The organism is Paenibacillus sp. KS-LC4 (assembly GCF_036894955.1).
Lineage (GTDB): Bacteria > Bacillota > Bacilli > Paenibacillales > Paenibacillaceae > Pristimantibacillus.
Map to the genome: position 1 here is coordinate 1,124,900 of NZ_CP145905.1, position 115,343 is coordinate 1,240,242.

Annotated in this window: 91 protein-coding genes, 1 pseudogene, 3 CRISPR repeat arrays and 1 riboswitch (1 of these 96 cut by a window edge); of the genes and pseudogenes, 76 read left to right on the forward strand and 16 right to left on the reverse strand. The window is 49.1% G+C overall.

The features are described 5' to 3' along the window. The 7 genes from V5J77_RS04770 to V5J77_RS04800 form a co-directional block, all read left to right on the forward strand. Positions 1 to 48: the 3' end of a hypothetical protein gene (locus V5J77_RS04770; RefSeq protein ID WP_338554649.1), read on the forward strand. It extends 498 nt beyond the left edge of the window; the window shows 48 of its 546 coding nt (coding positions 499–546); the start codon falls outside the window, past its left edge; the stop codon is at positions 46 to 48. A gap of 521 nt (positions 49 to 569) precedes the next feature. Further along, entirely contained in the window at positions 570 to 2,117 is a 1,548-nt protein-coding gene (locus V5J77_RS04775) for a helix-turn-helix domain-containing protein (RefSeq protein ID WP_338554650.1), read from the forward strand. Positions 2,118 to 2,136: 19 nt separating this feature from the next. Continuing rightward, positions 2,137 to 3,975, forward strand: coding sequence for a sensor histidine kinase (locus tag V5J77_RS04780; RefSeq protein ID WP_338554651.1), 1,839 nt, complete (start codon positions 2,137 to 2,139; stop codon positions 3,973 to 3,975). Beyond that, positions 3,965 to 5,506: a response regulator gene (locus V5J77_RS04785; protein ID WP_338554652.1), complete on the forward strand. Its 1,542-nt coding sequence runs from the start codon at positions 3,965 to 3,967 to the stop codon at positions 5,504 to 5,506. The genes V5J77_RS04780 and V5J77_RS04785 overlap by 11 nt, the downstream gene beginning before the upstream one ends. 123 nt (positions 5,507 to 5,629) lie before the next feature. Continuing rightward, on the forward strand, positions 5,630 to 7,324 hold the full coding sequence (locus tag V5J77_RS04790) for an extracellular solute-binding protein (RefSeq protein ID WP_338554653.1): 1,695 nt from the start codon (positions 5,630 to 5,632) through the stop codon (positions 7,322 to 7,324). A 90-nt stretch (positions 7,325 to 7,414) separates the two neighbouring features. Next, the gene (locus V5J77_RS04795; RefSeq protein WP_338554654.1) at positions 7,415 to 8,380 is read left to right on the forward strand and encodes an ABC transporter permease subunit; all 966 of its coding nucleotides are present in this window, start codon (positions 7,415 to 7,417) and stop codon (positions 8,378 to 8,380) included. Between the two features lie 2 nt (positions 8,381 to 8,382). Beyond that, positions 8,383 to 9,339: a carbohydrate ABC transporter permease gene (locus V5J77_RS04800; protein WP_338554655.1), complete on the forward strand. Its 957-nt coding sequence runs from the start codon at positions 8,383 to 8,385 to the stop codon at positions 9,337 to 9,339. A 110-nt stretch (positions 9,340 to 9,449) separates the two neighbouring features. On the opposite strand, the gene V5J77_RS04805 is transcribed toward V5J77_RS04800, so the two are convergent. The 3 genes from V5J77_RS04805 to V5J77_RS04815 all read right to left on the reverse strand — a co-directional run bounded on the left by V5J77_RS04805 (position 9,450) and on the right by V5J77_RS04815 (position 13,696). After that, positions 9,450 to 11,516, reverse strand: a complete 2,067-nt coding sequence (locus V5J77_RS04805; RefSeq protein WP_338554656.1) for a serine hydrolase domain-containing protein — start codon at positions 11,514 to 11,516, stop codon at positions 9,450 to 9,452. A 154-nt stretch (positions 11,517 to 11,670) separates the two neighbouring features. After that, positions 11,671 to 12,954: a GHKL domain-containing protein gene (locus V5J77_RS04810; RefSeq protein ID WP_338556550.1), complete on the reverse strand. Its 1,284-nt coding sequence runs from the start codon at positions 12,952 to 12,954 to the stop codon at positions 11,671 to 11,673. Continuing rightward, positions 12,947 to 13,696 carry a LytTR family DNA-binding domain-containing protein gene (locus V5J77_RS04815; RefSeq protein WP_338554657.1) on the reverse strand — a complete coding sequence of 250 codons (750 nt, stop codon included), beginning with the start codon at positions 13,694 to 13,696 and terminating at the stop codon, positions 12,947 to 12,949. Before V5J77_RS04815 ends, V5J77_RS04810 begins: the two co-directional genes overlap by 8 nt. A gap of 492 nt (positions 13,697 to 14,188) precedes the next feature. On the opposite strand from V5J77_RS04815, the gene V5J77_RS04820 reads away from it, so the two are divergent. Both V5J77_RS04820 and V5J77_RS04825 read left to right on the forward strand, forming a co-directional pair. Beyond that, positions 14,189 to 14,371, forward strand: coding sequence for a DUF3934 family protein (locus tag V5J77_RS04820; protein ID WP_338554658.1), 183 nt, complete (start codon positions 14,189 to 14,191; stop codon positions 14,369 to 14,371). 301 nt (positions 14,372 to 14,672) lie between these two features. After that, a complete protein-coding gene (locus V5J77_RS04825; RefSeq protein WP_338554659.1) occupies positions 14,673 to 14,963 on the forward strand; it encodes a hypothetical protein in 291 nt (96 codons plus the stop codon). 165 nt (positions 14,964 to 15,128) lie between these two features. Here the strand turns inward: V5J77_RS04825 and V5J77_RS04830 are convergent, their stop codons facing one another. Beyond that, positions 15,129 to 15,881 (reverse strand): AraC family transcriptional regulator, encoded by a 753-nt coding sequence (locus tag V5J77_RS04830; protein WP_338554660.1) that lies wholly within the window; start codon positions 15,879 to 15,881, stop codon positions 15,129 to 15,131. Positions 15,882 to 16,128: 247 nt separating this feature from the next. On the opposite strand from V5J77_RS04830, the gene V5J77_RS04835 reads away from it, so the two are divergent. The 8 genes from V5J77_RS04835 to V5J77_RS04870 all read left to right on the forward strand — a co-directional run bounded on the left by V5J77_RS04835 (position 16,129) and on the right by V5J77_RS04870 (position 25,085). Then, positions 16,129 to 17,253: a BMP family ABC transporter substrate-binding protein gene (locus V5J77_RS04835; protein WP_338554661.1), complete on the forward strand. Its 1,125-nt coding sequence runs from the start codon at positions 16,129 to 16,131 to the stop codon at positions 17,251 to 17,253. Positions 17,254 to 17,358: 105 nt separating this feature from the next. Further along, positions 17,359 to 18,915 carry an ABC transporter ATP-binding protein gene (locus V5J77_RS04840; RefSeq protein WP_338554662.1) on the forward strand — a complete coding sequence of 519 codons (1,557 nt, stop codon included), beginning with the start codon at positions 17,359 to 17,361 and terminating at the stop codon, positions 18,913 to 18,915. Beyond that, a complete protein-coding gene (locus V5J77_RS04845; protein ID WP_338554663.1) occupies positions 18,912 to 19,958 on the forward strand; it encodes an ABC transporter permease in 1,047 nt (348 codons plus the stop codon). Before V5J77_RS04840 ends, V5J77_RS04845 begins: the two co-directional genes overlap by 4 nt. After that, positions 19,951 to 20,889 (forward strand): ABC transporter permease, encoded by a 939-nt coding sequence (locus tag V5J77_RS04850; protein ID WP_338554664.1) that lies wholly within the window; start codon positions 19,951 to 19,953, stop codon positions 20,887 to 20,889. The genes V5J77_RS04845 and V5J77_RS04850 overlap by 8 nt, the downstream gene beginning before the upstream one ends. Before the next feature lie 8 nt (positions 20,890 to 20,897). Further along, positions 20,898 to 21,854: a nucleoside hydrolase gene (locus V5J77_RS04855; protein ID WP_338554665.1), complete on the forward strand. Its 957-nt coding sequence runs from the start codon at positions 20,898 to 20,900 to the stop codon at positions 21,852 to 21,854. A 2-nt stretch (positions 21,855 to 21,856) separates the two neighbouring features. Further along, the gene (locus tag V5J77_RS04860; protein ID WP_338554666.1) at positions 21,857 to 23,251 is read left to right on the forward strand and encodes an ADP-ribosylglycohydrolase family protein; all 1,395 of its coding nucleotides are present in this window, start codon (positions 21,857 to 21,859) and stop codon (positions 23,249 to 23,251) included. Positions 23,252 to 23,516: 265 nt separating this feature from the next. Next, complete coding sequence (locus tag V5J77_RS04865) at positions 23,517 to 24,548, forward strand: hypothetical protein (protein ID WP_338554667.1); 1,032 nt, start codon at positions 23,517 to 23,519, stop codon at positions 24,546 to 24,548. A 72-nt stretch (positions 24,549 to 24,620) separates the two neighbouring features. Next, complete coding sequence (locus tag V5J77_RS04870) at positions 24,621 to 25,085, forward strand: OsmC family protein (RefSeq protein WP_338554668.1); 465 nt, start codon at positions 24,621 to 24,623, stop codon at positions 25,083 to 25,085. Between the two features lie 261 nt (positions 25,086 to 25,346). Here the strand turns inward: V5J77_RS04870 and V5J77_RS04875 are convergent, their stop codons facing one another. Together V5J77_RS04875 and V5J77_RS04880 are read right to left on the reverse strand one after the other, a co-directional pair. Further along, complete coding sequence (locus V5J77_RS04875) at positions 25,347 to 26,207, reverse strand: IS3 family transposase (protein ID WP_338556552.1); 861 nt, start codon at positions 26,205 to 26,207, stop codon at positions 25,347 to 25,349. Positions 26,208 to 26,218: 11 nt separating this feature from the next. Next, a complete protein-coding gene (locus tag V5J77_RS04880) occupies positions 26,219 to 26,536 on the reverse strand; it encodes a transposase (RefSeq protein WP_338554669.1) in 318 nt (105 codons plus the stop codon). Between the two features lie 377 nt (positions 26,537 to 26,913). On the opposite strand from V5J77_RS04880, the gene V5J77_RS04885 reads away from it, so the two are divergent. Further along, entirely contained in the window at positions 26,914 to 27,303 is a 390-nt protein-coding gene (locus tag V5J77_RS04885) for a DUF1801 domain-containing protein (RefSeq protein WP_338554670.1), read from the forward strand. A gap of 37 nt (positions 27,304 to 27,340) precedes the next feature. Further along, positions 27,341 to 27,874, forward strand: a complete 534-nt coding sequence (locus V5J77_RS04890; RefSeq protein ID WP_338554671.1) for an SMI1/KNR4 family protein — start codon at positions 27,341 to 27,343, stop codon at positions 27,872 to 27,874. Positions 27,875 to 27,885: 11 nt separating this feature from the next. On the opposite strand, the gene V5J77_RS04895 is transcribed toward V5J77_RS04890, so the two are convergent. Then, positions 27,886 to 28,107 carry a DNA-binding protein gene (locus V5J77_RS04895; protein WP_338554672.1) on the reverse strand — a complete coding sequence of 74 codons (222 nt, stop codon included), beginning with the start codon at positions 28,105 to 28,107 and terminating at the stop codon, positions 27,886 to 27,888. Positions 28,108 to 28,321: 214 nt separating this feature from the next. Here V5J77_RS04895 and V5J77_RS04900 point away from each other — a divergent pair, with 214 nt between their 5' ends. From V5J77_RS04900 to cas2, 13 genes are all read left to right on the forward strand, one after another. Next, complete coding sequence (locus V5J77_RS04900) at positions 28,322 to 30,286, forward strand: AraC family transcriptional regulator (protein ID WP_338554673.1); 1,965 nt, start codon at positions 28,322 to 28,324, stop codon at positions 30,284 to 30,286. Between the two features lie 96 nt (positions 30,287 to 30,382). After that, positions 30,383 to 31,393 (forward strand): iron ABC transporter permease, encoded by a 1,011-nt coding sequence (locus V5J77_RS04905; RefSeq protein ID WP_338556555.1) that lies wholly within the window; start codon positions 30,383 to 30,385, stop codon positions 31,391 to 31,393. Beyond that, positions 31,386 to 32,387 carry an iron ABC transporter permease gene (locus V5J77_RS04910; protein WP_338554674.1) on the forward strand — a complete coding sequence of 334 codons (1,002 nt, stop codon included), beginning with the start codon at positions 31,386 to 31,388 and terminating at the stop codon, positions 32,385 to 32,387. Before V5J77_RS04905 ends, V5J77_RS04910 begins: the two co-directional genes overlap by 8 nt. Before the next feature lie 208 nt (positions 32,388 to 32,595). Next, on the forward strand, positions 32,596 to 32,913 hold the full coding sequence (locus V5J77_RS04915; RefSeq protein WP_338554669.1) for a transposase: 318 nt from the start codon (positions 32,596 to 32,598) through the stop codon (positions 32,911 to 32,913). 11 nt (positions 32,914 to 32,924) lie between these two features. Further along, a complete protein-coding gene (locus tag V5J77_RS04920; RefSeq protein WP_338556557.1) occupies positions 32,925 to 33,785 on the forward strand; it encodes an IS3 family transposase in 861 nt (286 codons plus the stop codon). 281 nt (positions 33,786 to 34,066) lie between these two features. Beyond that, positions 34,067 to 34,465 carry a hypothetical protein gene (locus tag V5J77_RS04925; protein ID WP_338554675.1) on the forward strand — a complete coding sequence of 133 codons (399 nt, stop codon included), beginning with the start codon at positions 34,067 to 34,069 and terminating at the stop codon, positions 34,463 to 34,465. A 127-nt stretch (positions 34,466 to 34,592) separates the two neighbouring features. Further along, positions 34,593 to 37,061 (forward strand): CRISPR-associated helicase Cas3', encoded by a 2,469-nt coding sequence (gene cas3 / locus V5J77_RS04930; RefSeq protein ID WP_338554676.1) that lies wholly within the window; start codon positions 34,593 to 34,595, stop codon positions 37,059 to 37,061. A gap of 42 nt (positions 37,062 to 37,103) precedes the next feature. Next, complete coding sequence (gene cas5c, locus V5J77_RS04935) at positions 37,104 to 37,826, forward strand: type I-C CRISPR-associated protein Cas5c (protein ID WP_338554677.1); 723 nt, start codon at positions 37,104 to 37,106, stop codon at positions 37,824 to 37,826. Then, positions 37,823 to 39,763 (forward strand): type I-C CRISPR-associated protein Cas8c/Csd1, encoded by a 1,941-nt coding sequence (cas8c, locus tag V5J77_RS04940; RefSeq protein WP_338554679.1) that lies wholly within the window; start codon positions 37,823 to 37,825, stop codon positions 39,761 to 39,763. The genes cas5c and cas8c overlap by 4 nt, the downstream gene beginning before the upstream one ends. Positions 39,764 to 39,828: 65 nt before the next feature. After that, complete coding sequence (cas7c, locus tag V5J77_RS04945) at positions 39,829 to 40,710, forward strand: type I-C CRISPR-associated protein Cas7/Csd2 (protein ID WP_338554680.1); 882 nt, start codon at positions 39,829 to 39,831, stop codon at positions 40,708 to 40,710. After that, positions 40,697 to 41,356 carry a CRISPR-associated protein Cas4 gene (gene cas4 / locus V5J77_RS04950; RefSeq protein WP_338554681.1) on the forward strand — a complete coding sequence of 220 codons (660 nt, stop codon included), beginning with the start codon at positions 40,697 to 40,699 and terminating at the stop codon, positions 41,354 to 41,356. The genes cas7c and cas4 overlap by 14 nt, the downstream gene beginning before the upstream one ends. Continuing rightward, a complete protein-coding gene (gene cas1c, locus V5J77_RS04955; RefSeq protein WP_338554682.1) occupies positions 41,353 to 42,384 on the forward strand; it encodes a type I-C CRISPR-associated endonuclease Cas1c in 1,032 nt (343 codons plus the stop codon). The genes cas4 and cas1c overlap by 4 nt, the downstream gene beginning before the upstream one ends. 8 nt (positions 42,385 to 42,392) lie before the next feature. Next, positions 42,393 to 42,683, forward strand: a complete 291-nt coding sequence (cas2, locus tag V5J77_RS04960) for a CRISPR-associated endonuclease Cas2 (protein ID WP_056034675.1) — start codon at positions 42,393 to 42,395, stop codon at positions 42,681 to 42,683. A 205-nt stretch (positions 42,684 to 42,888) separates the two neighbouring features. Continuing rightward, a CRISPR array of direct repeats spans positions 42,889 to 44,067; the repeat unit is 33 nt; unit sequence GTCGCACTCCGTATGGAGTGCGTGGATTGAAAC. Positions 44,068 to 44,338: 271 nt separating this feature from the next. Here the strand turns inward: cas2 and V5J77_RS04965 are convergent. Further along, entirely contained in the window at positions 44,339 to 44,608 is a 270-nt protein-coding gene (locus V5J77_RS04965; RefSeq protein WP_338554683.1) for a hypothetical protein, read from the reverse strand. Positions 44,609 to 44,778: 170 nt separating this feature from the next. Between V5J77_RS04965 and V5J77_RS04970 the strand changes: the two genes are divergently transcribed. The 7 genes from V5J77_RS04970 (at position 44,779) to V5J77_RS05000 (ending at position 52,135) form a co-directional block, all read left to right on the forward strand. After that, complete coding sequence (locus V5J77_RS04970; protein ID WP_338554684.1) at positions 44,779 to 45,528, forward strand: class I SAM-dependent methyltransferase; 750 nt, start codon at positions 44,779 to 44,781, stop codon at positions 45,526 to 45,528. Between the two features lie 17 nt (positions 45,529 to 45,545). Continuing rightward, positions 45,546 to 46,358: an AAC(3) family N-acetyltransferase gene (locus tag V5J77_RS04975; RefSeq protein WP_338554685.1), complete on the forward strand. Its 813-nt coding sequence runs from the start codon at positions 45,546 to 45,548 to the stop codon at positions 46,356 to 46,358. 202 nt (positions 46,359 to 46,560) lie between these two features. Then, a CRISPR array of direct repeats spans positions 46,561 to 47,596; the repeat unit is 32 nt; unit sequence TCGCACTCCGTATGGAGTGCGTGGATTGAAAC. 33 nt (positions 47,597 to 47,629) lie between these two features. Beyond that, positions 47,630 to 48,298 carry a DUF4085 family protein gene (locus V5J77_RS04980; protein WP_338554686.1) on the forward strand — a complete coding sequence of 223 codons (669 nt, stop codon included), beginning with the start codon at positions 47,630 to 47,632 and terminating at the stop codon, positions 48,296 to 48,298. Positions 48,299 to 48,341: 43 nt separating this feature from the next. Next, complete coding sequence (locus V5J77_RS04985; RefSeq protein ID WP_338554687.1) at positions 48,342 to 48,884, forward strand: histidine phosphatase family protein; 543 nt, start codon at positions 48,342 to 48,344, stop codon at positions 48,882 to 48,884. Positions 48,885 to 48,968: 84 nt separating this feature from the next. Further along, a complete protein-coding gene (locus V5J77_RS04990; RefSeq protein ID WP_338554689.1) occupies positions 48,969 to 50,582 on the forward strand; it encodes an FGGY-family carbohydrate kinase in 1,614 nt (537 codons plus the stop codon). Between the two features lie 41 nt (positions 50,583 to 50,623). Continuing rightward, on the forward strand, positions 50,624 to 51,541 hold the full coding sequence (locus V5J77_RS04995; RefSeq protein WP_338554690.1) for a YafY family protein: 918 nt from the start codon (positions 50,624 to 50,626) through the stop codon (positions 51,539 to 51,541). 84 nt (positions 51,542 to 51,625) lie between these two features. Further along, positions 51,626 to 52,135 (forward strand): DinB family protein, encoded by a 510-nt coding sequence (locus tag V5J77_RS05000; protein ID WP_338554691.1) that lies wholly within the window; start codon positions 51,626 to 51,628, stop codon positions 52,133 to 52,135. A gap of 145 nt (positions 52,136 to 52,280) precedes the next feature. Here V5J77_RS05000 and V5J77_RS05005 read toward each other — a convergent pair whose 3' ends face one another. Next, positions 52,281 to 53,861 carry a stalk domain-containing protein gene (locus V5J77_RS05005; RefSeq protein WP_338554692.1) on the reverse strand — a complete coding sequence of 527 codons (1,581 nt, stop codon included), beginning with the start codon at positions 53,859 to 53,861 and terminating at the stop codon, positions 52,281 to 52,283. 202 nt (positions 53,862 to 54,063) lie between these two features. On the opposite strand from V5J77_RS05005, the gene V5J77_RS05010 reads away from it, so the two are divergent. From V5J77_RS05010 to thiD, 13 genes are all read left to right on the forward strand, one after another. Continuing rightward, entirely contained in the window at positions 54,064 to 54,705 is a 642-nt protein-coding gene (locus V5J77_RS05010; protein ID WP_338554693.1) for a hypothetical protein, read from the forward strand. A 181-nt stretch (positions 54,706 to 54,886) separates the two neighbouring features. Further along, positions 54,887 to 56,767 (forward strand): molecular chaperone HtpG, encoded by a 1,881-nt coding sequence (htpG, locus tag V5J77_RS05015; RefSeq protein WP_338554694.1) that lies wholly within the window; start codon positions 54,887 to 54,889, stop codon positions 56,765 to 56,767. A 132-nt stretch (positions 56,768 to 56,899) separates the two neighbouring features. After that, a riboswitch (TPP riboswitch) is annotated at positions 56,900 to 57,011 on the forward strand. A 117-nt stretch (positions 57,012 to 57,128) separates the two neighbouring features. Beyond that, positions 57,129 to 58,457, forward strand: a complete 1,329-nt coding sequence (locus tag V5J77_RS05020) for an acetylornithine deacetylase (protein WP_338554695.1) — start codon at positions 57,129 to 57,131, stop codon at positions 58,455 to 58,457. Between the two features lie 1,138 nt (positions 58,458 to 59,595). Then, positions 59,596 to 60,267, forward strand: coding sequence for a thiaminase II (gene tenA / locus V5J77_RS05025; RefSeq protein ID WP_338556559.1), 672 nt, complete (start codon positions 59,596 to 59,598; stop codon positions 60,265 to 60,267). After that, positions 60,264 to 61,106 carry an ABC transporter ATP-binding protein gene (locus tag V5J77_RS05030; protein WP_338554696.1) on the forward strand — a complete coding sequence of 281 codons (843 nt, stop codon included), beginning with the start codon at positions 60,264 to 60,266 and terminating at the stop codon, positions 61,104 to 61,106. The genes tenA and V5J77_RS05030 overlap by 4 nt, the downstream gene beginning before the upstream one ends. Further along, positions 61,103 to 61,870 carry an ABC transporter permease gene (locus V5J77_RS05035; protein ID WP_338554697.1) on the forward strand — a complete coding sequence of 256 codons (768 nt, stop codon included), beginning with the start codon at positions 61,103 to 61,105 and terminating at the stop codon, positions 61,868 to 61,870. The genes V5J77_RS05030 and V5J77_RS05035 overlap by 4 nt, the downstream gene beginning before the upstream one ends. Positions 61,871 to 61,954: 84 nt before the next feature. Further along, positions 61,955 to 63,007: an ABC transporter substrate-binding protein gene (locus tag V5J77_RS05040; protein WP_338554698.1), complete on the forward strand. Its 1,053-nt coding sequence runs from the start codon at positions 61,955 to 61,957 to the stop codon at positions 63,005 to 63,007. Positions 63,008 to 63,027: 20 nt separating this feature from the next. Further along, positions 63,028 to 64,041 carry a ThiF family adenylyltransferase gene (locus V5J77_RS05045; protein WP_338554699.1) on the forward strand — a complete coding sequence of 338 codons (1,014 nt, stop codon included), beginning with the start codon at positions 63,028 to 63,030 and terminating at the stop codon, positions 64,039 to 64,041. A 75-nt stretch (positions 64,042 to 64,116) separates the two neighbouring features. Then, positions 64,117 to 64,746, forward strand: coding sequence for a thiamine phosphate synthase (gene thiE / locus V5J77_RS05050; protein ID WP_338554700.1), 630 nt, complete (start codon positions 64,117 to 64,119; stop codon positions 64,744 to 64,746). Next, positions 64,746 to 64,943: a sulfur carrier protein ThiS gene (gene thiS / locus V5J77_RS05055; RefSeq protein WP_338554701.1), complete on the forward strand. Its 198-nt coding sequence runs from the start codon at positions 64,746 to 64,748 to the stop codon at positions 64,941 to 64,943. The genes thiE and thiS overlap by 1 nt, the downstream gene beginning before the upstream one ends. A gap of 5 nt (positions 64,944 to 64,948) precedes the next feature. Continuing rightward, positions 64,949 to 65,728, forward strand: coding sequence for a thiazole synthase (locus V5J77_RS05060; RefSeq protein WP_338554702.1), 780 nt, complete (start codon positions 64,949 to 64,951; stop codon positions 65,726 to 65,728). Positions 65,729 to 65,761: 33 nt separating this feature from the next. Beyond that, positions 65,762 to 66,871 (forward strand): glycine oxidase ThiO, encoded by a 1,110-nt coding sequence (thiO, locus tag V5J77_RS05065; RefSeq protein WP_338554703.1) that lies wholly within the window; start codon positions 65,762 to 65,764, stop codon positions 66,869 to 66,871. Between the two features lie 106 nt (positions 66,872 to 66,977). Continuing rightward, positions 66,978 to 67,826, forward strand: a complete 849-nt coding sequence (gene thiD, locus V5J77_RS05070) for a bifunctional hydroxymethylpyrimidine kinase/phosphomethylpyrimidine kinase (protein ID WP_338554704.1) — start codon at positions 66,978 to 66,980, stop codon at positions 67,824 to 67,826. A 202-nt stretch (positions 67,827 to 68,028) separates the two neighbouring features. Here the strand turns inward: thiD and V5J77_RS05075 are convergent, their stop codons facing one another. Further along, on the reverse strand, positions 68,029 to 68,265 hold the full coding sequence (locus V5J77_RS05075; RefSeq protein WP_338554705.1) for a hypothetical protein: 237 nt from the start codon (positions 68,263 to 68,265) through the stop codon (positions 68,029 to 68,031). 69 nt (positions 68,266 to 68,334) lie between these two features. Continuing rightward, a complete protein-coding gene (locus V5J77_RS05080) occupies positions 68,335 to 69,231 on the reverse strand; it encodes a PhzF family phenazine biosynthesis protein (RefSeq protein WP_338554706.1) in 897 nt (298 codons plus the stop codon). Between the two features lie 386 nt (positions 69,232 to 69,617). Between V5J77_RS05080 and V5J77_RS05085 the strand changes: the two genes are divergently transcribed. The 10 genes and pseudogenes from V5J77_RS05085 (at position 69,618) to V5J77_RS05130 (ending at position 80,797) form a co-directional block, all read left to right on the forward strand. Continuing rightward, positions 69,618 to 71,759 (forward strand): HAMP domain-containing methyl-accepting chemotaxis protein, encoded by a 2,142-nt coding sequence (locus V5J77_RS05085; RefSeq protein WP_338554708.1) that lies wholly within the window; start codon positions 69,618 to 69,620, stop codon positions 71,757 to 71,759. Between the two features lie 122 nt (positions 71,760 to 71,881). Continuing rightward, positions 71,882 to 72,535: a hypothetical protein gene (locus tag V5J77_RS05090; RefSeq protein ID WP_338554709.1), complete on the forward strand. Its 654-nt coding sequence runs from the start codon at positions 71,882 to 71,884 to the stop codon at positions 72,533 to 72,535. A 301-nt stretch (positions 72,536 to 72,836) separates the two neighbouring features. Further along, entirely contained in the window at positions 72,837 to 73,946 is a 1,110-nt protein-coding gene (locus V5J77_RS05095; protein ID WP_338554710.1) for an iron-containing alcohol dehydrogenase family protein, read from the forward strand. 56 nt (positions 73,947 to 74,002) lie between these two features. After that, a complete protein-coding gene (locus V5J77_RS05100; protein WP_338554711.1) occupies positions 74,003 to 75,070 on the forward strand; it encodes an ABC transporter substrate-binding protein in 1,068 nt (355 codons plus the stop codon). Positions 75,071 to 75,097: 27 nt separating this feature from the next. Beyond that, positions 75,098 to 75,886 carry an ABC transporter permease subunit gene (locus V5J77_RS05105; RefSeq protein ID WP_338554712.1) on the forward strand — a complete coding sequence of 263 codons (789 nt, stop codon included), beginning with the start codon at positions 75,098 to 75,100 and terminating at the stop codon, positions 75,884 to 75,886. A gap of 11 nt (positions 75,887 to 75,897) precedes the next feature. Beyond that, positions 75,898 to 76,662, forward strand: coding sequence for an ATP-binding cassette domain-containing protein (locus V5J77_RS05110; protein ID WP_338554713.1), 765 nt, complete (start codon positions 75,898 to 75,900; stop codon positions 76,660 to 76,662). A 175-nt stretch (positions 76,663 to 76,837) separates the two neighbouring features. Beyond that, positions 76,838 to 78,928, forward strand: coding sequence for a methyl-accepting chemotaxis protein (locus V5J77_RS05115; RefSeq protein WP_338554714.1), 2,091 nt, complete (start codon positions 76,838 to 76,840; stop codon positions 78,926 to 78,928). Between the two features lie 265 nt (positions 78,929 to 79,193). Next, positions 79,194 to 79,397: pseudogene (locus V5J77_RS05120) on the forward strand (YiaA/YiaB family inner membrane protein); the annotation flags it as partial. A gap of 60 nt (positions 79,398 to 79,457) precedes the next feature. Further along, positions 79,458 to 79,649 carry a YiaA/YiaB family inner membrane protein gene (locus tag V5J77_RS05125; RefSeq protein WP_338556561.1) on the forward strand — a complete coding sequence of 64 codons (192 nt, stop codon included), beginning with the start codon at positions 79,458 to 79,460 and terminating at the stop codon, positions 79,647 to 79,649. A gap of 212 nt (positions 79,650 to 79,861) precedes the next feature. Then, positions 79,862 to 80,797 carry a cation diffusion facilitator family transporter gene (locus V5J77_RS05130; protein ID WP_338554715.1) on the forward strand — a complete coding sequence of 312 codons (936 nt, stop codon included), beginning with the start codon at positions 79,862 to 79,864 and terminating at the stop codon, positions 80,795 to 80,797. Positions 80,798 to 80,946: 149 nt separating this feature from the next. Here the strand turns inward: V5J77_RS05130 and V5J77_RS05135 are convergent, their stop codons facing one another. The 3 genes from V5J77_RS05135 to V5J77_RS05145 all read right to left on the reverse strand — a co-directional run bounded on the left by V5J77_RS05135 (position 80,947) and on the right by V5J77_RS05145 (position 85,913). After that, positions 80,947 to 81,822 carry an SDR family oxidoreductase gene (locus V5J77_RS05135; RefSeq protein ID WP_338554716.1) on the reverse strand — a complete coding sequence of 292 codons (876 nt, stop codon included), beginning with the start codon at positions 81,820 to 81,822 and terminating at the stop codon, positions 80,947 to 80,949. Between the two features lie 91 nt (positions 81,823 to 81,913). Then, entirely contained in the window at positions 81,914 to 83,542 is a 1,629-nt protein-coding gene (locus V5J77_RS05140) for an ABC transporter substrate-binding protein (protein ID WP_338554717.1), read from the reverse strand. Positions 83,543 to 83,594: 52 nt separating this feature from the next. Next, positions 83,595 to 85,913 carry an AraC family transcriptional regulator gene (locus V5J77_RS05145; RefSeq protein ID WP_338554718.1) on the reverse strand — a complete coding sequence of 773 codons (2,319 nt, stop codon included), beginning with the start codon at positions 85,911 to 85,913 and terminating at the stop codon, positions 83,595 to 83,597. A 295-nt stretch (positions 85,914 to 86,208) separates the two neighbouring features. On the opposite strand from V5J77_RS05145, the gene V5J77_RS05150 reads away from it, so the two are divergent. The 13 genes from V5J77_RS05150 (at position 86,209) to V5J77_RS05210 (ending at position 111,926) form a co-directional block, all read left to right on the forward strand. Continuing rightward, the gene (locus V5J77_RS05150; RefSeq protein ID WP_338554719.1) at positions 86,209 to 89,262 is read left to right on the forward strand and encodes an S-layer homology domain-containing protein; all 3,054 of its coding nucleotides are present in this window, start codon (positions 86,209 to 86,211) and stop codon (positions 89,260 to 89,262) included. Positions 89,263 to 90,312: 1,050 nt separating this feature from the next. After that, entirely contained in the window at positions 90,313 to 93,036 is a 2,724-nt protein-coding gene (locus V5J77_RS05155; protein ID WP_338554720.1) for a cohesin domain-containing protein, read from the forward strand. Between the two features lie 251 nt (positions 93,037 to 93,287). After that, entirely contained in the window at positions 93,288 to 96,374 is a 3,087-nt protein-coding gene (locus V5J77_RS05160) for an ATP-binding protein (RefSeq protein ID WP_338554721.1), read from the forward strand. After that, positions 96,367 to 97,485, forward strand: a complete 1,119-nt coding sequence (locus tag V5J77_RS05165) for a response regulator (RefSeq protein ID WP_338554722.1) — start codon at positions 96,367 to 96,369, stop codon at positions 97,483 to 97,485. The genes V5J77_RS05160 and V5J77_RS05165 overlap by 8 nt, the downstream gene beginning before the upstream one ends. Positions 97,486 to 97,656: 171 nt before the next feature. Continuing rightward, positions 97,657 to 101,838 (forward strand): Ig-like domain-containing protein, encoded by a 4,182-nt coding sequence (locus V5J77_RS05170; RefSeq protein ID WP_338554723.1) that lies wholly within the window; start codon positions 97,657 to 97,659, stop codon positions 101,836 to 101,838. A gap of 211 nt (positions 101,839 to 102,049) precedes the next feature. After that, a complete protein-coding gene (locus V5J77_RS05175) occupies positions 102,050 to 102,655 on the forward strand; it encodes an AAA family ATPase (protein WP_338554724.1) in 606 nt (201 codons plus the stop codon). A 6-nt stretch (positions 102,656 to 102,661) separates the two neighbouring features. Then, on the forward strand, positions 102,662 to 103,150 hold the full coding sequence (locus V5J77_RS05180; RefSeq protein WP_338554725.1) for a hypothetical protein: 489 nt from the start codon (positions 102,662 to 102,664) through the stop codon (positions 103,148 to 103,150). A gap of 287 nt (positions 103,151 to 103,437) precedes the next feature. Then, positions 103,438 to 104,202 carry an NUDIX domain-containing protein gene (locus V5J77_RS05185; RefSeq protein ID WP_338554726.1) on the forward strand — a complete coding sequence of 255 codons (765 nt, stop codon included), beginning with the start codon at positions 103,438 to 103,440 and terminating at the stop codon, positions 104,200 to 104,202. Positions 104,203 to 104,222: 20 nt separating this feature from the next. Beyond that, the gene (locus V5J77_RS05190) at positions 104,223 to 105,032 is read left to right on the forward strand and encodes a ribose-phosphate pyrophosphokinase (RefSeq protein WP_338554727.1); all 810 of its coding nucleotides are present in this window, start codon (positions 104,223 to 104,225) and stop codon (positions 105,030 to 105,032) included. A 1-nt stretch (position 105,033) separates the two neighbouring features. After that, on the forward strand, positions 105,034 to 106,521 hold the full coding sequence (locus tag V5J77_RS05195) for a nicotinate phosphoribosyltransferase (RefSeq protein WP_338554728.1): 1,488 nt from the start codon (positions 105,034 to 105,036) through the stop codon (positions 106,519 to 106,521). Positions 106,522 to 106,773: 252 nt separating this feature from the next. Continuing rightward, the gene (locus V5J77_RS05200) at positions 106,774 to 107,460 is read left to right on the forward strand and encodes a DsbA family protein (RefSeq protein ID WP_338554729.1); all 687 of its coding nucleotides are present in this window, start codon (positions 106,774 to 106,776) and stop codon (positions 107,458 to 107,460) included. Positions 107,461 to 107,739: 279 nt separating this feature from the next. Continuing rightward, on the forward strand, positions 107,740 to 108,933 hold the full coding sequence (locus V5J77_RS05205) for a crosslink repair DNA glycosylase YcaQ family protein (RefSeq protein WP_338554730.1): 1,194 nt from the start codon (positions 107,740 to 107,742) through the stop codon (positions 108,931 to 108,933). 415 nt (positions 108,934 to 109,348) lie between these two features. Then, a CRISPR array of direct repeats spans positions 109,349 to 110,928; the repeat unit is 33 nt; unit sequence GTTTCAATCCACGCACTCCATACGGAGTGCGAC. A 356-nt stretch (positions 110,929 to 111,284) separates the two neighbouring features. After that, positions 111,285 to 111,926, forward strand: a complete 642-nt coding sequence (locus V5J77_RS05210) for a nitroreductase family protein (RefSeq protein WP_338554731.1) — start codon at positions 111,285 to 111,287, stop codon at positions 111,924 to 111,926. Between the two features lie 190 nt (positions 111,927 to 112,116). On the opposite strand, the gene V5J77_RS05215 is transcribed toward V5J77_RS05210, so the two are convergent. Next, on the reverse strand, positions 112,117 to 112,632 hold the full coding sequence (locus tag V5J77_RS05215) for a GNAT family N-acetyltransferase (RefSeq protein WP_338554733.1): 516 nt from the start codon (positions 112,630 to 112,632) through the stop codon (positions 112,117 to 112,119). A 501-nt stretch (positions 112,633 to 113,133) separates the two neighbouring features. Continuing rightward, the gene (locus V5J77_RS05220; RefSeq protein ID WP_338554734.1) at positions 113,134 to 114,057 is read right to left on the reverse strand and encodes an ArsR family transcriptional regulator; all 924 of its coding nucleotides are present in this window, start codon (positions 114,055 to 114,057) and stop codon (positions 113,134 to 113,136) included. A gap of 204 nt (positions 114,058 to 114,261) precedes the next feature. Between V5J77_RS05220 and V5J77_RS05225 the strand changes: the two genes are divergently transcribed. Further along, complete coding sequence (locus tag V5J77_RS05225) at positions 114,262 to 115,239, forward strand: family 43 glycosylhydrolase (RefSeq protein WP_338554735.1); 978 nt, start codon at positions 114,262 to 114,264, stop codon at positions 115,237 to 115,239. The last annotated feature ends 104 nt before the right edge of the window (positions 115,240 to 115,343 follow it).

Below are 115,343 nucleotides of genomic sequence, written 5' to 3' on the forward strand. Positions count from 1 at the left end.
CTCGAATCGAGCAATGAGGTTTTGAAATTAGAGAAAAAAAATGACTGAAAAACCTAATGAATGATCTTTTACAAGGTTGAAATGGATTGAACTACCAGCAGCGTTACCTCAATCCGAACAGTCCGGTCACGTGGGGTATTATGTATTTAGAATTGGAAAGCGGCAAAGCGTTGAAGACATAGAAAGAAGCGATAACCGTATTTAGTAAACTAAACACTGAAAAACATTTGAGCAATAAGCTGACACCTGCATGCAACTGGGGTCAGCTTATTTGGCATTCGCTGCGCCCGAGCCTCGTCGTGCTTCGTCGATGGATATTTCCTCATACCCAACGTAATTGAAGGCCTATATACGATCCAAGGGCAAGTAGGCCGAAGTAAGGGAAATACCACCCATAATATAGGTGGTTAAATCTATAATTTGTTAAGTTGTATTGAAATCGCTTACATTCTATAATTATCAAGTAATAGCGTCTTGCCACCTTTACGTCGAGAATAGCTGCGGCAATTGTTAGTACGGAATAATGGTGTCCAAGTCGATGCAAGGCGTGCTCAGATAGGGGTGAGGTTATGTGGAACGTGCTGTTGGTTGATGATGAGCCAGGGGTGCTGGAAGGTTTGAAAATGATGATTGATTGGGAAAAATACGGCTTTCAAGTTTGTGGTGAAGCATTAAACGGTCCGGATGCATGGAATTTTATTAAGGAGCTGCGCCCCGAGTTGGTTTTTACAGACATTCGAATGCCGATAATCAACGGCTTGGAGTTGATTGAGAAGACGAATCGGCTGCTTTCCCGTCCTCCTAAATTTGTTATTTTAAGCGGCTATGATGATTTTCAATATGCGCTTACAGCAGCACGTCAAAGGGTGGCGGAGTATTTGCTTAAGCCCATCGACGATGAGGAGATCGAGGCATTATTGATTAAGCTTAACCATCATTTACAAGAGAAGGCCGCGAATGAAAAAAATCGCATGAAACAGCATTATTTTGCTGTCAGCCATCTAGTTAACCGTCTCATTCAAGGAGAATATAATACGAATTTAGAGCAGCAAGTCCGCCTATCGTTACAGCTGCAAGAAAAGCCTGGGGAGTTAAGGTGTATATTGATTGATACGCTCTCGTTCTCTGTCGATTTGAGGCAACAGGTAAGCGATTTTTTTTCACAGGATATCACGTGTTCCTTCCAAGACAGCATTGGAAGAACGGGGGTGCTCATTCAATCTTCTTCGAATGCGGATGGGGCGCTTCATGAAAAGGCTCTTCTGCTGCAAACGAATTTGGTGAGTAAGCTGGAGCAGCCCGTCATTATTGCCATCAGTGATAGAGGTGAAGGGATTCCGTCAATACGAGAGTTATATTTGCAAGCGCTGCAAGTTTGGAAGCAGAAGCGAGCCCAAGGCAAAAGCGGAGTGTTTTATTTTCACGAGGTCGAGAGGAGAATACAGCGGCATGTCTTATCCAAGCTCAAATTCAGACAGCTGCCGGAGATTGTGGCTGAGGGAAGCCTCCTGGCAATCGAAAACGGCGTAGAAGAGGCATTTCATTCGATTGCCGCTGGTGAAATGCCGGATATCAAAGTGGCCAGGGCCTATGTAGCCGATTTGGAATTGACGATATGCCGGCTTCTGGCCGAAAGAAATGGCAACCCGGATACGTTCATGATGGGGATGGAAAGAGAGCACGGCAGCTTGGGTGGCAAAGAGGATTACCCCGCTCTGAAGGACTATGTTCGCTGCCTATGCGTGGAGACCGCTAACGTTCTGCATGCGTTAAACCAGCAAAATGAGAATAACACGATATTTCATATGATTCAGTATGTGGATCGTGAGTATCGAAACAAGCTGCAAATGCATGATTTGGCAAAGCATTTTCATATGAATTCTGCGTACTTAGGGCAATTGTTCAAGAAGCATACGGGGAAATCGTTCAATGTGTATTTGAATGAGAAGCGAATTGAGGAGGCCAAGCGGCTGTTAAAGCGAACCCAGATGAAAATATCCGATGTGGCGCAGCAGGTCGGATACCCGAAGGTAGACTATTTTATTAATAAATTTAAAATGCACACCGGGGTTTTGCCTTCGGTATTTAAAACGGATTTCGAAAACAGAAAGCGATAGCAGCAGGGATGGTGTACAAATGAGGGGGAGACGATTCAGATTCGGTACAATCGTGAACGATATTCCTTTAAATTATAAGTTTCTTCTTATTTTTTTCGTGGGCATTCTTCTGCCGATTATCGTCATTAATCTGCTGTTTATGGATCGGATGGCTGACTTGATTAATTCGCGCGAGGAGCAAAATGTTGAAATATCGCTGGAGCGGGCGAGGAAGGATATTGATGATTATATAAACGGCGGGGTGGCGGTCAGCCATGCCTTGTACACCGATAAGACGTTGTATGAAATGCTGGACCGAACCTATGAAAATCAGGCCGATTTCTATGAAGCGTTCGATGAACAGCTTCGAAACCGGGTGAATAGCTATATACCGGTCAATAATCAAATTTCACGCATTAGTATTTTTACAGACAATCCATCGATTGTGCCGGGAGGCAACTACCACAAAATCAATGCTAGTGTGCTCAAAAGCGAATGGTACAAACAGTGGGAGAAGGCGACGAATCCGGTAATCGTTGCAGCCTATCGCGCAGCTGGAGTGAATGACATGGTTTCAAATGTCCCCTATTTCAGCATCATTGAGCGTATGAACTACTATGATTCCTACAATAAGTATGACAAGCTGCTTCGAATTGATATCGACCTTAGTAAAATTTACGATGTAATCATGCGGGAAGAGGATTATTTGAGTTTGTTCTTGGTCAATGATCAGAATCAAATTATTATGTCTGCCCATAGCGGCTATCAGAGAGGAAATATCGAGGATGCTTACCCTAGCTTTAAGCTGCCAGAGCCTGACAAGCAAGAAGATATCCATGAGCTGGCAATCGGTAAAGCCAAATATGTGAAGGGATGGCGCTTGATCGGACTTACGCAAGGAACTCAGGTTTCGAATGCCATGCTCGATATGCGGCTGTTTGTAACGATTTCGGCGGCAGTGGTCAGCTTAATCGCATCTATATTCATCTATATCATGCTCAGATCATACAATTACCGGGTGAAGCGGCTGTCCAGACATATGCAGAAGGTGACGAACGAGAAGTTTGAACTGATTCATATGGATGAGGGTCACGATGAAATTGGCGGCTTGATTCAAAATTTCAACCTGATGACAGCTAGAATCAACTCGCTGATCAACAATGTGTATAAGCTGGAGATTCAGAAAAAAAGTCTGGAGATGGAGCGGGTACAGGCCGAGTTGAATTTTTTGCAAAGTCAGATGAATCCTCATTTTCTATTTAATACGTTGAACGCCATTCTTGTTGCTTGCACAAAGCACAACTATGCAGATGTGACGGATATTATTAAAAGCTTGTCCAAGCTGCTCCGACGATTATTGAGCTGGAAGGAGGACATCGTCTCGCTTCAGGAGGAAATGATGTTCATTGAAATGTACCTCAAAATCGAAAAATTTCGTTTTAGAGATAAATTTGAATTCAAATTCGATATTGATGAGGAAGCACTGCGCTATAAAATACCAAAGATGAGCATACAGCCACTAGTTGAAAATGCTTGCAAGCATGGCTTACAAGCCTTATACGGGGTAGGAACAGTTAAAATTAGCGCTTCAGTTAATCACCAGCGTCTCCGGGTCGTAGTCACTGATAATGGAATAGGTATTGAGCCTGACAAGCTGAAGGAAATCATGATAGCTATTCGTAATGAAGACTCGCCCGATATGAGTATCGGCATTCGAAATGTGTATCGCAGACTGGAGCTTTATTATAACGAACAGGTGCTTTTCAATATTGTGAGCCACCCGAATGAGGAGACGAGAGTGTCCTTTGAAATTCCAATAAAGCTGCTCCAGCAGCAAGACAACTTTGAAGGAGGAAAGGGTATAGCACATGACCTATAAAGTACTGTTAATTGATGATGAGCCGGCCGCTCTGGAAGGTATGCAGCTCTGGATTGATTGGAATAAGCTAGGCTTTGAAATTTGTGGAACGTGCAGCAACGGGCTAGAGGGCTTACAGCAAATTAAGGAGCAGCTGCCGGATTTGGTCGTGACGGATGTCCATATGCCGATAATGGATGGGCTTGATATGATCGCCGCTTGGCGGCAGCAGCATCTGAAAAAAGTTAGCTTTGTGATCGTGAGCGGGTACAGCGATTTTAAATATGCACAGCGGGCGATGCGGTATGGAATCAATCATTATTTGCTGAAGCCAATTATTTCGGAAGAGGCTGAACTGGAAATAGAAGGTATTCACCGAGAGCTGGTACAGGAGGCCGAGAAGCAAAGCTTTGATCAGCTTGCTACATACGAAGAAACGGTTGCTTTAATCAAAAAATGGTTGACGGAGCAGTCGGTGTCGAACGATTCCGTTCAGGCTGCGCCGCTCATAAGCTTATCTGGCGCAAGGGAAAAATGGAATTTCTATCTCGTTCAAGCTGATGCTTTCATGTTCGCTGAATTGAGAGAGACGGTCTTATCGCTGCTGGCCCTAGAGCCGTTTATGTTTGTGATTGATTTGGAGGAAAACAGCTTTGGCATCGTTTATGGCTATACGCTCGAAGCGGTTGATGAGGACAGAGCCTGCCTGGTCATCAACGAGCTGATGCGGCGGTATGCGGGGCGGCGTTTGTTTGTGGCAGCCGGTATGGAAGAGTCATCCTTACTCGATATAGGCAAATGCTTGCGAACAGCGAAGCAAGCGATTGCCTATCTCTTTTACAAAACGGACTATAATGAAGTTGTTTATTATAGCGATATCCGGGATAAGCCCTTTCATTGTCACTATGATATTCATCTCATGGACGGTATGCTGGGGGCAATTGAGATGCTTCACAAATCAAGCTTTCGGGAGGCTGTACATTCAGCTGCAAGCAGCTTCCGAGAGAAGCTTATTGCCCCAGATATCGTGAAAAAAATCGTCATTCATCTGTTATATAGAATCATTGAATATGTACGGGAGACTGTTGATACGCCAGCCGAAGCTCTGCTCGAAAAATACAGTATTTCGGAAATATCGAGCTCTGTGCTCCATATCAATGATCTTTTGAATCGGCTCTTAGTATGCGGCGAAGAGAGCATAGAGCTCCTATTACAGGAGCAGACGCAAAAGTCACAGGGCATCGTACAGAAAATCAACGATTATATACAAGAGCATTTTCGTGAAAATCTTACGATTAAGCAGCTAGGAGAGGTATTTTATTTAAATCCAGTTTATTTGGGTCAACTGCTGATGAAGAAGAATGGACTTGGCTTTAATGAATCGCTCCATGACCTTCGGATCGCTGAGGCAGTAAGCCTGCTTGAGCAGAATAAGCTGAAAAATTGCGATATCGCGGAGCGTGTCGGCTACAGCAATTACAGTCATTTTCTAAAGGAGTTTGAAAAAAGATGGGGAACGTCTCCGAGCAAGTATAAAAACAATAAGTTATAAAGTTTTTAGGGTTAAAACTATAATTAAGCAATAGTCGAGAAATGAAAGCGCTTTTATAATGTAGAGAGGTTACATGCAAGGGATGATTCTTCGTGTAGCTAAAATAAGATGGAGGTGCTTTACATGGGGGGCAAGTCCAAATCGCTGTTTCGGCTCAGCATGATTATGCTGTTGTCGCTAAGCGTGGTTCTGTCGGGATGCAGCGGAAATAATAGTGGAGCAAACACCGGCAAAGGCAACAACTCTGGAGCAGCGGCAGCAGGCGGAGATGGAACGGCAAAAGTGGAGCCGTTTGAAATTAGCTTCTATATCGGGGAAGCCGGCCAGCAGCCGACACCTGATAATAAGGTGTATAAGAAGATCAAAGATGAATTGGGAGCAACTCTTAATTTTGAATTTCTCGCTGGTGACAGTGAGCAAAAACTCGGCGTAATGATCGCAGGTTCAGATTTTCCAGATGTTATGACCTCCAATACGAAGCTGGTCACTGCAGGAGCCCTTATTCCGCTTGAGGATCTCATCGAAGAGCATGCTCCTAATCTTAAGGCGCATTATGCAGACTTCTGGAACATGATGAAGGATCCTACCGACGGACATATTTATACTTTGCCTAACTATGGCGTATTTAACGGGAAAGTAAACAGCACCTGGTATTCAGGGCCTGCATTCTGGATACAGAAGGAAGTATTGAAGGAATTCAATTATCCGAAAGTCAAAACGCTTGACGAGTATTTTGATCTGATTGCCAAATACAAAGAAAAATACCCGACGATTGACGGCAGTCCGACCATCGGATTCGAGATTTTGAACAGCGATTGGAGAAACTGGGGCTTGTTCAACGCTCCGCAGCATTTAATCGGGCATCCGAACGATGGCGGAGTTGTTGTAAAGGATGGAGTAGCGGAAATATTCTCGAATAAAGATTATGCCAAAAGGTATTACCAGAAGCTTAATGAAATCAATAGCCTTGGACTTCTTGATAAAGAGACTTTCACGCAGAACTATGACCAATACATGGCTAAATTGTCAAGCGGTACGGTTCTGGGGATGTTCGATCAGCACTGGAATTTCCAAGCGGCAGAGGACTCCTTGACTACCCAAAAGAAAGAAAATAGAACCTATGTAGGCTTGCCTTTGGTTTACGATACGAGCATTAAGGATTATTATCGCGACCTTGGTGCGCTTAATTTAAACAATGGCTTCGGTATTACTGTTAATGCGAAGGACCCGGTAAAAATTATTAAATTCATGGATGCTCTTATGACGGAGGAATGGCAAAAAACGTTCTCATGGGGCTTTGTAAACGAAGACTACATCGTCAATGAGAATGGCCGATTCATGAAGACGCAAGAGCAGCGTGATAATTTCTCAGATGCAACTTGGAAATTAGCAAACAAAGCGGATACCTTATTTAAGTTTTTGCCTAAGACTGAAGGCAGCTTCAGCGACGGCAACTCTACGGATGGGGCAGCTCAGCCTGAGGAATATCAAGCAGGTCTGAAGGACTTCGACAAAGAGGTATTAGCAGCTTACGGCTTTAACAGCTATGTGGACTTCTTCAGCGAGCCGCCAGCAAACCCGATTTATTATCCGGCTTGGAGCATTGATTTAGTAGATGGCTCAGATGCGAAAATCGCAAATACGAAGCTGAATGAACTATCTTCTAAATTCCTTCCAAAAGCTATTTTGGCAAAACCGGCCGATTTTGAGCAGGTATGGAATGAGTATACCGCTGAGATTGGAAAAACCAATGTTAAGGCGTATGAAGATCGAATCAATACAATCATTCAGCAAAGAATTAAGGATTGGAGCAAATAAGACATTTGTTTGAGAATCAGCAAGAGGTAAGGCATGAATTATGCCTTCCTCTCTTTCTGAAATAAAGGCTTGTGGGGAGAGCGGGACTGAATGGATGAGACTTTATTGGAGAAGAAAGCCGTCCGGAATGCTAAAAAAGGAATAAAACAACGAATGAACTGGAGCGTCATTAAAGGTCAGAAGCAGCTCATTTTTATGTCTGTTCCACTTATGCTTTATATCATTTTGTTTTCTTATGTTCCCATATGGGGTTGGACGATGGCTTTTCAAGATTACAAGCCAGCGCGTGATTTTAGCCAGCAGAAGTGGGTTGGCTTTAAGCATTTCGAATTTTTATTTAACGATGATCGTTTTTGGCGCGTATTGCGCAATACGCTCGGTATGAGTCTGATTAACCTGGTACTCGGCTTTGCCACTGCGATTATATTGGCATTGCTATTAAACGAAATAAAAAAAGTATTGTGGAAAAGAATGGTTCAGACGATTTCTTATTTGCCTCACTTTTTGTCCTGGGTTATTGTGACCGGGATTGTGGCTACTTCGCTGGCATCCGACGGAATCATTAATGATGTGCTGATGAGGCTGCATTTGATTAATGAGCCGATCCTATGGCTTAGCAAGGGAGAGTATTTCTGGGGAGTCGTTGGTGCATCACATATATGGAAAGAGGTCGGCTGGAGCACGATTATTTATTTGGCCGCGCTGGCTTCAATTGATCCCGCGTTGTATGAAGCAGCTGAAATTGATGGCGCAAACCGCTATAGAAAGATGCTCAATGTGACCTTGCCGGGTATGAAATCGACCATTGTCATTTTGTTGATTATGTCGATCGGACATATTATGGACGCTGGATTTGAAGTGCAGTATTTGCTTGGAAACGGCCTAGTTGTCGACTGGTCAGAAACGATAGATATTTTTGTCTTAAAATACGGGATCGCTCAGGGCAATTACTCGCTCGCTACCGCTGGCGGCATTTTCAAAACAGTTGTTAGCATAACGATGCTGCTGCTCGCGAACTGGACAGCTAAACGACTCGGGGAAGAGAGGCTGTTATAGACATGGAAAATCAACCAATCAGTCCAAAAAAAGCTTCAGGCCGATCACTGAGCAGAGGCGTGGGCACTTCCGGAATAGAACCGATTCTTTTTAACACATTTAACACCATTTTCATGCTGTTTCTGGTAGTCGTTACGTTATATCCTTTTCTGAATACGATTGCCGTTTCCTTAAATGTAGGGAATGATACGATTCGCGGCGGCATCTATATGTGGCCGAGGGAATGGACTTTGCAAAACTACAAGGCGGTTTTTGTTTCGGGGACGATATACAACGCCTTTTGGGTTTCGGTGGCAAGAACGGTACTTTCAACCGTGCTGAACATTTTTCTAACGACGATGCTCGCTTATACGTTAAGTCGGCGGGAATTTGTTTTCCGCAAACCGATTACCCTTGTCTTTATTTTGACCATGTATTTCAGCGCTGGCTTGATCCCAGGCTATTTTCTAATCAAGGACTTGAATTTGCTGAATAGCTTCTGGGTTTACATTATTCCTTCGATGCTTAGCGCGTTCAACATGATTGTAATAAGAACTTACATTGGAACGCTTCCTGAAAGTCTCGTAGAATCCGCACGAATTGACGGGGCGGGAGATTTCAAAATTTTCATGCAAATTATTTTCCCGCTGTGTAAGCCAGTGTTGGCTACCATAGCACTGTTTGTAGCTGTAGGGTCATGGAATGCCTGGTTCGATGCATTTCTATACACGTCTTCAAGACAAGAGCTAAGCACCTTGCAATACGAGCTGATGAAGCTTTTATCCTCGACGATGAATTCCAATAGCAACCCCTCCGTGGCGAATGGAGCCGGGGCGACGAAGGATTCGATCTCAATGGTAACGCCAATATCAATTCGTGCTGCGGTTACTGTAGTTGCAGCGGTGCCGATTCTCCTTGTATATCCGTTTCTCCAGAAGTACTTTGTGGTGGGATTGAACGTAGGCAGTGTAAAAGAATAGGTGCCACTCATAACGAAGACGTTTTCTTTATTCATTAATGGCGCTGGCTCGACCTGGATCATTTTCTGATGCAGCTCGAGCCGGCGCCATTAACTTTTACTTCACACGCTCTAGTTTTTCTTTAACTCGATCTGAAAGGCATCCCCGGCTTGGCCGCCGAAAACGATCAGTCCGTCTGCTGGCAGCGTCACTGATTTTTCAAGGCTGGCAATGGAGAAGTTGACGATCATGCCCGCTGAATCATATACTGCAAAGCCGCCGCCTGCCGGCACATCAACGGTCATTCGTTTATTTGCCGATTTCTTATCTATTTTATACCATACGGCATGGCCGCTCGGCGGTATCGTGCTAACCGAAGATTTGCCGCTGAATAGAGGCTCGATTGCATCTTCACGGATAAAGGAGGAGCCGGCGATTTCCAAATACTCTTTCTTTTGCAACGTATAGAAATGGAGGTCAAAGGCATCTCTTCCGTTCATCACCGGAATTTCAGCAACGTTGACTGCTGTATTTTCATCCACAATTTTTGTGCCTGATGCGTAGCCATTTTCGGTATTCGCGACTAGCTTCTTCACGAAATACGGCTGCGATAAATAAAATATAGAAGTGATTTTTTCATTCAAAGGATAGTAGCTTTTGCCGTTTCTAGTTTCCCAAGCCTGTTTCGTTGCCTGTGTTAGAGGATTAGCGTCCAGCTTCTGATAGCTATAGCCAACCATGAGCGTTTGACCGATACCTGGGAATTCCAAATAGAAGCTAAGCTTCAAATACGTATGGCCATTGCTTTGCTCATCAAAGCTAACCGTTATTTTGCCTTCCTTGCTTTTAAATTGTCGATTGCCTGTATATACGTAATTTTGTGCAGGTATTAATCCGCCCATTAAAGCGGGTAAAGCAAGCTCCCCGTCCTTAATCTCAATATCTATCGTTGCTCCTACTGTGCCGTAAAAACCTGAATAAGCAAGCAGCTCTGCCGGCATATCGGCTTTCACGGAAGGCTCAAAGGTTTTAGGTGGCAGGATGCCCTGAATGATGTTCTCTGCTTTTAAATATTCTAACAACACATTGGTTGCAAAAATGCTATTGTAAATGGAGCGTCCTCCCGATGAAAGCACGGCGATAGAAATATGGTGCTCAGGCAGTGCAATCAGAGAGGCGTGATACATCATCGTATCACCGCCTTTAGAAAGAGCTGTTATGCCATATTCATCAAAAGGGGCCAAGCTAACAGCATCCCAGCCTAGTCCATAATTAATGGTATTGGACTCTTCTGGTACCCAAACGCCTTGTCTATACTCATGGCTTTGCATGGCTTTGGCCGACTGTACGGATAAAATATCGGGATGATCGCCGATTAATACTTCAGCAAACTTACTTAACTCTTCCGCCGTTGAGTAAATGCCGCCTGTCCCAATAACATTGGCGTTTTCGGCGGGCATAGCATGCTCCATCGTAGGGAAATAGGTTTTTGCCAGCCGTGTGCGATCGAAGGAATCAAGCGGCGTTTTCGTAGCGCTTAAATTCAAAGGCTTGGCTATGCGCTGCTCGATGAATGTGGTATAGCTTAAGCCACTTACTCGTTCAACCAACAGCTCAAGCAGTTGAAAGCTGTCGTTGCTGTATACCGAAAATTCGCCGGGAGCTGATTTTAATCGCTCGGTTTGCAACCTGAGCAATAATTTATCATGACTGCTTGTATCATTGTCGTCAAACAGCATGCTGCCTTCATAGTGGGAGCCATATAGGCCTGCTGAATGATTCATGAGCATGCGAGGCGTTATTTGCTTATAGCGCTCATCGGCCATTTTAAAATCCTTGATATATGTCGTTAGCGGCTTGTCGATATCAATTTGCTTAGCATCAGCGAGCATCATCGCTGCCGCCGTGACGTACATTTTGCTTATCGAGCCTATTCCGAACATCGTGTCCTTCGTAATGGGCGCCTTGGTCGCTTTATCATATACCCCCGCGCCGCCCGACAGGGCAACGGCCCCCTCATCCACAATGGCATATTGCAGCCCGCTGACACCGTAATTGGATACGAGACTCGAAGCGAGCTGTTGCGCCGTTTCCTTAACCGTGTCTGGAGCCGCAACCTTATTGGCCTGAGCAAAGCTCTGAGCTACGGGAATAATGAACAGCGCAGCAGCCATTAATCCAGCAATCATTTTTTTCATTTAGAACATCCTCCTCTTAAGTGCCTTGCCAAATTTTTCTTCCTGTTTGTATGTTACAAGGAGGGAGGAGCTTATGGAGCGAATGACCCTGAAACGAAAAAAACAATCCCTCAACAACAAAATTGTTTAAGGACTGTTTTTAACAATTGTTCATTCAAAAAGGCAGCATGACCATATTATGAAATTGTTTCGGCTTCGTTTCTATCGTCATATGACCGCCATATTTGTCGCATATTCTAGCGATGTTCGTTAAGCCAATGCCATGGTATTCCGGGTTCGGCTTCTGGCTGCGCAGGGAGGCGGCCTCTGTTTCCATACGATTCACAATGCGGATGAACAGCGCAGAATCATTGGCGTGGATGTGAATGAGTATGGAGCGATCCTCGGCCATTCGGACCCGTTTAGAAGCTTCGATTGCATTATCCAGCATATTACCAAGGACGACGCAGAGGTCGTATCGGTCAATCGTTATTTCCTGACCATTCAGATTAAGCTTCGTATCGATTCGGATGCCATTCGCTTGGCCTATCGTCAATGTATTCGTAACAAGCGCATCAATGACGAGGTTCCCGGTATTTATCCGCTGATAGGCGCCTTCGACTTTGTTTAACGTTGTTTTAATATGCTCCATCGCTGCTGCCAGCTCATTTCGTTTGATACATTCCTCGATGTACAAAAACTGCTGGTTCGTATCATGAATGATTCTTTTAATCGATTTGAAGCTATGCACGGTTTTCTCGTAATTGGCATCCTGATAGACCATCTGCTGCTGCAATTGAGCATTCTCATGCATAAATTGAAATTTTTCAATGATGGTATCAAATACGTAAATAATCATCACGTTGATGAAAAGAAATCCGATGACCGATATGAAATAGTGAATATTCATCTCGCTATAGACCGTCAGCACATGAAGCTGGTAGAGGCTGATGACAGGGACGCTCATAATGAGTAAATAGTAGCGATAATGCAAGGAGAAGCTTCTTCGCTTGGCGAATAGTCGGATCATTTGAATGACAGCAAACATGATGATGCAGGTGAGTAGAGTAGCTTTTGTGTAAGCAAGCTGATCCTGATCATTGCTGCTATTAAAGCTGCCAAATTCGAAGGAACCCAGCGTATAAAAAATGTAAAGCGAGATGGGATTGACGATGGTCATTAACACGCCATAAAGGATTGTAAAAATGATTTTGGCTTTTAACTCGACTTTGTAAGCTTGGGCCAAGCTAAAGATGACAAGCAGCGCAAAAGCCGAGGATACAACAGGCGAGATATAAAAAAATAAATACAGAGAATCCAGCACGATAAACACAATGAAATAAAGGAGGCGATGAGGCTTCCTGGTAGACTTGCCAAAAACCGAGTCGAAGAAAAAAGAGACTTGGACGCACATCACAAAAGCAATAATGAATACGTACAACAGATTGCCCTCAATCATATTCATTGACCCTCAGAATCATAAATTTTGTATAAAAATCCTTCACTTCCTTGATTTTCGAACGGCCGATCGGCAGCTCTATGCCACTCGACATAAGAACGACTCCACTTGCAAACTTCTTCACATGGAGCAGATTAATAATAATGGAACGATGGATTTGCAGGAAGTTGCTGTCCTTCAAGGCTGTAGCATAATCGGCTAGGATGCCTTTGCTTTCATAGATGCCATGTGAGGTCATAAAATTAAGCTTGCTCTTGATGGTTAAGCTTTTGGCCGCCTCGATGCCAATGATGTCATCATATTTTAAAACGACCTCATCATAGGCTGACTTGATGACCAGAAATTTTTTGTTAAGCGCTTGAAAGTATTGGCATAGCTTTATTATTTTTTCCTCCAGCATCGCAGGGGCTACCGGCTTTAATAAATATTGAAAGGTCATGACATCGAAGCTTTCGACCATATATTCCGGGTAGCTTGTCAGAAAGACAATTTGCTCATCAAGGCGATGGAGGCCTCTTATTTTTCGCGCGGTTTGAATGCCGTTCAGTCCATTCATTTCGACATCCAATATTAGAATATGGAAGGGCGTTTCCTCTCGCTCATAATGAGCTAGAAGCTGTTCCCCCGAGCTGAATAATTCAATTTCAAAATCAATATTGGACTTGATCGACAAAGCAATCAGCATGCTTCTAACGAGCTCTCTTTGCTGCTCCTCGTCCTCACAAATCGCTACTCTATACATATAGGATACCTCCCTAAGCTTCATTTGCGTCATTGTACAACGATATCTAAATATCATACTATCATACAATTTTTTGGCCTTGGATAAACAAACTATTGGATGAAAGGCATATTTGAATCCTTCAAATGGCATAGTGGTACATATAAACGGTGACCTGATTGAAGAAGATATCATTAAGTAGTCCCCGCAGCCATGAAGAGCGATCATTTCTAGTGGCTAGCTCTGGCAAATCATGCGTTTCATTGTTATACTGAGTCTGCATCTGTCTATTCCGTTGGCTGCACAGCAGGTCTGTCAGCTAATACAGGCGTAGGAGATGCTTTTTCATTTTTAAAATATAGGAAAGCATATGCTTTCGCCATTCTTTCTCTATATTTCTCAAAATGAAACGCGCCGCGGCGCCAGAGGACGGCGAGAGTCGTTTCACCTTGGCTGGTTTTAGGCGGCAAGCAATGGTCTCGATTTTGAGCCAACGATAAAGGAGTGATTTTTTTGAGCAAGGCGAAGGGCAAGGGTGGAACAGGCAGGGGAACGGACAAGAAGGGCTGGAATCGGTGGCAGGCTAGTGCCAATAAAGCCAAAAACGCGCCTAAGCCTTATAAAAGCAAAGGGACTAAAAATCAAGCTGGAGCAGCAGCTTCAGGTACTCAAAAAGGCGAGAAGCCTAGCGTTTAGTCCAAAAGTAAAAAACTTAAACGTTCCATATATTAACGCATAGCATGAATAATGATATTATAGAAATAACTGAAATCTTGGGCAGCATGAAGCAGTGCTTTCCAGAAGGTTTTTTTTGAAAATTCTCGGACTGAAACGCGCAGAGCTGCCTAAAGGACGGCGACAGCCGTTTTATCTTGAGTGTTTACTTGAGTGTTTAAAAGGTTTTTAAAAAGATCAGACTTCATGTATAAGAAATTTGCATGGGCTTACAGTCGATCGCACAAATTAAAGGAGTGGTAATCTGAGAAAGCAAAAACCAATGTCATTTGACGACCTGTTGAAGGAATTGCAGGGACAGAAAACAAACCAGGAAGATCCGAATGTGGTTTCCTTACAGGAGCTGTTTAATGATGCATTTATGAGCAAGCATTCCGGCAGCAGCAGCTTTGCGCAGTTTTTGGAGAAAGGCAATTTTCAAGCAGAGACGCATGAGGAGATCGACAACATTCCTGACGAGCTTTTTGATCGCCATGTTGCACGCGAGACCGAGTTTGCGGATTGGAAATCCATGCTCGAAGCAGCTACGAAAACCTACAAAGGCAAGGCATAAGCATCAACATATAATAGGCTGCTAACGGATAGATGAGATGAACCCCCACGCCATGCTTGGTGAGTTCGTCTCATTAATTATAAATCCCTGCACCATCCCCACGTATGGTTAAGCATTTCGTAAAGTCCCCACGTGTTAGCTTTCTTTCAGTTTTATTTTCATGTCTCAAGAAAGGGCACCCCTTCTATAGGCACGAGGCGTACAGCCAATTTCCCGTTTAAACATGCTGCAAAATTGCGCATCATTGGCAAAGCCGGCATCGGCTGCAATTTCAGAAATGTGCATTTGCGTGTTTTTGAGCAGCGTTTTTGCATATTCCAGACGTTTTAGCAAAATATATTGAAGAGGCGCGATGTTGTAGCGCTCCTTGAAAAGATGGCGGAAACGGTCATAGCTATAACCAGACATGTCAGCCAGCAGTTCAACGGTGAGCTTCTGTTTATAATGATCATCCATATATTGCAGAACATATTTGACGCGATCCTCTGACGGATGGGGTGTTTTTCGGCTTCCCAAAATGTGCTGAAGCGGCGGAAGCAGCTCATTGAGAAGCACATTCAGCGGCTCGCTGTCGGTTCTCGGGCGAATAAAAAACACCTCTTTCATACGCCATAAAAGCTTTAAAATGGTGTGGTTCGCATCGTCATCATATATGCCGCTTAATCCTTTCAGCTCCGCTTCTGGTGCATGAAAACCAATAAACAGCACCTCCCCCTCCAGCTCATGAATTTCGCTATGTATATGCCGAGGAGCGATGAGGGCAATCGTATGGTCTTTAAAGCGATATTTCCGTCCGGCAATTACGGCGGGGCCTGTACCGCGAATATAATATACAAGCTCATAGCATTCATGCTGATGAGGAGGGATGTTAGTATTTCTCTCATGTATGTCAGTTGCTAAATACAATAATTGATTCATAACAGCCCTCCTTCGCGTATTTGTAGCCGAATCGTATAAAAAGTTGACCGAATCGAGATAATTATTTGATATCGAATTTGTTATGATCGTATCATCCCGAACAAGCTATTTAGAAAGTGTACCTTTATTATAACCTATTTATTTTCTACATTACACTTGGGGTAAGCATTCTTTTCAGGAAAGCAAGTGCGGTGGCTGGTTTCAAAGTGAACACATCTTTTAATCGACAGAGAGTGGGGTACAGAAAATGAAAAAAAATGTGATGGCATTGCTCATGATTTCGGTTCTATTGGTGCTGGCAGCTTGTGGTGGAGGAAATACGGGGTCGAGCAGCGGCAATTCATCAGGCTCAGGCAATACAGGAGGGGACAAGAAGCTGAAGGTTGTTTTGCTCATACCGGGCACACTCGGCGACAAATCCTTCTTTGATGCAGCGAACAGGGGATTGACGCTCGTTAAATCCGAGCTTGGCGCCGAAACGAAGGTCATTGAAATGGGAACAGACAAAACAAAGTGGGAACCTACTTATCAAGATATAGCAGCGCAGGACTGGGATATCGTTATCTCCGGCGGCTCGGAAATTACCGAAATGTTTAATGCAACAGCAGAGATGTATCCGGACAAAAAATTCATCAACTACGACACGGATATTGAAGAAACACCAGCTAACGTATATGCGATGTCCTACGCAACGAACGAGGTTTCCTTCCTTGCTGGAGCCGTAGCCGCAATTGCAACGAAAGCCGATATTCCAAATGCGAATAAGGATAATGTGATTGGCTTTGTTGGCGGCATGGACATTCCCGGCATTAATGCATTTCTGGTTGGTTATATTCAAGGCGCGCAATACGTTGATCCAGCCATTAAAGTAGCCGTTTCCTATGCGGGAGATTTCGTTAACCCGGCGAAAGGCAAGGAGCTGTCGCTGATCCAGTACAATTCTGGTGTTGACGTTATTTTCAACGTGGCTGGCGCTACGGGCCTAGGTATATTCGATGCAGCCAAGGACAAGAAGCGTTACGCGATTGGGGTTGACTCCGACCAAGGCACCCTGCTTCAGGAAACGGATAAAGAAAAAGCGGATCTCATTGTAACGTCTGCTATCAAAAAAATCGACTCCGCGATTGTTGGTGCAGTGAAGAAAACGCAAGAGGGTACGCTTGAATATGGACAACGCCAAGTGCTCAGCTTTGATCAGGATGGCGTAGGCATTGCTGAAAATGATATTTACAAATCCATCTTCACAGCGGATATGCAGAAGCAAGTTGAAGACATCAAGCAAAAGCTCGCTAAACAAGAAATTAAAGTAGACAATGCGATGGGCATGGAAACTTCGCAAATCGAAGCGATCCGCAACGCTGTTAAACCATAATAACGATTTGAAAAATTCAGTGCAGTTGGTCATTATTCTATTCCTATCGGGAAGAAGGCCAGCTGCCTCTTTATAATGACCTCCGAAAGGTAAAGGGGTTTTACGATGATGCCGAGTCAGCTGCTCGAAATGAAAAAGATTACGAAGGTGTATCCGAATGGGGTTGTCGCCAACCAAAACGTCCAGTTTTCACTGGCCGAGGGCGAAATTCATGCGATTGTCGGTGAAAATGGTGCTGGAAAATCCACGCTGATGAAGATGATGTTCGGCATGGAAGAGCCAAGCGAGGGCGAGATTATTCTTCGGGGCAAGCCCGTAAAGCTGGCTTCGCCGCAGGATGCGATCGACCATGGCATCGGCATGGTGCATCAGCATTTTATGCTGGTGCCGTCGTTCACCGTCGCGGAAAATATGGTGCTGGGCATGGAGCCGAAGAAAGGCATCAGCATTAATTACAATGAAGCGGTGCGAATGACGGAGGAGATGAGCAAGAAGTACAATCTGCTCGTTAATCCGAAGGCGAAGGTCGAGGATCTCAGCGTCGGCATGAAGCAGAAGGTCGAAATATTGAAGGCTCTGCTGCGTGGCGCCGAAATTCTCATTCTCGATGAGCCGACAGCCGTATTGACGCCGCAGGAAACCGAAGAGCTGTTCCGTGAGCTGACGCAGCTTAAGCAGCAGGGGCATACGATTGTGTTTATTTCCCATAAACTCAAGGAAGTTAAAGCGATTTGCGACCGTATTACGATTATGCGAGCGGGCAAAAGCGAGGGTGTTTTTTGGACGAAGGACGTTACCGAGCAGGAAATTTCCAAGCTGATGGTCGGCCGTGACGTCGTGCTGAAGTATGACAAGGAGAAGAAGCCTTATGGGGCGCCGATTTTGTCAGTTACTGATTTTTCGCTAAGTGATGAGTCGGGCAAGGCGCTGCTCAACAAGGTAGCCTTCAAGGTGCGCAGCGGTGAAATCGTAGGCATCGCTGGCGTTGAGGGCAATGGGCAAACTCAGCTCGTTGAGGCGTTAACGGGCAGTCTAGCTGTGCGCGGCGGAAATGTGGCTGTTAAAGGCACGGATATTCAAGGCTATGATATTCGCCAAATTCGCTCGCTTGGCGTTTCGTATATTCCAGAGGATCGCATGCGCCAGGGAGCAGCGAAGGATGCGAGCATTTCCGATAATTTGATTTCTACGCAATACAATACGAAAGCGATGAACAATGGCCTCTTTTTGAAAAGTAAAAAAATAGCGCAGCTTGCGACCACTCTTATAGAGGAGTTCCGCGTGCGCTGCTCAGGCCCGAATCAGCCGATAGGCATGCTTTCAGGCGGCAACATGCAGAAGGTCGTCGTCGCTCGCGAATGCTCGACAGCGCCGGATTTGCTCATTGCCGAGCAGCCGACACGCGGCGTCGACATCGGGGCCGCTCAATTTATTCATCAGAAGCTGATTGAGCTTCGGGATGGCGGCAGCGGCGTGCTGCTTATTTCCGCAGATTTAAATGAAATATTGGAGCTGAGCGACAGCCTGCTCGTCATGTATGAAGGACAGATTGTCGCTTATTTGGAGGAGCCGTCAGCGGTAAGCGAGGAAGAGCTCGGACTGTACATGCTGGGCCTTGAGCGCCAGGACGAGCAGCAAATCAGGAGGGCCGTGGAAGCATGAAGGTAAAATATTTTGAAGTCATTCGGACAACAGCGGTCATTCTAATTGCGCTTGTTCTCGCTTTTATTATTATTTCGATTGTCAGCGAGCAGCCGCTGGAGAGCATTCGCATCTTCCTATGGGAGCCGCTGAATACGAAGGGGCATATCGGCAACGTCATTGAAATGGCGATTCCGCTCATGTTCACAGGACTTGCGGTATCGCTGCTGTTTAAGGCGAATTTATTCAATCTTGGAGCGGAAGGGCTGTTTTATTTTTCCGGGGTCGTTGCAGCAACGCTTGCGATACATCTGAGCCTGAACAGCTTCGTTCATCCGATTGTGGCCATACTGGCAGGGTCGCTAGTCGGCGCACTGTTATCTGCCATACCGGGCATACTCAAGGCGAAATGGAATGTAAATGAGCTTGTCAGCTCGCTCATGTTCAACAATATTTTGTTTGGAATCGGGCTTTATATTTTGAACTACAAGCTGCGCGATGCCCAGGCCTTCGCAGCTGTATCCTTCAAGTTTGAGAAGACAGCGATGCTCAGCAAGCTGATACCAGGAACCCGTATTCATACGGGACTGATTATCGTGCTCCTGCTGATTGTGGCGGCGCATTATTTTTTGTACAAAACCAAATGGGGCTATGAGCTGAGAATGACGGGCGCCAATCGCGAATTTGCGGGCTACTCCGGCATGAAGACAGCTAAGGTCATCGTTATCGTGCATTTAATTGCCGGATTTATTGCGGGCATGGGCGGCTCGGTCGAGGTGCTGGGCATGTACAGTCGCTTTCAGTGGTCGTCGCTGCCGGGCTATGGTCTTGATGGTGCTCTTGTGGCGATGCTGGCGAAAAACAATCCGCTATCGGTCATCGGCGCAGCGCTTTTCCTCGCATATATTCGTATTGGGGCTGACCAGATGGCGCGTTTCTCCGATGTGCCTGCGGAAATGATTTCGATTGTGCAGGCCATAATCATTTTGCTGATTTCGGCAGAGCAGTTTTTGAAATTCTGGAAAAATCGGATGCTGCTCAAGGAGGCACAGCGTAATGTCTAGTTTGTTTAATGTCATTTTTACAACTGAATTTGCGTTTTCTGTCCTCCGGGTAACGACTCCGATTTTGTTCGCCGCCTTAGGAGCCCTTATTTCCAACCGTGCGGGTATTATCAATATCGGACTTGAGGGCATTATGCTTGTGGCGGCGCTTTCTGGCGTCGTGGTCAGCGCTTATACAGGTAGCTCATGGGTTGGGTTGATGGGGGCTGTAATGGCGGGTACGCTGATTTCCGGCATATTGGCTTTTTTCACCCTGCATTTCAAGACGCATATTATTCTCGGCGGGGTAGCGATCAATATGTTCGCCTCCGGGGGAACCGTATTTATTTTGTATTTGCTAAGCGGTGATAAAGGCTCCTCGACCTCGCTTCCGAGCAAGGTGCTGCCTAGTGTGGACATTCCGCTGCTTAAGGATATTCCAGTGCTGGGACCGATTTTCTCGGGTCACAATGTATTGACTTATATGTCGATACTGGCGGTTTTTGTTGTCTATTACATGCTGAAAAGAACACCGCTTGGCCTGCGCATTCGCTCAGTAGGCGAAAATCCGCAGGCTGCTCAGTCCGTTGGGGTCAGCGTAGTGAAGGTGCAGTATACGGCGCTGCTGCTGAGCGGCTTTTTCGCAGGACTTGGCGGCGCTTATATGTCGATGGGCTACCTCTCGCTGTTCACGCGGGATATGACCGCAGGCCGGGGCTGGATCGCGATTGCCGCGGAGTCGATGGGGCGGAGCACGACAGTCGGCACGACGCTGACATCCCTGTTATTCGGCGCGGCGGATGCGCTGGCTAATGCGCTTCAGGTGCTTAAAATTCCGGCGGAGCTGATCGGCACACTCCCTTACGTCACGACCGTCATCGGACTCGTCGTCTACGCGGTCAGCGAATCCCGTAAAAGAAATAGGAAGCTTAAAACGAAAGTGAAAGGATGATGATTACGATGGCTAGACCAATTATTATCGACTGTGACCCAGGGCATGATGATGCGATTGCGATATTGCTCGCGCTTGCGAATCCACAGCTGCTGGAGGTAAAAGCAATTACGACGGTTGGCGGCAATCAGGTGCTGGAGAAAATTACGAACAATGCGCTTAAGCTGCTCAGCTTTATAGATAAAGATATTCCGGTGGCGAAGGGTGCGCCAGGGCCACTGCTAGGCAAGCTCGTAACGGGAGAAGAGGCACATGGCGATTCCGGCATGGACGGCCCAGAGTTGCCGCCCTCCCGTTTCAAGCCGGTGAATAAACATGCGATTGAGCTGATGGTTGAGGTGATCCGTTCCTCGGAGCAGAAGGTCACGCTCGTGCCAATCGGCCCGCTGACCAATATTGCGCTGCTGCTTAAAGGCTTCCCCGATGTAAAGGAGAAAATCGAGCAGATCTCCCTTATGGGCGGAGGCATCAGCTACGGCAATGTAACGTCAACGGCTGAGTTCAACATATATGTTGACCCTGAGGCTGCAAGAATCGTGTTCGAATCGGGCGTCCCGATTACGATGAGCGGACTGGATGTGACTGATAAGGCAGCTATTTATCAGGAGGATATTGAAGCGCTGAAGCAGCGCGGCGAGGTATCCTACATGGTGGGCGAGCTGCTCGACTTCTATTCCATCTACAGCCGCAAGCTGGGCTTTGAAGGCAGCTCGCTGCATGATCCTTGCGCGATTGCTTGGCTGCTTCGCCCTGAGCTGTTCCAAAGTGAAAGCTATCACGTTTCGATAGAGACGGACGGCAGGGTGACGAGAGGCATGACAGTGGCAGACCGCCGCAAAAAAACGGATGAAACGGCAAATGTGCAGGTGCTGATGGATGTGGATCGCGAAGCTTTTATTAAGCTCATTTTTGACGCTCTTGCGGTGCATGATGAGAATGCCAAGGCTCGACAAGGGCAGGCTTAATTATGGCAGGCTGGGATAAGCTGCGGGAAATTGTCCGCTTTGAGATGATTCAGCGCGGGGAAGAAGGCTGCGACGTAAACGGCTTCGCGGAAAAGCTGGCCGCAGCGGGTGAAAATCCCGCTGCGCTTATGGAGATTTATAACGAGCTGTCGGCTCTGGAAGTGAGTGCAGATTTCCCTTATGAGGAGCCATCTGATTTGGAAGCTATCCGCAGGCTGCGCCCGGAGGGCCCAAGAACGCTGGCAGCGGATTTGACCAATGAGCAGTGGCAGGACAAGTTTTATGGGGCTTGGCTAGGACGTTGTGTAGGCTGTGCGCTTGGCAAGCCGGTGGAGTATTGGGATTATTTATATGGCAAAGACGGGCGTCCGGGCTGGGAAAATATTGAGCTGTGGTTCCGCGGCGCTGACGCTTGGCCGATTAAAGGCTATACGCCGGGCGAATCGACAGCAAGCGAGCAGTACGGGCTGGGGCTGAATGATTGGTCGCCGATGAGCACAAGCGAGACGATTCAGTATATGGAAAGCGATGATGATATCCGCTACACGGTACTAGGACTTTTGCTGCTGGAGCAAAAAGGGCTCGCTTTCGATTCCTGGGACATCGGCAAGCTTTGGCACAAAAACCTGACCTACAGTCAGGTTTGCACAGCGGAGACGCAGTCTTATTTGAACTTTGCCCATGAGACCTCCCATCTGAATGGAGACAAGCCCGGCGATTGGTCTGAGCGCCTAGAGCGGGTACGGATGTATATGAACCCTTACAGAGAATGGATTGGCGCGCAAATCCGTGCGGATGGGCTCGCTTACGGCGTAGCCGGAAGGCCGGAGCTTGCAGCCGAGCTGGGCTGGCGCGATGCCTCCTTCTCGCATGTGAAGAACGGCATCTATGGCGAGATGTTCGTCGCGGCGATGATTGCCGCTGCCTTCGTTGAGAAGGACAACAAGCGCATTGTCGAGATTGGCCTCAGTGAAATTCCGGCAACGAGCAGACTTGCTTATGATGTGCGCAAAGCGGTTGCCATTGCGGAGACGGCAAGCAGCGACCGCGAGCTGGTGAGCCGTATTTGGGAAGCGTTCAGCCATTATGATGCTGTGCATACGAACAATAATGCAGCGCTGGTAGCTGCGGTGCTTGTGTATGCAGGCGATGATTTCGAGAAGGCTGTAACGACGGCCGTTTATGGCGGCATGGACACGGATTGCAACGGTGCGACGGTCGGCTCGATTATGGGCGCAAAGCATGGCGCAGCGGCGCTGCCGAAGTCATGGGTCGAGCCGCTGAATGATACGCTGTATGCGGAGCTGAGCGGCTTTCATCCGATTGCGATCTCCGAGGTTGCGCGGCGGAGCTATGAGGTTTTTCGGAAAATTGAGGCGGAATTGAATCATTCATAATAGGGTGGAGAAGGCATTGGTGGGTATCGTCCTACCGATGCCTTTTTTTATGGAAAGGGGTGCATATTAAAAAGCATATCGACAGTGAACTCTTGGGAGTTATAGTATGCTTGTTAATCCTATTAGATAAGTTTGTTTTTAGGCTGGAAACACTAAGGCTTCATTAATCTTGCCAATTGACAGCGTAAAATAGGAGTGGGATAATAGCTTCGAATCTACCAATATTGGGTGTTTTATACAATGTGAACAAGGGAGATATGTTTCAATGAAAATTCATCTGCCGCTAGCTGATTCACCTATTTATGGCTATTTGCACCATGCTTATTTATTCGGTATTATTGGACACTCCGAGAGCGCGGGGCCGTGGATGCACAGCTATTACACCCAATTATTTTGCGCAAAGGATTTCGTAGAGCTAGCTTGCCCAGTGAATTTTTACCAATTGGATAATTGCCCGCTGCGAGATACCCAGGCGATATCCCGTTCACTCGTCGTCCTCCTAACCGACATCCACCGCTTTATTCAAACTAGCCTTGAACAAGGCTATCATGTTCTCTCTTTCGTCAACGAGTTTTATATGCCCTACAGTGATTTTTTTGGCGTGAGGGATTTTACGCATGATCTATTGATCAGCGGGTACGATAGCGAGCAGCAGAGCTATCTGGTGACCAATTTTGTGGACGGCAAATATCAGACCTTCTCTGTTGCCTTTGATGATTATGAAACCGCCTTCAACAAGGCGACCTTTTATGACGAATACGGCAATTACGAGGAATATAAGACACGGATTTGCCTATATCGGGCTAGCGCCCACAAATATGTGTTTACGGCGGATTCCGTTCTTTATTTTCTCGAGGATTACTTAAGCGCCACGAATCGTCTGAAAACCGTATTTGCCAATGAGAGCCATTTGGCCTTCGGCATGGATGTGTACCAGTACATAGCGGAGGAGATAGGCAAAGTAATTGACGGAACCCGAGCGCCCGACGGCCGGCCGCTGCACATTTTGTGGGAGCACAAGAAGTGCATGCGGGCGAAAATCGAATATATGCTGGCCCAAGGCTACATCAAGGATGAAACGCTGCTTTCTGGTTATGAGCCGATCGAGCGGGACGTCAATCTTGGGCGAGTGTCCCTCATGAAATATAGACAGACGAGCAACAATGATATTCTACATTCCATTAATTATAACCTGAACCGAATTAAAGAGCAGGAGCGAGACGTACTTAACCGCCTGCATAATGAAATGCTAGCCTGCAAGAGCTATTTTCCGACAACGGACTGGGTGCGAGTATAAAACAGATTTTAAACGGATTTGAAATGGAATAAAAATGGACTAAAAATAGTTTCAAAATAAGGAGGCTTAACGATGGCTAATGTTCAAACGTTTAAGGCAACGGCGCATTTACAGGATGGGGTTAAAGTCAAAGCGACAGCGAGACAGTTCGAATTGACGATAGATGAGCCGAAGAGTCTCGGTGGAACGGATACGGGGATGAATCCTGTGGAAGCGCTGCTTGCTTCGTTGGGTGCATGCCAGTCTATTGTTGCCCGAGTATATGCTCCGAAGTTTGATGTAAAGCTTGAAGATTTCCAAGTTGAGGTTGAGGGCGACCTTGATCTCGATGGTTTTTTCAATAAAAGCGAGGCTCGTCCAGGCTATTCCGATATCCGCTATACGTTCAAGATCAAAACAGATTCGCCTAAGGAGAAGGTAGAAGCCTTCGTTCGATTTTTGGAGAGCAAATGCCCAGTAGGGGATACGATTGCCAACCCGGTTCAGATGAAATTAGAGCGGATTATGATTGAAAATACAGGTTCGGCTGTGCTGTAAGCGGCTCGCGCTATTTTTGTGAAAAGCATAAGGCCCGTGGTCTCTTAGGAGATCGCGGGCTTCATTTTGCTGAGAGCATGAAGCACTGAAGTTCCCCTCTTATTTTTAGAGGACACAGATTCCGCTATTCTGAGCTTTTCCCGGATTTCAGGTCGCGCGCGGACAGGAGATTCGCTATTGTCCTCCCCACCCCGTCAAAATGGCTAACATCAGAGCATTAGCGTCTCCTGTGCTCTTCTGTCAATAGAGTGGACACGCTCATTATGCTATTTTTTCGTAATAAAGCTGTTCAAAACGCAAGGGCGACACATAGCCCAGCGTGCTGTTTGAGCGTTTTCGATTATAAAAGAACTCCAGATAGCGATACAACTGGTCGTAGGCTTCTTGCTTGGACTTAAATTTGGGATTACAGTAAATCAGTTCACGTTTTAAAATGCTATGAAAAGCCTCGATACAAGCGTTATCGTAGCAGTTCTCTCTCCGGCTCATACTGACCTTCATCTGGTAGGTGCTGAGCTGCTCACGGTAGGCTTTTGACGCATACTGTGAGCCCCGATCGGAGTGGTGGATCAGTCCTTCTTCTGGCTTTTTCGCTGCGTAAGCCTGCTTGAGGGCAGCGAGTACCAGATCGGTTGTCATATGATCACTTAATTGCCAGCCTACGATTTGCTTGGTGTATAAATCTAGAATGCTCGCCAAATAGAGCTTCCCTTGACGACAGGGAATGTACGTGATGTCCGCCACCCATTTTTCATTGGGCCGGGTCGCCGAAAAGTCTTGCTGTAGCTCGTTCGGTGCGATCGGCCACTCATGATTCGAATCGGTTGTGGTGACGCGAAACTTGCGTGACATACAAGAGCGCAGCCCCTTTTCACGCATAATGAAGCTGACCGTCCGCTCCGAAACGATCCACCCTTCTTTTAGAAGTTCATTGTAAATACGAGGGCTTCCGTAACGGAATAGCGAGTCCTGGTAGTGCCACACGATGCGCTGGGTAAGCCTTTCTTTCCGCTGTTGCCTTTCGGACGGCGCCGCGATGCGCCATTTGTAATAGCCGCTCCTAGATACGTGTAGCACCTGGCACATCTTCTCCACTCGAAATTCGGAGCGATGATCTTCGATGAATTGGAACCTTAGTTCTTTTCTTTGCTGAAGATGTGCAGCGCCTTTTTTAGAATCGCCATTTCTTCTTTCAAATCCGCCATTTCCCGCTCTTTACGGCGCGTTTCCGCTTCATTTTCTTTGAGGGTTTGTTCGAGCTTGCGAATTTTTTCCGGATAGTTGACCTCTTCCTGATTGAACTCCCGGAATTGCCCGATCCATTGATGCAAGGTGCTTTTCGGAATATTCAGCTCTTCGCAAATGTCCGATATGGTCTTGGTCTTCTCTTGCACATACTTTACCGTTTGTCTTTTGAATTCTTCATTGTATCGTTGCCGTTGTTCTCCCACTCGCGGACACCTCTTCTTTTTTGTTACACCTATTATTAGGCGTTCCTTAAAGCTGTGTCCACTTTTTATTCTAGTTACACTGTGTCCGATGCCTATGCCATAGCCCGTGATTCTGTCGAAATAACGACTGCTGTGTCCACCAAGTATATGTTTGCATAGGGAGTACGCTCCTGAAACGAAGAGCATGAATGAAGCACCATACATATGGATCTATGTCCTGTTTAAGGGGCTAATTGCTGATGAAAAAAATGACTTTTATATTATAATGGAAAGGAAGTGAGCTTAGCCGCTTTTTCGTTGTTTATTTTTCGTTGTCTAAATTACGCCTATAATAGGTATCGTTTTTTTGTGAACTAATTAGCGGAAAGGGGCTATTTATGGACAGCAACCAAATGACCTTCGAAACGATTGACGAATATATCGCGGGCTTTCCTCCAGAAATTCAAGAGCTGCTGCATGCGATGAGAAAGATCATCAAGGAGGCGGCGCCAGAAGCGACGGAGAAGATTAGCTACCAGATGCCGACGTTTGCGCTGCATGGCAATTTGGTGCATTTTGCGGCGTACAAAAACCATATCGGGTTTTATCCAGCGCCGAGCGGGATCGAGGCTTTCAAGGCGGAATTATGTGCGTATAAAGGCGCGAAGGGTTCGATTCAGCTTCCGTTAGACAAGCCGCTGCCTTATGCATTAATCAGCAAAATCGTTGCATTTAGAGTAGCTGAGAACATCAAAAAAGCACAAGAGAAGCGCAGCAAGAAAAAATAAAAGGCGAAGCGCCAATAAGACGGGAGCAACTAACAAAATGGATCTTTCACAGCAGCTATTGGACATTCAAGATATTGAACAATCGCTACAGCTTACTTTTCCAGCAGCGTATAAGACTTTTCTGACAACGGATGAGAACCAAGCAGCTAATCCTAATACCGAATATGACCTTGTTGATTTTAACGGCTACACCGCTTGGGGTATTCGGTTTATTAAGCTGGATGCCTCCTATTCTAAAAATCTGGAAGCGATCGCCGAGGTTGTTCTTCAGCCGCGCAAATTAATTCCATTCGCTTGGAGCATCAGCAGCGGAGACTGGCTTGTCTTTGATTATCGCGAAACGGATGAGAAGCCTAGCCTTTTATATATTGATCATGAAATGGCTCTTTGTTTAGAGGATGCGGAGTCGGAGGCGCAAAGCGAGAACGTAACGGTCGAAGAAATAATGGAAGGTAATCTATCCGTCTTGTGTGAAAATTTTGAGACGTTTCATGCTGCGCTGAAGCTCGCGACAGATGATGAGAACGACGAAGATGACGAGGATAATTCTACCCTCGTCACTGAAGTATAGCGCTGGTCTGTTTATTCCGCGAAGGACTGTCCTTTGGCGGCAAGTGCTTCCCGGATGATCCTTATTGCTTTAGGCCCTGCCCCGTGCAGCTTCAGCAATTCCGACTCGGTAAGTTTTGTGAATTGCTCCAGCTGTACGTATCCGGCTGCGGTTAATGCGCGGGTTGCAGGCTTGCCGATATGAGGCAAATCGCTTGTTTTCTCATGATCAGGCGATAGCTTGGATGGCTCCACGTACATCACTCCTTATAAATAAAGGCTTTCCTTGATGACTATCATTCGGGAAAGCCTTTATTATTTCCTCCCACCCAATAACCGATTCGCAAAATTTCATCATCAACCATTGTATGTGAGAATTATTATCACTTATAATAGAAGGACTAAACAATGGAATGAAACGGACATGGGTGCATAACTAGCAGCATGGGGAAAGGAAGGATAGAGCAGGGTGAATCAAAGTGAGCATATATTGCTGTGGAACCAGGCTTCCATTCGCATTATGGATGTACGTCATATCATCATGGCGCGAGGGGAGGAGCTTCGTTCCTATCAGCTGCCGGCGAGCGCTTTCTTATACACGACGCGCGGAAATGCTGAGGTACGGATGGACGGCAAGACGGTGCTGGTAGAGCGTTATCATATGCTGCATGGCGGCAAGGGCATGTGTCTGGATATTACGGCGGATCGTGTGCTGGAATATTATTTGATTTTGTACAAGGCGGTTTTGCCGCTCCCGAGCCGTCAGGAGCTCGTTCAGTTGATGGAGCAGCATAATCCGTTCCAACTGCAATATAGCTTTGCCTCTCCTCAGCCCATTGCATTGCTCGATAAAATCCAGCGCATGCAGCAGGAATGGCAGCATCCGAATGTACTGGACCAGCTATATATTAAGACGTTGTTCTATCAATTCATACATGAATTGTTTCAGCAGCTTTCGAATCAAGACATCCATGTGCAAAAAGCGGACTACGTCTCGCAAGCGATCCGCTACATGCAGGAGCATTACGCGAAGCGAATTGTGCTCAGCGAGCTTGCCGAACTGCTGGATTGCAGCGTCAGCTATTTATCCCGCATGTTCAAGCAGACGATTGGGCAAAGTCCTATTGACTACTTAATTGCGCTGCGCATCGGCAAGGCGAAGGAGCTTCTGCGGGAAACAGAGGCGACGCTGCAGGAAATAGCTGAAAGCGTCGGCTTTCTGGACGACAGCTATTTTAATCGTATTTTCAAAAAGCATACCGGCATGTCGCTCGGGCAATACAAAGCGAAGGTTCAAAATAATCCTGTACCCGGTTCAAGATATGCCCTTGTCCCGCGGAGGCTCAAACGGTATAGTGAGTATGGTTATGAAAATCATTCTCACTACAAGGAAGAGGGGCCTTTATTTATGTACAGAGAATCAAGAATATCCATGATGGCAGCCGTGCTGATTTGCTTTACACTGCTGCTTAGCGCTTGCGGAACGGGAGCTTCTAATACGAACGCGACGACTAATGCGAGCTCGGCTTCATCAAGCAGCAATGCGGCGGCTTCGACGCCAGCCGCTACCGATACGGCTACAGCGGACGCTTCCCGCGTCATTAAGCATGCGATGGGTGAGGTGACCTTGACAGGAACGCCGGAGCGCGTCGTTATTTTGACCAATGAAGGAACGGAGGCGCTGCTTGCAGTAGGCATTAAGCCAGTGGGCGCGGTTCAATCGTGGATCGGCGATCCATGGTACGAGCACATTAAAACGGAAATGGAAGACGTGACGGTTGTAGGCGATGAATTGCAGCCCAACATCGAGCTGATTGCCAGCCTGAAGCCGGATTTAATTATTGGGAACAAGGTGAGACAAGAGAAAATTTACGAGCAGCTGAACCAGATCGCACCTACTGTATTCGCAGAGGATTTGGGCGGCGATTGGAAAATTAACTTCAAGCTGTATAGCCAAGCGGTAAATAAGCAGGATGAAGGCGACAAGGCAATGGAGGAATTCGATCAGCGTGTCGCTGAGGTGAAGGCGAAAATTGGCGATAAAGCGGCAACGAAGGTATCTGTAGTTCGCTTCTCGGCTTCGCAGGTGCGTATTTACCAGAAGCAGACGTTCTCAGGTGTGCTTCTTGAGCAGCTTGGCTTTGCTCGCCCGGAATCACAGAATGTAGATTCCTTTATCGAAGTCATGACCAAGGAAAGCATTCCGAAGATGGACGGGGACGTACTATTCTACTTCGTATCAGAAGCGGCAGGAAAGACGGATGCGGCTAAAGTAGTGGAAGAGTGGATGAATGATCCGCTGTTCAAAAACCTGGAGGTCGTGAAAAACAACAAAGTCGTTCAAGTAGATGAAGCGATTTGGAATACGGCCGGAGGCTATAAGGCGGCTAATCTGCTGCTCGATGAGATTGTAGACTATTTCGACATTCAATAAAGCGACTGAAACAACGGAGCAGGCCGACGTCATTTTTATTGGCGTCGGCTTCTTTTATTGAGGAAAGGGAGGGGTGAAGGGATGTCTACGTGGAGGATGTCTAAATGGATGGATAGGAGAGGCAGCAAGCTTGCTGTTCTCGGAGCAGGAGTCGCTCTCTTGCTTGTTTGTATGCTTGCTAGCGTGCTATTCGGGCTTCAACCATTCAGTTTAAAAGATTTGTGGCTCGCTTACAGCCAGTTCGACGGCTCGAACGAGCATTTGATTTTGACTCACACCCGCATGCCCCGCACGCTCGTCGCGGTCGTAGTAGGGGCGAGTCTTGCAGTAGCCGGAGCCATCATGCAGGTGCTGACGCGCAATCCGCTTGCGTCGCCGTCGATTTTCGGCATTAATTCCGGTGCGGTGCTATTCATTGTAGTTGGCTTGGCCTTGTTCGGCTCGTCGCTGACGATGAGCAATATGATTGGGCTTGCGTTTATCGGGGCGGCGATCACAGCTCTATTCGTCTATGCGCTCGGCATGCAGGGCAGAGGAAGCTTTGAGCCCATCCGGCTCACCTTGGCGGGAGCATGCGTAGCGGCATTTGCGAGCTCGGTTACGTCTGGCCTTATGTTAATTAATAAGCAATCACTGGAATCAGCGCTGTTCTGGATGGTTGGCTCCGTATCAGGGAGAGAGCTTAACCACCTTGTGATGGTGCTGCCGTATATAATCGCTGGCCTCTTGCTTGGCTTCCTGCTTTCGGGTTCTTTGAATGTAATGGCACTCGGAGACGACAATGCGAAGGGGCTCGGGCAGCGCCTGATGCTCATTCGCCTGCTATGCACAGCTGCTGTCGTGCTGCTAGCGGGAAGTGCCGTTTCAGCGGCGGGGCCCATTGCTTTTATCGGTCTGGTTATTCCTCATTTATGCCGAGCACTGGTCGGGAATGACCACCGCTGGCTGCTTCCCTATTGCGCCGTGGCGGGGGCTTTGCTGCTGGTGGCGGCTGACCTGCTGTCCCGGTTCGTGCTTCTGCCGAAGGAGGTCCCGGTAGGCGTGGCAACAGCGCTTATCGGCGTACCGTTCTTGATTTATGTGGCGAGGAGGAAGAAATATGCCTAAGCCTCGCATAAGGAAAAATATGCTGCTCTTGCTTGCGCTTAGCATCGTACTCGTTGCTTTAAGCATTCTATGCTTGTCTATGGGCAGCATCGCGATTCCGATTAAAGAGGTGCTGCTGTCGCTAGTGGGACGCAATGCGGACAATAGCGATTTAATTATTATGCAATTTCGCTTGCCGCGCATTTTAGCTGCCCTGCTCATTGGCGCGGCACTGGCAGTGGCTGGCTCCTTGCTGCAAGGCGTCATTCGCAATTCGCTGGCATCGCCGGATTTGCTTGGCGTGACGGGCGGCGCGTCTGTCGCGGTTGTTGGCTTTATGACGTTGTTCACCGGCTATAGCATTCACTTCATTCCGGTCATTGCGGTTTTGGGCGCTTTTGTGGCGGCGGCGCTGAACTACGTCTTGGCCTGGAAAAAAGGCGTCTCCACGCTGCGGCTCGTGCTAATCGGCATCGGTATATCGACAGCGATGAGCGCCCTTACGATGTTTTTGCTCATTAGCGGGCCCGCCTATTTGGCGGCGCAGGTGCTGAACTGGATGACGGGCAGCATTTACGGCACGAACTGGTCGTATATTCAAGCACTGTGGCCGTGGGTTGTCGGATTTATCCCGCTGGCGCTGCTTTTTGCCAAGGAGCTGAATGTGCAGTCGTTAGGCGAGGACGTCGCGCGCGGCTTGGGAAGCCGGCTTCAGCTCAATCGCATGCTGCTGCTATTTTTTAGCGTGGCACTGGCCGGGGCGGCGGTCGGCATTGCCGGAACGATTTCTTTTATCGGGCTGCTTGCGCCTCATATGGCTAGAAGGCTGACGGGCCATTCCTATAAAATGGTCATTCCAGTTTCTGCGCTGCTAGGTGCGATTGTTTTGCTGCTCGCCGATCTGGCGGGGCGCATGCTGTTTATGCCGTTAGATATTCCCGCTGGGGTGTTCACGGCAGGAGTCGGGGCTCCGTTCTTTATGTATTTGCTGTTTAAGCGCAAGGCTAGTGTTTAGCCATCTGGATGACATTGTCATGCAATGGCAAATGAGCACCCGCTGATAGCTTCGGGCATGACATATTGCTGGACACAGGAGCCGCTATTTTAAGCAAAGCAAGGGTTACAGTGATAGTTGCGGACTAAGTGTAACTAGAATAAAAAGTGGACACAGCTTTAAGGAACGCCTAATAATAGGTGTAACAAAAAAGAAGAGGTGTCCGCGAGTGGGAGAACAACGGCAACGATACAATGAAGAATTCAAAAGACAAACGGTAAAGTATGTGCAAGAGAAGACCAAGACCATATCGGACATTTGCGAAGAGCTGAATATTCCGAAAAGCACCTTGCATCAATGGATCGGGCAATTCCGGGAGTTCAATCAGGAAGAGGTCAACTATCCGGAAAAAATTCGCAAGCTCGAACAAACCCTCAAAGAAAATGAAGCGGAAACGCGCCGTAAAGAGCGGGAAATGGCGGATTTGAAAGAAGAAATGGCGATTCTAAAAAAGGCGCTGCACATCTTCAGCAAAGAAAAGAACTAAGGTTCCAATTCATCGAAGATCATCGCTCCGAATTTCGAGTGGAGAAGATGTGCCAGGTGCTACACGTATCTAGGAGCGGCTATTACAAATGGCGCATCGCGGCGCCGTCCGAAAGGCAACAGCGGAAAGAAAGGCTTACCCAGCGCATCGTGTGGCACTACCAGGACTCGCTATTCCGTTACGGAAGCCCTCGTATTTACAATGAACTTCTAAAAGAAGGGTGGATCGTTTCGGAGCGGACGGTCGGCTTCATTATGCGTGAAAAGGGGCTGCGCTCTTGTATGTCACGCAAGTTTCGCGTCACCACAACCGATTCGAATCATGAGTGGCCGATCGCACCGAACGAGCTACAGCAAGACTTTTCGGCGACCCGGCCCAATGAAAAATGGGTGGCGGACATCACGTACATTCCCTGTCGTCAAGGGAAGCTCTATTTGGCGAGCATTCTAGATTTATACACCAAGCAAATCGTAGGCTGGCAATTAAGTGATCATATGACAACCGATCTGGTACTCGCTGCCCTCAAGCAGGCTTACGCAGCGAAAAAGCCAGAAGAAGGACTGATCCACCACTCCGATCGGGGCTCACAGTATGCGTCAAAAGCCTACCGTGAGCAGCTCAGCACCTACCAGATGAAGGTCAGTATGAGCCGGAGAGGGAACTGCTACGATAACGCTTGTATCGAGGCTTTTCATAGCATTTTAAAACGTGAACTGATTTACTGTAATCCCAAATTTAAGTCCAAGCAAGAAGCCTACGACCAGTTGTATCGCTATCTGGAGTTCTTTTATAATCGAAAACGCTCAAACAGCACGCTGGGCTATGTGTCGCCCTTGCGTTTTGAACAGCTTTATTACGAAAAAATAGCATAATGAGCGTGTCCACTCTATTGACAGAAGAGCACAGGAGACGTTAAGTTGCTGCACAAAGCTCTTTTGACAGGTGAATAAAGGTAATAACGGCTCTCCTGTCCGCTTATGCTCTGAAATCGGCTCAAAAACCAGAATAGCGGAACCTCAGTCCTTCAAAAAAGTAAGCAACGGGCACGATTTGCTTTCACTTTCTAATTCAATTGGCGGCTTCGAGGCAGCTTGCGCTTTTTTGCCTGCGGGATTATGCTGGATTTATAGATTGGTATTAAGGAGATGAAGCAATGCTGACGCTGCAATGTACGAAAAAGCTCGAGAGCGAGCTTGGAATGATGGATTTTGCGGCAGTGCCGACGGCGGGAGATCCGCTATATGGCTGGCATGCCCATCTGTTCTTGCTGAATCGTCGAAAATGCGTAATCGTCATGAATAATGAGACGAGATACAATTTTGTGCTGCATGGCTTGAAAAAGCAAGATTTCAAACGATTCGATGAGCTTGTAATCGAGAGCGTTGCTGAAAATTTGCTTGCTGATAAAGCGGACGAGCAGGTGATAGAACGTTATCTGCAAGGCGCTGATGCATTCAGCTTTACGAAGACGAGTGATCGCAGCATCATCGCTTTTCTGGATCAGAAATCCACTCCGTTAGGGGTGGTTTTTTTGCATTTAAAAGGCAGATAATGATTGAATTTACACGAATTTTAAATGTAAAAAGAGGAATATGTTGGATATTGTCGAAGTGTGTTCTATGATTTTATACGCTGTATTGAATATGGAATAGGCATTTCAATCTAGTTCAGGAGGCGCTATGTCATATATTGCACATATCCGGGAGAAAGACGGCAAAATTCAAACCGTCCACGAGCATTTGAACGAGGTAAAGGAAGGCTGCGAGCAGCTTGGAGGCAAGATTGGAGCCCGTCATTTGGCGGGACTGGCAGGCTGGCTTCATGACTTGGGCAAAAATACGACCGCTTTCAGGAATTATATTCAGCTAGCCGTAGCGGCGGCAAATGATAAGGATGCGAGGACGCCTAAAAGAGGCTCAGTCGATCATTCGACCGCAGGCGGAAGACTGATTTATCGCAGGTACCATAAGAAAAGCTCGAAGCAGGCCGAGAAAATGGCAGCAGAATGGATTGCCAACTGTATTATTTCCCATCATCAAGGGCTTCGGGATTTTATTGATCCGGGCAAAACATCACCCTTTCTAAAAAGAGTGGCTGAGCAGAAGGACGCGGAAATTGAACAGGGCTATGAGCAAGCGAGTGCGGTGTTCTTCGGACAGCATACCGAGGCCGAGCTGGATACGTATTTTGCCAAGGCTGCTGCCGAGCTTGAACAGCTTATAGCGGTTATGAGGGAATATAAGCTGCCCCGAATAACTTGTTCGCTGCTGATCAAGTACATTTTCAGCTGCCTAATTGATGCGGATCGGACCAATTCGCGGCAGTTTGAAGAGGAGGAGGCGGCAGAGCCGGCGGCGGATTATGGGCCATTTTTCAAGAGAGGCTTTGAAGCTTTAATGAAAAAGCTCGGCGAAATGGACGAAGCGGAGGACGCCGACCATCCGATTAATCGCCTGAGACGGGAGATGTCGCTGCAATGTGAGGCTTTTGCGCTGCGTCCGTCGGGCATCTATACATTATCGATTCCAACTGGAGGCGGTAAGACGCTGGCGAGCCTGCGATATGCGCTAAAACATGCGATAGAGACAGGGAAGCAGCGAATTATTTATATCGTGCCATACACAACCATAATTGAGCAGAACGCGCAAGAAATTAGAGATATTTTGCAGGAGCACGATATGATTTTGGAGCATCATTCGAATGTCATTGAGGAGCCTGATCCGCCAGAAGATGCGTCGGAGGCTGAAGCTTATGATATTCGGCGCAAGAAAATTAAACTTGCGAGAGATACGTGGGATCGCCCGATTATTTTTACAACGATGGTTCAGTTTCTGAATACGTTTTATGCGAAGGGAACGCGGAATGTACGGAGGCTGCATCAGCTTTCGGATGCGGTCATTATTTTCGATGAGGTGCAGTCTGTTCCGATTAAGTGTATTTCTTTGTTTAACGCGGCATTAAATTTTCTACATGCCTTTGGACGCTCCAGCCTGCTGCTTTGTACCGCGACGCAGCCTGCTTTGGACGGGGTGAAGCATCGGCTGCAATTGAAGGATGATGCTGAAATGATTGAAAATCTCGATGAGGTAGGTCGGAGCTTTAAGCGGGTGGAGGCTGTGGATCGAACGACCCCGAGCGGCTGGAAGGCAGATGAGCTGGCGGATTTTGTGCTGGATAGGATGGATGAGATCGACAGCACGTTGGTCATTTTGAATACGAAGTCGGCAGTACGCAAGCTGTTCGCTGAGCTGGAGAAGCGTCAGAGGTCAGGGGACTGTGATGCCAGACTGTTTCATCTCAGCACGAATATGTGCGCGGCGCATCGCAAGGATGTGCTCGAAGAGCTGGTGAAAGCACTCGCTTCGAAAAGAAAGGAACGGATCATTTGCGTCAGCACGCAGCTTATTGAAGCAGGCGTCAACATTAGCTTTGAATGCGTCGTTCGTTCCCTTGCAGGACTAGACTCCATTGCACAAGCGGCGGGCAGATGTAATCGGCATGGGAAGGACGTCATTCGGAGCGTTTATATTATGAAGTCTGCGGATGAGGTGCTGACGCATTTGAAGGAAATTAGCATCGGTGCAGAGCAGACACAGCGCATATTGGACGATATGAGGGAATATCCGCAGATGTATGGGGGAGAGCTGCTGTCGAAGGCGGCGATGCAGGCTTATTTTAAATACTATTATAAATTGATTGAAAATAAGATGCAGTACCCTGTAGAGAAGCTTGGTGAAACTATTTTTGAGCTGCTGGAGCAAAACAGAAATTATGCTGCTGGCTACAAAGGGAAGCATGGGAAGCTGCCTGAGTTGATTAGCTTCTCGGCTCTCGCTACGGCTGAGCAATATTTTGAAGTCATTAGTCAGGTGGCAAGAACGGTGCTGGTTCCTTATAACAAGGAAGCTAAAGAGCTGATACTCGACTTGAACGGCGAGCTGAAGGCAGGAGAGCTGGGCGTGCTGCTGCGCAAGCTTCAGCCGTATGTTGTCAATATTTACGAGCATGAGTTTAAGAAGCTAGATAAAAATGGGGACATTCAGTATCTGCTGCATGGCGAGGTGCTGGCTTTGCGGGAAACCGCCTTTTCAGAGCAGTTCGGTGTGGAGACGGATGGCGAAGGGGAATGGTCGTCAGCAATTATGTAATGGGAAATGGTAACTTCTTTAGCCATCAGAAAGGAGAACAAGATGCGCAACCAAATCGAATTCGAAGTATCCGGCAAGTACGCTCTTTTCACAGACCCGTTGACCAAAATCGGAGGAGAGAAGTTCAGCTATCAGGTTCCTACTTATCAAGCTCTGAAAGGAATTGTGGAATCTATATATTGGAAGCCTACAATTATTTGGTACATCGACGAGGTTCGAATCATGAACGTCATTCAGACGGAGTCCAAGGGCATTCGTCCTATTGAATATAATGGCGGCAATACGCTTGCCTATTATACCTATTTGAAGGATGTGAAGTATCGGGTTCGCGCCTATTTTGATTTTAATCCTCATCGGGAGGATCTCGTCTATGACCGCAACGAGCATAAGCATCACAATATCGCCAAACGTTCGGTTCAGGCGGGAGGGCGCAGAGATATTTTTCTCGGGACGCGTGAATGCCAGGGCTATGTGGAGCCTTGCGATTTTAACGAAGGCAAGGGCTTTTATGATGAGGTGCCAGAGGTAGACTTCGGTCACATGGTTCATGGCATCAGCTACCCGGATGAAACAGGCAGGCCGGAGCGGGAAACAAGACTGTGGCCAGTCAAAATGGAGCGCGGCATTATCCGCTTCATTCGCCCAGAAGCTTGTGTACTGACTCGCAAAACAGGCGAAGGTGCTGCCAAAGCTTTCGGCTCCGAAAATATGGAGTCTGTCGACCACCTGCATGAACAGCTATTTGCAGAGGGGGAGAAGGCATGAGCTGGCTCGCAAATTTAAGCAAAACCTACGATAACCATACGGAAGCGATAGGGAATTTTGAGAAAAAAAGAAATGGCCGTGAATATGCACTCATTCCGATTTCACATACGACACAAAGTGCGCATATTGAGGTGATTTTGAACGGGAAGGGCGTATTTCTAAGAGCGAAGGTAATTGAGAAGGAAGAAGGAAGCACAATCATTCCTTGCACCGAGGCTGCGGCTAGCCGGACAAGCGCACCCGTTCCCTATCCTTTGTTCGATAAGCTTATGTATGTTGCTGGCGACTATGAGCAATATGTTGGCGAGGTGAAGAAGCATACGCCACATGCAGATTATTTGGAGCAGCTGCGCGCATGGTGTACATCGGCTTATTCCAATCGCAAGGTGGAAAGTGTCTATCAATATTTGCAGAAAGGCACGCTGATAGCAGATTTAGTAGAGTATAAGGTGCTATGGACAGACAGGCAACGCAAGCTGCTGGATAAATGGGTGCAGGAGGAAGGCGACGAGAGCAAGGAGAAGCCAGACATTTTCAAAGTGATTGCCTCTGATCAAAGCTCGGCTTTTGTGCGATTCGCCGTATACATTCCGGGAGATACCGAGCCAAGGCTATGGCGGGATCGGGAGGTTCAGCAGTCCTTTATTGATTTTTATAATGAGCAGCTTGCAGAGAAGGATTTATGTTATGTAACGGGCGAGCAGCTTCCCTTTGCGGACAAGCATGCTTCGCGTATTCGCAACTCTGGTGATAAAACGAAGCTGATTTCAGCCAATGACTCAAGCGGCTTCACGTTTCGCGGTCGGTTTCGGACGGGTCGGGATGCGGCCTCCGTCAGCTACGAGGTATCGCAGAAGGCGCATAATGCGCTGAAATGGCTAATTGATCGGCAGTCCTTCACCCTCGACGGCAAAGTGTTTCTCGTATGGGGAACAGATCGGCTTGAGGTGCCAGATCCTGCGGAGGATTTATTCGACTATTTGAAGGAGGAAGAGGACGATTCGTCCGCTGGAGATATTTCGCATCGGGAGCATGCTCTTGAGGTAAGAAAAGCGCTCAGCGGCTACCGTTACGATGGCGAATATAAATCGAATGTCGTTATTATGACGCTTGATGCGGCAACCCCAGGACGGCTGTCCATTGTGTATTACCGCGATATGAACCGCGAGCTGTTCATGAATCAATTGCAGCATTGGCATGAAACCTGCTTTTGGCGCCATAGGTATCGCAAAAACGAAAATGACAAGTATGTAGCTTTTACAGGTGCGCCAGCGACAAAGGATATTGCTTTTGCCGCTTACGGGCCGCGTGCAAGTGACAAGGTGGTGAAAGGGCTGCTGGAGCGAATGCTGCCCTGCATCGTAGATGGTCGTGCAATTCCGATAGATATTGTTCGCAGTGCGATTAGTCGAGCTTCCAATCCGGTAGGCATGGAGCCATGGGAATGGGAGAAAACGCTAAGCATCGCCTGTGCGCTGGTCAACAAAACAAAAGAGAAGGAGGGCTTCCGAGTGAGCCTGAATAAACAATTGGAGGACCGAAGCTATCTATTCGGCAGAATGCTGGCGATTGCCGACGTGCTGGAGAGACGTGCATTAGGTAGAGAAGAGAGACGGGCAACGAATGCAATCCGATATATGAACGCTTTTGCCCAGCGTCCGGGACGCACATGGCGTATTATTCAATCCAATCTACAGCCCTATCAGGCGCGGATGGGGACGGATGCGAGATATTATAATGGTCTGCTTGATGAGGTGGGCTCGATGCTGAAGACTGAGGATTTTACGGATGCTCCGCTTAGCGGACTGTATCTGCTTGGTTTCTACAGCCAGCGTCATGATCTGTATACGAAAAAAGATAAAGGCGACACGACGCAGGGGCAAGATAGCGAGCAAGATAACAATCAAGACAGCGAGCAGGACGATACAGAGGAATAGCCAAGTCTAGCAATAGTCTAGCAATCTAAAAGTCTACTAAATAAACCTATTAGGGAGAGATTAAAATGAGCGTACTTGACCATAAAATTGATTTTGCCGTTATTTTGTCCGTCCGAAATGCCAATCCGAATGGCGATCCATTGAATGGCAATCGTCCAAGGCAAACCTATGAAGGACTTGGCGAGATTTCTGATGTGTGCCTAAAACGCAAAATCCGCAACAGGCTGCAAGACATGGGAGAAGCGATTCTCGTGCAGTCGGATGAGCGTCGTGACGATGGATACCGCAGCATTAAAGAGCGTGTAGATGCGAATGCCGATGTTCAAGAGTTTGCCAAGGGGAAAAAGCAAAACAATGAGCTGTACGCACAGGCGGCCTGCAAGTCGTGGATGGATGTGCGCAGCTTCGGCCAGGTGTTTGCTTTTAGCGGCGGGACGGATGCGTCCTCGGGAGTATCTGTAGGCGTTCGCGGGCCTGTCTCGATTCATACAGCGCTTAGCGTCGAGCCGATAGCCATTACAAGCACGCAAATTACGAAAAGTGTAAACTCGGTGACGGGTAAGGACCCGAACAAGAAGGGCTCAGACACGATGGGCATGAAGCATAGAGTAGATTTTGGCGTCTATGTTGTTTATGGCAGCATCAATACACAATTGGCGGAGAAAACAGGCTTTACGAAGGACGATGCGGAGAAGATTAGAGAAGCGCTTATTTCTCTTTTTGAAAATGACACCTCATCCGCGCGCCCGGACGGCAGCATGGAAGTCCATAATGTTTTCTGGTGGAAGCATCAGTCCAAGCTTGGGCAATATTCCTCAGCGAAGGTGCATCGCTCCTTGAAAATCAAATTGAACGATGACGTAGTCGAAGGGAAATCCATCGACGACTACACTTGGACAATTGAGCCGCTTGAGGGCTTGGAGCCTCTAAGATATGTGGGACGATAATGAAGAAGATTTTTTAATGCTTTCTGGCATTCAGCATTTCAACTTTTGCCGTAGGCAATGGGCGCTAATCCATATTGAGCAGCAATGGGAGGAAAACGTCCGCACCGTTGAAGGGGCGCATTTGCATCGTAAAGCCGATCAGCCCATGCTGCGGGAGAAACGCGGGGACAAGCTCATTGTCCGTGCGCTTCCCGTACAGTCGCGGCGGCTCGGCATTTCCGGCATATGCGATGTCGTAGAGTTTGTGCGAGACAGCTCAGGAGTTCCACTGGCGGGTGAGGAAGGGCTTTACGTTCCGTACCCCGTGGAATACAAACGCGGCAAGCCGAAGCGGAATGATTCCGACCGCTCGCAATTAGTCGCTCAGCTCATGTGTCTAGAAGAGATGTTAATGTGTGAGCTGAAGGTGGGCTATCTCTATTATGATGAAATCAAGCATCGCGTGGAGGTGCCCGTCTCCGAAGCGGATAAAGCCAAGGTCAAGCAAAGCTTGGAAGAAATGCGCCACTACTATGAGCGGAACCATACACCACGGGCGAAGACGGGGCCACATTGTCAGAGCTGCTCTTTGAATGTCGTTTGTTTGCCGGAAATGCTGGAGCGAAAATCCGTTTCAAGCTTTATTGAAAGCAGGTTATCCGAATGAAAAAGCTGCTGAATACTCTGTTTGTAACAATGCCGGATACGTATTTATCGCTCGATGGCGAGAATATTGTTATAAAGCGTGACGATGAAATTGCCGGACGTTATCCGCTGCATAATTTGGAGGGAGTCTGTACCTTTGGTTATGCGGGGGTCAGTCCTGCTCTTATGGGGAAATGCGCAGAAAATAACATCGGACTGACCTTCATGACTCGCAATGGTCGATTTTTGGCACGGGTCGTCGGTGAGGATAAAGGGAATGTTGTACTGCGCAAGGAGCAGTACCGTATTTCCGATGATGAGCGGCGCAGCGCTATTTTTGCCCGAAATATGATTTTGGGAAAGGTGTATAACAGCAAGTGGGTAGTTGAACGAGCCTTGCGGGATCATGCCCTCCGTATAGATACCGAGCGAATGAAGCAGGTCAGCGCTTCGCTATCAGAGACGATGAAGCTGATTCGCGGCGTGGAGCAACTGGATATTTTGCGCGGGCTGGAAGGGTCGGCCGCTGTGCAATACAACTCGGTGTTTGACCAGTTGATTTTGCAGCAAAAGGAGCAGTTTTTTTTCCATGGGCGCAATAAGCGGCCTCCGCTGGACAATGTCAATGCGCTGCTTTCTTTCACTTATTCTCTGCTTGCGAAAGATGTGACAGCCGCGCTAGAGTCTGTAGGACTGGACGCTTACGTCGGCTTTCTGCATCGGGATCGCCCGGGGCGAGCGTCGCTTGCGCTGGATATGATGGAGGAACTGCGGAGCGTATATGCTGACCGAATGGTGCTGTACCTCATTAACAAGAAGGTCGTTAACGACAGCGGCTTCGTGAAAAAAGAAAATGGCTCCGTCATTATGGACGATGACACGAGGAAAGCGGTGCTCAAGGCATGGCATGAACGCAAGCAAGAGAAAATTATGCACCCTTATTTGAACGAAAAAATAGCTTGGGGCCTTGTTCCTTACGCCCAGGCCTTATTGCTTGCGAGGCATATTCGTGGTGATTTGGACGAGTATCCGCCATTTTTCTGGAAGTAGGTGTTCATATGCTCGTATTAATAACGTATGATGTGAGTACATCAAGCAAGGAAGGGCGTAGAAGGCTCTCCCGAGTAGCGAAAACCTGTCTGAATTACGGGCAGCGGGTGCAGAACTCCGTATTTGAATGTATTGTAGATGCGACGAAGTTTCGCCAACTGAAGTATGAATTGGAGGAGCTCATTGATAAGCAGACGGATAGCCTGCGCTTCTACAATTTGGGTGATAATCACAAAAGCAAGGTAGAGCACATCGGTGCAAAAGAAGCCTATGATATGGAAGCTCCGCTCATTCTATAAACAAAAATTTTTTGCGGATTCTTGGTGCGAATGTGAAGCTCCCATAAAAACCCTAGGGGATTCGCACCTCAGAAATTGTAGAAAAATGTCGAATTTGAGTCGCTTCATGAAAAGTCAAGGTTTGACCCAGATTTTTTTAGTATTATATTTATTGAAAAATGGGGTGATTGATGCCATGATGGGATCAATCACTTGTATTTTCGCTGTCGCACTCCGTATGGAGTGCGTGGATTGAAACGCTAAACGTGATGCTGCAATAGATGCCTATGATGTCGCACTCCGTATGGAGTGCGTGGATTGAAACACCACAGAGCCAGCTATATACAACGTACCATCTGTCGCACTCCGTATGGAGTGCGTGGATTGAAACGCCAAAGCCCACTTAGGACGAACAAACTCATCAATGTCGCACTCCGTATGGAGTGCGTGGATTGAAACGATTTGCTCCTGCCGCGCCTGCAGCGCGGCTTCTGGTCGCACTCCGTATGGAGTGCGTGGATTGAAACATTTTGGATGTTTGGATTGTTAATGGCTCGTTGACGTCGCACTCCGTATGGAGTGCGTGGATTGAAACCGTAACATGATACATTTCCATACTTGATTCGCTGTCGCACTCCGTATGGAGTGCGTGGATTGAAACGGATAATCGGTCAGCTGATTGCCAATGTAGCTGCCAGTCGCACTCCGTATGGAGTGCGTGGATTGAAACTAATTGACCTTGCTCCATTTGTAGCGCTGCTATAGTCGCACTCCGTATGGAGTGCGTGGATTGAAACATCCAACATGGTAAACACTCCAATTCTTAATAGGGTGTCGCACTCCGTATGGAGTGCGTGGATTGAAACGTCACGCAGCTGCTCAAGCACCGAATTATGCGTGGTCGCACTCCGTATGGAGTGCGTGGATTGAAACGAGTCAATGTCGATAACGAATGCCTTCACGCTATTCAGTCGCACTCCGTATGGAGTGCGTGGATTGAAACTATATAAACGATGTGCCCAAGCCTGCGAAGGAATAGTCGCACTCCGTATGGAGTGCGTGGATTGAAACTATGGGTGTCGCAAGATGACACGACAGAATGGAAGGTCGCACTCCGTATGGAGTGCGTGGATTGAAACGCCAATGTGAGTCTGATCTTTGCTTTTGTGGCTGCGTCGCACTCCGTATGGAGTGCGTGGATTGAAACTTGTCTCAAAATTTTGTGATCCTCCTGTCATTTGTCGCACTCCGTATGGAGTGCGTGGATTGAAACTTGCTATTGAGACATTAGAGATATTTGGTACTTGTCGCACTCCGTATGGAGTGCGTGGATTGAAACAGCAGGTCCCGCGCTTTGTTTGGCTAAGGAAATGTCGCACTCCGTATGGAGTGCGTGGATTGAAACTTCTAGTGGTGATTTGCTTGCGGTCGCACTTCGCACGCGGTAGTGAATTAAAACACAGTCAGCATGATTCCTGATCGAGGTTACTACAAGCACATTCGTTTAAAATGAAAAAATAGGCTGCTTCCGCATCGTATTATCTACGGGGAAGCAGCCTATTTTCCAATAATCTTATCTACTCATTTATTATGATTGTTTTCTTCAAAAACACTTTCATCACCTAAGCAGCCTTCAAAGTAGGAGGCCAGAAAGACGCTCGTCTGTATATCTTTTTCTACGAGGAGTTCTTATCCGAATTTTCTTGATTGTCTTTGTTGTTGTAATAGTTCTTTCTGCGGACATAGACGAAATGGGCTAGATTCAGAACACCCGTCACGATGGCTAGAATAGAGGGGAGTATTTGAATAAAGGATGGCAATGTGGCTCCGTTTCCGACAGGACCCGTTCTTGGCTGCAAGGCTTCCCAATAGCCAAAAAGAATGGCGCTTAAGCCGAAAAAAATCAAAAATAGCGACAGCACAATAACCCATTTTTCGTTTCTCATCGCAATTTCCCCCGTTACAAGGATTAGCCTGCAAAAGCGAGCAACAGCATTTTATATACACTTTATTACGAAAACGTCCCCTAAAATGTTACAATTTACAAAACGGCTGTCTTTTAGACGATTATACTCGCACGGGATATTGTGGATTTTTAAGGAAAGGCTGAATCATAATGAATCAAATCGACTACGAGGCTTTTTATAATGAGGTTGGAGCAAGCAACGGCTGGGATTTCAGCAGGCTGAAGTGCATTTCGGAGGAAGCGGAGTGGGACTTGTATCAGGAGGTCGTCAAGCTTAGCCGAAAATCTGACCTGCTGCTCGATATTGGCACGGGCGGCGGGGAAGCTATTTTATCCATTGCGGATTGTGCTTTGCTGCTGGTGGGCATTGATTTATCTACAAGCATGGTCAATACCGCTATGAAAAATATTACGATAGCCGAACGCAGCAACGTTCGCGTACTGCCAATGAATGCGGACAAACTGGATTTTCCAGACCGCTTCTTTCAAATCGTTTCCTGTAGGCATTCGGCCTTCCATGCACAGGAGGTAGCCCGGGTGCTGGAGCATGGCGGCATCTTCCTGACGCAGCAAGTGAGCGAGAACGATAAGCTGAATCTCAAGCAGGCGTTCGGAAGAGGGCAAGCCTACGGGGAGAAGCCAGGCTCGCTCAAGGAGCGGTATATAGCGAAGCTGACGGAAGCTGGCTTTACGAAGATTGAGGTTATGGAGTGGAATGTCGCGGAGTTTTATGAGACGGCGGAGGATTTGATTTTTCTGCTTAAGCATACGCCGATTATTCCGAATTTTGGGCAGCAGCCGGAGGATTTTGAGCGATTAGAAGCCTTCATTCAGGATAATAAGTCGGAAAGAGGCATCAAGACGAGCGCAGAGCGGTTTATGATTAAGGCACAAAGGTAGAAGCAGGGGGAACAAATGTGAGAGAACAGCAGCTGATTAACAGTCAGAAAAGACCGATTACGATTAACAACATCGTGAAGGATTTGCGAAGATTAGGCGTTCGAGAGGGCGATGCGGTGCTAGTGCACGCCTCCCTGTCTCGCTTGGGCTGGGTATGCGGCGGGCCGCAGGCTATGGTGCAGGCGCTTATGCAGGCGGTCGGGGACGAGGGCACGTTAATTATGCCTGCGCAAACGGGGGATTGGAGTGATCCCGCCGAATGGGGGAATCCTCCGGTTCCAGAGGAGTGGTATGAGACGATTTATCGGGAGCTTCCGGCTTTCGATCCGGCTTTATCCCCTACGCGGGGAATGGGACGTATTGCGGAGCTTTTCCGAACGTTTCCGGCGACGGTGCGCTCAACGCATCCGCAGGTTTCTTTTTGCGCCAATGGCAAGTATGCGGAACTCATTACATCCGAGCATATGCTAAGCCCGCAATTCGGCATGGCGTCACCACTCGGGAAGTTGTATGGTTTGGGCGCCAAGGTGCTGATGCTGGGGACGGGGTATGAATCCTGTACGAGCTTTCATCTGGCTGAAGCGATGAGTGAGCGTCTGCCGACTAAGCGGATGGGAACAGCTATATATGAAGGGGACGAGCGAGTATGGAAATGGTTTACGGATTTCGCTTATGACTCGGAGGATTTTGGCCGGATTGGGCAGTGCTATGATCAAGAAGGCTCTGTGCAAAAAGGTGCGGTAGGCAGCGCCGAGTCCCGGCTTTTTGATCTGAAAGAGGCGGTCGATTTCGCCAAGCAGTGGCTGATGATCCATCGTCCTTTGGAGTGAAAAAAAGGTTATGCCGATTTAGGTGCGAATCGGAAGCTCCCATAAAAACCCTAGGGGATTCGCACCTCAAAATTTGTCGAATCATGACGAAAAACAAGGGTCGGGGAAAAAGTCAATATTTTATTTAGACTTTGTTTGTATGGATGATCTTGAAAATATATGCAATTGATGCCATGATGGAATCAATTATATGTATTTTTGCTTCGCACTCCGTATGGAGTGCGTGGATTGAAACACAGACGGAGCCGACAGCTCCGAGCCTGATTGTTCGCACTCCGTATGGAGTGCGTGGATTGAAACTCATCGGCTACTTTCCACCATTGCTGCATAGCCTTCGCACTCCGTATGGAGTGCGTGGATTGAAACTGATGCAAATACTACAGGTGCTAAAAAGCAGCGGTCGCACTCCGTATGGAGTGCGTGGATTGAAACAAATCGGCAACGGACATGCAACTATGGGAAATCCGTGTCGCACTCCGTATGGAGTGCGTGGATTGAAACTCACGGGCTATAAACTATCATACTGGCACATACGGTCGCACTCCGTATGGAGTGCGTGGATTGAAACTGGTTTGTGTATCCACTCACTGGAATCCTTCTTTGTCGCACTCCGTATGGAGTGCGTGGATTGAAACCCTGTTACGTGGGGCAGCTATGTGGGTACTAACGTCGCACTCCGTATGGAGTGCGTGGATTGAAACATAGCTGCGTTAACAATAGCACTCTTGGTGTTAGGTCGCACTCCGTATGGAGTGCGTGGATTGAAACGCACTGAATCTTATGAAGAACTGGAAACGCTGCTGGTCGCACTCCGTATGGAGTGCGTGGATTGAAACGTATTCACCAATTGCTTCTCGCGGCGTTACAATTGGTCGCACTCCGTATGGAGTGCGTGGATTGAAACCCAGTTGGGATGGACATATTTCTCAACAAATATGTCGCACTCCGTATGGAGTGCGTGGATTGAAACCCCTAATAGAGAAGCAGGATCTGTTCCGATCGGCGTCGCACTCCGTATGGAGTGCGTGGATTGAAACTGCGCCGTTATCCGAGCGTGTTCAGTGGAATTCGGTCGCACTCCGTATGGAGTGCGTGGATTGAAACACGGTCATAACTAGCGTTACGATCATTACGCTCAGGTCGCACTCCGTATGGAGTGCGTGGATTGAAACGTTATACAAGAGTGCCGAGAACTGGACAGATATGTCGCACTCCGTTTGGAGTGCGACAATCAAAACCACAACACTCACAAGCATATAAGGAGGAGATCCATGAAATATTGCACAAGAGAATGGTATGAAGAAATGCAGATTGCCGGGATAATGTGCATCTATGAGACAGAAGTGGAGTGGGAGGAGTACCTCGCCTATTTCTGCTCAGAAGGCAAGGACCCGATACAATCGCAGCGCGAATTGTTAGAAGAAAAGAAAGAACATCTGCTAAAATACCTCCCAGAAGCTTTTCACCCCTACATACACGATGGCACGTTGAACACGATCTACCCGCCTCCTGAATTGAAGGAGATGGCGAAGCAGTGGAAGCAAGACTATGATGATCGTATGCGTAAAGTGGCCGAGACATATAACCGCTATTATAAATCGATTCGAAACGAGCTTCCGCCTAATGCGATCAAGCTATTCGAAAATACCCTTCACGATGCCAAATTCACCTCTTATGATCGTCCTGATGAAGCAACATTTATTATATATTTGGACTGTCGCGGCTCTTATTATTATTTTACGGATATTAAAATTACGTTTCACGGAGTCAAGCAACTGGAGCTTCCGAATCTTCCTGAAAATACATGGTGGCTGTACGATGAAATCTACACGATTGACGGGGGCTTTGAGCTCAGAGTGCTGCTGGATTCACTAGAAGCTTTCATTATTTCCGCTGTCGATGTAGAAATTGAAGGATTAGGCGAGCTGCCCAGCCAATAGTTAAGAGAGCCTATATAATTTCCCAAAAAAGGATCGTGAGCGCATGAGCACGATATATCTCGTCCGTCATTGCCAAGCAGAGGGCCAGGAGCCTGACGCTCCATTAACCGAAGCGGGGATAGAGCAAGCGCAGCAATTAGCTGTATTTTTGGCGAACAAGCGGATAGACGGAATCATATCGAGCCCCTATGAGCGAGCTTACCGAACGATTTCTCCATTAGCTGACGCCACTGGCCTGCCCATTAAGCGGGATGAGCGGTTAACCGAGCGCATTTTATCGGGGCAAAATCATCCCAACTGGCGCGAAATGCTTCGCCGTACCTATGAGGAAATGGATTTATGCTATGAGGGCGGGGAGTCGAGCCATACCGCTACCAGCCGTGCCGTTCAAGTCATGAATGAGGCACTGAACAGCGGCTGGAAAAATACCGTAATCGTCTCACATGGCAACCTCATTTCGCTGCTGCTCAAGCATCTGGATCAGGCAGTCGGATTTCATGAATGGGAAGCGCTTTCTAATCCCGACATTTACGAGCTATCCTTCACTGATGAGGCGTCCAGCTTCAAGCGAATTTGGAAGCCATAACAAGACAAGCTCAGGGCTGTTTCTGCTACTGTCATCCATCCTATATTCGGTTCCATTTTAAATTCAGAGAGGAGCAACGCCATTATGAATCAACAAATTAAACAAGCGATAGTCAGGGGGGAAACCTCGCTTGGCATCGAATTTGGCTCTACACGAATCAAGGCGGTATTGGTTGATTGCCATTTTCAAACCATCGGTTCCAGCAGCTATGAGTGGGAAAATCAATTGATCGACGGTTATTGGACCTACGATCTCAACGAAATGATTAACGGGCTGCAAGAAACCTATCGCCAATTAAAGCAAGAGGTTGAAAATCACTACGGCGTAACCCTGCAAAAAATCGGATCAATCGGATGCTCTGCCATGATGCAGGGCTATATTGCACTCGATCACGCAGGGGAGCTATTGGTTCCGTTTCGTACATGGCGCAATGCGACAACGGGTGCAGCTGCATCGGAGCTAACCGAGAAATTCCAGTTTAAAATTCCGCAGCGCTGGAGCATCGCACATTTGTATCAAGCGATTTTGAACGAGGAGGAGCATGTCACTAATCTAGCCTATATGACGACTTTGTCGGGTTATGTGCACTGGCTGTTGACTGGCAGCAAGGCTATTGGTATCGGAGATGCCTCTGGTATGTTCCCAATTGATGAATCTGCAAAGCAATATAATGAAGCTATGATGAAGCAGTTTGCCGATTTAATTGCCGATAAAGATTACCCTTGGAAGCTTCAAGATATTTTACCTAAGGTTCATACGGCAGGTGAACACGCTGGATATCTAAGTGGAGCTGGAGCAAGACTATTAGATCCATCAGGCAGCCTGCAAGCAGGTATTCCGCTATGTCCGCCAGAAGGCGATGCCGGAACAGGCATGGTCGCTACGAATAGTGTTAAAAAGCGTACCGGCAACATCTCCGTAGGGACGTCGATTTTTGCCATGATTGTACTAGAGAAGGATTTATCCACGGTGTACCCCGAGATTGATATCGTGACTACACCTGATGGCAGTCCTGTCGGCATGGTTCTTGCCAACAACTGCTCCAGCGATATTAATGCATGGCTCGGCCTGTTCCGTGAATTTTATGAGGCAATGGGGCAAAAGCCCGATATGAACCAATTATTCAGCGTCCTGTTGGGCAAAGCGCTGGAAGCAGACGCTGATGGCGGAGGCTTGCTGAGCTACGGCTACTATTCAGGCGAGAACATTACCGGGTTTGCAGAAGGTCGCCCGCTGTTCGTTCGTTCTCCAGAAAGCCGCTTTAATTTGGCTAATTTTATGAGAGTACATTTGTTTACCGCGTTTGCTGCCCTAAGGCTAGGAATGGATATTTTGACACAGAAGGAGCATATAACGGTTGATCATATTTTGGCGCATGGCGGCTTGTTCAAAACGCCGCTAGTCGGTCAAAAAATGTGTGCCGCAGCACTGAATGTTCCTGTGTCGGTCATGTCTACGGCTGGTGAGGGCGGCGCATGGGGAATGGCGGTTCTAGCAGCCTATATGGTGAATAAGGAGCAGAATGAGGGCTTGGCGGATTACCTTACTGCTAAGGTGTTCAAGGATGCAGAAGGGCAAGAGATTCATCCTGACAGCACAGATGTGGAGGGCTTTGCCTTATTTTTGGAGCGTTACACGAAAGGACTGGCAATTGAGCAGGCAGCGGTAGACCATTTTTTGGAAAATGGGAAGAAATGATAAGCGTGAACAACGAAATGGCATAACAGGCGGGGATATATATGAAATTGGAGCGTTTGATCTCTATGATCTACAAGCTGCTTAACCACGAGATTTTGTCTGCCTCCGTGCTAGCTGAAGAGTTCAAAGTTTCTCAAAGAACGATTTATCGGGATATGGATGTCCTATGTGCTGCGGGCTTCCCGATCATATCGCAGCAGGGGAGTAAAGGCGGATATGGCATCATGGACGGGTACAAAATGGATAAAAGCTTGCTCCGTTCTTACGATGTCGCCTCCTTGATCACCGTGCTTAGAAGCTTCTCTACCGTGTTTAAAGATGAGCGTGTTCAGGGAACGATTGAACGGCTGCAAACCATCACACCCGAGCATCAGACCCCGAGTCTATCCGTTGACTTTGAAACGCTCAGGATGGAGCCTGACGCCCTTCGTCATTTACGCATGGGCATTACGCAGCGAAAGATTGTTCGCTTTGAATATATTAATGTCAATAATGAACGTACAACCCGTGATATAGAGCCAATGTGGCTGCATTTCAAATATAGCAATTGGTATGTGTATGGATTTTGCCGAACACGGCGGGACTATCGGGAGTTTCGACTATCGCGGATGATGAATTTGCTTTTGACAGAGGAAGACTTTCAGCCTCATCACAGGGAGCCGAAGGAGACGGCCTTCATAGGCAAGGAAGGCAGCGAGCAGTTGAAGGATGTGGTGATTCGAGTAGGGCCGAAGGCTTTGGCGGAAGCGATGGATCAGTTTCACCAGGCTGATAAGCAATTTCATGACGATGGAAGCATGACGATGCGTATTCCCGTCTATAAACCATTAGAAGCACGATGGCTTTGGGGCATGCTGCTGAGCTTTGGCAGCGGCGTCGAAGTTCTCGAGCCTTTTGCACTGCGAGGCGTCCTAAAAGAACAGCTTCAAAACACACTCCAGCTTTATGAAGAAGTATGACGAACTATTGTCATACTTCTTTTTTTATACTATCAACAGTAACAAAATCAAATTCATGATCATTAAAAAGGAGACGATATACGAATGTCAAATTATCCGGTACAAATGTTTGAATATCACACATGGGCGAGCCAAGCCATCCTTGGGAAAATCAAGGAGCTCCCGCCCTCCGTGCTGAGTCAAGAAGTGAACAGCTCCTTTCCCACCATCGCCCATGCCCTTACTCATATTTATGCGGTTGATAAGATGTGGTATATGGTTTTGACAGGTACAGGTATGCCAGAGGCGCTGCAAGCATGTATGCTGCTAAATGCGAAAATTATGAGTTCTGTAGATGAATACGCCAATGAGTTTGCCCAGTTATCGGAGCAATACAGAGAATGGTTCCGAGGCCAAGCTGATTTGGAGCAAACGATTCTGCTTGACAATCCATTCGCCGGAATACGCCAAACAAGCTTGGCGGAAATTGTGCTGCATTTGGTCAATCACGGAACCTATCACAGGGGCAATGTTTCGACTATGCTGCGTCAGCTTGGCCACTCGTCCACCATGAATGACTATGCGCTGTTTTGGTATCAGGAAGCAGCAAAGTAAAACGACAAGCCATGATCCAAAGCCGTGAAAATCAGCCGGAAATCGTTAAAAGTCAAAAATCCCCTGAGCACAAGCAAGTGCTTCAAGGGATTTTCTCATTTAAAGCGGGCTGCACCCGCTATGCGAAGGGCAGTGTGCAGCCCCTTTATTTTTTCGCGTAAAAGCTTACCGTTCCCGTGCTCTCATCCGCGCTAACGAACAAGCTGCGTCCTTGTACCCGGTGAATGCCCTCCGGCGATTGTCCAGCGGTTGGAATCAAGCCGAGGTAGACGGGATTCGCAGCATTAGCGACATCGAAAAATAAAATCGCATCCGCACGTTCCGACGCTACTGCCGCAAGCGCTGTTCCGTCAACTGTCGCGACGGTCAGATTTTCCACCTCGCTGCCCTTGTTCGGGCTGCGGTCATCGGGATACAAGCCGACCTTCGCCGTCGCCTCGTCAATCAGGTTCGCGCTGTCGTATACCCGCTTGCCTTCTAAATCCCATACGGCGATGTTGCGGCCACCGGCCTTCACGCCGTCCTTGAATTCATTTTTGCCCAAATCGCCTTCATTGGCGGTCAGCACATATTTGCCATCCGGCGAAAAAGCGATGCCATCCGGCTCATAACGAGCGGTCAAATCATCCGTAAACCGCACATTCCCATCGTCCGCCAGATCGGCTTTATGCTGCGTTGTACCAAGCGAGAAAATCCGAATGAGCTTCTTCGTCTTCAGATCGACAAGCGCGATGGCGTTGTTTTCCTGCATCGTGACGGCTGCTGCTGCGCTGTCCGGGCTGATTGCCACGTATTCGGGCTGCGGATCATGCGGATAAATGGCTCCCTCTACTCCGTCCAAAGGAGTAGCTATGTCCACAACCTCGCCCTTCAGCGGGTCACCGCCTGCAAATGAAACGATCATAATGCTGCCAGGACGCTTCGCATTCGCAAAGTCAATCTCATCCGCAGCTTTATCCAGCTCCTCATCCTCAATCGCAATCACAGCATTCAGTCCGTCTGGCGAAAGCGCAATGGAGTCGGGGCCGATGCCAAGCTCATATGTTTTTACGGTTTTGTAGGTAGCTAAATCGACTACAGCAAGCAGTCCTTTGTTTGCTTTGTTCACATCATCGCCCGTGCGGATGACCGCAAGCCCATAGCGACCGTCCTTGGATACGGTGACGCTGGTCACTTCCGCCTCTGGAGAAAGGTCGTGGAAGCTGACGGTTTTCAGCACGCTGACTTTGTTGATGTCTGCAATATCAAGCACGGAAATGCTGCCGTTGTCGGCTTCGGTAACGAGCAGGCGTTTGCCGTCTGGCGTAGAAGCGGCGATTTCAGCTTTTTCGCTTGGCATTTGGAAGGAGGCGGCAAGCTCAAAGCCGCTTTTATTTTGCTGCTGGACGAGCTGTGCTTTCAGGCTGTCCAACGCTTTTTTGGAAACATAGGTCGTGCTTTTCGTTAAAAGGGAAGGGCTCCCAATTTGAGCGGCAGCACCGTTAATCGTTGCGGACGAAGAGCCGATCGGGAACGATGCTTTTAAACCGCTCACCGTAATTTCAGCACTGCGGCTGGCAGCGTTCCAGGTTACTTCGCCTTGCATATTTTCGATAGCCTGTCGCAGCTTCACATAATCGCCAGCAGGCGCATCAGCAGCGAGAGCGGCAGGAGCAAAAGCGCCTGTACCGGCAGCGAGCATTGTTGCGACTGACATCAATTGAACAAGTTGCTTGACCGTTTTCATAAGCTTGCAAATCCCCTTTATCCTTTTTTTAAGATCGTATGAAGAATCGTTCTAAGTATATAAATAGATTGTTAAAGACAGATCAAGGGACAGAGCTATTTGTGTAAAAACGGCATAAGATCGGCTTCCAAATAAGGGGAGAAACGATATAATAGAATGACTTATAGGGCGAAGGGGCGCTGGAAGCAGGATGGGAAAAGCGTTGTCGAATAAGCAAAAAATAAGAGGCTGGAAGCGCCGAGTCCGGCGAATAGATAAGTGGAAGCAGTGTCATATGCAGCTGGATATGGAATATCTCGCCCAATATCAACGGGATTATGTGAAGCTTTGGATCGACCCATTCTATAGGCTCGTTCGCCGTAATCCGCCTATCTGGTTTTCACGGCTGCTGCTGGCTGCGCTAATGGATATTTATGAAGCGTGGCATCAGCAATTGGAGCAGCGAAACGAAGCTTTTTATTTGAAAATATGGCTGTTTGAGCCGGCTTTCATAACGTCGCAGGTGGTTGCGGCGATTGGCGAGCAGCTTCATTATTATGATCATATATTTGAGCAGAATACGATGATGCAGGCTAACGCAGACGAACGTCTAGCGAAGCTTTCGCTGCTGCACAAAATTAAAGGCGTGGAGCGTTTTGCCTGGCTGCTGCATATAGATGCGGAGTTTCATTATGAATCCGAGCTAGACGATGATCTGGCATCAGGATTTCGGACGGAGCGGGAGGTTAAGCGGATCAAGAGCAGGGCTTATAATGTGGAGAAGCAGCAATGGGGCGGACAAGCAGACACGCTATACAAGCTGCAAGCTGGTGACGTATGGGTAGGGGAAAGGCGGCATTCGTAAATGCTGTCTTATCTAGAGCAGTTTTATGCCGAATGGGACAGCGAATGCTAACCATAAGTTGACATTACAAATTCATATATGGTATATAAAAATTAGTATTAGCACTCAGTCGTGAAGAGTGCTAAACTAGACTTAGCCTTACGCAGCCTTAAAATGATGATTATTGAAGGGAGATTTATTCGTGGCCAAGAAACAGTTTAAAGCGGAATCGAAGCGATTGCTGGAAATGATGATTAACTCCATCTATACGCAGAAGGAAATCTTTTTACGCGAGCTGATCTCTAATGCTAGTGATGCAATTGATAAAATCTACTACAAAGCATTGTCCGATGATCAATTGGTATTTAATCAGGCGGATTATTATATTAAAGTAACGGCGGATCAAGAAGCGCGCACGCTGACCATTGCGGATACAGGTATCGGAATGACCAAGGAGGAGCTGGAGAACAATCTCGGCGTTATTGCCAAGAGCGGCTCGCTTGCCTTCAAGAACGAGAATGAAGCGAAGGACGGCCATAACATCATCGGCCAGTTCGGTGTTGGTTTCTATGCAGCCTTTATGGTGGCGGACGTTGTAACCGTAACGAGCCGCGCCCTCGGCAGCGAGGAAGCATTCAAATGGAAGTCCGAAGGTGCAGACGGCTACACGATTGTACCGGCTACGAAGGACACCGTTGGAACCGAAATCGTATTGAAAATCAAAGACAATGCAGAAGAAGTTAGCTACGACGAGTTTTTGGAGCAATATCGCCTGCGTGCGATCATCAAGAAATATTCCGATTTCATTCGCTACCCGATCAAGATGGATGTGACTGGACAACGTCCGAAGGACGGCAGCGAGGGTGAATTCGAAGAGTATTCTGAAGAGCAGACGATCAACAGCATGGTGCCGATCTGGCGCAAAAATAAAAACGAGTTGACGCAGGAAGACTACGACAACTTCTATATGGAGAAGCGCTATGGCTTCGACAAGCCGCTTAAGCATATCCACATCAGTGCGGACGGCGCGGTTGTGTACAATGCGATTTTGTATATTCCAGAGCATACGCCATTCGATTATTACACGAAGGAATTTGAGAAGGGCCTTGAGCTGTACTCCAATGGCGTACTCATTATGGACAAGTGCTCCGACCTGCTGCCGGATTATTTTGGCTTCGTGAAAGGGATGGTCGATTCCGAGGATTTGTCGCTGAACATTTCCCGCGAGCTGCTCCAGCATGACCGCCAGCTGAGTCTCATTGCCAAAAACATCAAAAACAAAATTAAAAGCCAGCTGATCAGCCTGCTTAAAGACGAGCGCGACAGCTATGAGAAGTTCTACAAAGCTTTCGGCAGACAGCTGAAATTTGGCGTGTACAACGATTACGGCGCTAACAAGGATACGCTGCAGGATCTGCTGCTGTTCAGCTCCTCCAAGGAGAAGAAGCTCGTATCGCTCGATGAGTATGTAGAGCGCATGCCGGAGGATCAGAAGTACATTTATTACGCTTCGGGTGCGTCCATTGACCGCATTGAGAAGCTGCCGCAGACGGAAATGGTATTGGACAAAGGGTATGAAATCTTGTACTTTACGGACGATATCGACGAGTTTGCGATTAAAGTGATTTTGAAATACAAGGATAAAGAGTTTAAATCCGTGTCCAGCGGCGATCTTGGCATTGAAGCAGATCCTAGCGAGACGCCGACTGAAGAGGAAGCGACTGACAACAAGGAGCTATTCGAGAAGATGCAGGGCATCCTCGCGGGCAAGGTTTCGGGCGTTCGCGCCTCCAAGCGCTTGAAATCGCATCCGGTATGTCTGTCCTCCGAGGGCGAGGTGTCGATCGAGATGGAGAAAATTCTCCAAGCGATGCCAGACAGCCAGAACGTAAAAGCGGACAAGGTGCTCGAAATCAACGTCAACCACGAGATTTTGCAGTCGCTCAAAGCCGCTCTCGCCAGCGATGAAGAGAAGCTCGGCCTGTACACGAACCTGCTGTACAACCAAGCGCTGCTCATTGAAGGCTTGCCAATTCAGGATCCGGTTGAATTTACGAACGCAATGTGCAAAATCATGGTGTAACAGACAACGACAGCCAGCGACAACCATATGGAGGGTTTTCCCTAGAGCAGCGTTAAGCTGCTTTGGAGAAAGCCCTCTTTTTGATAGAACCGTTGCCTAATCTTGAGTATTCCGTTATAGTTAAACTAATTTCATACGAAATGCGGGTGCTGGATAAAGTCTGGCTGAGATAGGGAACTTGTTTTCCTGACCGTTAATCTGATCCAGGTAATGCTGGCGTAGAGAACATGACGAAACCTAGCCATTCGTGTATTCTCGAATGGTTTTTTTGTATTTCTCCGCTTAAAAAAGTAGCTTGTCTAAGGCGAAATTTTGGATGAGCTGCGAGCATTGCTTTCCTTCAGGAAAGGGGAGAAAGTAGATGACAGAAGCGTGGATTGAGGCCTTGCAGCATCAGGTGGACGAGCGGCAGGATGAGCTGTTTGCGCTGCTAGCCGAGCTGGTGGCCTATCCGACCGTCAGCCCTCCAGCTCGCAATACGCTGGAAGCGCAGCAGTTTTTGGAGAAGCAGCTGCAAGCGAGCGGTTTTGCAACGGAGCTATGGGAGGTTTACCCGGGTGATCCGAACGTGACAGCGGTAAAACGGGGCACCGATAGCAAGCACTATCGCAGCCTGCTGCTTAATGGGCATATGGATGTCGCCGAGGTGGGCGACAGCGGGAGCTGGAAGCATGATCCGTTCAAGCTGGTGCTGGAGGATGGGCGTGCTTATGGACGTGGAACCGCCGATATGAAAGGCGGGCTTGCGGCATTGCTGTTTGCAGGTAAGCTGCTTACCGAAGCGGGCGTGGAGCTGAAAGGGGATTTACTGTTCCAAGCCGTTATTGGCGAGGAAGCGGGCGAGGCAGGCACTCGCGCATGTATGGAGCGTGGATGTGAAGCGGATTTTGCCATCGTCGCCGATACGAGCGGGCTGGCGATTCAGGGGCAAGGCGGGGTTATAACGGGCTGGGTCACTTTGCAAAGCCCGGAGACGTTCCATGATGGCATGCGTTCGCGCATGATCCATGCCGGAGGCGGCGTTCAAGGCGCCAGCACCATTGAAAAAATGACCAAGCTGATCGCCGGGCTTCAAGATTTGGAGCGCCACTGGGCGGTAAGCAAATCTTATGAAGGTTTTCCTCCCGGCGCAAATACGATAAATCCTGCGGTCATTGAGGGCGGGCGTCATGCCGCTTTTATCGCAGATCGCTGCTCGCTTTGGATAACGGTTCATTTTTACCCGAATGAAGATTATGAAGCGATTGCTTCGGAGATTGAAGAGCATTTGCTTGGCGTGGCGCAGGGTGATCCTTGGATGCGCAAGCATCCGCCAACCTTTCGGTGGGGAGGGCGCTCAATGATTGAGGAGCGTGGCGAGATATTCCCTTCGCAGGAGCTACAGCCCGAGTGGTCGGGGCTGAAGGCGCTGGAGCAAAGCCATCAGCAAGTGCTTGGCGTGCTGCCTGCGGTTGGCATGAGCCCGAGCGTCACCGATGCAGGTTGGATCGGTAGGGAGGGCATCCCAACGGTCATTTACGGTCCAGGGCAGCTGGAGCATGCCCATGCGGTGGACGAGAGCGTCGACATCCACGAGCTGATTTATTATACAAAAGTTATACTGGGCTTCATCGCCGACTGGTGCAACCGTCCGAAAGAGGAAGCAGAGGGCGGCGAGCAAGGCTCAGGCATCAACGAGTGGCGAGTGTGAGTAGCGAGTGGGAGTGCCGAGTAGCGAGTGCCGAGTGCCGAGTGCGAGTAGCGAGTGCGGGTAGCGAGTGCGAGTAGCGAGTGCGAGTGCCGAGTGTGAGTAGCGAGTGCGGGTAGCGGGTGCGAGTAGCGAGTGCCAGTGCGAGTAGCGAGTGCGGGTAGCGGGTGCGAGTAGCGAGTGCGGGTAGCGGGTGCGAGTAGCGAGTGCGGGTAGCGAGTGCGGGTAGCGAGTGCGAGTAGCGAGTGCGGGTAGCGAGTGCGAGTAGCGAGTGCGGGTAGCGAGTGCGAGTAGCGAGTGCGGGTAGCGAGTGCGAGTAGCGAGTGTGAGTGGCGAGTGCAAGTGCGAGTAGCGAGTGTGAGTGACGAGTGGGAGTGCCGAGTAGCGAGTGGCGAGTAGCGAGTGTGAGTGGCGAGTGCGAGTGCGAGTAGCGAGTACGGGTAGCGAGTGCGAGTAGCGAGTGTGAGTGGCGAGTGCGAGTAGCGAGTGCGGGTAGCGAGTGCGAGTAGCGAGTGTTTGTCGAGCGGACAGAGAAGCCGTTATTTTGCGAAAATCAATGATTTTGCCTCGTTTGCGGACTCAGATGCAGTTATGGGCAGCAAAAAGCATATAAAGTCCTCATTGATCACGTTATAGCGGATTTCCTGTCCGCAAACACGATTAAAGTGGCCTAATAGCTGAAATAGCGAATTTCCTGTCCGCTGATACGACTAAATCGTCGACCAAATCGTCGACCAAAGCGGCTAAATCCACTAAATCATCGACTAATCGACCTCATCGTGGATTTAGAGGAACGTCAGTCAGCGGAATTAAATGGGATTAATGAGAGTAATGTTTACCGTAGCGTTGAAAGTAGCGTTAAAAGTAGCGTTAAAGCAGCAGTTGTATTGAAGTGAGCGTTTTGAGATAGACGTGCTGAGCATATGAGAGTTAGCGAATCACTCTCTTTTAAATAAAATGCCGGATGAAAAAGGAAATAGCGTAGCGAAAGGTTTGAGCTGGAGAAGCGCAGCGTTCGCATTTAATTCTTGATTTTGACCATGGCTGGTCAGATTCAAGAATTAAAGGAGTAACAGCGAGCGGAAGCCAAACCTTTCACGCAGCACAGCAGCCCTTTTTCATTCGGTGCCCGGAGGCTATGATGAGCAAATTTAGCGATAGATTATATGAAGCAAGCCGCAAAGTATGGCAAAAAAGCCACGAGCATCCGTTTCTCGTGGAAATGCGTGAAGGAACGCTGGAGCCGCAGCGCTTCATCTATTATCTCAAGCAGGACTATGTCTATTTAATCGACTATGCGAAGCTGTTCGCCTACGGCAGTATAAAAGCTCGCGATATGGCAACAATGGTCAAATTCGCCGGGCTGTATCATTCCACACTGCATGTGGAAATGGAGCTGCACCGCCAGTATGCCGACCGTTTTGGCGTTACGCGCGAGCAGCTTGAAGGTACGCAGCCGGCGCCAAGCAATGTCGCCTATACAAAATATATGCTTGACGTTGCAGCGAATGGCTCGCTCGCGGAGGTTGTAGCAGCGCTGCTGCCGTGCATGTGGAGCTACCGCGAAATCGGTGTAACCTTCTCGAAATATCCAGGTGCGCTGGATCATCCTCTTTATAAGGAATGGATTCTTATGTACAGCTCGGAGGAGTTCGGCGAGCTGACCCACTGGTGCATTGGCCTTATGGACCAATTGGCAGAAGGGCTTCCGGAGCGAGAGCTTGCGAAGCTGGAGGAGCATTTTGTCCTGACCTCGAAGATGGAATATTTATTTTGGGATATGGCATATCGCATGGAGGAGTGGCCAGTGTGAGTAAAAATAAAGCTCTGCCGGGAGGGCAGAGGCTTGAACAGGCGGCGGGGGCAAGCAAGCCAGCAGGCCTTAGCGTCAGCGGACTGACGTATGCTTTTCCCGGCGGGCCGCCGCTGATTGAAGGGCTTGACCTGCATATTAGGCAGGGCGAGTTCGTCAGCGTGCTTGCGGCGAGCGGCATGGGCAAGACGACGCTGTTTCGGCTGCTGGCCGGTCTGCTGGAGCCGCAAGCCGGCACGATTGCGATCGGCGGCGTAAATCGCCAGCAGCAGGCGGCGAAAATTGGCTATATGCCGCAGAAGGATTGCCTAATGCCGTGGCGGACGGTGCTGGATAATGCCGCGCTCGGCATGGAGCTGGCAGGAACGCCGAGGAAGGAAGCGCGCCAGCGGGTGCGGGAGCTGCTGCCTGATTTCGGCCTCGCCGAAACCGAGGCAAAGTACCCGCATGAGCTGTCGGGCGGCATGCGTCAGCGGGTATCGTTTCTTCGTTCGCTGCTGGGCGGCGGCGAGCTCTTTTTGCTCGATGAGCCGTTCAGCGCCCTTGATGCAATGACAAGAGTCAGCATGCAGGAATGGCTGCTGCAAATCTGGGAGCAGCATCGCAAGACGATTGTTTTTATTACCCATGACATAGATGAAGCACTGCTTCTGTCGGATCGGGTGCTGGTCGCTGCAAAGGCGCCCGTTGCCGAGCTGGTGGAATATCCGGTAGGACTTGCGCGTCCGCGCACCTATGAGACGATGCTGAGCGAGCCATTCGTGGCGTTAAAACGCCAGCTGCTGGGGCATTTCGGGCACGCGCACACAGCGGCTAGCCTAGAGGGGGGAAGCCGATGAAGCGCTTGTTCAAGAAGCATATGCCTGCCCAGCTGTTCATCCTTCTGCTCGCAGTATTGTGGGAAGTGGGAACGCGAATATTCCAAATTCCCCATTATATTATTCCTAGGCTGTCCGATGTGCTCATCTCGATGGCGGATAACAGCGGGCTGCTGGCGCGGCATTTCGTCATCACGTTAGGAGAGGCGCTGCTCGGGCTGGCGATTTCAATCGTGCTTGGCACGCTATCGGCGATCTGGATCGACAGCTCATCGCTGGCACGTAAAACGCTGTACCCGCTCGTTGTCGCCTCGCAGACGATTCCAATTATTGCGTTATCGCCGATTATGGTCATGTGGTTCGGCTATGAAATCGGCAGCAAAATCGCCGTTGTCATGCTGTTCACCTTTTTTCCCATTGCGATGAATACGGCGGACGGCTTCCGCTCGGCGGACCCGGATATCGGGGAGCTGCTGCGGACGATGGGAGCAAGCAAGCGCGAGCTGTTTCTCAAGTGGAAAATTCCTTCGGCGCTGCCGGAGTTTTTCACGGGGCTGAAAATGGCAGCGGCGATCAGCGTCGGCGGCGCTACGCTTGGCGAATGGCTGGGCGGCGAAGCGGGCCTTGGCATGTACACGAAGCGGGCGGCGAATATGCTGCGCGGCGAAAGTGTTTTTTCTGGCGTGCTGCTGCTGTCAGCGATGGGCATTCTACTATTTTTAGCCGTGTTGGCGGTTGAACGAATCTGTCTGTCTTATAGAAGAGAATCGAAGGTAGGCCAGTAGTGGCCCCAAGGCTATAGCAGAGTACCGCTCAAGCTTTATCGCCTTTTATAAACTAAAATTGAACGAGAAAGAGGTAAGCTGTTTATGCGCAAGGTGTATGAAGGAAATCATCATGATACGAAAAATAAAGCTTCCAAATGGAAACGCAGCTCTTGGATCGCAGCATGTCTGGCTTTGATGCTAGCCATTATGGCGGGCTGCTCCTCGGATAACAAAAACACAGCAAATGGCGCCGAAGGCGCGCAGGAGCTGACGGTGCTGCTCGACTGGTATCCGAATGCGGTGCATACCTTCTTGTATGCGGCGGAGGAGCAGGGCTACTTCAAGGAAGCGGGCCTAAATGTGAAGCTGCAGGTGCCGGCCGATACGAATGATGCGCTTAAGCTGGTTGCAACTGGCAAAGCGGATCTGGCGATCAGCTATCAAATGCAGGTAGCGGTTGCCCGCGCAGAGGACATTCCGATTGTATCGGTTGCTTCGCTTGTGCGTCATCCGCTGAACCAGCTGTTCGTGCTAGAATCGTCTGGCGTGAAGACGCCAAAGGATTTGGTCGGCAAAAAAATCGGCTATCCGTCGATTCCGCTCGATGAAGCCTACGTAAATACGATGGTGAAAACCGATGGCGGCGATCCATCAGGGCTGAACTACGTCGATGTAGGCTGGGATCTGATTCCGGCGATGACGACGAAGAAGGTCGATGCCATTATCGGAGGTTACGTGAACCACGAGAAGCTGCTGCTGGAGAAGGAAGGCGTGAAGCTCATTGCGCTTAACCCTGCCGACTATGGCGTACCAGATTATTACGAGCTTGTAATGACAGCGAGCGAGGAAGGCGTTGCCAGCAAAAGCGAAGTATACAAGAAATTCATTGCTGCGGCGGCCAAAGGTCAGCAATATACGGCGAGCCATCCGGATGAGGCGCTGAAGGTGCTGCTCGACAAGCAAAATGCGGATTATCCGCTTGATGCCGAAATCGAGAAGCAAAGCCTGCATGTGCTGCTGCCGCTCATGGATGCCGGCTCCGAAGCTTTTGGCAGCCAATCGGCGGAAAATTGGAGCAATGTCATTTCATGGTTGAAGGAGCATGGCCAGCTCACGAAAGATATCAAGGCTGAGGATGCATTCCGCAACCTATAATAGTGGAGGGAATACGGCGTATGGACGAACGTTATTCAAGACAGATGTTGTTTGCGCCAATTGGTGAAGCAGGGCAGCGCAAGCTAAGCGAGAGCGCCGTGCTTATTATAGGAATGGGAGCGCTCGGCACCGTTCTGGCCAATCATATGGTCAGAGCGGGGGTCGGGCTCGTCCGTTTCGTTGATCGTGATTATGTGGAGCGGAGCAATCTCCAGCGGCAGATGCTTTACGACGAAGAGGATGTCGAGCATGGCTATCCGAAGGCAGTCGCCGCCGAGAGGAAGCTGCGCAAAATCAATTCCGATATTAAAATCGAAGCGATTGTTGCTGACGTCACCGTTCAAAATATCGACGCTTTGCTGATGGATATCGACCTTGTGCTCGATGGGACGGATAATTTCCAGACGCGTTTTCTGCTTAATGATGCTTGCTTCCGCAGCGGTATTCCGTTTACCTATGGCGGAGCGGTTAGCTCGCGGGGCATGAGTGCTATTCTTGTGCCGGGCGCTACGCCGTGTCTGCGCTGCTTTATTCAATCAGCCGATGCGGGCGGGCAGACCTGCGATATGATCGGCGTGATTTCGCCGGTGGTGGATATAGTCGCTTCCTATCAGGCGGTAGAGGCGCTTAAATATTTGGTCGGTGCCACGGATAAAAGAAGAAACAGCTTGATGACCTTTGACTTATGGCAAAATCATTCGTTCGAGATGAAGCTGGGCGAGCCTGCGAAGCAGTGTCCTTGCTGTCAGCTGAAGCAGTATCCGGCTTTGCAGGCGGGAGAGCAGGATGCGGCAGTCTCGCTATGCGGACGCAGCACCGTGCAAATCTCTGGCGGCGCTCCGCTTAATTTGGAGCAGTGGCGGCATAGGCTGGAGCCGATTGCAGTGGAGCTTACGCATAACGCTTATTTGCTGAAAGCCGGGCTGCCGGAAGGTGAGCGGCTCGTGCTGTTCCCCGATGGTCGTGTGCTTGTGCAGGGGACGGAGGATATGGTTCGTGCCAAAACCTTATATGCCCGTTATATCGGAAACTAATAGCTTAGGAGCTGCGAGGTAATGAGCGGTACTTTATTTCGTCGCAGCCTATAGCCGCGAAGGGATTGTGTGAATATGAAGGATTTTCGTTTATATGCGATTACGGGCGAGGAATTTCATCCGGGCCGCGAGTTGATCGAGGTAATGGAGGAGGCGATTTATGGCGGCGTTGACATCATCCAACTGCGCGACAAATCGGGCGACAAGCCAGCCATTTTGGAAAAAGCGCGGGCGCTCCGCGAGCTGACCCGCAAGCACGGCATAACCTTTATCGTTAATGACTACATTGATATTGCGCTGGAGGTGGATGCGGACGGCATTCATCTCGGACAGGGTGATGTGCCGCTGGTGGAGGCACGCAAGCTCGTAGGCGATAAAATCATCGGCATTTCCACACACGCCATTGAAGAGGCGCTGCTTGCCGAGGAGCAAGGTGCTGACTACATCGGCGTCGGTCCCGTATTTCCAACGAAGACGAAGGTCGACGTTGTTGATCCGGTTACGGTTGAATACGTACGTGAGGTAGCGGCTAAGGTGAAAATTCCATTTGTCGCAATCGGCGGCATTAAGCTGCGCAATGTGGATGAAGTTCTTGCAGCTGGCGCGACGCGTATTTGCGCGGTTAGCGAAATTGTCGGCAGCAGCGATATTTCCGGCACCTGCCGCTCTTTTCTCGACAAGCTGGATAAATGGGGAGAGTCGTAATGGAACTAGTCATTAATGGTGTAAAGCAGGAGCTGGCAGCGAGGACGATTGAAGAGATCATTGTCCATTTTGGCCTCGCGGGCAAGCCAGTTGTCGTTGAAGCGGACGGAGCGGTGCTGACCCAGGAGCAATGGGCAGTAACCGAGGTTCGCGAAGGCATGAGAATCGAGCTTGTGCATTTTGTAGGAGGAGGCTGAAGCGAATGAAACCGGATGTATGGCATATTGGCAATCATGAACTAACGTCCCGATTTTTTATCGGCACTGGGCTTTTCCCAAGCCCTTATGTACAGAAGGAGGCAATTGAGGCGTCAGGGGCCGAGGTGCTGACGTTCGCTATTCGCCGCATTAATCTGGAGGCGACCGAGGACGATTCGATTCTTCAGCATTTGCAAGGAAAGTCGTATCAATATTTGCCGAATACTTCAGGCGCAAGTACGGCGGAGGAAGCGGTGCGTATTGCACGTCTTGCGCGGGCTTCGGGTCTCAGCGACTGGATCAAGGTCGAAATTAGCGCCAATGAGCGCACGCTGCTGCCTGATCCGATTGAAACGCTGAGGGCAACGGAAATTCTCGTAAAAGAGGGCTTTACCGTTCTTCCATACACGTCGGATGATCCGGTTATTTGCAAGCGGCTGGAGGAAGCGGGCGCTGCGGCTGTTATGCCGGGAGCGGCTCCCATTGGCACGGGTCTTGGCATTTTGAACCCCTATAATTTGGGCCTTATTGTAGAGGAAGCGAAGGTTCCGATTATCGTTGATGCCGGACTTGGCTCGGTCAGCGATGTTGCGCAGGCGATGGAGCTTGGCGTGGCTGGCGTGCTGATGAACACACCGGTTGCGAAGGCGAAGGACCCGGCAGGCATGGCGCGGGCGATGAGGCTTGGCATCGAAGCTGGCCGTCTAGCTTATTTGTCCGGCCGCATTTCAAAGAAGCGCTATGCTTCGGCAAGCAGCGGTTACGAGGAGTTTAAGCTGAAATAGCCGCATCATTCAACAAGGAAAGCTGGTTAGGACATGGGAGAACGAATTGTAATCATGGGCGGCGGCATTATCGGCTTATCCTGTGCGTTCGAGCTGCGCAGCCGCGGCCATCAGGTGTCGGTGCTGGAAATTGGCAGCTGCGGCGGACAAGCCTCTGGAGCGGCTGCGGGGATGCTGGCTCCTTTTTCGGAAAATGTAGAGGGGCCGGATGATTTTTTTCGCTTATGTGCGCAGAGCTTGCGGCTTTATCCTTCGTTTACAGATCGCGTGAAGCAGGTTTCGGGTGTGCCTTTCGAATATACCGAATCAGGAAGCATGTATATCGCTTACCATGATGCAGATATTTTGGCGCTTGAAGGCAGGCTGCGCTGGCAGCGGGAGTATGGCTCGTCGGGCAGCCTGCTTGAAGGCGGCGATGTGTTTCGGCTGGAGCCGAAGCTGTCAGGCAAGGTGCGGGCAGCGCTGCATACGCCGGAGGAAAGCCATCTGTATGCGCCGCATTATGTTAAGGCGCTGGAGGATGCCTGCCGCTTGATGGACGTTCACATTCATGAGCACCTGGAGCGGGTTGCGATTAAGGAATGGCAGAGCTCGGTCGTGCTGGAAGCAGCGGACGGGCGTGTTTTTGAAGGGGAGCGGCTCGTTGTATGCTCGGGAGCTTGGGCGCAGCAGCTGGAAGCTGCATTTGGTCTTCGCATTCCGGTCTATCCGATTCGCGGACAAATTTGCGCTTACATGACGGAGGAGAAGCCCGTTCATCATATGGTGTTTTGCAATCAAGGCTATCTCGTGGCAAAGGAAAATAATACGCTCGTATGCGGCGCCTCTGAGGATGTAGCTGGATTCGAGACGACCGTTACGGAGAAGGGCATTGAACGCCTGCGAAAATGGAACAAGCAAGCTTTTCCGTTTCTCGAAGCATGGACGCCATTCCATACATGGGCGGGTCTTCGTCCATCCACGCAGGATGGTTTTCCGCTGCTTGGTTCGCTCGCGCAATCGGGCCGCGTCGTGATGGCGGTGGGGCATTACCGCAATGGGATTTTGCTTAGTCCGATTACAGCACAGCTCGCGGCTGATAGCGTAGAAGGCAAGAAGCTGCCGGAGTTCATGCGGGCATTCGCTCCTGAGCGTTTCAGCTAGGCAGAGCTAGGCTTATATTTCTCGGAGTGAAGCGCGCCGCCCAAGGGTGGCGACAGCCGTTTCACCTTGGTACGGCATTTGATGGAGAAGGGGGCGTAAGCAAAAAATGAGCGTACAAGAGAATGGGCAGGCACCACGCAGCGTCCCGACTGCTTTGACGATTGCGGGCTCGGACAGCGGCGGCGGGGCAGGCATTCAAGCGGATATCAAAACGTTTCAGGAGCTTGGCGTATTCGGCATGTCTGCGGTGACCGCGATTACTGCGCAAAATACATTTGGCGTGCAGGGCGTATTTCCGCTTAGCGTGGAGGCCGTTGTGCAGCAAATGCATTCGGTCGGCTCGGATATTGGCGTCGATGCGCTGAAGACGGGCATGCTGTTTAATAGCGAGATTATTACGGCTGTTGCCGCAACGATTGCCGAGCTTGGCTGGAAAAATGTTGTCGTCGACCCGGTTATGATTGCTAAGGGCGGAGCCTCGCTGCTGCAAGAGGAAGCTATTCGGGCAATGACGGACAAGCTGCTGCCTGTAACGACAGTGATTACGCCGAATATGCCGGAAGCGGAGAAGCTGACGGGCATAACAATTGCCACGGCGGACGATAAGCGGGAAGCGGCGAAACGGCTTGCTGGATATGGTGCGGATTACGTCATCATTAAGGGCGGTCACGATACGGGCGCGGAAGCTATCGACCTGCTGTATGATGGCAGAGGCTTTACCGAGCTGGCAGGCCGGCGAGTTGCAACGGCTCGCACGCATGGCACGGGCTGCACCTTTTCGGCGGCGCTTGCGGCGGGACTTGCCGAGGGGCTTGATATGGAAGCTGCGATGCGTCAGGCGAAAGCATTTATTCAAGCGGCTATCGAGGACGGCATTCAAATTGGCGGCGGACATGGACCGACGAACCACTGGGCGTACCAGCGCAGCAAGCGGGCATTGCAAGCTCCACTCTAGCAGAAAAAAGCTATGCCGCTTTCGGTTATTTAGTAACCGAAGGCGCGCATAGCTTTTTTTGAAATATAAGCATTTATAAGTTTCACACTTATAAATGGGCTTATATTTCTAAGGCAAAGCTCTTCATCGCCATGGAAGGACGACGAAGTCGTTTTTGCTTGGCTCATATGTGCGAGCGTGTTGCTCTAGTTAAAGTCTAACACTAAGTCCAGCCCCAGAAAAAACCGTCGCGGTCCCAGGCTGCCTTGCCGCCATGTCCTTTTTTGAACGCTTTTTTTACTTCCTTGTCAATTGACGTATTTCCTTGCTCATTCACGTAGATGAACTGCTCGCCAAAATGCTCTATAATATGGGCAACGGCCTTCTCCTGATGAAGAATGCCAGCAAACTTCAGCTCACCAAGCATCCAATCGGCTACATCCTGTGCGGTATGACTCAATATATCTCTTCCTCTCTCATTCTCAGCTCTCGCCCACTATTATAATCAACGGCAAAGCATATGCCAAATTTACAGCAGGCTTATTTCCAAAGCATCCACATAAACGGCTGTGCCCGTCACTTCGATGAGTTGTTCATCGTGCTGTTTAGTGACTGTAACCTGAACATGTCCGTCTCTCCCTATTTCATGACCCTGTTCGATGTACAGCTCAAGCTTATGCTGTGATTGATCAGCCAAATGCGCAGCATAATAGGCTCCCATTACGCCGGATGCTGTACCGGTAACAGGGTCTTCAATCGTGCCGGAGTACGGCGATGAAAAATGGCGGGCGTGCATATGAGCCTGTGGATAATACGTTTCTAAGCAAAAAGGATGCAAGGAAGCCCGCGGCATCTCCTGCAAAATATCGGGGAACACCTTATTATTCGGTTTCATATGCTTGAAGGCTTCCAAACTTTTAATCGGAATTAACAGCGTCCATGTACCTGTGCTGCCATAAACAACGGGAAGCTTCGTCTCGATGTCAGCTTCCTGAATGCCCATAGCAGAAGCAAGCTGTGCATAGGAGCCGTTAAAAGCACGGAACTGCGGAGCCGCCTGCGTCATTGTGATTTGAAGCTGCCCTTGTGCAGTCGTATGCAGTCGGACAGGAAGCACGCCTGCTTTTGTCTCAATTGTTAGCTCTGTTTTATCGCCTAATAAACCTTTAGTTTTAAGCGCATAGATCGTTGCCATCGTGGCATGGCCGCAAAGATTGATTTCGTGGCCCGGTGTGAAGAAGCGAATTCGGATATCCGCTACAGCCGATGGCAGCGGGAAAGCGGTCTCATTAAAGCCAACCTGCTGAGCGACAGCTTGCATATCTTGTTCCGTCAGGTCGTTCCCTAATAAAACGACACCTGCCGGGTTTCCTTTTCCCGGAATAGGGCTAAAGGCATCGTAATGATAGACGTTAATGCTAGGCATATTTTTATTCCTCCATCCTAAATAAGATTGCCGACAGTTGCCGACAGTCAGGGTCATTTGTTAAACCAGTTGAAGTAGACGTATTTGTCTGGTCGATGTCCAATCATTATAATTAAAAACTCTAACGTAGGCTATTCGTTCCTCATTAAATAGAACCCTTCTTTTATTATGGAAGTTCAGGATAGACATGGTAATCGGTTATTTTAGGTTAATGCTTTGCCTCGTTGATTCCATTTTTGATTTTAGCCCCCCGTCAAAATTTGTCGAAATGAGGGCGGAATCCCATCACACAATGACTTTTACTCAAAGATTACTAAACAATTGACCGTCTATAGCCGATATTTCTATTCATGAATAGTAATTAAATAATTAGGTGGGTGGGTCTCATGTTTTTTAAAGTATTAAGTCCTTTCACAGCTCTTATGTCCAAGTTGAAGTATGCACAGAAGTTCATGCTCGTCAGTGTTTTGTTTATGATCCCGCTGGCTTTGTTGTTTGTTCTATGGTTTAGCGAGCAGCAAGGAAACATTGCGTACATTCAAAAAGAACAGGCTGGAGTGGCTAATATTAAAGAATTAATGCCGCTTATGCTACAAGTGCAGCAGCATCGCGGGTTATCATCCGGCATGTTGAATGGAAATCCTGATGCCAAGGCAAACGTAGATGCCAAATCACAGGAAATAGCTGGCTTGATTCAAACGATAGACCCCGTGATGAAAGCGTCAAATATGGCAGGAGCGCAGGAGCTTTGGGAGACCTGGAAGCAGCAGTGGACACAATTGGATTCGAGCAACGCTACGATGAAGGCTGACGACAGTTTTGATAGTCATTCTACGCTTGTATTAGATTTAACCAATATTATGGTCAAGCTCGCGGATGAATCGGGGCTGTCCCTTGATACGCAGATGGATTCTTATTATTTGGGTTCTATGTTCGTGCAGCAAATTCCTTCGCTCATGGAGCATGCGGCAGTCATTCGCGGCAAAGGAAATGGTGTGCTTACAAGCAAAGCAATGGGGGCTGACGAAGAGCTTATGCTTCGTTTGGAAGCGGAAATGATTCATTCTTCCCTGACCGATATGAATAAGTCGCTGAGCAATGTTTTAAGCGGGAATGAGGCACTAATCCCTGCATTGGAAAAAAGCGGAGCGACGGCGGCGACATCACTCAACAGTTTTGTAGCACTGTTAAAAACAGGTGTGCTGGGCGGCTCTAACCTTAGCATGAATGGGGAGGAGTTTTTTAAGTCGGGAACGGCGTCGATTAGTATTTTAAACGACTTTTATATGCAGGTAGATACAGAGCTTGAGCAGGTGCTTCAGCAGCGTGTTGATGAGCTGACAGCTAAGAGTAGCTTGCTGCTGGGCTTGACGATTTTGTCCCTGGTACTTGTCGCTATTTTCTACATGGCATTCTATCGTAATGTGATGGTAACGGTGGCAGCCTTGCGTAACCGCGCGGATGAAATGGCGAAAGGCGATTTTTCCAAGGAGCTGCATTTGGCAACGAGAGATGAGCTGCGTCAGGTGGGCATGTCCTTTAATGAAATGATTCGTTCTTTAAATGGATTGCTGCGGAGAAATCAGATCGTATCCGAGCAAGCTGCGGCTTCGTCAGAGGAACTTACAGCGATTTCGCATGAATCGACATTAGCGATGAAGCAAATTGCCGAGTCGATCCAAGGGGTATCCGAAGGAACAGATGTACAGCGCGTATCGGCGGATGAGACGTCGAAGGCGATGAATGAAATGGCGGTAGGCATTACCCGCATAGCCGAAGCAGCCTCGGAAGTGGCGGACGCTGCGTTCAAGGTGACGGGCAATGCTCAAGTAGGCGAAGAGCAGCTTGGACAGACGGTACGCCAAATGAACAGTATTCAAGCCTCGGCTGTCCGTTCAGGCGAGGTCGTCTCCAAGCTGGATGAGCATTCGGCACAAATTGGCCAAATCGTACAGGCTGTAATGGCGATAGCGAAGCAGACGCAGCTATTGTCGTTGAATGCGAACATTGAAGCAGCGCGAGCTGGCGAGCATGGCCGGGGCTTTAGCGTCGTAGCGTCCGAAGTAGGCAAGCTGGCCGAGCAGACGAGCGAGTCGGTTCAGACGATATCCGAGCTGGTCAGAGATATTCGGGCGCTAGTGAGCGAGAATGTGAAGGCCATGAGTGAGATGAAATCGGAGACGGCTTCTGGTCTTGCCTCTATTGAGCAGGCAAATACGACGATTGGCGATATTTTGCATGAGGTTCGCTCGATGAGCGATCAAATTCAGGAGGTGTCAGCAGCCGCCGAGGAAATTTCCGCAGGCATGGAGGAGGTTACGGCTTCGGTTGGCGAAGTAGCGAGCATCTCGAATAAAACGTCGGATGAGGCGGAAACGATGGCCGCAGCTACGGAGGAGCAGCTTGCGTCGATGGAGGAAATTCAAGCCTCGGCAGAGGCGCTGCGCGATATGGCTCAGCAGTTGCAGGATGATCTCAGCCACTTCGTTCTGAGCAGCGAGGATACGCAGCAAGTGAAGGCTGGATAGCACGGAATGATGGATAATGCTCGGGCTGTGCAGACAGTAGGAGCATTATCCTTTTTTATATTTGAATAAAGCAGGACGGTAGAATGAGCAAGTGCTCTAAAAGAAAATAAAGGAGAATTACGATGGGCTTTGTAAAGAAAACATTCATTTATGTTTTTGTTGCTATCATTGTTATTTTTTTATTGAGATTTTTTGAGGTTATTACACCGCTAACCATTATCATTATATTTTTGACGTATGTGGGCGTAACGCTGGGCCCGTTGTTTTATACCATTCTAGGGACGAGAAGCTTGGTGAGGATCGAGAGGTTTCTGCTCGCGAACCGCAGCATACCTAGCTATTATATCAACTATGCGGTAGCCAATCGTCTGGATGAAGAGTTTGACGAGACGATGGCGAAGCTGATGAAGCAGTATAAGCAAAAGAACAAACAGGCGTTGTTCAAGACGCTGCAAGCTCACTATAACAAGGATGTTCAAAATGCTTTACACGAAATTGAGCTGATTATGCCCATGGAATATAGGCATTATTATCAAGCGTATTATTATATCGAGAGAAAAGAGTTCGCAGAGGCTCATGAGCATATAAACCGAATCTCTAAGGCTTGGATGAAGCAGTCGCTGCTATCTTACACCGAGTATAAACAGGGCAATCGTCCAAGGGCAATTGAGCTGGCGGAGGAAGCAATGCAGGCGGCAAGGGGAATCCAGCTGTATGTAATGGTGAAAACATTCGAACGGGAGTACCCCGAGCTAAGACAGCATATGGAGAAGTGATGCTTGTTATGGCTGCGGGACAATTCAAACAGAGCGTGTAGAAACGAATGGGCTATAAAGGGGAAAAGATGCAGAACAGGCCGTTGCTAAGCAGCAACGATGCCCGTTCTGTATTTTTTCGCGAGTAAATGCGGTTGCGCGTATAGATTTTTATAATCGAGTAATAGATTATTTCTGGGCTAATGCCGATTGACGATAGGATAGAGGTAGCCTATACTTGCCTAAATACAAGTAAACAACTATGAATAGTGTGTATAAGTGGCTGTAAAGCTGATTACAAACAAGGGGGATGCGCGAACAAATGGTACAAATAAAAGCACCGAATCAATATGTAAACGAGCCGAATGCTTGGGCAGAGGGTGGAGCGAAAATCGCAGAAATCGGCAGCAAGCTCTTTATCATCGGTGGGGAAAAAGCGCTTGAGGCAGCAGCGCCGCTGCTTGCCAGTCTGAATGAGGTCAATGTCACCTATCAGGTGCATCGTTTTTCCGGGCAGGTGACGACGGAGCAGATTACAGCCTATTCGGAGCTGGCAGCGAGTCAGGATATCAATGTGCTGGTTGGCATTGGCGGCGGCCGGGTGCTGGATTTGAGCAAGGCGGTTGCGCAGCGAATTCATGTGCCGAGCGTGACGGTGCCGACGATAGCGGCAACCTGCGCGGCATGGTCAGCGCTCACCGTATTGTACGACGAGGAGGGCCGCTCGGCAGGCTATTTGCCGCTTAAGCAATCCCCGCAGCTGGTGCTCGCGGATACGGCTGTGCTCGCTGCTGCGCCTAAACGCTACCTCGCATCGGGCATAGGCGATACGTATGTGAAGTGGAATGAGACGATCGTCAATGTGAAAAAGCTTCCCGCCGACCTTGATGTGCGGCTTGGCGTTAAAACGTCGGAGCTGGCGGTCGAGGTGCTGGACCGTTATGCGCAGCAGGCGTATGCGAATGCGGGTGACGGTATCGTGACCCCCGCATTTCATGAGGTGAGTCACGCGATTGTCTGGCTGGCTGGACAAGTGAACACCGTATCGGCGGGAGGGGCACGCGGCGCTTTGGCCCATGCCATCCACGACAGCCTGACGCAGTTTGCGAAAACGCATGGCTCGCTGCATGGCGAGAAGGTTGCATTTGGGCTCATTGCCCACACACTGCTGCAAGGGCAAACAGCCGTGGAGACGGAGCGGCTGGCGGCGAAGCTGAATGCACTTGGCCTTCCGGTTACGCTGGCGCAGCTCGGGTTTGAAGAAGGCGCAAATAAAATCGCTTATGATATTGCGGGTAAAGTGCCGCTTGATGGAGCGAAAGCTGCCGAGCTGCCATTTGCATTTCATCCAGCGGCAATCGCTGAGGCGATTATTGCAGCGGACCAGTTGGGGCAGCGCATTAGAAGCAAGGCAACTGCTGCTTCACAATAATAAGCAAGCATGAAGGGGAAACCTTACACACGAGAACTAGAGAGGCGGAATCAACCGTGAAGAACAGAAAGAGACAATGGCTAAGCTTAAGCTTAGCAATCCTCCTGGCAAGCTTGCTTGCCGCTTGCGGCAATGGAGCTGCAGGGGGAGCATCGAATGCTGGAGCAGCTTCGGCAAGTCCAGTTGCATCCTCTGAGAGCAGCAGCCCGGCAGTGGAGGCCGGTCCGGATTTGAGCAAAGTCACGCTGAATATCGGTCAGACGGGCTGGGAAAATTTAAAGATCGGCTTCAAGGAAGCGGGACTCGATGATACGCCTTACAAAATTGAATTCAGCGTCTTCCAAGGCGGCAATTTGCAGCTGGAGGCGATGGCAGGCGGACATTTGGATGTCGCCTTGACGAGCGAAATTCCGCCCCTGTTTGCAGCGCAGGCCGCAAACGGCGGCAACTTCAAAATTATTGCCATTCAAAAATCCAGCACGCTCCAGCAGGAGCTGCTCATTCCAAAAGGCTCGACAGTGAAATCCGTAGCCGATTTGAAGGGCAAAAAGGTCGCTTACGTCAGCAGCACAACGGCGCATTATTTTTTACTGAAAATGCTTGAAGAAGCAGGGCTGAGCTGGACGGACATTGAGCCTGTAGCGCTGTCAACCTCCGATGGCCTTAGCGCCTTGATCGGCGGCAGCGTGGATGCACTGGCGAGCTACGGAAATGCGATCATTTCGGGACGCCAAAACGGCGCTACGACGCTGGCGTCTGCCCAGAGCATTTTATCCGGCAACTTCCCGATTGAGGCGAATCCGGCAGCGATTGAAGATCCGGGCAAGCATGCAGCGATTGCGGATTTTCTGAACAGGCTCAATCAATACAATGAGTGGATTCGTGCGAATCAAGAGAAATGGGCAGGCATTGTAGCTGAAAATACGAAGCAGCCTGTAGAGCAGGCGCTCCAAACGCTGAAGGATGGCGAAGCGCAGCAGCCGACGACGATTTTACCGCCATCGGAGGAAGCGATTGCGTCTCAGCAGGACATTGCCGATACGCTGCAAAAGGTCGGTTTGCTTAAAAATCCAGTTGATGTGAAGACGATTTGGAGCGACGCTTTCGCGGATGCACTGAAATAATTTGGGGCTTGAAAGGAGAGCTATATTTTGCGGAAACCATCCTACAGCTTCTGGACGTCCTCCTTCACGCCATGGCTGCTGCCAATTTTGCTGCTCATCGCCTGGCATGTGCTGACGGTTACGGGCATTATCGCCGCTAACGTGCTGCCGCAGCCGCTACAGGTCATTGAGGAGCTGGTCTCCTCTATTAAAAGCGGTCAGTTGGCTGAAAATATTGCAATTAGCGCCCGCCGCGCCATATTGGGCTTTCTCATTGGCGGTGGCATCGGCTTCCTGCTTGGCCTTATTAATGGTTTTTCCTCAAGAGCAGAAATCGTGATGGACTCGTCGATTCAAATGCTGCGCAATGTGCCGCATTTGGCGCTTATCCCGCTCGTTATTATTTGGTTCGGCATTGGCGAAGAGGTGAAGCTGCTGCTGGTCGCGCTGGGCGTCTTTTTCCCCATCTATCTCAACACCTTTCACGGCATTCGCTCCATTGACCGCGGGCTTATTGAAATGGCCAAGGTGTACGGGCTGCGCGGCTTCGACTTGTATAAGGAAGTGATTTTGCCGGGGGCTTTGCCTTCCGTGCTAGTCGGTGTCCGGTATTCGCTTGGCATTATGTGGCTGACGCTTATCGTCGCAGAGACGGTGGCAGCAAATTCGGGCATCGGCTATATGGCGATGAATGCCCGCGAATTTATGCAGCTGGATGTAACGGTGCTGAGCATTATCATCTATGCGCTGCTGGGCAAGCTGTCCGACAGCATCGCAAAAATACTTGAGAGGCGGCTGCTCCAGTGGAATCCGAATTACAGCCGTGCGAAAGCATAGGAGGGGATGACATGACCGATAGCCGCAAAGGGGCTCAGCTCCAGTTAAGCCGAGTGCGCAAGGAATATGCTGGAAAGCAGGTGCTAAAGGGCGTTGATCTAAAAATAGACCGCGGCGAATTTGTCGCCATCGTCGGTCGCAGCGGCTGTGGCAAAAGCACGCTGCTGCGGCTGATTGCCGGGCTGGATTTGCCGACGGAGGGCACGCTGCTGCTCGGAAGCGGCGAACAGCAAGGCGGAGGGACAAATATTCGCGTGCTGTTTCAGGAGGCGCGCTTGCTGCCTTGGAAGAGCGTGCTGGACAATGTGCGGATTGGCACGCCGGGCAAGGATAAGGCAAAGGCGGCGGAGGCGCTGGCGCAGGTCGGGCTTGCGGACCGCGCAGGCGAGTGGCCGCATGTGCTTTCCGGCGGGCAGAAGCAGCGGGTTGCGCTGGCCCGTGGACTGGCAAGCAAGCCGCGCCTGCTGCTGCTTGATGAGCCGCTGGGTGCGCTCGATGCGCTGACGCGCATTGAAATGCAGCAGCTAATTGAGCGGCTGTGGCTGGAGCAGGGCTTCACCGTCGTTCTCGTTACGCATGATGTGAGTGAGGCTGTTGCACTGGCAGATCGGGTAATTCTGATTGAGGAGGGCGTCATTTCTCTCGACAAGCGAATTACGCTTGATCGTCCGCGCAGCCGGGACAGTGGATTTATTTATTTTGAAAATTTGATCTTGAACAAGGTGCTTGGCAAAGAGGAAATATCGTCTCAGAAGAAGGTCAGCTATACGATATAAACAACGGTCAAAGGACAGCCGCAGCCTAACACAAAGACTTAGTTCATTCGAACTAAGTTTTTGTCTTTTTTATATTCATTTCAACGGTATTGCAGCCGATAAAGGAAGGAGAAGGAAAAAAATAGAAATGGTGAAAGTCCTTCTTGAGAAGGATTTCGTAGGAGGCAGGAGTAGGATGAGTGGCATTCGTATTCGCATCATGCTGGCAATTATTATTTTTGCAGTGCTGTCTGGAACGATTGTAGGGTTTACAGGTTTGTATACTAGCAATAACATTTTGGAGCGCTATTCGCGGGATAATGCAGAGCTGACGGTAGACAGCGCGGCTGGCGAGCTGGATTCCAAAATCAATGCGATTCAAAATTCGGTTGATGGTCTGGCGATAACGGCCGTATCCCTGCTGGAGGATTTGGAGCGCTTCAAGACAGATGGCGAATACGTTAGGCAATATGAAGAGACGCTGCGCCCGATTGCAGCACAGTTTGCGGATGCGACGGAAGGTGCCATGTCCTTCTATGTGCGGTTCAATCCAGCATTTACTGCGCCTACCTCCGGAATTTTTCATGCCGACTCGGATGACAGCGGCAAGATGCAGCAGCTAACGCCAACCGATTTCAGTCAATATGATCCAAGCGATACCGCCCATGTAGGCTGGTATTATCTCCCTGTCCAGTCAGGAAAGCCGATGTGGCTCGATCCGTACCGCAATGAAAATATCGGTGTCGATATGATCAGCTATACGGTGCCGTTATTCAAAAATGGAGAATCCGTCGGCATTGTGGGGATGGATATTCGTTTTGATCTTTTTCAAAGCTTTCTAGGCGATATTCGCACGTTCGATGATACCTATGCGGTTCTTGTTAATGCCAGCCAGAAGCTGCTTATTGATCCTGTTCATACGGAGGCTGCTGTGCTTAAAGATGTGGATGCGGCCTTTGCCCAAAAGGTAGAGCAGGAGCCGCAAGGGATTATGCTGACTCAGTGGGGCGGGGAGGAGACGCTCGTCTCCTATGCGAGCTTGTCGAATGACTATACGTTAATTGTGGCATCGCCCACCCATGATATTTATCAGGAGGTTAACGAGCAGACATGGCTCATTCTTTATTTGCTGCTGGGCGTCATTGTGCTTGCCGTACTGACCGCACTCATAGTAGGCACGCGCATGGTGCGGCCGCTGAAGCGAATCGTGGCGGATATGGAGCTGGTCAGCGCCGGACAACTGGATGTGCAGTCTCGCTATACAGGCAAGGATGAAATTGGACGCATTGGCAGCGGATTTAATCATATGGTGCAGCAGCTGCGCCGCTTGACGGGCAGCATTAAGGAGACGACTGTGGAAATCGGTCAGTCGTCGCATACGCTGCTGGCCGTTGCGCAGCAGACGACGGCTGCGGCGCAGGAAATGACGGCATCGGTCGCGGAAATTGCCAAGGGCAATCGGTCGCAATCGGCGATGCTGGCTGCCTGTGCGGATACCGCGACAGAGCTTGCGGATAAAGCCTCCGTGCTGCGCGAGCAGACGGAGGAGGTGTGGCAGGGCATTGTGCAGATGAATGAGGGCAATGAGCAGGGGCTTGCGTTGATGCAGGAGCTGGCAAGACGCAATGACAGCAGCAATGAGGCGACGAAGCAAATCGGCGAAATTATTAGCGATTTGCGTAGCAAGGCAGATAGCGTAAATCAAATTTTGACGACGATCAGCGGCATCGCCAAGCAGACGGGCATTTTGGCGCTGAACGCTTCGATTGAAGCCTCCAGAGCGGGAGAGTCGGGTCGCAGCTTCGCGGTCGTAGCAGAGGAAGTGCGCAAGCTTGCCCAGCAATCGCGCGAGGCGACGGAAGAAACGGTGGCGCTCATTTCAGGGGTGCAGCAGGATATCGGGAAAACCGTCCTTTCAATGGCGGATGTGAGGGAGCAAAGCAGCAAACAATCCGAGGTGGTAAAGCAGATGGATGAAGCGCTTCGCCACATCTCGCTTTCGGTATCAGGCAGCACCCGCCAAATCAAGGAGAGCAGCGAGCATATTGCTAAGCTTAGCATCGGTGTCGGCCAAGTGCATGAGCAGCTTGGCAGCCTTGCGGTAATTGCGGCACAGAGCAGCGAGTTGTCCAATCAGGTGGCCGATGCGGTAGAGGAGCAGACGGACGGCTTCGAGCAGGTGACCGCTGCTGCCGAGCAGCTTGGCGGACTCGTGGAGCGGCTGGATAGCGCCGTCCAAGCTTTTCAGGTGGAGGAGAAAGGGCGGACAGGCGGGAGCGAGCAATAAGCATAGGCAGAGCAAGTGCAGAGCAGAGTAAGCGCTGAGCGAAGGTAGAGCTAGGAGCAGAGCAAGTGCAGAGCAAGTGCTGAGCTATTGCTCAGCAAACGCTTGAGCGAGCTACCTAGCCGTATTGTTTTAGCAGCTGGTACTAAGAGAAGATGGTACTATTTATTCCAGCGAAAACAGGTAAGATAAGGCTATCAAACAAATAACCGCAAGGTTATACGGGAGGACGCCTATTATGGAAAATCAAATGCCTGCTCGCAAATCAATGAACTTTTACCGTCGCCGGAATACACCAACTTATACGTTTATGGCTTGGGGAGCTTTCGTACTCGCATTCGCCTTTGAATTTATCGGTATTTATACGCTTAATCAGCCGCTTTCGGTTCAGGGCTACTACGCCGTAACTGGAATTTTGATAGTCATTACTTCATTTACGCTCCAGAAGCTGGCCCGCGACAATGATGAGGACAAATTTCTGAAGGAGCAAAATCCTTCCTATCGCAATCGCAACACGCCGGCCTTCACGTTCATGGCCTGGATCGGCTTCATCATTGCCGTGCTTGCGCAATACGTCGGCTTGTACACCCTGGAGGAGCCATTTTATGTAAAAGGCTACTACGCTATCGCCGGAGCTTTCCTGATTGTTGCTTGCCTTGTGCTTCAGAAAACGATTCGCGATAATGAAGAGGATAAAGTGCATTTGGGCTCGGAGGAGGAGTAAGCGGGGAACAGCACAATTCGCCTATCACCAAAAAACGTCTCTCAAAGCGTCTCTCGCTCTGAGAGACGTTTTTTTTGCTCCCTTGCAGCCAGAGAGAATGATTATCCTTCATGTTATCCATAAAATGTCCATTTGTCTGTAGACGAAAATGGGTATATATTTATATTAATTATAAAAAGATAATTATTATAAAATTTGAGGGGATGGTTATTTTGAAAATAGGTGAGTTTCATCATCTTGAGCATGTGAAAGAGCAATCAGCTTCCAGAAAGACGCTGTGGATTACGCTTCTATTGACTTTGTTTTTCACAGTTGTTGAAGTAATCGGCGGTGTTGTGTCTGGCTCGCTTGCGCTGCTGTCAGATTCGGCTCATATGGTATCTGACGTTGTTGCATTGGGGTTGAGTATGCTCGCCATCTACATGTCGATGAAACGTCCGACCAAGGAGTACACTTACGGTTTTCTACGTTTCGAGATTATTGCTTCATTTTTGAACGGATTGGCGCTCATTGTCATCGCGCTTTTTATTCTCGTAGAAGGAATAAAGCGAATCCTTCATCCAGAGCCGGTCGATCTGGGGCTCATGCTCGGCATCGCTATTATCGGATTAATCGTGAACATCGTGCTCACTCTTGTGCTGAGCCGCAGCATGAAGGAAGAGAATAATCTCAATGTGAAAAGCGCGTTGTGGCATTTCATCGGCGATCTGCTTAGCTCGGTTGGGGTTATCGTATCTGCTGTATTGATTCGGTTTACGGGTTTGTCCATTTTAGATCCGATTATCAGTATCGTCATTGGCGGTATTATTGCATTTGGCGGCTTCAAGATATTTCGGGAGGCGTATGTTATTTTGATGGAGGCTGTGCCGGAGTCATTTAATCTGGAGGAAATTCGTCGTGATTTGAGAGGTGTGGAAGGCGTTGAGGATGTGCACGAGATGCATCTTTGGGCAGTGTCTACGGACCATTATTCCCTTACAGCGCATGTGCTGGTTCGAAGTAATATTCAACCCTATTGTATCACGCTCGCAATGAATGAGCTGCTAAAAAACCGCTACGGCATCGTCCATTCAACGATACAGATCGAGCACGCTGCTATTCACAACCATGGCGAATACGGCAAATTAGTAAGTGGCGGCGCATTCTAGCTCATAGATGCAATAGCCAATAGGTTAACAATAGCCAGTAGGTTAAAGGTAAATAAAAAGTGCACTTCTCAGAAGCAGGTACTTGGATAAGGCTGCGTAAGCTGGCGCTAATCCAAAATCATTCTGGGAGGCGCACTCTTTTTTTTTTGTTACCCGTTAATAATTTCCCCGCCGTTCACATGCATCATCTGCCCGGTGACATAGCTGGAATCATCCGATGCGAGATAGACGTAAGCGGCGGCAAGCTCGGCAGGCTGGCCGGGACGCTTCATCGGCGTATCGCCGCCGAAGGTGGCGACCTTCTGCGCATCGAAGCTTGCCGGAATGAGCGGCGTCCAGATGGGGCCTGGCGCGACTCCATTGACCCGAATGCCCTGGCCCGCCAAATTGGCGGATAGAGCGCGGGTGAAGGAGACGATTGCGCCTTTCGTGGCCGAATAGTCGATCAGCGTCTCATTGCCGCGATAGGCAGTAATGGATGCCGTATTAATAATGGAGGCGCCTTGCTTCAAATGGGCGAGCGCCGCTTTCGTCAAATAAAACATCGCAAATACGTTGGTGCGGAACGTAGAAGTAAGCTGCTCCGCCGTAATATCCTCAAGGCGCTGCTGCACATGCTGCTCCGCAGCGTTGTTGACGATGATGTCGAGCTTGCCGAATGCCTGAACGGTTTGCTTGATCGCTTGTTGGCAGAAGGCTTCATCGCCGATATCGCCAGAAATGAGCAGACAGCGTCTGCCAAGCTGCTCAATCTCCTGTTTTACAACCTTCGCGTCGGAGTCCTCTTCCAAATAAACGATGCTGACATCGCAGCCCTCCATTGCGAAAGCGATCGCTGCGGCACGTCCAATTCCGCTGTCTCCTCCAGTAATAATCGCCGCTTTGCCTGTCAGCTTCCCAGCAGCCTTATAAGCTGCGGATTTATAAATAGGCTGCGGATGCATAACGGATTCCAGTCCAGGCTGCTGATCCTGATGCTGGGGCGGCAGCGTCTGGGCTGGCGCTTGTGTTGTAGATGGACTCATCCTATAACCTCCTTGTAATGGCGCGGCAGGCGCCTCTAACAAAACGTTCTTATTGTGGAATAAACGTGCAGAGGTTATACATGGTTTTCCGTCATTTTACAGCGTGCTGGCGATACCAGTCATTTGCTTCTTGAAGCACCTTCGTTCCGCCCGCCTTCATAAACTCATGGACGAAACGGTCGAAGTCCTCTAAGGGCTTCTCGCTGGTAATAAAGGCGACATAGGCTTTGTTTTTTAGCTTGATTAATTCAGCTCCGTTATGGATTAAGGAGGGAGTCGCAACTTCTAAAGCGTTGTAGATGCCGTCTTGATCAAGCCCCAAGGTTGACGCCCATTTCTCCCTTCGTTCTTGAGAAGCCGATGGTACCGTCATCCCTAAATTGGCGCCAATCGTATTTTGATAGTTGGGCATGGTGTCGTAGGGAGGCAGCACAATGACATCCTCCTTCGCGCTGCCTGCCCATGTCCAGTGTGTGCCCTTGACTCCATATTTCATGGAGGTATATACATCGGGATCAGGATTCGCGCTCACATAGTCAAGTATTTGGAGAATCGTCTCCATCTTGCCTGGATCTTCTGCGGCGTCAGCTCCAATAGCGGTGAAGCTCATCAGCATATCATAGGCTTTGGAGCCCCGTTTTCCTTCCGGCCCACGAAAAGGCTGGCCGAACACGATTCGGGCCTGAGGATTGCCCACCGTTAGCTCCTTTGCGTTAAAGGTCGCTTCTACCGGAAGCTCCGCGCCATTCGCGCCGCTCTCATCCTCTAAGGCCAAATAATCGCCAGCTTGAATCCAGTGATAATAGTTTCCCATCGAGGTCATGCCGATTTTTCCATTGATAAAGGCATGGGAAAGATGCTTGTAGCCGCCTTTATTTTCGCCGGTAATAAACGCGGGATCAATGATGCCGTCAGCGTACCATTTACGAAGATAACGCAAAGCCTCCTGCATTTCTGGCTCCAGGGCGCCGATAACGAGCTTATCCTTTTTCACTCCAAAGTAAAGCTGATCCGCGAAGACAATTTGCCCAAAAGCGCCGAAAACGACATTCATTCCTTCTCTGGACAAGCCGTAGGTATCCTTGATGCCATTGCCATCGGGATCTTCATTCGCAAATGCATAAATGACCTTCTCAAAATCGGATAGCGTCTCAGGCACGGCTAGGCCAAGCTTATCGAGCCAATCCTTTCTATATACGACAGGTATGCGATAAATGTTTGTAGGATTGACGACAGGAATGCCATAATATTTGCCGTTGATTTTCCCGTAATCCTCATAGGCGGGTGCATTTTCGCGAATGGATTTCATAATGTTCGGAGCGTACTGATTCAGCATTTCTAGCGGAATTTCAGCCAGCAAGCCTTGCTGCTGATATTTCAGGAGATCCTGAGTTTGTCTGATTCTAAATAAATCAGGAATTTCGCCCTGCGCCAGCCGCATATCGAGAAGCGCTTCATATTTGTTATTTTCTAAATTCCAGACGTCCAAATGGACGTTGAATTTATTTTCAAGGAGGCGCACCATCTCCGCATCTTCTGGTACAGGCAGATTGAGATGCGTCGTCCAGGAAATGTTGTATTGCGGGCTGTAAGAAGCTACCTTGGCTTGCAATTCCTTGGCAGCAGACAGGTGCACAGAGCTTGCTTCGCATCCGCTGATAAAACTAATACATACGACTGCCATAAGGGTGATGATACGCTGTAATTTCTTCATTTTCATGATGAAACCTTCCTTAAATCGTATTTCTGCAAACAGGGTATGGTCGAAGCGGCTACGTTTGTTTAACGGTATGGCGCAAATAATTGCCTGGCGTACACCCATGCCGTTCTTTAAATTTTTTAATAAAATAAGCCGCGGTTCTATAGCCGACGCTGCTCGCAATTTGCTCAACCGACATCGTATTGTTCACGATCAAAGCGGTTGCTCGTTCCATTCGCTGGCTGGTCACATAGTCGGTAAAGGTGACGCCGCTCTCTTCCTTAAAGAGCTTGCTCAAATATTTGGGGCTTATAAACACCTGAGCAGCTACCGTCTCAAGCGACAAATCCTCGGATAAATGCTGGTGAATATAATGCTTGGCCGCATCAATGCTGGACATTGCTCGGTCGTTGTTTCGTTTGTCCATTTGTGCAAGGCATGTCGCAATGGAGCTCACCAGCCATTCCTGAAAATAATAAATATTAGGGAGCTCGTTGAACTGATTGTAGAAATCCAATTGACCTTGGTCATGCGGCTGGTAACGGACGCTTTTCAAATAATCGGAGAACACGTACACCGTGCTGGCTAAAATAAAACGGCAATAATCGGCAGCATACCTGCCTTCCCGCATCGTCAAAACCAGCTGCTGGATCACAGCTGTAATTTCATCGAATTGCCGGGTATGCAATTTTTCTCGGAATTTTATAAGCATGGCTTGTGGAATTTCTTCGAGGCTCTGCTCGCGCTCCAGAAGAGCACGATCATTCAGAATAGCTCTATCAGGCAGAAAATAGCCGTATTTGATTAAGCTTTGGGCTTCTGTATAGCTTTGGTGGACCTCGATAATATCCTCTACCCAGCACCCCTGTGAAATTTGAAGGTCCAGCTGAAACTGCTGCTTAGCTTCCGCTAATATAAAACGGGACAGCTGCTCTAAAAATACGTCGCACGTTTCGCTCGCGCTAACAAGGATAACGATCGTCTTGTCCGGCAGCTCCTCGGCAATAATATGCGCCTCCGGCACAGAGGCCCCCTCTAACTGACTAATCATTCGGTACACGACATACTGCATATCTCTGGAGCTTAAATGGACATAGGCTTGGCCCGAATTTACAATCATGCTGCAATAATGGCTGTAGACCTGAGAGATGCCGAGAAAGGGGAGCTCCTCCGCCAGTTTTTCTCTTGAATTGCTATTGTGGAGCAGGTTCAGCAATACATTATGCCTAATAACCGAGCTATTGGCCTGAAGCGTCTCCTCCAGATTGCTGACCTTATTGTTCAGTCTAATGAAAACGGTATCAATAAGCTTGAATTCATTCGTTACATTTTCAGGCGCATGCTCGGATAAGTCCTTTATCCTCATTACTAGCCGCTTGATCGGACTGTAGCTCACTCTTGCAAAAATGCCGGATAATACGATTCCTAGCAATAGGGCAGCTACACAGATGAATAGGACAAGCTTTTGCACGAAAATCAACTTTTGATAGAAGAAGCTGGCAGGCATGGCGCTGTATATTTTCCAGCCCGTCGATGGCAGCGTTTGGTAGGAAACCGCGTAGGGGGCATCATTAATCGTGTCTTTAAAGCGGCCGGACTCCGCCTTGGACAGTAAGGTTTCGTTGATTTTGGATTCGTGGGCGTTGTGAAAGTCCAGTCTTTCATAGTCTGAGCCCGAAATAAGGCTGCCAGAGCGATCCAAAATAAACGTGTTATCATATTGCGCTGGCATCATATTACGAATAACCCCGCTAATCGCACTTTCCTTTAAATCTATCGCAATTAGGATATCACTATTTTCACCAGAAGCTTGAAAGGGATAACTATGCGCGTAGGTGATCAAGGCTTCGCTTTTGCTATTCGGCAGACTGGAATATATATCCTGTGGAATGAGCCGGGTTGTTGTCCAGAGCTGGTTTTGCTTATTGCCCCGCATCCCATTCATCCAATCGGCAAAAAAAACGGCACTGCTGCCTTGAGCGGCATTGAAGGTCAGCCCGTAATTCGAGGAGAGCATTATATTTTGCTTTGGATAATACAAATGCGCCGCATAGATGAGGTCGGAATGGGCAGCCACCTCTGACTGGAGCAATTGCTGTAGATCAATGGCTTTGCTGAGGTTGCTTTTGTAGGAGGGATCGGCAAATAAACGAATATCTGCGGTTTTATCGAGAGATAGATTTAAATAGATTTGCTGAACGCTCCGAAGCACCGTAGCTTCGATTGTTTGGGCTGTGTTGTCTATGATCAGCTGATTTTTGGCGTGAAGCTCCTCTTCATAGCTGTTGGAGAAATAAATATAGAAGACGGAGCAGAGCAAGAGAACAATGACTAGCACGATAGAAATATAAGATACAGCCAGATTAGCAAATACAGAGTTCCACTTCTTCACGGTCTACGCCTCCTCACCGCCTAGATTATACACTACTGGATGGATGGACTTATACCTTTTAATCAAATCTTAACATTTTTCTGTACGCCAACGATAGCAGCAAAGGACTCTATGGCATAGAGCCTATCTTTCTTCATTTTTTGAGCCGGAATAGGGAGAATAGCATGAATTAGCGGGGATAGAATACGATTTTGATACATTTCAGAAATTGTTATATTGAGCAGCCTCGGAGTCAAGTGTTACGCTCGAAATCGGTTCGGAACACAAAAATCGAAATGATGGGAGTAGACTCGACTTGAAAAAGAAATCAACAAAAAAGTACGCATCTGTTGCATTGGGCCTATTACTGCTTTCTAATTCCGTAGGTTTGAATGCTGCAACCGCGGCATCGAATGGGGCGGGAATTGAGCTGCCGCCGACTCCGGCATGGGGACATTTTGTAGACACCTACAAAAACAATATTCCGGTCAATCAATCGGTTTATGGCAACCCGGTCATCGGTGTATTGTCAGGGTTTCAGGAGCTATGGAAGCCTGGGACTTCATGGGACAATGGTACGAAGCTGAACAGCAGCGTACTGGACTACAACATTCAATATGTGGCGAACATTGCAGCAACGCGTACAGCGGAGGATGAAGAGCTCGCTTATTATGTTGATCGAACGAATCAATCGTACGGAGCAACTGAAGGTCTTGGCGCTCTGACTGAGGTGTATCGAGCCAAGTCGGGAACCTTTACGACCATTACGAGTATTCCGAGCGATGCTACGACCGTTAAATACAATGATGGCAATGACTCCAATAAAGCGGGAGATTCCGATTCCGAGCTTGGCAAAATGGTAGACCTGATCGGCGCGCTGCGCGGCAACTCCGCCTCCGGCAACCCTGCTAAAAGCTTCTACAGCTATATGCGTCCTTACCGCTGGGCTAATGACATTACGATGATTGTTCCTACGCTAGTTCCTGCAAGGAGTGCAACGCCAGCTACGGACGGCGGCTTCCCGAGCGGTCACACGAATGCTTCTTATCTGGCTTCTTATGCTCTAGCCTATGCGGTGCCTGAACGGTTCCAGGAGCTGCTGACCCGCGCCTCGGAGATGGGGAACAGCCGAATTATTGCCGGCATGCATTCACCGCTTGATGTTATAGGCGGTCGCGTTATGGCGACGGCGTTAGCGGCGGCTGCCTTGTCTGACCCAGACTATGCGGCGCTTAAGCAGGAGGCTTATAATCAAGCCCATACCGCTCTATTGACAGAAACGGGTACTTCGGAGGATCGTTTTACGGATTATGAGAAAAATAAAGCGCAATTTACCGAGCGTTTGACCTACGGATTTGATCAAATCGCTTCCACAACGGAGCCAATGTCTGTGCCTAAAGGGGCAGAGGTGCTGCTGGAAACACGCCAGCCGTATTTGACAGGCGAGCAGCGTCGTGCGGTGCTGGCTACGACTGGCCTCTCTTCCGGCTACCCGGTGCTGGATGATCCAGAGGGCTGGGGACGTCTCAATCTTTTTGCCGCAGCAGATGGCTACGGCGCATTTGACGGTGATGTAACGGTGACGATGGATGCCAGCAAGGGCGGCTTCCATGCAGCGGACAGCTGGAGGAACGACATTGCCGGTGCCGGCAAGCTGACGAAGGAAGGAACCGGCGCCTTGAAGCTGCTCGGTGCCAATACGTATTCCGGTGGTACGCAGATTAATGCGGGTACGCTGGAGAGCGGTTCGGCTACAGCGCTTGGAAGCGGCGATGTCGTGAATAACGGCGGTACGCTTACAGAGAATGTGGCTGGAAAAATGACGATTGATGGAGATTTCACACAAGCTGCGAGCGGAACGCTTGAGCTGAACGTTGCGAGCGCTAGCGATGTGCTGGAAGTGAAGGGTACGGTAAATGCAAACGGAAAATTGCAGGTGAATTTCCCTAGCAGCTATGTGCCAAGCAGTGGCTCGGTCACTCTTGTGAGCCACGGTGCTAATCAGCAAAGCGGACAATTCTCCTCCGTTGTAATTAGCGGGGTGCCAAGCCAATATAATACGCAGATCGTATATCAGGCGGATAAAATTTTGCTGGAAATTACGAATAAATCAAGCTCTGGAGGCTCATCAGGCTCGGGTAATTCGTCGACACCTACGCCGACACCAGCACCTGTTCCAGCACCTACTCCAGCAAACCCTGTAGATCAGAATGCGGGAGTTACAGTGACAGCAAAGGCAGATGCTAATGGAAATGCAGAGGCTGTCATTGCGGATGCTCAGATTAAAACCGTGGTAGAGCAGGCTCAAGCAAAAGATGCGGGGGCGAAAATCGTTACGCTGACCGTTGGCTCAGCAGATAATGCCAAAGCATATGGCATCACATTGTCCAAAGCTGCCGTTACGAGTCTAACTGCTGGCAAATTGGATAAAGTGGTTTTAGTGACGCCATTCGGAAGCATAACGATTCATTCCACTACGCTGAATGCGATTGAGCAGGCGGCAGGTAATAGCCTTCACGTCAAGGTGACGCAAGCCGCTGTCGACACGCTTACACCAGAAGCCCAAAATGTAGTCGGGGCAAGACCGGTGCTGGATATTACGATTGAATCCGGAGCTGCCAGCCTGTCTACCTTTGGCGGCAACAGCATACAGCTTGATATTCCTTATACACCTGCACAAGGTGAGGATACAAGCGCCATTGTTGCTTATTATATCGACAATAACGGAAAACCTAGTCTCTTGAATCATTCCAGCTACAGCAATGGCAAGGTTACTTTCGTAACGAATCACCTTAGCCACTACGCTATTGGCTACAACAAAATTAGCTTTAGCGATACAAACAGCCATTGGGGAGCTTCATTCATCTCCTATCTAGCAGCTCGCGATATGATTGAAGGCAGCGGAGGCAACCAGTTTGCACCTAATAAAAACATTACGAGAGCCGAATTTGCTAAAATATTAGCTGGTATTGCAAACGCCGATATATCGGGATACAGCACCTCCACATTTGGAGATGTCAAAGCCGGAGCTTGGTACTTGCCTTATGTAGCCTGGGCAGCAGAGCATGCGATTGTCCAAGGCTCAGCCGGCAATACGTTCAAGCCAAATGAGCCGATTAGCCGCGAGGAAATGGCGGTTATGCTGAAGCGATTTACCGATCAGGCCAGCTTTACACTGCCTAAGTCGGTTAGCGCAGTAAGCTTTGCCGACCAAAGCTCGATCAGCGCATGGGCAACGGAGGCGGTTGCTTCGTTACAGCAGGCAGAGATTATTGCCGGCAAGGGCGGCAATGCCTTTGATCCAAAAGGCGGCGCAACGCGAGCGGAAGCAGCGAAGATGCTTGCTGTGCTGCATCAAACGCTGAATTAACAATCAAATCGGCAAATATTCGAAGATATAAGCTTAACGTGTGAGATTCAAGGGAACAGAAATGAGAAAACAGAAGAGAACAGAGGACAGAGGACAGAGGACAGAGGACAGAGGACAGAGGACAGAGAACAGAGGACAGAGGACAGAGGACAGAGGACAGAGAACAGAGAACAGAGGACAGAGAACAGAGAACAGAGGACAGAGAACAGAGAACAGAGGACAGAACTCGGAACTCAGAACTCAGAACTCATGGAACAGTGAGAACTCGAAATAGGGGTTCTCTTTTTTTTGACACAAGTGATATAGCTTCATAGCTGGGTCTATCGAATATATCCAATATAACACTAGTGTTGAATCATGCTTGAGGCTGCTTAGACAAGGAGATTCTAGCCGAGCTCTTAGCTTTATGTGAAAATGGCTGCTGACAGCAGTGTCCTAGTCCTAGTGGACTGCACAGACCTTATTTTTAAAAAATGAGCTCATCTATTCCTATTGGCGGACTGTGAGGCCGCTATCTTCCGATTTTTGCTGTTATTTCACGGTTTTTGGAGTCAATAGCGTCTTCTGTGTCCGCGAAGCGGAAAAAAAGGGGAAATGTTCAGCTATAACGCCCGCTCGGTCCTCTTCCCCTCCGATTCCCTTTAGACAAGGCGGACAGCCAATCAGTCAGTCAAACAAACAAACAAACAAACAAACAAACAGTCAGTCAGTCAATTAGTTCATCATCAATCAGTCAGGACTACAGTTCGATGGCTAGTCTTTCTTCTATTCTCTAGTTCAACCTATATTCACGAGCTCATTTGAACCTGCGAAAGGAGAGAGGCAAAGCAAGGCAAGGCAAGGCAAGGGAGCATCCTCTAACGATAGGGAAAGACGGTTATTTAATGGAAAAACTCTGTTTTTTGTCTAGTGGCATAAAATAGGAATCTATATACTAAAAAGGGATTTACTGCGCTAATCAGGAGCTAGGAAAAGGAGGCAGACGAATTTACCCTGTATTTTTGTAAGCGCAACCAAATAATCTTCAACTCGAAAGGATGCGATTGATTGATGTTCAGCAACCAATCCAACTGGCTCAAAAAGACGGCCGCTACGTTAACGGGGCTTACGCTGCTATGCGGCAGCGCCGCAGGCGCAACTGCTGCGGAGGCGACAGCTTCAGGGCAAGCAGCAGCGGCTCTCGGCAAAGTACAGCTGGAATATTTGGATAGAGGGCTCGTAGCTGTCGCTTCTTCGGAAAGCGTATTTCTTAGCTGGCGGCTGCTAGGCAATGAGGTGAGTGGCTATTCCGATGGTGGGATGACCGGGGCGAATTTTAATGTTTATCGGGATGGCACGCTTCTTGCAACGGTAAAAGACAGCACGAACTACTCGGACCCGCAGGGCAGCGCCTCATCGCGTTACCAGGTGGCGGCTGTAGTGGATGGGGTGGAACTGGCGCGAAGCAGCGAGGCTGTGCCATGGGGTAATGGCTACTATGATTTGCCGCTTAATATGCCGGCAGACGGCGTTACCCCAGTAGGCGAGGCATTCACGTATTCGGCGGCCGATATGAGCGTTGGCGATGTAGACGGTGACGGGCAATACGAATATATCGTCAAGTGGGACCCGTCGAATTCCAAGGATGTATCGCAGAAGGGCTACACCGGCGAGGTTATTATTGATGCCTACGAGCTTGATGGTACGCAGCTGTATCGCATTGAGCTAGGACCGAACATTCGCGCGGGCGCGCATTATACCGAATTTATGGTGTATGACTTTGACGGTGACGGCAAGGCGGAAATGATGTTCAAAACGGCACCAGGCACCAAAATAATAAAATACGACGGCAGCGGCGGCATCGCTTCGCAGAAATATATTACGATGCCGCAAGAGGATATTGCGGCAGGCTACAGCCATGCCGATGATTACCGGGTGAGCAAGCAGGGCTATTATGATCATGTCGTGAATATGTTCATGAATTGGGACAAGCATGAGGAGGTCGTAAGCGGCAACTGGCCGGCAACGCTGGAAGAAAGCTTCGGCCTTGCTCCGAAGTATGCGTACCCCCTTTCCCTTGAGGATGCGGAGGAACTGACGGATTATTTTATGGACGTGTATGCGCCGGCGCGCAGCGGCAACAATAAGCTGCGTGATTTTGAAGGCTTTATTTTGAGCGGGCCGGAATATTTGACCGTGTTTGAGGGAGCGACAGGCAAGGAGCTGGAGACGATTGCCTATAAGCCAGGTCGTCATGACGATGGCCTCATGTGGGGCGACTATGCGATGAGCCGGATTGAGCCGGGCAACCGGGTAGACCGTTTTCTTGCGGGCGTAGCTTATTTGGACGGCATCAAGCCTTATGCCGTTTTTGCCCGCGGCTACTATACGCGCTCGACGCTCGTTTCCTACGAGTGGGACGGCAAGCATTTGCGCGAGCATTGGTTTGTCGACAGCGGCTGGGTGCCGATGACGAATCCTTTCAATGATGGGCCGCACGGCAGACCGGGGCTGAATCCGGCCTTTGCATCGCTGACGACCCAAGGCGCGCATTCGCTGAGCACGGCGGATGTGGATGGCGATGGCAAGCAGGAAATCATCTATGGCTCCTCGACCATTGACCATGATGGGACACTGCTCTACAGCTCAGGCGATATTTTGCCGCCGGGCAGTGCCAATCCGGGGGCGTATGCAGGTCTTGGACATGGCGATGCGCTGCATGTAGCAGATATTAATCCAGACCGTCCGGGCTTGGAAATTTTCATGGTGCATGAAGGTGGCCCCTATGCCCCTTATGGCTACTCGCTGCGTGATGCTGCAACTGGTGAAGTAATTTATGGCGGCTACACCGGCAAGGATACGGGCCGAGGCATGGTTGGCGACATTGATCCCGAGCATAGAGGACTGGAGACATGGGCGGTCGGCACATGGACAGCAAGCGGAACGCAGATTAGCACCACCTCGCCAGGCACGAACATGAATATTAAATGGGCGGGCAATATGACGACGCAAATCGTGAATGGCTCCCTTGAAAACACGCCGACGATTGATGATTGGAAACGGGGCACACTGCTTACGGCAACCGGAACCCGTACCAACAATCATACGAAGGGAACACCTTCGCTTGTAGCGGATATTTTCGGAGATTGGCGTGAGGAATTGCTTGTGCGAACTGTGGACAGCTCGGCCATTCGCATCTATACGAGCACGGAGCTGACGGATCGCAAGCTGTATACGCTGATGCATGATGCCCAATACCGTACAGGTGTAGCTTGGCAAAATACGACGTACAATCAGCCGACGTACACGAGCTTCTATTTTGCATCGGACACGAATTTTGCAGATGTGCCTATTCCGAATTTTTGGACGCCGGTCGCTGATAACCGCAGCTCGGCCTCTGCAAAGCTAATTGGACCGAAGGCGATGGCGAAGGGTCAAAGCTTTGATGTCGTTTATGCCCTGCAAAATGTGCCAAGAGGCATTGCGGAGCAAAGCATTCGAATCGAATACGATCCGAATGTGCTGGAGCTGGTAAAAACGCCGGAATCGCTTGATACAGGCAGATTTGTTATTGACGAGCATGTGGATGCTGCGGGTGTTATCAGCTTGCAGGGCCGTCATGCCGGCGACGGTCTGAATAATCCGCTGGGCAATTTGTTTAAGCTGACCTTCCGCATTAAAGCGGATGCGCCAGCTGATGTAACCGCGCTTGCGGTGACCAAGCTAATCGGTACGGATGGAGCAGGCGTGAACACCCAGCTTGCAGGAGATGTGCTGAATATTAGCGTTCACTAAGGGGACAAAGGCTAGAATAGGCCAGTCTATGGCGTGAGGCGGGCTGCGTAAATGCCGTCCATATGCCTGGCGCTGCACCGTAACGAAAAACCTTTAAGGCTGCGTTTTAGCGCGGTCTTGAAGGTTTTTTTGCGATGAGTCTGAACAGGTGCTGCTAAATCGTTTATAGTAGAGAAGAACTAGTGGGAATAATAGCAAATAAATGCTTGAGGATATTCTCAACCAACGGCTGACGTAAGAGGGGAAGAAAGATGCGAAAAAAAGTGGCGATTGCCATCATAGTTTTTTGTGGAATATGGATGGCTATTATGGCGCTTCCCTTTGCGGCGTTTGCCAGCGACGCTCCAGAAGCTATCAACGGGGAACTGAATTTGACTGAGTGGTCCTTCTCCGAGAAAGGCATCGTTCGGCTCGATGGGGAGTGGGAATTTTACAGAGGTCAGCTGCTGGTCCCAGCTGATTTCGAGCTGAAGAAGCGGGATGGACAAGCGCCAGAGAGAACGAACTACGTCCATGTGCCAGACAGATGGGAGCAATATGGAGCGGCGGAGGAGGAGTCTTCCCCCTACGGCTACGGAACCTTCCGTCTCCGTGTTAAGCTTCCAGAAACAGGTGAGCATGTTTTGGGCATCAGGCAGACGAATATTAAAACAGCCCATAAGCTGTTCGTCAACGGCCGGGAAATTGGCGGCCGCGGCATTCCGGGAAAGAGCAAGGAGGACACGGTTTCCGTGAATGCGCCAAATGTCCGTTTTTTTACGGTGAAGGGCGGCGAGGCTGATATTGTTTTGCAGGTTGCCAACTATCGCTATTCTCAAGGTGGAATAACCCATTCTATCCTTTTGGGATACCAGGAGGACATCCTGTCTGTACGGGAGTTTGCGGTGGCGAAGGACTGGTTTGCAGCAACAACCTTTCTATTAATGGGCATTTATTTCATTATATTGTTCCAAATGAGGGGGCATGACCGATCATGGCTCTATTTCGGCTTGTGCTGTATCGCGATCTGCTTCTATTTTATGACACATGGCGAAAAAATGCTTCTAATGCCGTTCCCGGAAATTCCCTACGAGCTGTTTACGAAAATACAGGATCTTTCCGGTGTGTTCGCGGTGCTGTTTTTGCTGCTGTATACGAGATATTCCTTGCCCCTTCTTTTCCACAAAATCGCGCTGCAATCATCCGGGGCATTAATAGCATTCACCGTACTCCTGACGTTGGCAACTCCAGCCTCCGTCTTTACGCGGTTTTCAATCGTTAATTTTGCTTTGGCGCTTATTGCCGTTCTCTATGTCATTTACGTCATGCTAGTCGCAGTCGTAAGGAGGATGGAAGGCTCGGTGTATATGTTGATCAGCGTTGTGTCGCAGCTGGGCATGACGGTCGCTTCCATGCTGGAGTTTTTGGGCGTCCATTCATACGTATCATTTCAAATGGCGGCTTGGCTGTGCTTTTTCATGGCGCAGGGCTTGCTTTTATCCCGAAGATTTGTCAATGCATTTGACTCGGTTCAGAGGCTGTCACAGCGGCTCGGCTCGATGGATAGGCTGAAGGATGAATTTCTGGCGAACACCTCCCATGAGATGAGAACACCGCTGCATGGCATTATTAATATTTCCCAATCGCTGCTTGAGGGCGCGGCAGGCCGGATGACACCGCAGCAGGAGGAAAACCTGGCGATGATTGTAGGCATAGGCAAAAAAATGAGCAATTTGGTCGGTGATCTGCTTGACTTCTCCAAATTGAAAAACGGCGAGCTTGTTTTGCATCAGCAGGCTGTTGCGCTGCGTCCGCTTGTGCGCATAATATTTGAGATGTTTCACCATTTTGCCGGTGCAAAACCGATACGCTTCATAGATCGTTTAAGTGATCAGCACTATGTTTATGCCGATGAAGACAGGCTGACGCAAATTATGAACAATCTAATCGGCAATGCGCTTAAGTTTACAGCTTCAGGGGAAATTGCTGTTGCAGCGCATAAGGATAATGGCTGGCTTGTGGTAACCGTATCGGATACGGGTATTGGCATTCCCAATGATAAGCTGGACGTTATTTTTGAATCATTCGAGCAGGCTGGAGGGGAGCTTGCGAAGGAACAAGGGGGAACGGGGCTTGGGCTCAGCATCGTCAAGCGGCTTGTAGAGCTGCACGGCGGAAGCATTTGGGCTGAGTCGGAGCTAGGTAAAGGCTCGGTATTTACCTTTACGATTCCGCTCGCAGATGGCATGGAGGTGCAGCCTGCTGAGGAGGGAATAGACAGAATCCACGCAAGGCTTGCGAGTACAGCTCAGCGAAGCTACCCGGCAGATACGATTAAACTGCAAAGCTACGGGGCGGTTACGATTCTCGTTGTGGATGACGATGCGGCCAATCGGCAGGTGCTGCTCAATCTTTTGTCCGTCGAAAAATATTCGGTTATTGCCGTATCTAGCGGTAAGGAGGCGATGCGACAGCTGGAGCAGGAGCGCCGAATTGACTTGGCGGTTGTCGATCTGATGATGCCGGAAATGTCAGGATACGAGCTGTGCCAGAGCATTCGCCAAAAATACTCGCTATCCGAGCTCCCCGTGCTGCTGCTTACGGCAAGAAATCGGCCAGAAGAAATGCTGGCAGCGTTCGATGCGGGAGTAAATGACTTTCTCGGGAAACCGGTCGAGGCTGGCGAATTGAAGGCGCGCATCCGAACATTGCTGGATATGAAAAAGTCCGCGAGCGAATCTGCACTTGCCGAGATGGCCTTTCTGCAAGCGCAGATCAAGCCGCATTTTCTCTACAATGCGCTTAACACCATCTCGGCGTATTCACTGGATGATCCTCAGGCTGCACGGGATTTGCTGGCTTCGCTCAGCGAGTATTTGCGTGGCAGCTTCGATTTCAGAAACCTGGAGGAGCTCGTTCCGCTGCACAAGGAGCTAGAGCTGGTAGAGGCCTATTTATTTATTGAAAAAGCCCGTTTTGGGGAGCGATTGAAGGTTATCTACGAGATAGACAGCGATGTGGATTGCCTTCTGCCGCCGCTTGTCATTCAGCCCTTGGTGGAAAATGCAGTGCAGCATGGTTTGGCGAGCCGCAAGCAAGGGGGAAACGTTAAAATTTCCGTGCGCGAGGAGGAGCATGATGTCGTCATTTCGGTAGAGGACGATGGCGTAGGCTTTCAAGATTCAATCTATGCAGCGCGAATCGGGGGGGGCGCAGTGCAAAGCAGCGGCGTGGCTATAAAAAACATCCAGCAGCGTCTATATCGGATATACAGGCGCCGCTTGGAGATTGTAAGCCCTCACGATGGGGGAACAGCAGTAAAGTTTAGCATTCCGAAGGGAGACCACTTGGATGATTAAAGTTATCGTGGTTGATGACGAGCTTCCGGCTTTGAAGATGGCTGAGAGTGTGCTGAAGACGCTCACCGATGTGAAAATAGAGAGACTTTTTGACGATGCTGAGGAGCTTTTGGCGTGTTTACATCGGGTAGAGGTGGATCTGATTTTTGTCGATATGAAAATGCCGGGCATGAATGGGCTGGAGCTGGCTGAACAGATTCAGAGGCACAGACCTGATGTAGGGATCGCTTTCGTGACAGCCTATGATTATTATGCGGTTGATGTTTTTGAGTCGGAAGCCTTTGATTATGTAATGAAGCCGATGACGGCACAGCGCATCAGCAAAACGCTGGAACGATTCACGAAGAAGAGAGGGATAGGGAAAAAAGCGGAGCCCGCAGATATCCTTGTCCGCAGCTTTGGGCCATTTTCCTTGGAAACGAGTCAGGGGAAGGCGCTCAAGCTGCGCAGAACCAAAACGGAGGAGCTGCTTGCCTTCTTTCTCCACCATCGGGATCAGCCTATTGGGATGGAAAGCATTATGGATGCATTATGGGGAGATCGGAATGTGGAGCGGGCACAGGCGATGCTTTACACGACGGTATACCAGCTCCGCAAAGAGCTGGAAGCGCTTGGTCTATTTGATGTCATCGAGCAGACTCGTGCCGGAGGGGGACGCTACCGCTTGTTATGGGAGCCGAAAAGCTGGGATTGTGAGGAGTTTGAAAGCAGCTATCGGCGGTTCAAAAACGGGGGCGGCATAGATGCAGTGCAAAGAGCGCTGGAGCTGTACCGCAACGGTTATTTGACGGACAATGGGTACGAATGGGCGGAGACGAGGCGTTCCGAGCTTGAGCTTAAATATATCGAGCTGCTGGAATGGGCAGTCGATACGGAAGTGCGGCAGCAGCGCTATGAGTTTGCGTTATTGTATTTGCAAAGATGGGAAAAACAGCAGCCGTTTGCCGAGCGAATTCACGTTAAAATAATCGCCTTGCACTTGCTGATGAGCAACAAGGAAGCAGCCGCGGCCCAGGAGAGGAGGCTGAAGGAATTGTTTGCCGGCGAATTAGGCGCTTTGCCGGATATAGATATAAGGGGGCTAGCCCTAAATCCCACGTCTGTATTTTAAAATATAGAAATGTACAAGCTTCACATACATAATCGGTGATACGAACGGCTTCCCCGTCCTACGGATGGTGGAGGCCGTTTTATTTTGTTCAAATTCGGTTCAACAACGATAAAGTATAATGTCGAAATAAGGGATAATTTGAAGTTAATATGCGGGAGGATGAGTACACGAATGAACACACGGAAGAAGAAAAAAATGCTGTTGATCTGTACAGCGTGGCTATTGATTGTGTCCAATTTATTTTCAATAACGGCATTTGCCGGGCCTGCGCCGATTTATAATCAGAACGGTACAAGCTACAGCGGGACGATTGCTGCATCCCCGATTGGAGATACATTCGAAATGGAGGGATATAGCGACTGGCCTGCCGGCTTTACACAAAACAACGATTTTTCGAGCGGCATTTTTGATGGAGAGAGCATTTGGATGCTTCCTGGCAGAGCGGCAGGCTTGATTAAGATAGATAAGGATACTGGAGCGATGGCTGGCTACACAGCATGGCCTGACGGGTTTGTTAGAGGCAGCTCGAAGCCGGATTTCCTTAGCGGTGTCTTTGATGGCCAGAGCATCTGGATGATTCCTTATGGGGCGGATCGGGTGATCAAGGTGGATAAGGATACAGGGGTAATGACCGGTTATAATGACTGGCCAAGCGGCTTCACATTGCCAAGCACTGCGACAAATCCAAATCCTTTTTATACACCCATGGCGAACTTCTCTGGCGGTGTCTTTGACGGCCAGAACATCTGGATGGTTCCTTATGGGTCGAATTATGTCATTAAAATCAACAAGGATACAGGGGTAATGACCGGCTATAACGACTGGCCAAGCGATGTTCAACTTACAAGCCAGGGTGTGACAGTACCTAATGGCGGTTTCCTAGTCACTGGAAACTTTAACGGGGGCATCTTTGATGGCCAGAGCATTTGGATGGTTCCTGGCGGAGTAGATCGTATAGTCAAAATTGACAAAGATACCGGAGAGATGACGAGCTACAGCGATTGGCCAAGTGGCTATACGAAAGATTATATTAATCCTAGCGGCTTTTCCGGCGGTATTTTTGACGGTCAGAACATCTGGCTCACCCCTTTGGGAGCAGACAGAGTTATCAAGATTGATAAAGACACGGGAGTAATGACAGGGTATGACAATTGGCCAAGCAGCATAGCTAGTGGGAGCCAATATTTTACCGGTGTCTTTGACGGTCAGAATATTTGGATGCTGCCTAGAATATCTTCGGATCAGCTTGTAAAGATGGATAAAGACACGGGAGAAATGACGGCTTTCGACAATTGGCCGAGTACGACGACGATAGGCATGGGGCCTTTTTCCGGCGGCGTTTTTGATGGGCGGAGCATCTGGATGGTGCCTGGGACAGCTGATCAAGTGGTCAAGCTTGGAGGAGTGACGGTGCCCGTTACGGGAGTGACGGTGAGCCCGGCGACGCTGACGCTTACGGCTGGAGGCAACGCGGGTACGGTGACAGCGGTCGTATCGCCAAGCAATGCAACGAATAAGAAGGTAACGTGGACAAGCAGTGATCCATCGGTAGCGACAGTGGACGAGGATGGAGTGGTTACGCCGCTTACAGCGGGCACCGTGACCATTACGGCAACAACTGAAGATGGAGGCCAGATGGCAACAAGCTCGGTAACGATAAATGAAGCGGACGTGCTTGTGACGGGAGTAACGGTGAGTCCTGCGACGCTGACGCTTACGGCTGGAGGCAACGCGGGCACGGTGACAGCGGTCGTATCGCCAAGCAATGCAACGAATAAGAAGGTAACGTGGACGAGCAGTGATCCGTCGGTAGCGACAGTGGATGAGGATGGAGTGGTTACGCCGCTTACAGCGGGCACCGTAACGATAACCGGAACGACGGAAGACGGAGGCAAGACAGCAACGAGCACGGTGACGATAAATGAAACGGACGTGCTTGTGACGGGAGTAACGGTGAGTCCTGCGACGCTGACGCTGACGGCTGGAGGCAACGCGGGAACGGTGACGGCGGGCGTATCGCCAAGCAACGCGACGAATAAGAAGGTAACGTGGACGAGCAGTGATCCGTCGGTAGCGACGGTGGACGAGGACGGAGTGGTTACGCCGCTTACAGCAGGCACGGTAACGATAACTGGAACGACGGAAGACGGCGGCAAAACAGCAACGAGCATCGTTACGGTCAATGAGACGGACGTGGCGGTGACAGGAGTGACGGTGAGTCCAGCGGCGATTACCCTTACAGCTGGAGGCAGCCCAGGAACAGTGACAGCGGGTGTGTCGCCAAGCAATGCAACGAATAAGAAGGTAACGTGGACGAGCAGTGATCCGTCGGTAGCGACGGTGGACGAGGACGGAGTAGTTACGCCGCTTACAGCAGGCACGGTAACGATAACTGGAACGACGGAAGACGGCGGCAAAACAGCAACGAGCATCGTTACGGTCAATGAGACGGACGTGGCGGTGACAGGAGTGACGGTGAGCCCAGCGGCGATTACCCTTACAGCTGGAGGCAGCCCAGGAACAGTGACAGCGGGTGTGTCGCCAAGCAATGCAACGAATAAGAAGGTAACGTGGACGAGCAGCGATCCAACGGTAGCGACGGTGGACGAGGACGGAGTAGTTACGCCGCTTACAGCCGGAACGGTAACGATAACTGGAACGACGGAAGATGGCGGCAAGGCAGCAACGAGTACGGTGAGGGTGAATGCGTCTGGAGCCCCAGCGCCAACTGCACTGACTGGAGCTGCTGGCAATGGAACGGTGACGCTGAGCTGGACCGGGGCACCAGGAGCGGTTTCTTATAGTATATATGTGTCACCAATGGCTGGTAATTACGGGACTGTTCCAACTCCAATTGCAGTTGTAAGCAGCGAGAATTTTACCGTAACGGGACTGACTAATGGAACAACCTACTACTTTATCGTTACAGCGAATAATGAAGAAGGAACAGGCGGCTATTCCAATGAAGCGAGTGCGACGCCGAGAACAGGCTCACAAGGGTCGGGCGGTGATTCGTCCAGCGGCAGCAATGGCTCGTCTGGCTCGTCCGCTCCTTCTGCAAATGGAGGACAAGTGGCGCTTGAAGGTTTCCGAGTCATTGTGAATGGCAAGGAGTACGATCAGATTGCTACTGGAAACACAACAAAGCAGGATGGGAAAAGTACGCTGACAGCAACGGTGGATACGAACAAGCTGACAGCACAGCTCGCCAAGGAGGGCGGTAATTCGACCATCATTATTCCTGTTGAGGGCGTAAGCTCGGATAAAGTTTCCACAGTATTGACTGGGGATGCGGTGAAAGCGATGGAGAACAATCAGGCCATTCTGGAAGTTCGGACGGCTAACGGAAATTACAAGCTGCCTGCATCGGAAATTTCCATCGACAGCCTGTCCTCACAGCTTGGCGTTCAAGTGAAGCTGACGGATATCGTTGTGCGAGTGGATATCGCGAAGAGCAATGATGCAAGCATCGAGCTGGTTAAAAATACGGCGGGTAAAGACGGGTTCAGCGTAGTGCTGCCGCCAGTTGATTTTACAGTGACCGCCTCCTACAATGGAAAAACTGTAGTCGTAGACAAGTTCAGCTCGTATGTGCAACGGGAAATCCCGCTGCCAGCTGGAACAGACCTGAGCAAAATTACAACGGCAACCGTGCTTCTGGAGGACGGAACGGTCTATCATGTGCCGACATACGTAACACAGCATGATAAAAATTATTATGCAGTCGTCAGCAGTTTGACGAACAGCATATATACTTTGATCTGGAATCCTCTTACGTTCGCAGATGTGGAAGGACATTGGTCCAAAGATGCGGTAAACGATATGGGCTCGCGTATTATTGTGAAAGGCATCGACGATACGCACTATAATCCGAATGCCGCCATTACGCGCTCGGAGTTCTCGGCGATTATCGTTCGGGCGCTGGGACTTGCCGAAAACGGAAAAACAACGAGCTTCAATGATGTGTCGTCTGGCAGCTGGTACATGGGCGCAGTAGCTAAAGCACAGGAATACGGTATTATTAAAGGCTATGAAGACGGCGCATTCCGCCCGAACAAAACAATTACACGCCAAGAAGCGATGGTTATGCTTGAGAGGGCGATGAAGCTTACAGGCTTGAACACGGCTGTGAGCGAAGCTGAGGTGGCGTCTGCACTTGCTTCGTTTACAGATGGTACGGCTGTAGATGCTTGGGCGAAGCAGGCTGTAGCTGCGACAATAAACAGCGGCTTGGTTCAAGGCCGAGATGCTGGCTTGAAGCCGACAAGCAACATCACGAGAGCGGAAACGGCAGTTATTGTTCAGCGTATGCTGATCAAGGCAGAGCTTATTGACCTCGGAAATTCGAAGTAAACGAGATTCCAAGCACAAAAACCTTCAAGGCTGCATATTCGCGCAGCTTTGGAGGTTTTTGCGTATGAGGGTGGCTGGGATAACAGCTGCTGAGCGGTTTATTTTTGACAGGCAAGCTAGAAAATCGTTTATAGTAGATACATAGAGTTGACAACATGTTCAAACGTTCATGTAAGCGGGTTTTGATTATTAAAGTGTGGGGGCGAGTCATTTGCGTAAATTAGTATTTTTTCTAGGCGGGGCGGGAGCGGGCAAGACGACGCTGGCCAAGGCGCTCGCACGGCGCAAGGGGGCTGCGATTTTTGATATGGATACGCTGCTGCGTCCTGCTGCCGAAGCGATTATGACAGCATCGGGGCTTGATCCGAAGGATCGGGATTCGGAGCTGTATAAGGTGCGCTGCCGCGATCTCGGCTACCGGATTACGATGGATGCGGCATTGGAAAATGTAGCGATTGGTACCGACGCGCTCGTCATCGGCCCCTTCACGAAGGAAACGGCCGATCCGCTGTGGATCGAGCAGGAGCTGTCGGCTATCGGTGCAAGCCTGCGTGATGTAGCTGTGCGGGTGGTGCTCGTCTCCCTGCGGGATCAGGAGCTGCATCGCAGCCGGATACAGGAACGGGGTCTTGAGCTTGATGAATGGAAGCTAAGCAATTGGGAAGACTTCAGCCGTTCACTGGGGCCGCGCAAGCTGAACTGGCCGATTCCAGCCGCCTCGGTGCTTGATTTTGATAACTCAGGGGAGCTGAATGAGGAGAAGATGCTGCTGCTGGAGCACTTCGTATATGGTGATGATATCGCAGAAGGGGAGTGAGGCTGCATGTCCTTATATTTCAGAGAAAGCTTCCTCAATTCCGGCAGTACAAGCATTATGAATGAGGCGGGGCAGTCTGCGGGCTTGATTATTCCGAAAGGTGCGTTTGGCACTTCAGTGGAAGTTTATGACGCCAATGAAATGAAAATGTGCCAAGCGAAAATTCATTTTTTCTTGATGAAATGGGAAGTAAGCGACAGCTGCGGTGTTCTGCTCGGTGTACTGCGCCCAAGGATGAGCTTCATGAATAGACGATTCGAATATGATGCGGGCGGGCGTGGTTGTTATTTAATTGAGTCGCAAGCCTTTTCCAAGGAGTATATAATTATGAACCGCCGCGAGGAGCTGATTGCGAGCTTCGCTCAGACGAGCGGCTGGATGCAAAGCGGCGTTTATTGCATGTGGAATGAAACCCGCCTGCTGGGAGATTATGAGCTGATTGCGGTCATTGTGGGCGTAAATGAAATTAGAAAGCGCCAGAACAGCAGTAGTTAGCATTAATATGAACAGGCTGCCATGCCTTAACAATTGGCCTAAGTAAGCATGTGTGCTTGCCGCTTTATCCATGGAGGCGGATTCGGTTGATCCGCAGCTTTAGAGGGTGAAGCGAGGGAGAATATAAAAGCGGGAGCTGCTCTTGAAAAGAAGCGGCTCCCGCTATTTGCATAGCATTCGATCAGCAAACGTTAACCTGTCCTATTCAAAAGGCTTGACAAATAATTTAATAATGTCATAATGATAATATCAAAAGGAAAATTAATTGGTAACAGGAAGTGAAGTAATTGATCGAAAATGAATCTAATTATTCGGCGGAGCATTACCGAACGCCGGATGGAGCGCCAACGGACATCGTGATCTTTACGATTGTTTCAACCGAGCGCAGCAAGGTTAAGAAAGCATTGCCGCAGCATGAGCTGCAGGTGCTGCTGATCAAGCGTAACATTTGGCCCTTCGAGGGGCAATGGGCGCTGCCAGGCGGCTTTACATTGGAAACCGAGACGGTGCAGGAATGCGCCAGACGCGAGCTGCTGGAGGAAACGCAGGTTAGCGAGGTTCATCTCGAATATTTTAATGTATATAGTGGGCCCGGACGTGATCCGCGTGGCTGGATGATATCACATGCGTTTCTGGCACTCGTCGGTGAGCAGCAGCTTGCGAATCGGCAGGCGGCGGTCGATGCCTCGGAAGTACAGCTGTTCCCGGTAGCTGAGGCTTTGAAGCTCCAACTCGCCTTCGACCATCGGACTATGATCGAGGATGCGCTGCTCCAAATTCAACGGAAGATGCTGACGACGACGATTGCGAAAGCTTTTTTGCCGGATGAATTTACGATTGCCGAGCTGTATCAGGTCATTCAAGCGGTCGTGCCGGATTTTGCGGAGCAAAATTTTATTCGGAAAATTACATCGACGCAAAGCCGCAGCGGGATTATTGAGAAGGCTGTGGACGCGACGGGAGCGTTAAAGTCCTCCAATCAGTATTCGCAGCGACCGGCTCAGCTGTATCGGTTTACGGGGTTAGAGCCGCAGCTGTCGATTTATAGCTAGCAGCGAGGAGAGTGAATAAGATGATCAAGCTAAATGGCACGGAGCTGGTATTCAAGACTTTTCCCAACGGAGAAACGCTTGTGGATGGTGAGGCGATTACGGCGCTTATGGCCGAGCAGAATACGCTTGCATTTAAATATGAGAATGACAGCGACTTGATTAAGCTGATGTTCGTGAAGCAATATTTGGACAGTCGCAAGGTGCAGACGAGCTTGACGATTGCTTATATGCCTTACAGCCGGATGGACCGGATCGAGGGAAGCTCTGTTTTTACTTTGAAATATGTGAGTGACTTGATCAATGCCTTGGCATTTGAACAGGTTACGGTGCTGGAGCCGCACTCGGATGTGACGCTTGCGCTGCTTAACCATTGCTCAGCCAGGTATCCGACGATTGAGCTGCTGGAGCAAGTGGTTGAGGCAACGGGCTTTGACCGTGCGGCGGACTATTTATTTTTCCCCGATGCCGGGGCGCAGAAGCGCTATAGCAAAGTTCGTGGCTATAATGAGCTGGTTGGCTTTAAGGCGCGGAATTTTCAAACGGGCGAAATTGAACGGTTAGATGTAGTAGGCGAGGTTGCGAGAGAAGGCTTTAAGGCGATTATCGTCGATGATCTTTGCTCCTACGGGGGAACGTTTATGCGCAGTGCAGAGAAGCTCAAAGGCTTGGGCGCGGCGGAAATTTATTTGCTGGTAGGGCATTGTGAGCCTTCGATTCATAAGGGCAAGCTGCTCGAATCGCCGCTTATTGATAAAGTGTTTACAACCAATACGATGCTGAATGAAGCGGGACATGAGAAAATTCAACTTTTTGAATGGGGAGAGATTTAAAATGACGACGAAGACAGCTTACCCAGCGACACTGCTATGTGATTTTTATAAAATCAGCCACAAAAACCAGTATCCGAAAGGGACGGAGCTTGTCTACTCGACCTGGACCGCCCGCACTAGCCGACTGGAAGGCGTCGAGGAAGTGGTCGCCTTTGGTTTTCAAGCCTTCATTAAGGAATATTTGATCGACTATTTCAATGAGCATTTTTTTGCAAGAACGAAGGAAGAGGTTGTGGAGGAGTATAGCCGCGTGCTGAAATTTGCCCTCGGTGACGCTAATCCAGATGCCTCGCACATCGCTGCGCTGCATGAGCTCGGCTACTTGCCGATTCGCATTAAGGCGGTGGAGGAGGGCTTAATCGTTCCGGTTAAGGTACCGATGCTGACGATTGAAAATACGCATCCCGATTTTTTCTGGGTGACCAATTATTTGGAGACGCTCATGTCGTGCCAGCTGTGGATGCCGACGACGAGCGCGACGATTGCTTTTGAATACCGCAAAATTTTGGAGCAATACGCATTGCTGACGAATGGCGATACGTCGGGCGTGCCTTTTCAGGGGCATGATTTTTCGATGCGGGGCATGAGCTCGCTGGAAGCGGCGAAGGGCAGCGGCGCGGGGCATTTGCTGTTGTTTACGGGAACGGATACGGTTCCGGCGATTTTGTATCTCGAGCAATTTTATGGCGCGGATATGGAAAAAGAGCTGGTGGGCACCTCGATTCCAGCGACCGAGCACAGCGTCATGTGCGCCCATGGCACTGATGAGATGGCTTCGTACCGTTATCTAATCAATGAGGTATACCCGAAAGGCTTCGTCTCGATTGTCTCGGATACGTGGGATCTATGGAGCGTGCTCGATGTGGTGGTCAGAGAGCTGAAGGAGGATATTCTCGCCCGCGACGGCAAGGTTGTTATTCGTCCAGACAGTGGCGACCCGGTCAAAATCATTTGCGGTGATCCCGATTCGCAGCATCCGCTGGCACGGAAGGGCGTTATTGAAATTTTGTGGGATATTTTCGGCGGCAGCGTGACCGAGAAGGGCTATAAGCAGCTCGACAGCCACATTGGCGCGATATATGGAGATGCGATTACGATTAGCCGCTGCCGTGAAATTTGCGAGAAGCTGGCGGAGAAGGGCTTTGCTTCGACAAATATGGTATTTGGCATCGGCTCGTTTACGTACCAATACAATACGCGCGATACGTTCGGCTTTGCGCTGAAATCGACGTTTACGATCATTAACGGCGAGGAACGCAAAATTTTCAAAGACCCGGCAACCGATATCGGCAAAGTGAAAAAATCGCAGACCGGACTCGTGCTTGTAACCGAGCAGGACGGCGTGCTGACACTGACGGACGATTTGAGCGTTCAAGAGTATGAGGCAAGAAAGCAGGAGGACGTGCTAAAGACGATTTTTGAAAATGGCAAGCTGGTACGTGAGCAGAAGCTGGCAGGCGTGCGGGCGAATTTGCTGGGAAGCTTGTAGGAACGGTGACGGATCGAGCAAGCGGTGGTCATACACATTTGTGATAGTTAATTTTTTTGAAAAGTGGAATATTAATGCCTCGCATCTAAATTAGACGCGGGGCTTTTTGACGTCAGTAATGAGGGGGTAGATGATTGATGAATAATTGCTCATATGTTAAGGTGAGGTGAGATTACTTCTCTTAGATGGGAAATAGAAGCTTTCGTGTGAAGCGCTGCAATTATTATGAATTATACGGGGGGCATAGTCAAAGTGAAAAAGAAAAATGCGAAATCAAGGACATTAGTTTGGTATACCTTAGTCATTGTCGTTGTGTTTATTGCGCTGTTCGCCATTAATGAGATTTCCAAAAGCCGGACAGGCATCGAGCAGGAAACAGCAGTAGCTCCGCCTATATCAAGTCAGCCTACATTGGGGGATAAAGCCGCCAAGGTGTCTATCGTAGAGTTCGGAGACTACAAGTGCCCGTCCTGCAAGGCATGGGGCTCCCAGATTTGGCCGCAATTGAAAAAGGATTATGTCGATACGAAGCAAGCCTCGTTCTCGTATGTGAATGTTTTATTTCATGGGGCAGAATCTGCTTTAGGCGCTTTGGCTGGAGAAGCGGTGCTCGAATCGAACCCGGATGATTTCTGGCATTTCCATGAAGCCTTGTTTGCGGAGCAGCCGGATGCAGACCATGATGGACTTTGGATTACGGTAGAGAAGCTGATGCAGGTGGCGGAGGGGGCTGTTCCAGGGCTGGATAAAGACCAGTTCAAGGCTCTGCTGAGCTCGGAGGAAGTGCAGGGACGCGTCGATCAGGATCAGCAGCTCGTGAAGGATTTTAATATTTTGCAGACGCCTACCATTATGATTAACAATAAGAGAATAGGGAATCCGTTCGATTACGAGGCCATCCGAGCTGTCATTGAACAGGAGCTGAGCGAGGCGGAATAAAGCATAGTGCTTGAAAGCCAAATTTACCTAATGGAAAACCAGACAGCCCGAATTCTCTTAATTCATTACGAAGTAAAGCCTCGTGAGTCCTTGTTTCTCATTAGCACTTGTTTTCATACTTGAGGTAGTGGTAAAATCAAATAAGAACACTTGTTCTTTTTTGATGGATAGAGGGATTAGGTGTGGGTGAAATCGTTGAAAAAGAGCTATTTTCGATGATTAGACTATTAGAATAGGGCAAGCGAATCCCGTTTGTTTCATTAAGGAGCTGACGTATACATGATCCAATTGACAAACCGTCAGGCACGGCAATTTCTGTTACTGAAGCACGGGCTGTTGGGTGAACATCAATTTACCGGAAAGCAGGGCGTATTGGATTTTGTGCGTCAGGTGAGCTGTATTCAATTTGATCCCATTGATGTTTGTGGAAAAAACGCCGAATTGGTGCTTCAGTCGCGCATCAAACCATTTTCCAAGGATATACTCGACGAGCTGCTGTATAAAGATAGATTACTGATTGATTATCCGGATAAAAATCTGGCTATTATCCCTGTTGAGGACTGGCCGTATTTTGAACGGTACAGACATGCTGCCCGGCAGCATGCCAAGCACTATCCCGAAATGGAAGCGTTGACAGAGCAAGTACGAGTTTATATGCAAAAGCACGGTGCGCTAAGTTCGAACGATTTAAAATTGGATGGGAATTTCTCTTGGCAATCGGTGATCCACTGGAGCAGCGGAAACAATGTATCGCGGTCGGTGCTGGAGCAGATGTATTCGACAGGAGAATTGATTATCCATCATAAAAAAGGAACACGCAAGTATTACGATCTCGCGCAGAAGTACATACAGCCAAGCTTGCTGAATGCGCCAGAGCCGATAGAAGGCGAGCTTGAGCATCATAAGTGGCGGGTACTGCGTCGCATCGGCGCTGTTGGACTTTTATGGAACCGAGCTTCTGATGCTTGGCTGAACATATGGGGATTGAAATCGGAGCAGCGCAACGAGGTTTTCCGACAACTGTTGCAGGAAGCCCGCATTATAGCTGTTGTCGTGGAACAGATGAAGGATATACTGTACTGCCGTGCGGAGGACTTGACGCTTATTGAAGCCGTCCTGCAAAATCCGACACCGAAATGGCGCTGCGAGCTGATTGCCCCACTAGATAATTTCATATGGGACAGAAAACTGATCAACGAATTGTTTGGATTTGATTACACATGGGAAATTTACACGCCAGCAATCAAACGGAAATTCGGTTATTATGTGTTGCCTATATTATACGGAGAAAGTCTCATCGGACGAGCTGAGATAATCGCAGAGCGAAAATCCGGGACGCTCGTTGTTAAAAACATTTGGTATGAGAACGGCATAAAGCCAACAAAGCAATTGCGAGCAGCCTTAAAGCAGTGCTTTCAAAATTTTGCAGTATTCAACGGCTGCGAGACGATTTCGGCAGAGTCTATGAGCTAATATTTTCAGAATCAGGCAATACCCCGAATGCTTTCTATGCGTCCGAGCGAGCTAAACATGGAAGGTCTTGTTAGAAACTTGTATCCGAGGTGCCAAGGTCTTCATTTCTTTACCAGCTGTCCAGTCAGGTGCGGACTCCCGTTCATCGTCTATCTGTTGATTTGTGTTCTTTGATTTAAATATACGTAGCTGACATTTGAAATGTTTTGGCGGAAATAGTAAAGAGGGGCAGAGGGGCCTAGAGGGGCCTTTGCCCCTCTATTTATTTATGTCTTACTGTTCAATCATTCAGAGCGTAAGATGCCTAAGTGCCAGACGGCTTCGAATGTTTCCTATATCAAAACTTCATGCCTTGCTAACCTTTCGACAAGGATTGCGACGATGAAGGCGTACTAACCTATGACGCAAATTTTGGGTTTCATTTCACACACCCCATACGGAGTGCGACCGCTGTTGATCAGCGTTGGCTCAAGCAACTTGAGTTTCAATCCACGCACCCCATACGGAGTGCGACCATCGCCAAAAAGTGCGAAGCGTGGCGCCAGCGTGTTTCAATCCACGCACTCCATACGGAGTGCGACATGGCCGCGACGGTATCCCCGCCTTGATTATTGAGTTTCAATCCACGCACTCCATACGGAGTGCGACGCGTCCATCGTTCAATATGGTTTGCAGGGCTGGCGTTTCAATCCACGCACTCCATACGGAGTGCGACTACCACTCGCAGCGACACGCGCTGAACACGATGCAGTTTCAATCCACGCACCCCATACGGAGTGCGACCCTGACCGCGTTCATTCGTTGTACAAGAGTGCCGAGTTTCAATCCACACACCCCATATGGAGTGCGACGTAAAGCTCTTTCGCTCGCGGTCGGATGCTTTCCCCGTTTCAATCCACGCACTCCATACGGAGTGCGACTGCATGGCGTATCTTCTGGGGGATTGCAGGCTGGGTGTTTCAATCCACGCACTCCATACGGAGTGCGACAATATTGACTGCGTTGCTGCGGTCGCAATTTCGGTTTCAATCCACGCACTCCATACGGAGTGCGACAAGGAGCGATTTCTATGCTTCAGGTATTGGATAAGTTTCAATCTACGCACTCCATACGGAGTGCGACCAAGGAAAACCTCCGACTAATAAATCATGATCCGGTTTCAATCCACGCACTCCATACGGAGTGCGACAAGATGACGATATTTGGGACGAATCAAACTGGCCGTTTCAATCCACGCACTCCATACGGAGTGCGACCGATATACAGCAGCATCCAGCCAGCCAGCGAAGATTGTTTCACTCCACGCACTCCATACGGAGTGCGACCAATACAACAGGCGTTCGTGCAGCAGTAGTAATTGTTTCAATCCACGCACTCCATACGGAGTGCGACCTATTGGGTTAGAAGAAAAATTGCGAGATAAAGGTTTCAATCCACGCACTCCATACGGAGTGCGACGCTATCGCTGCACTTATTTTGCTTCCGCTTGAGGGTTTCAATCCACGCACTCCATACGGAGTGCGACTTGATCCCCGCTTAATGACAAAAACGCGTTTCTGAGTTTCAATCCACGCACTCCATACGGAGTGCGACAAATCATCGGGACGCCATCATATTGATTAACTGTGTTTCAATCCACGCACTCCATACGGAGTGCGACCTCCGCAATATGGACAATTAATTGCTTCTGTATGTTTCAATCCACGCACTCCATACGGAGTGCGACCGTCCAAGGTACCTTCTACGTAGGCGTGAACATATGTTTCAATCCACGCACTCCATACGGAGTGCGACTTTACTTCTTGCTGCAGGCGAGAAAAACACATCGTTTCAATCCACGCACTCCATACGGAGTGCGACGCAGCATTAGCAGCATCAGACCACTGCGAATACGTGTTTCAATCCACGCACTCCATACGGAGTGCGACGGCAGGTGGACTTGATTTAGTTACGCTGGTTGTTGTTTCAATCCACGCACTCCATACGGAGTGCGACAGCAAAAACAGTATTAATTAATCCCATCATGGCATGAATTGGCGCTATTTTCAACGAAATAATATCGAAAAAAGATAAGAGTAAGCTTGACTTTTTGCGGAGTTGCTCATTTTCGTCAAGGTTCGACAAAAACTGAGGTGCGAATCCCCCAGGGATTTCATGGGAGCTTCACATTCGCACCATAAAAGCAGAGAAATTTCTTACCTACGCACGTTATCGTATCCGTAAAAATAATCACAAAAATATTTTTTGAAAACTACTTACAAAATTAAAGTAGATATATTATAATTACAAATATAGAAGCAAGCTTTTAAGCCACTTTACATAAAATGATTTTTCAGAGGGAGCGTTTGAACATGGGAGAACTTAAAACGATTATCGAAAAACGTCGTTCGGCCGTGAATTTTGTGGAAAATGTAGCGATTTCGGAGGAGGAGCTTCAGCAGCTTTTTTCATTAAACCGCTTCGTTCCTTCCGCCTTTAATTTGCAGCACAGCCACTACATCGTGGCGACATCCGAGGAAAGCAAAGAAAAAATCTATGCGGCTTCCAAGCAATATAAAGTAAAAAATGCCTCAGCAGCCATTATTGTGCTTGGCGATACGAAAGCGCATCTGAATGTGGGCGAACTGAACGCAGGCATGCTCGCGCTGGGTATGATGAGCAAGCTCGATTACGATCAGGAAAATGAAAACGTGATCCAGTTTTACGAATCGCGTGGCGAGCTGTTCCAGCGGGACGATGCGATTCGCAATGCGAGCCTGTCAGCGATGCAGCTTATGCTGATCGCGAAGGATATGGGCTGGGACACATGCCCAATGATCGGTTTTGACGCGGATAAGTTGCAGGAGCTGTTCGAAATCCCCGAGCGTTATGTGCCGGTTATGCTGATAACGCTGGGCAAAAGCGATCCAAATAAAGAACGCCCGCGCGGCTACCGCAAGCCCGTTAATCAATATGTGAATATGAATGCTTTTCATTCCCCTGATGCTCACTGAAATCATTAAATGATAGCCATTCCTATCCATACGAAAAAGCTGCCTCCTTCTAAGGATGCGGCTTTTTTGCGTGTTACGTGCCGTTGCAATAGGGTGGTATGCAAAACGCAGCCTGCAATTAGCCCAGTGTCCAAAGAAAATAAACGACTAGACTGCCGCCACTTTGTTGAACTAACGTTCTCCGTCAATTTCAAACAGTTCGCTCTACAGAATACAGGAAAAATTCCATATCTATATTTCTAAAATTCTTCGTATCCTTATCAATAATATTCATACCGTTTCGAACAGCAACTTTTTGCGAGGCTATATTTGTGTCCCTAATAATAGAATAAACGCTATTTGCATTAAGAACTGAGAAAGCGTATTCCTTGCAAGCAATTGCCGCTTCTGTTGCGTAACCTTTGTGCCAATACGCTTTTTGAAACAAAAATCCTATTTCCAAAATTTCTTGTTCTCTCCAGCCTTGCATGGTCAAGCCGCATTGACCAATCATTTCGTTTGTTTCTTTTAATACAACTGCCCAAAGTCCAAAACCATATTCTTCATATCTTTTGAGATGTCTATTAAGCCAATTTTGTGCTTCTTCTAAGTTAAATGCACTTTCATAAGCAGCACGCATAACTTCCTCATCACACAATATGCCGCACAATGCATCGTAATCGGACTGCACCATTTCTCTAATTATAAGACGTTTTGTTTCTATCATAAATTTCGCACCTTTCTAGTGTATCAATAGCCTTAATAGCCTTTCAAAAAATGCCTATCCTGCCCGTTAGCTTAACCAACGAGCACCATTTTACGGTCTATTACTTTAATTTCTGAGTCTACAACTTTATTTTCTTCTAACATCCAGACCTCACAGTTCGTGAAGCTCACGCTTTTTTCGGGGACTGAGGCTCCGCTATTCCGGCTTTTGGACCGATTTTAGGTGGTAAGCGGACAGGAAAGACGCTATCCCCCTCATTATCCCGAAAAAATGGACATTTACAGGGTAATAGCGACTTCTGGGTCCGCAGCCATTGCCTAAACCCGTGTTTCTACTAAAATAACGCCCGCTGTGTCCACCAAAACGCACCTGACGCACTAGCGCACCTGACGCACTAACGCATCTGACGCACTAGCGCACCTGACGCATTTGCGCTTCTGACGCCCCTGGCGATCTAGCGATCCCGCCACTCTAGCGCATCCGCTGGTTTTAGCTTTGGGTCTATGTTTGGACGTGCGGCTGCTTCGTATAATACAGGCGGAACACCAGGTCCTGATTATGGTTGCCGAAGCCGGAGCCGAACAGCGTGACACCGCCGATATGCTCGGCATTTTCCTCAACGGCGATGCGGAAGGTCCATTGGTTGCTGCGAATATCAATATCGTCAATCGTCACCTCGGACAGCTTGATGCCATCCATGAAGGTGCCTTCCTTCTTCACGATCAAATGCTTGAGCAGCCCATGCTGATTAACGCTTTCGAACCACCACGGCGGATTGAGCTTGCCTTTGCCGCCAAAGTCCCCGGGACTCGTCCACATGCCCACCTTTATGCCGTTGAAAAAGAAGCTGATGTCCGAAGGCCAATTGTTGTTCGTAAAAGGGGCCTCCGAGGAAATTTCCATCGAAATTTCGAGCTGCTCCGGGTTTTCGCTCCCCAGCATGTAGTTTGGCATCTTGTATTCGATATACCCTTGCCCAAACCACAAAATCTTCGCATTCAGCCGCTCGGGATCAAGGAAATGTCTGGGATCGTCGAATATGCCAATGATGGAGTCACGCGTACAAATGCCGCAGGTTGGCGAAATGTCCAAATCGGTAAAATGGCCAATCGAAATATCGGTCCGGCGCACCTCACGCGGAATGACATCCTTGATCGGGAACATGATCTCCAAATTATCAATGCTGAGCGAGCAAACCTTCTGGGCCGCTCCACCTTTGCCGGGTGTCATTTCCGAGTGAATGATGTTTGCTTTCTCCAGCTTCTTGACGTGCATCGTCATAATGGCGCTGCTAAGTCCGAGCGCCTCGGCAAGCTCGCGGATATTCATTGATTTTTGCGACAGCAGGTGAATGATTTGGATGCGGACGTTGCTGGACATAGCCTCGAATACAGGCAAATATTGTTCGGAAAGTTCTATTTTCAACGTGGCGTCCTCCGGATATTGAAATATTAATAAATATGTGAATAACACTGATTGACACCAATGATACATGATTTGCTTTAAACAGACAAGGAAACGCCTTTGAACAGGCATAATCAGGTTGACAGTCACATAAAACTGTTGATATATTAACATCGAAGAAAGTAAATAATACATTTATGAATAATTAATAAAGGGGTTTTGATTGTGCTGAAGCAGCAGATTCAAGTTGAGCAACCTTTCGTCAATCCTATTATACCGCAGCGTGCGGACCCATGGGTATATCTCCATTCCGACGGCTACTACTATTTCACAGGGTCCGTTCCTGAATACGACCGTATTGAGCTTAGAAGAGCGCGCACGATCCAGCAGCTGGGGGAAGCAGAGCCTGTTATCGTCTGGAGAAAATATGCAGAAGGGCCGATGAGCGCGAACATTTGGGCGCCGGAGCTGCACTTTGTTCAGGGCAAATGGTACATCTACTTCGCGGCGGCTCGGACGACGGAGACGGTAGAAGGATTGTTCGACCATCGCATGTTCGTATTGGAAAATGAATCCGCTAATCCGCTCGAAGGGCATTGGGTGGAAAAAGGGCAGCTTATTGCCAATTGGGAGTCGTTTGCTCTGGATGCGACAAGCTTCGAGCATAAGGGGACTCAATATCTCGTGTGGGCGCAGAAGGATTTGGCACTAGCAGGCAACTCCAACTTGTACATAGCGGCAATGAGCAACCCATGGACGATGAGCGGCAAGCAGATTATGATTGCCCAGCCCGAATACGAATGGGAGAAAATCGGCTTTTACGTCAACGAAGGAGCAGCAGTGCTGAAGCGTGGCGGCACGATATTTATTAGTTATTCGGCGAGCGCGACGAATCATCATTATTGCATTGGACTTCTGAGCGCTTCGGAGGACAGTGATTTGCTTGATCCAGCTTCATGGAGCAAGGAGCCGGAGCCTGTATTTGCAACGAGCGAGGAAAATGGACAATATGGCCCTGGCCACAACAGCTTCACGGTATCGCCGGATGGCAAGCAGGATATTTTAATTTACCATGCCCGCAATTATAAAGAGATTACAGGTGATCCGCTTTATGATCCGAACCGCCACACAAGAGCGCAAGTATTTGGCTGGACGGCGGATGGCAAACCTAGCTTTGGCGTTCCGGTGCGAGACGGCAAGTAAGGAGAAGAGCTACGCAGAGCTTAGCTATGCAAGTAAGTTCCAGAAATCTAACAAATATAGTTGACAATGTAAGCGCTTTGAATTATTATTTTTAATAATAAAAA

Bases quoted from the DNA above. Each gene is read 5' to 3' on its own strand.
- V5J77_RS05000 (WP_338554691.1), top strand. From the start codon at position 51,626: ATGTCAAATTATCCGGTACAAATGTTTGAATATCACACATGGGCGAGC.
- V5J77_RS04805 (WP_338554656.1), bottom strand. From the start codon at position 11,516: ATGAAAAAAATGATTGCTGGATTAATGGCTGCTGCGCTGTTCATTATT.
- V5J77_RS05080 (WP_338554706.1), bottom strand. From the start codon at position 69,231: ATGCCTAGCATTAACGTCTATCATTACGATGCCTTTAGCCCTATTCCG.
- V5J77_RS05040 (WP_338554698.1), top strand. From the start codon at position 61,955: ATGCGCAAGGTGTATGAAGGAAATCATCATGATACGAAAAATAAAGCT.
- V5J77_RS04925 (WP_338554675.1), top strand. From the start codon at position 34,067: ATGCTGACGCTGCAATGTACGAAAAAGCTCGAGAGCGAGCTTGGAATG.
- V5J77_RS05005 (WP_338554692.1), bottom strand. From the start codon at position 53,861: ATGAAAACGGTCAAGCAACTTGTTCAATTGATGTCAGTCGCAACAATG.
- V5J77_RS05210 (WP_338554731.1), top strand. From the start codon at position 111,285: ATGGGAGAACTTAAAACGATTATCGAAAAACGTCGTTCGGCCGTGAAT.
- V5J77_RS04830 (WP_338554660.1), bottom strand. From the start codon at position 15,881: ATGAATCAATTATTGTATTTAGCAACTGACATACATGAGAGAAATACT.
- V5J77_RS04890 (WP_338554671.1), top strand. From the start codon at position 27,341: ATGGATCTTTCACAGCAGCTATTGGACATTCAAGATATTGAACAATCG.
- V5J77_RS04985 (WP_338554687.1), top strand. From the start codon at position 48,342: ATGAGCACGATATATCTCGTCCGTCATTGCCAAGCAGAGGGCCAGGAG.
- V5J77_RS05115 (WP_338554714.1), top strand. From the start codon at position 76,838: ATGAGTGGCATTCGTATTCGCATCATGCTGGCAATTATTATTTTTGCA.
- V5J77_RS05060 (WP_338554702.1), top strand. From the start codon at position 64,949: ATGAAACCGGATGTATGGCATATTGGCAATCATGAACTAACGTCCCGA.
- V5J77_RS04860 (WP_338554666.1), top strand. From the start codon at position 21,857: ATGGCAGGCTGGGATAAGCTGCGGGAAATTGTCCGCTTTGAGATGATT.
- V5J77_RS04790 (WP_338554653.1), top strand. From the start codon at position 5,630: ATGGGGGGCAAGTCCAAATCGCTGTTTCGGCTCAGCATGATTATGCTG.
- V5J77_RS05190 (WP_338554727.1), top strand. From the start codon at position 104,223: ATGATCAAGCTAAATGGCACGGAGCTGGTATTCAAGACTTTTCCCAAC.
- V5J77_RS04775 (WP_338554650.1), top strand. From the start codon at position 570: ATGTGGAACGTGCTGTTGGTTGATGATGAGCCAGGGGTGCTGGAAGGT.
- thiO (WP_338554703.1), top strand. From the start codon at position 65,762: ATGGGAGAACGAATTGTAATCATGGGCGGCGGCATTATCGGCTTATCC.
- thiS (WP_338554701.1), top strand. From the start codon at position 64,746: ATGGAACTAGTCATTAATGGTGTAAAGCAGGAGCTGGCAGCGAGGACG.
- V5J77_RS05110 (WP_338554713.1), top strand. From the start codon at position 75,898: ATGACCGATAGCCGCAAAGGGGCTCAGCTCCAGTTAAGCCGAGTGCGC.
- cas7c (WP_338554680.1), top strand. From the start codon at position 39,829: ATGAGCGTACTTGACCATAAAATTGATTTTGCCGTTATTTTGTCCGTC.
- V5J77_RS05165 (WP_338554722.1), top strand. From the start codon at position 96,367: ATGATTAAAGTTATCGTGGTTGATGACGAGCTTCCGGCTTTGAAGATG.
- V5J77_RS04825 (WP_338554659.1), top strand. From the start codon at position 14,673: ATGTCATTTGACGACCTGTTGAAGGAATTGCAGGGACAGAAAACAAAC.
- V5J77_RS04870 (WP_338554668.1), top strand. From the start codon at position 24,621: ATGGCTAATGTTCAAACGTTTAAGGCAACGGCGCATTTACAGGATGGG.
- V5J77_RS04980 (WP_338554686.1), top strand. From the start codon at position 47,630: ATGAAATATTGCACAAGAGAATGGTATGAAGAAATGCAGATTGCCGGG.
- V5J77_RS04840 (WP_338554662.1), top strand. From the start codon at position 17,359: ATGATGCCGAGTCAGCTGCTCGAAATGAAAAAGATTACGAAGGTGTAT.
- V5J77_RS04810 (WP_338556550.1), bottom strand. From the start codon at position 12,954: ATGATTGAGGGCAATCTGTTGTACGTATTCATTATTGCTTTTGTGATG.
- V5J77_RS04995 (WP_338554690.1), top strand. From the start codon at position 50,624: ATGAAATTGGAGCGTTTGATCTCTATGATCTACAAGCTGCTTAACCAC.
- V5J77_RS05215 (WP_338554733.1), bottom strand. From the start codon at position 112,632: ATGATAGAAACAAAACGTCTTATAATTAGAGAAATGGTGCAGTCCGAT.
- V5J77_RS04850 (WP_338554664.1), top strand. From the start codon at position 19,951: ATGTCTAGTTTGTTTAATGTCATTTTTACAACTGAATTTGCGTTTTCT.
- V5J77_RS04965 (WP_338554683.1), bottom strand. From the start codon at position 44,608: ATGAGAAACGAAAAATGGGTTATTGTGCTGTCGCTATTTTTGATTTTT.
- V5J77_RS05135 (WP_338554716.1), bottom strand. From the start codon at position 81,822: ATGAGTCCATCTACAACACAAGCGCCAGCCCAGACGCTGCCGCCCCAG.
- V5J77_RS04855 (WP_338554665.1), top strand. From the start codon at position 20,898: ATGGCTAGACCAATTATTATCGACTGTGACCCAGGGCATGATGATGCG.
- V5J77_RS05160 (WP_338554721.1), top strand. From the start codon at position 93,288: ATGCGAAAAAAAGTGGCGATTGCCATCATAGTTTTTTGTGGAATATGG.
- V5J77_RS04795 (WP_338554654.1), top strand. From the start codon at position 7,415: ATGGATGAGACTTTATTGGAGAAGAAAGCCGTCCGGAATGCTAAAAAA.
- V5J77_RS04835 (WP_338554661.1), top strand. From the start codon at position 16,129: ATGAAAAAAAATGTGATGGCATTGCTCATGATTTCGGTTCTATTGGTG.
- V5J77_RS05090 (WP_338554709.1), top strand. From the start codon at position 71,882: ATGGGCTTTGTAAAGAAAACATTCATTTATGTTTTTGTTGCTATCATT.
- cas8c (WP_338554679.1), top strand. From the start codon at position 37,823: ATGAGCTGGCTCGCAAATTTAAGCAAAACCTACGATAACCATACGGAA.
- V5J77_RS05125 (WP_338556561.1), top strand. From the start codon at position 79,458: ATGGCCTGGATCGGCTTCATCATTGCCGTGCTTGCGCAATACGTCGGC.
- V5J77_RS05155 (WP_338554720.1), top strand. From the start codon at position 90,313: ATGTTCAGCAACCAATCCAACTGGCTCAAAAAGACGGCCGCTACGTTA.
- cas1c (WP_338554682.1), top strand. From the start codon at position 41,353: ATGAAAAAGCTGCTGAATACTCTGTTTGTAACAATGCCGGATACGTAT.
- cas5c (WP_338554677.1), top strand. From the start codon at position 37,104: ATGCGCAACCAAATCGAATTCGAAGTATCCGGCAAGTACGCTCTTTTC.
- V5J77_RS04815 (WP_338554657.1), bottom strand. From the start codon at position 13,696: ATGTATAGAGTAGCGATTTGTGAGGACGAGGAGCAGCAAAGAGAGCTC.
- cas2 (WP_056034675.1), top strand. From the start codon at position 42,393: ATGCTCGTATTAATAACGTATGATGTGAGTACATCAAGCAAGGAAGGG.
- V5J77_RS05020 (WP_338554695.1), top strand. From the start codon at position 57,129: ATGACAGAAGCGTGGATTGAGGCCTTGCAGCATCAGGTGGACGAGCGG.
- V5J77_RS04910 (WP_338554674.1), top strand. From the start codon at position 31,386: ATGCCTAAGCCTCGCATAAGGAAAAATATGCTGCTCTTGCTTGCGCTT.
- V5J77_RS05205 (WP_338554730.1), top strand. From the start codon at position 107,740: ATGATCCAATTGACAAACCGTCAGGCACGGCAATTTCTGTTACTGAAG.
- tenA (WP_338556559.1), top strand. From the start codon at position 59,596: ATGAGCAAATTTAGCGATAGATTATATGAAGCAAGCCGCAAAGTATGG.
- V5J77_RS05170 (WP_338554723.1), top strand. From the start codon at position 97,657: ATGAACACACGGAAGAAGAAAAAAATGCTGTTGATCTGTACAGCGTGG.
- V5J77_RS04800 (WP_338554655.1), top strand. From the start codon at position 8,383: ATGGAAAATCAACCAATCAGTCCAAAAAAAGCTTCAGGCCGATCACTG.
- V5J77_RS05035 (WP_338554697.1), top strand. From the start codon at position 61,103: ATGAAGCGCTTGTTCAAGAAGCATATGCCTGCCCAGCTGTTCATCCTT.
- V5J77_RS04865 (WP_338554667.1), top strand. From the start codon at position 23,517: ATGAAAATTCATCTGCCGCTAGCTGATTCACCTATTTATGGCTATTTG.
- V5J77_RS04845 (WP_338554663.1), top strand. From the start codon at position 18,912: ATGAAGGTAAAATATTTTGAAGTCATTCGGACAACAGCGGTCATTCTA.
- V5J77_RS05045 (WP_338554699.1), top strand. From the start codon at position 63,028: ATGGACGAACGTTATTCAAGACAGATGTTGTTTGCGCCAATTGGTGAA.
- V5J77_RS04780 (WP_338554651.1), top strand. From the start codon at position 2,137: ATGAGGGGGAGACGATTCAGATTCGGTACAATCGTGAACGATATTCCT.
- V5J77_RS04970 (WP_338554684.1), top strand. From the start codon at position 44,779: ATGAATCAAATCGACTACGAGGCTTTTTATAATGAGGTTGGAGCAAGC.
- V5J77_RS05085 (WP_338554708.1), top strand. From the start codon at position 69,618: ATGTTTTTTAAAGTATTAAGTCCTTTCACAGCTCTTATGTCCAAGTTG.
- V5J77_RS04990 (WP_338554689.1), top strand. From the start codon at position 48,969: ATGAATCAACAAATTAAACAAGCGATAGTCAGGGGGGAAACCTCGCTT.
- thiD (WP_338554704.1), top strand. From the start codon at position 66,978: ATGAGCGTACAAGAGAATGGGCAGGCACCACGCAGCGTCCCGACTGCT.
- cas4 (WP_338554681.1), top strand. From the start codon at position 40,697: ATGTGGGACGATAATGAAGAAGATTTTTTAATGCTTTCTGGCATTCAG.
- V5J77_RS04785 (WP_338554652.1), top strand. From the start codon at position 3,965: ATGACCTATAAAGTACTGTTAATTGATGATGAGCCGGCCGCTCTGGAA.
- V5J77_RS05140 (WP_338554717.1), bottom strand. From the start codon at position 83,542: ATGAAAATGAAGAAATTACAGCGTATCATCACCCTTATGGCAGTCGTA.
- cas3 (WP_338554676.1), top strand. From the start codon at position 34,593: ATGTCATATATTGCACATATCCGGGAGAAAGACGGCAAAATTCAAACC.
- V5J77_RS04885 (WP_338554670.1), top strand. From the start codon at position 26,914: ATGGACAGCAACCAAATGACCTTCGAAACGATTGACGAATATATCGCG.
- V5J77_RS05180 (WP_338554725.1), top strand. From the start codon at position 102,662: ATGTCCTTATATTTCAGAGAAAGCTTCCTCAATTCCGGCAGTACAAGC.
- V5J77_RS05095 (WP_338554710.1), top strand. From the start codon at position 72,837: ATGGTACAAATAAAAGCACCGAATCAATATGTAAACGAGCCGAATGCT.
- V5J77_RS05195 (WP_338554728.1), top strand. From the start codon at position 105,034: ATGACGACGAAGACAGCTTACCCAGCGACACTGCTATGTGATTTTTAT.
- thiE (WP_338554700.1), top strand. From the start codon at position 64,117: ATGAAGGATTTTCGTTTATATGCGATTACGGGCGAGGAATTTCATCCG.
- V5J77_RS04905 (WP_338556555.1), top strand. From the start codon at position 30,383: ATGTCTAAATGGATGGATAGGAGAGGCAGCAAGCTTGCTGTTCTCGGA.